The organism is Pseudomonas aestiva, assembly GCF_039908605.1.
GTDB lineage: Bacteria > Pseudomonadota > Gammaproteobacteria > Pseudomonadales > Pseudomonadaceae > Chryseomonas > Chryseomonas aestiva.
The window spans coordinates 2,482,454-2,591,505 of sequence record NZ_CP150916.1 but is presented as its reverse complement, the minus strand read 5'-3'; the positions used below and the strand labels follow the sequence as shown (position 1 = coordinate 2,591,505).

The following is a 109,052-nucleotide window of genomic DNA, read 5'->3' as shown; positions in this document are numbered from 1 at the left end:
TTTCTCTATCGGGAGCGGCTGGCGGCACGGGTGGATCTGCGCGCCGAGCGGGCGCAGTCGCGCCTGGCAGTGCATGCGGTGCATCTGGAGGCGGCAGGCCTGGATGACGAAGGACTGGATGCCCTGGCGGCGCAGTTGCGCGCCCTGGCTGCTTGGCTGGGTCTCGCCGACCTGCAGTTGCACGGGCCGGCGGACGTCTTGCGTGAGGCTGTTGCGCGGCACTAGATCGCGCCGCGCCCTCTCCCTAGCGGCGGATGCCCTTGAGCGTCTCGGCGATCATGAAGGCCAGTTCCAGGGACTGGTCGGCGTTCAGACGCGGGTCGCAATGGGTGTGGTAGCGGTCGGACAGGGCGTCTTCGGTGACCGGGCGGGCGCCGCCGATGCACTCGGTGACGTTCTGGCCGGTCATCTCGATATGGATGCCGCCCGCGTAGGTGCCCTCGGCCTGGTGCACGCCGAAGAACTCCTTGACCTCGCCCAGCACGCTGGCGAAGTCCCGGGTCTTGTAGCCGGTGGAGGCCTTGATGGTGTTGCCGTGCATGGGGTCGGAACTCCACAGCACCTGGCGGCCTTCGCGCTCAACGGTCTGGATCAGGCGCGGCAGGTGATCGGCGACCTTGCCCACGCCCATGCGCACGATGAGATTGAGGCGCCCCGGATCGTTCTCGGGGTTGAGGGTATCGATCAGGCGGATCAGGTCTTCGCTGGTGGTGGAAGGACCGACCTTGACGCCGATGGGGTTGTTCACCCCGCGCAGGAATTCGACGTGGGCACCGTCGGGCTGGCGGGTGCGATCGCCGATCCAGAGCATGTGCGCGGAGCAGTCGTACCAGTCGCCGGTCAGGCTGTCGCGGCGGACGAAGGCTTCTTCGTAGTTGAGCAGCAGCGCCTCATGGGCGGTGAAGAAGTTGGTTTCCTTGACCTGCGGCGCGGTGTCCAGGCCGCAGGCGCGCATGAAGGCCAGGGTCTCGTCGATGCGATCCGCCAACTGGTGGTAGCGGTCGGCCAGGGCCGAGTTGGCGATGAAATCCAGGTTCCAGCGATGCACCTGGTGCAGGTCGGCGAAGCCGCCCTGGGCAAAGGCCCGCAGCAGGTTGAGCGTTGCGGTGGACTGGTTGTAGGCCTGGATCAGCCGCTGCGGGTCCGGGATGCGGCTGCCCTCGGTGAAGTCGATGCCATTGACGATGTCGCCACGGTAGGCCGGCAGGGAGACGCCGTCCTGGATTTCGTCGCCGGAGGAGCGCGGCTTGGCGAACTGGCCGGCCATGCGGCCGACCTTGACCACCGGGCAGCCCGCGGCAAAGGTCATGACCACCGCCATCTGCAGGAGCACCTTGAAGGTGTCGCGAATCTTGCCCGCGGAGAATTCGAAGAAGCTTTCCGCGCAATCACCGCCCTGCAGCAGGAAGGCCCGACCCTGGGTCACCTCGGCGAACTGCCGGCGCAATTCGCGGGCTTCGCCAGCAAATACCAGGGGCGGATAGCCGGCCAGGGTGCGCTCGACATCGGCGAGGCGGGCTTGATCGGGGTATTCGGGCTGCTGCTGGATGGGCAGGCTTCTCCAGCTGGTGGGGCTCCAGGGCGCGGACATGATTTTCTCTGAGTGGTGCGACGAAGCCGTCCATGGTAACCGATGACGGGCGCAACGCTCGATAGACAGTGCCCATCGCGGCTACCATGGGCGGCTGTAGAGGAGGATAGTGATGGTCGAGACGGAAGTGTTGCTGGAAGAGGTCGTCGACGACCATGGCCGGATCCGCGTGGTCGAGGTGGGGCCTTATCGCTTTCTGGAGTTCGGCGAGGAAGTGGAGCAGAGCTGCGTCTTCACCCAGGACCCGGCCTGGCTGGAATATGACTACAACCGCGCCATGCTGCTGGGCGCACTCTGCCACCCGCAGCCACGCCGTGCGCTGTTTCTCGGGCTGGGCGCCGGTACCCTGACTCAGGCCTGCCTCAAGTGGTTGCCCCTGGAGGCGGTGGAGGCGCTGGAGCTGCGCCCCGCGGTGCCGCGCCTGGCCCGCCAGCATCTGGGCCTGGCCGAGGATCCACGCCTGGCGATCCGCATCGGCGATGCCCTGGACCTGCTCGACAGCGCAGCGCCTGCCGATCTGATCTTTGTCGATCTCTACACCGACGTCGGCCCCTCCAGCGCCCATCTGGCCTGGCGCTTTCTGGAAAACTGCCAGGCCAAGCTCAATCCGGGCGGCTGGCTGATGATCAACCAGTGGAGCGCCACCGACGGCAAGCCGCTGGGCGCCGCGCTGCTGCGCGGGCTGTTCCGGCATCACTACTGGGAGTGCCCGGTGGTGGAGGGCAACGTGATCCTGCTGGTACCGGCGAGTCTGGAGCAGGAGCTGGACGAGGCGGGTACGCGGCAGCGCGTTCGGGAACTGAGCCTGCGCATCGGCTTCGATCTGGAGTCCTATCTGGACAACTTGCGTGCGGCAACCTGACCTCAAAAGTAGACCAAGGTTCTCTGGAGAAATGTCCAGGGTTCGGGTATTATTCGCCCCGGTCTTTTTGACCTTCCGTTCAGGAACTGCATTCTCCCGGTCCGCCACCATGGCCACCCCGGTCGTGCGTTCGCCCGACGGCGAACAATCCTAGACGCTTCACCCCCTTTCATCCGCTATTTCGCAAAAAGCTCACACCTTGGCTGCCTGGGCGACTTCGGTCATTCGGATAAGCGCAGCTCTTGGCTTTGGGGTCTTTGCGAAGCACACGAGGCAAGACAATGACCCAGGACATCAGCAATTTCGCTGCGCTCAATCTCAATCCCGCCATCCTCGCCGCCATCAAGGCCGTCGGTTACGAAGAGCCGTCGCCCATCCAGTCGCAGTCCATTCCGGTGATCCTCGCCGGCCACGACATGATCGGCCAGGCGCAGACCGGTACCGGCAAGACCGCAGCCTTTGCTCTGCCGCTGCTCTCGCAGCTCGACCCGTCCCGTCGTGAACCCCAGATTCTGGTGCTGGTTCCTACCCGTGAACTGGCCCTGCAGGTCGCAACCGCCTGCGAAACCTATTCCACCGAGATGCCTGGCGTCAAAGTCGTGGCTCTCTACGGCGGCGCGCCCATGGGTCCGCAGCTGAAGTCCCTGCGCATGGGTGCCCAGGTACTGGTCGCCACCCCCGGCCGTCTGTGCGACCACCTGCGCCGTGACGACAATCTGCTGGCCACCGTCCAGCGCCTGGTGCTCGACGAAGCCGACGAGATGCTCAAGCTAGGCTTCATGGACGACCTCGAATTCATCTTCGAAGCCATGCCGGAAACCCGCCAGACCGTCCTGTTCTCGGCGACCCTGCCGCCGTCGATCCGCGCCATCGCCGAACGTCATCTGAAGAACCCGCAACACGTCCGCATCGCGGCCAAGACCCAGACCGTCGCCCGCATCGAGCAGGCGCATCTGATGGTCCATGCCGACCAGAAGCCCGCCTCAGTGTTGCGCCTGCTGGAAGTGGAGAACTTCGACGCCCTGATCGCCTTCGTGCGGACCAAGCAGGCGACCCTGGACCTGGCCGAGCTGCTCGAGCGCCAGGGCTATCGCGTCAGCGCCCTGAACGGCGACATGCCCCAGGCTCAGCGCGAGAAGACCATCGAGTCCCTCAAGGACGGTTCGCTGGACATCGTGGTCGCCACCGACGTGGCGGCGCGCGGTCTGGACGTGGCGCGCATCACCCACGTGCTCAACGTGGACATGCCCTACGATCCCGAGTCCTATGTGCACCGTATCGGTCGTACCGGTCGTGCCGGTCGTGAAGGCCGCGCGCTGCTGCTGGTCACCCCGCGCGAGCGGCGCATGCTGCAGGTGATCGAGCGCGTTACCGGTCAGCGGGTTGGCGAGATCCGCCTGCCCGACGCCGAAGCCGTGCTGGAAGCCCGTATCTCCCGTCTGGCCGATGGCGTGGGTTCGCTGCTGGCCGATGCCGATGCTACCCACGGCGCGCTGCGTCAGGAGCTGTGCGAGCGTCTGCAATGCGATCCTTCGACCCTGGCCGCTGCGCTGCTGGCCAAGCTGACCGCCGGCCGCGCCCTCGATATCGAGTCGTTGCGCCGTGAGCAGCCGCTGACCCCCGGCGCGGGCCGTGGCGACCGTCCGCGTACCGAGCGTGGCGATCGTCCTGAGCGTGGTGAGCGCGGCGAGCGCCCGGATCGTGGTGAGCGTCGCCCGATGCAGCCGCTGCCGGAAGGCCGCGTGCGTTGCCGCACCGCCCTGGGCGCCCGTGACGGCGTTGCCGCTAAGAATCTGCTGGGTGCCATCATCAATGAAGGCGGCATGGATCGCGAGGCCATCGGCCGCATCCAGATCCGTGACTCCTTCAGCCTGGTGGAGCTGCCCGAGGACGGCCTAGAGCGTCTGCTGACCAAGCTCAAGGACACCCGCGTAGCCGGCAAGGCCCTGCGCCTGCGTCGCTATCGCGAGGATTGATCCCCGCGGTCACATGAAAAAGCCCCGGAGATCCGGGGCTTTTTTCTGCCTGAAGGAAAGGCGTGGGCTAGAGGATCACCTTGTCCTTCAGCTTTTCCGCCGCCAGTTGCAGCGCCTGAATGACCCGGTCCTTGTCGTAGTTCTGGATGTTGTTGGTGTCCAGGTACATGGAGAAGCCCGGCAGTTCGTGCTCGACGTAGCTGGGGGAGGCGCCCAGGTCGCGGCGGAAGTCGACCACCTGATAGATCTGCACCGGCTTGCTGAAACCCTTGACGGTGATCCAGCTCTTGTCGCGGCACATGATGGTTTCCTTGACCAGCGAGTAGGTCTCGTGGCTGATCAGGATCTCGCCGGCGTCGGCAGCGTTTTCCAGGCGGCTGGCCAGGTTCACTTCGCGACCGATGATGGTGTAGTCCATGCGCGTGCTGGAACCGAAGTTGCCGACCGTGCAGTAGCCGGTGTTCAGGCCCATGCGGATCTCCAGGGGCTTGTTGATTCCCTGGCTGCGCCACTGCTGGCGCAGGACCTTCATGTGCTTGCGCATGGCGATGGCCATGGAGACCGCGGCCACGGCATCCTTCTTGGCGCCCTGGCTGTTGGCGTCGCCAAAAAACACCATCACGCAGTCGCCGACGAACTTGTCGATGGTGCCACCGTACTTCACGGCGATCTTCGACATCTCGTTGAGGTAATTGTTGAGCATGTCGGTGAGGGCTTCGGCCTCGAGTTCTTCGGACAGCTCGGTGAAGCCCTTGATGTCGGAGAAGAACACCGTGATCTTCTTGCGCTGGGTGCCCAGGGCGATGTGCTGTTTGCCGGTGAAGATGGATTCCCAGACCTGGGGCGAAAGGTACTTCGCCAGGTTGTGCGCCAGGATCGCCGACTTCTCCTGCTCGCGCTTGAGATCGTCGTTGATCTGGATGAGGCGTTTGCGCTGCCGGTGCAGGAAGTAGCCGGTGCCCCAGAGGTGCAGCATGGTGCCCACCACGCTGGTGACCGCCACCAGCAGCGGACTGGTGAGGTCGACGCCATGAAAGAAGGTGGCACTGCCCAGCGCCGCGGCACTGGTGGCGAACAGCAGGCAGAGGCCGAGCAGGCGGGGACCACCGCGCAGCATGCTGGTGTAGCCGAGCATGAACAGCAGCATCAGGGTAGGCATCAGCGGGAAGCGCAACACCACCGCGGCCATGCCGACGTGGATGGCGTCTATGGCGGCGAGCAGGATATCGGTCTGGGCGCCGCGGTCGCGCCGGAGCTTGAGGCTCAGGGTCTGGGCCACGTGCGGATAGAGCAGGGCATAGGGGATAAGCCAGAGGCCAACGGCATCGGCCTGGACGTAGTAGCCCGCAGTGACGCTGGCGGCGGCAATCAAATAGGCGAATACCCGGGCGTAGTAGACGCCCAGGCTGTCACCGGACGCTGCGAGGAACCGGTTGAGCGCAAACTTCATCTGTCGGGTCCGTTTCGAAAAAGGCGAGAGGTCGGGATAACTCCGTTCGCGACGATGAAAGCGGCCGGGTTTTCTTGCATTGGCGATCTTAGCCGACCGCCCCGGCGAGGGCCAAGATTGTCGGCCGTTCCGCTGCTGTGACAGCCAAATTCGACAGTCATCCCTGGGTTACACTGCGGCATCTTTACAGGAGAGACGCTATGGATGCCCTCGCAGCCCTTTGCAATCGCGCCTCGGTCGGTCGCCTGACCGGGCCAGGCCCGACCCCCGAGCAACTCGAGACCCTGCTGCGCGCCGCGGACCGGGCGCCAGACCACAAGCTGCTGCGCCCCTGGCGGCTGATCCTGGTGGCCGGCGAGGGCCGTACCGCGCTCGGCGAGCTCTATGCCGACGCCCTGCGCCGTCGCGAGCCCGATGCGGATGCAGCGGCCCTGGACAAGGCTCGGCGCATGCCACTGCGAGCCCCCCTGGTGATCGCCGTCGTTGCCACCCTGCAGGAGCACCCCAAGGTGCCCGTCCAGGAGCAGATCATTACCGCTGGCTGCGTTGCCCACGGCCTGGTCAACGCGGCCTTCGCCCTGGGACTGGGGGCGGTCTGGCGCTCCGGTGACTTCAGCTACGACCCCTGGGTGCTGCAGGGGCTCGGGTTGGCCGAAAACGAACAGCTGGTGGGCTACATCTACCTGGGCACGCCGGAGGTAGCGCCGCGCGTCCCGGCGCCGCGTGATCTGAGCGCGCAGGTCAGCCATTGGCCAGGACCGGCCTGAGCGGCAGGATGACGGTGGCGAGAAAGCCGCCGTCCGGGTGATTGCTCAGGTGCAACTCGCCCCCATGGCGCTCGATGGCGCGGCGGGCGATGGCCAGGCCGAGGCCATAGCCAGTGGCGTGCTGTTGATCCGAGCGGAAGAAGGGCTCACCCAGGCGCGGTAGGTCGGCTGTCTTGACCCCGGGCCCGTGGTCGCGCACCTGGATGCGGACCTCGCCTTTCGCCGCCGTTGCCGAAATGACAATGGGCTGCGCGGGTGGATTGAAGCGCAGCGCATTGCGCAACAGATTGTCCAGCGCGCGTTCCAGCACGTCCGGCCAGCCATCCAGCCGCAGGGCGGTGGGCACGTCCAGTTCCACGCGCTGCTGGGGTGCGCTGAGCTGGGCATCCTCCACCAGGCCTTCCAGCAGTGGATGCAATTCCAGTTGCTCGGGTGGGCCCGGGTCGGCTTCCTGGCGGGCGAGGGCGAGGATCTCGCCGATCAGGGTTTCCAGGCGATCGCATTCCAGGGTCAGCCGCGGCCACATGTTGCCCAGGTCACGAGGATCGGAGCGTTCGGCCAGCGCCAGGGCGATGCGCAGCCGCGCCAGCGGTGAACGCAATTCGTGGGACACGTCGCGCAGCAGCTGCCGCTGGCTGTCGATCAGGCGCTGCAGGTGGGCGCCCATGCGATTGAAGTCCTCGGCCAGCACGCCCAGTTCGTCCTTGCGCCGGGCCAGGCGGGCCAGGGTGTCCTGCTGATAGGCAGTCTGGCCGAGATCGTGGACGGCGCGGCGCAGATGATTGAGCGGGCGGGTCAGACTCAGGGTCAGCAGCAGGCTGAACAGGGTCAGTACCACGGTGGCGATGGCCAGCATGCCGACCGGCCAGAACAGGCTCTGCCGGCGCCAGGCGCCCAGCTCGGGTGTGGGCAGGTGGTAGATGAACAGGTAGTTCTGGCCGCTCGGACTGGTGTATTCGTCGGTCAGGCGTCGCCAGGGCAGTGGCCGGTTGGGATCGCGGGCGCCAGGGCCGGGACGCTGCTGATGCTGCGGCTGGTCGAGATCCTGGTCGAAGATGCGCGGTGGCAAGGTGCCGCGCACCAGGGGCGAGCCGTTTTCGCCCAGCACCAGCACATCGATGCCGTAGCGGCCCTTGCGCTGTTCGAGCAAGCCCTGGGCGGCGGCGGGACCGTCGTTTTCATAGCGTTGCACCCATTGTTCGGGAAGGTCGCGCAAGCCGGGATGCTGCGCGAGGATCCAGGAGTCCTGGTCGGCAAGGTGGCCGAGCAGCATGGTCAGGCCGACCGCGGAGAGGATGGCCAGCCAGAAGGTGGCGAAGATGCGCCAGAAAAGGGAACGAAAAACCATGCGGTCGCCTTAGAAACTGCTCAAAGTCTGCTGCGCGTCGGCCAAACTGCGTTGAAAATGCCCTGGAAGGCCAGCCCCGTCCGAATGCTCATTTACCACTCGTAAACCCGAGCGCGGGTCCGATCCGCTTCCTCAGACATTTTCGTGGGGCCGCCTAGGCCTTGTTTGTCTCCAGCTCGCGAGACGTTGGGCAGGTTCTCGGTCAGACGCCGCGCCGAGGACCGTCGGCGCAGCGATCGGGGATTACGAGGACTTGTGGTCCTGCTTCCACTGCTGGAATTCCGCCCACTCCTTGGCGCGATCCTCGCGCTTCTTTTCCATTTCGTCGAAGCGCTTCTGCTGATCGGGCTTGAGCAGGGCGCGAATGGACTGACGAGTCTTGTCGCGATTGCCATCCAGCTGATCGTGCAGGGCCTTGCGCTGATCTTCGGGCAGCTTGTCGAGATAGCTCTTGACGATCTCGCGTTGCTGCTGGCGTTCCTCGCCCATCAGCTTGCCGACCTGCTCGCGTTGCTCGGGCGTCAGCTTGAGACCGCGCAGGGGGCCATCGCCACGCGGACCACCGTCCATCAGCTTGCCGTGGGGCGGCGGGGCGATGTCGGCGCTGTCCTGGGTCGCGGCCAGGGTCAGGGTCGGCAGCAGGGCAGCGAACAGCACGGCGGGCATGAGTTTGCGCATCGGGAAATCTCCTTGGGATGACCGGTGCAATACCGGATGAGCCCAGTCTAGGAGCGGGGGAGTCAGTGGCGGTCAGCGGGCGTAAAGAGGGGGTAAAGGCTGCGCGGAGGGCTAGACGCTGTAGTAGTAGCCGCGGCCGCGCAGGGCGAGGATGCGCGGGCGACCGTCGGCATGGCTGCCGAGTTTGCGGCGCAGATTGCTGACGTGCATGTCCAGACTGCGGTCGTAGAGCGTCAGCTTGCGTCCGAGGGCTGCCTGGGCCAGCGCCTGCTTTTCCAGGGGTTCGCCCGGCTGGCGCAACAGGGCTTCGAGAATGCGACTCTCGGTGAGGGTTAGGGTGATCTCGGTTTCGCCGATATTGGCGACGCCCCGCGCCAGACTCAGCGACAGATCGCCCAGTTGCAGGCGGGCCGCGGGTTGGGCCGGATGGCTGCGCCTGAGGATGGCTCTCAGCCGTGCGGTGAGTTCACGCGGATCGCAGGGTTTGGCCAGATAGTCGTCGGCGCCCAGTTCCAGGCCGAGGATGCGGTCCAGCGGCTCGCCACGTCCCGACAGCATCAGCACGGGCAGTTGCGGATGATCGCTGCGCAACTGCTTGAGCAGCTCCAGGCCACTGCCGTCCGGCAGCATCACGTCCAGTACCACCACGTCCGGCGTGGCTTCGCGCAACTGGGTGCGGGCATCGCTGCCGGCATGGCAGGCGGTGACTTCGAAGCCTTCCTGTTTCAGCCAGGCACCAAGCAGCTCGCACAGCTCCTGGTCATCGTCGATCAGCAGTATCTGGCTCATGGGATCAGTCTCGCGGTTCATCCATGGGTTGCAGATGGCGCGCCAGATAGAGGCCCTGGCCGAGCATGAACACCAGGGTCATCGCCAGGCTGCCGAAGACCTTGAAGTCGACCCAGAAGCTTTCGTAGGTGAAGGCCACATAGAGATTCGCGCAACCGCAGACGATGAAGAAGATGATCCAGGCGATGTTCAGCCGCGTCCAGATCGGCGCCGGCAGACGCACCGCGTGGCCCAGCATGCGCTGAATCAGCGGCTTGTCGCCGATGAACTGGCTGCCCAGAAAGGCCACGGCGAACAGCCAGTTCACCACCGGTGCCTTCCATTTCAGGAAGGTCTCGCTATGGAAGGCCAGGGTCATGCCGCCAAACACCAGACAGGCGATCAGCGTAAGCCACTGGCTCTTTTCCAGCCGGCGCTGGGTCGCGAAGATCGCGCCATAGACCACTAGGGACGCGATGATCAGGACCGCGGTGGCACTGAAGATGCCGCCCAGGGTAAAGGAATGCCCGGCGAATTCCAGCGGACGCGGATCGAGCTTGTAGACCAGGAAGAACAGGAGCAGGGGGATGAAATCGATGAATTGTTTCATTAACGCAGCCGATAGCAGTGCATCGCGGCATAATACCTGATGAAGCCGGAGGAGAAAGCCATGCGTATCGACCTGCACTGTCATACCACCGCGTCGGACGGCGCCTTCTCGCCCGCCGAGGTGGTCAGACGGGCCCATGAGCGCGGGGTGCAGCTGCTGGCCATCACCGATCACGACACCCTGGACGGCTACGCCGAAGCCCTGCAAGCCGCGGACGGACTGGGTCTGCGCCTGCTCCCCGGTATCGAGATGTCCTGTACCTGGGGCGGCGCCACGCTGCATGTGCTGGGCTACAACTTCGCCCCTGAGGCGCCAGAGCTGAATGCCGCCCTGGAAGCGCTGCACGAAGGTCGCTGGGAGCGCGCCCGGGAAATTGACCGGCGGCTGGCGGCCAAGGGCATGCCCGGCACTCTGGAAGGGGCTCGCGCGGTGCAACTGGCCCTGGGCGACAGCCGCAATGCGCCGGCCCGGCCGCATTTCGCCGAATACCTGGTGCAGGCCGGCCATGTCGCGGACCGCGGCGATGCCTTCCGCAAATGGCTCGGCGGCGGCAAGCTCGGCGACGTCAAGCAGCATTGGCCGACCCTGGCCGAGACCCTGGCGACGCTCAAGGGCGCCAAGGCCTGGATCAGCCTGGCGCATCCGCTGGCCTATGGGTTCACCCGCACCAAGCTGCGCAAGCTGATCGGCGAATTCGTCAGCGGCGGCGGCCATGCCATCGAGGTGGTCAACGGCGTGCAGCCGGCGGAGCAGGTCGGCACCCTGGCAATTCTGGCGCGGGAATTCGGTCTGATGGTCAGTGCGGGCAGCGATTTCCATGCGCCGGCCGAGTGGTCGGAGCTGGGCATGTACCGTCCGTTGCCCGAAGATCTGCCGCCCCTGTGGGCGCGCTTCAGTCAACCGCTATACCCTCAGATTCGGGAACCCCAATGAGCCAGTTCATCGAAATTCATCCGCAGAATCCCCAGCCGCGGCTGATTCGTCAGGCCGTGGAAATCATCCGGTCCGGCGGTGTCATCGCCTATCCCACCGATTCGTCCTATGCGCTGGGCTGCCGTATCGGCGAGAAGAGCGCGGTGGAGCGTATCCGCCGCATCCGCCAGCTCGACGACAAGCACAACTTCACCCTGGTGTGCTGCGATCTTTCCGAGCTGGGCATCTATGCCAAGGTGGATACCAGTGCCTTCCGCCTGCTCAAGGCCTATACCCCCGGGCCCTACACCTTCATCCTCAATGCCACCCGCGAGGTGCCGCGCATGCTGCTGCATCCCAAGCGGCGCACCATCGGCGTGCGGGTGCCCCAGCATCCCATCACGCTGGCGCTACTGGAGGCCCTGGGCGAGCCCTTGATGAGCGTGAGCCTGATTCTGCCGGGGGATGACGAAGCCCTGGGCGATGCATGGGAGATCCGCGAGCGGCTCGAGCATTTCGTCGACCTGGTGATCGAAGGCGGTCCGGGTGGCGTGCAGCCGTCCACCGTGATCAGCCTGGCCGACGACGAGCCGGAAGTGATCCGGGTCGGTGCCGGGGATCCGACGCCCTTCATGATCGAAGCATGAGCGAAGCCCTGGACCCCCAGCTGCTCGAACCCGAGCAGCTGCGCCTGGCGCTGGTCTATGGCGAGGCCTTCACCGAGCTGCCCCAGGACCTCTATATCCCGCCGGATGCCCTGGAGGTCTTTCTCGAAGCCTTCGAGGGACCGCTCGACCTGCTGCTCTATCTGATCCGCAAGCAGAACATCAACATACTCGACATCCCGGTCGCCGAGATCACCCGGCAGTACATGAGCTATGTCGAGCTGATGAAGGCGGTGCAACTTGAACTGGCCGCCGAATACCTGCTGATGGCCGCCATGCTGGCGGAGATCAAATCGCGCATGCTGCTGCCGCGCGCCGAAGGCCTGGACGCCGAGGAAGAAGATCCCCGCGCCGAACTGATCCGCCGCCTGCAGGAATACGAGCGCTTCAAGAAGGTCGCCGAGGATCTCGATGAGCTGCCGCGCGAAGGCCGCAACTTCGTGGTGCCCACCTTGCCGGCGCCGGATGCGCGGGCGCGCAAGCTGTTGCCCGAGGTGGACCTGGGCGAGTTGCTGCTGGCGATGGGCGAGGTCCTGCGCCGCGCCGACCTGTTCGAGAGCCACCAGGTGACCCGCGAGGTGCTGTCCACCCGCGAGCGCATGAGCCAGGTGCTGGAGCGCCTCAAGGAGGGTGCCTTCGTGCCCTTCGTGGCGCTGTTCACCCTGGATGAAGGCCGGCTCGGCGTGGTGGTGACCTTCATGGCCATTCTCGAACTGGTCAAGGAATCCCTGGTGGAACTGGTGCAGAACGAGCCCTTCAGCCCCATCCATGTCCGCGCCCGGGTCAGGGACGCCGACGGGGAAGAGGCGTCTCAGGCGTAGGCCAAGGCTGCCGTTGCCGCCGCGCTCTTGCGCTTGCTCACCAACAACCGGGCACCTTCACCCGCTGCAGCCAGGGCCGCGGCTTCAGCCACGCTGGGGCTGCCGGTGTACTGCAACACCAGATCGCTGGCGGCAGTTATGCCGCGCTCTTGCGCCAGACGCTCGGCGGTGAAGCCGTGCAGAGGCAGCTGCCAGCGCTGGGCGAGGGCGCGCAGTCCGCGTTCTTCGAGTCGACTCGCAACGGTAGCCAGTGCGGTCAGCGCAGTGCGATCGCACTGGGCTTCCTGCAAGACCCCGAGCGCCAGCTCGGCGAGTTCGTCCAGCGAACAGTCCTGACGGCAGCCGAGGCCGAGAACCAGGCCCATCAGCCTTGAAGGTCCTTGGACGAAGCGTGGCAGTCCAGTCCAGAGCCTGAACAGCACAGCGGGCGAAGGACGAACGGGCGCCACGCCGAAGTATCGGTCTGGCTCAAGGTAGCGAAGGGGCGCGTAATGGCGATCATGGCAGGTCTTGAGGGGAGGAAGGCAGGCGGTGGCTCGCCCTTGGCGACCGCTTCGAGCAGACCACGCGCCTCGTCCGCCGGTCAAGCCTGGCGGATTGACACCCTGGCGGGGCGCTCGTAGCCTGTCGCGTTCCGAGGTGCTCTTGTCGGCAAGAGCTTGAAAGGGAACGCGGTGCGATACCGCGGCTGCCCCCGCAACTGTAAGCGGCATCTTCAGCCACTCCACCAGGCCACTGCTCACGCGGGAAGGCCGGAGCCGGGCGCCGCGAGCCAGGAGACCTGCCTCGTCACGTTTCGAACATGCAACCGGGCGGGGTGATCCGGGCTGCCACCAGGGCCTCGCCGTCACGCGGGCGTCCGGCATGCCTGCCCGTCTTTTTTCGCTTTTTCTCTAAGGGCAGCCCATGAAAACCCTGGCCAAGACTCCCGTCACCATCGTTACCGGCTTCCTCGGTTCCGGCAAGACCACCCTGCTGCGGCACATGCTCGACCATGCTGAAGGCCGGCGCATCGCGGTGATCGTCAACGAATTCGGCGAGCTGGGCATCGACGGCGAGATTCTTCGCCAGTGCAGCATCGGCTGTAGCGAGGAAGAGGCTCAGAGCCGCGTCTTCGAATTGGCCAATGGCTGCCTGTGCTGCACCGTGCAGGAAGAATTCTTTCCGGTGATGAAGGAGCTGGTGGCGCGGCGGGGCGACATCGACCACATCCTCATCGAAACCAGCGGCCTGGCTCTGCCCAAGCCCCTGGTGCAGGCCTTCCAGTGGCCGGAGATCCGCACCGCCTGCACCGTGGATGCGGTGATCACCGTGGTCGACAGCCCGGCGGTGGCGGCCGGCACCTTCGCCGCCCATCCGGAGCAGGTGGATGCCCAGCGTCGGCAGGACCCCAACCTCGACCATGAATCGCCGCTGCACGAGTTGTTCGAAGATCAGCTCGCCAGTGCCGACCTGGTGATCCTCAACAAGGCCGACGGCCTGGACGCCGAGGCCCTGGCCCGGGTCCGCGCCGAGGTGAGCGAAGAGTTGCCGCCGGCGGTCAAGGTGGTGGAAGCCAGTCGTGGCGTGTTGCCCCTGTCGGTGCTGCTGGGCCTGCAGGCCGAGTCCGAGGCCCATATCGACAGCCGTCCGACCCACCATGACCTCGAAGGTCATGAAGACCATGACCACGACGAATTCGACTCCTTTGGCGTCGAGTTGCCCGAGGTGGCGGAAGCGACCCTGCTGGCGGCGCTGACCGAGGTGGTCAAGAGTCATGGCGTCCTGCGGGTGAAGGGCTTCGCCGCCATCGCCGGCAAGCCGCTGCGGCTGCTGGTGCAGGGCGTGGGCACCCGCTTCGACAAGCATTTCGACCGTGCCTGGAAGACCGGTGAGACCCGCAGCACCCAACTGGTGCTGATCGGTCAAGAGCTGGACCAGGCGGCCATCACCGCCCAGTTGCGCGCCGCGGTGGCCTGACCCCGGATGCATCTGCTGCGTACCCAGCCGGGCGGTTTCGTCCCGGACGATGGCATCGCCCATTTGGCGCAGACGCCGGGCGAGATCGTCGTGCTCTGCAGTGGCGATTCGCACCTGGCGCTGCTGGCCGAGGCGACCCGTAGCCTGGACGAGCGCTATCCCAGTCTGCGGCTGGCCAATCCAATGCAGCTGCAGAACCACGCCTCGGTGGATCTCTACGTCGACGAGGTGCTGAGCCAGGCGCGGGTGGTGTTCATCTCCCTGCATGGCGGCCAGGGTTACTGGCGCTATGGCATGGAGCGGCTGGCCGAGCTGGCCGAGCGGGGGCTGACCCTGATCGCGGTACCCGGTTGCGACCGGCCCGACCCGGAACTGATGGCCCTGGGTACGGTGGCGCCCGAGCTGGCCGAACGGTTGTGGCGCTATCTGCGCCAGGGCGGCCTGGGCAATGCCCGGGATTTCCTGCATTGCCTGGCCAGCGAGTGCCTGGATGCCCGGTACACCTACCAGCCGCCGCGGGAATTGCCGCGGGTGGCCGTCTATCACCCAGACGCCCTGGGTCTGGATGGCTGGCGTCAGCGCTGGCGACCGGACTGGCCCACCGCGACGCTACTGTTCTATCGCACCCACCTGCAGTCGGCCAACACCGCCTTCGTCGATGTCTTCTGCCAGCAGCTGGAAGCTCAGGGGCTGAATCCGCTGCCCATCGCCGTGGCCAGTCTCAAGGAGTCGGCCTGCCTGGAAGAGGTGGAACGGCTGCTGGACGAGACCGCTACGGCGCTGATCCTCAATACCACAGGTTTTGCCCAATCCAGCCCGGAACGGCCGACTCTGACGCCGTTCCGTCGGCCGGTACCGGTACTCCAGGCCATCTGCGCCCAGGACAATCGCGAGCGCTGGCAAGAGAACCCTCAGGGGCTGGGCGCCCGCGACCTGGCCATGCACATCGCCCTGCCGGAGCTGGACGGGCGCATCATCACTCGGCCGATCAGTTTCAAGGGCCTGGCCTGGCGCTGCGAGCGCAGCCAGAGCGACGTGGTCAACTACCAGGCCGATGGCGAGCGCATGGCCTTCGTCGCGCGGCTGGCGCGCAGCTGGATCGAACTGGCGCAGCGGCCTGCCGCGGACAAGCGCATCGCCCTGGTCCTGGCCAACTATCCGACCCGCGACGGCCGTATCGGCAATGGCGTCGGTCTGGATACCCCGGCGGCGGCGCTCAAGGTGCTGCAGGCGCTGCAGACGGCCGGCTACCCGGTGGCCAATCTGCCTGAAAGCGGTACCGCCCTGATCGAGCGCCTGCTCGGTGGGGTGACTAACGACAGCGCCCTGCGCGATCTGCGCCCGGCCTTGCAGAGTCTGGCGCTGCAGGACTACCAGTCGCTATTCGCCCAGTTGCCCCTCAGCCTGCAGCAGGCGGTGACCGAGCGCTGGGGCGGGCCCGAGGCCGATCCCATGCACCGTCGGGGTCGGCTCATGGTGGCCGGGGTGCGCTTCGGCCTGACCTTCGTTGGCATCCAGCCGGCGCGCGGCTACGACGTCGATCCGGCCGCGGTCTATCACGATCCTGCGCTGGTGCCGCCCCATGGCTACCTGGCCTTCTACTTCTGGCTGCGCGAGGCCTATGGCGCCCAGGCCGTGGTGCATCTGGGCAAGCACGGCAATCTGGAGTGGTTGCCGGGCAAGGGCGTCGGGCTGTCGGCGGAGTGTTGGCCGGACGCCATCCTCGGACCGCTGCCCAACGTCTATCCCTTCATCGTCAACGATCCGGGGGAGGGTGCCCAGGCCAAGCGGCGCACCCAGGCGGTGATCATCGACCACCTGATGCCGCCGCTGACTCGCGCGGAGAGCTACGGACCGCTGCGCGACCTGGAACGCCTGGCCGACGAATACTATGACGCCAGCCTGCTGGACCTCCGACGCGCCACCGAATTGCGCGGCGAGATCCTGCAGCTGGTCCGCGAAACCGCCCTGGATCGCGAGCTGGGGCTGGTGATCACCGACGATCCGGACAGCTGGCTACCGCAGCTGGACGCCTACCTGTGCGACCTCAAGGAGTCCCAGATCCGCGACGGCCTGCATGTGTTCGGTGAATCCCCGACCGGCCAGCTGCGTCGCGATACCCTGGTGGCCTTGCTGCGCATTCCCCGGGGCGATGCCCAGGGCGCCAATGCCAGCCTGCTGCGAGTGCTGGCCAAGGACCTGCAGCTGGGGTTCGATCCCCTGGCCGCTGACCTCGGCGAGTCCTGGCAGGGGCCGCGTCCGGCGTGCCTGGAGGGGCTGTCGAGCGAACCCTGGCGCACCCTGGGCGATACCCGGGAGCGGCTGGAGCTCCTGGCCCTGGCCCTGGTTGCCGCGACCGTCGATGCCGAGCCGCTGCCGTTGGCGCTGGACGAATTGCCTGCCACCCGCCCGGTGCTGGAACACCTGGTCGGTCAGGTCGCGCCGGCCCTGGACAGCTGCGGTCCCGCTGAAATCGGCGGCCTGCTGAGGGCACTGGAGGGGCGTTTCGTTCCCGCCGGCCCCAGCGGCGCGCCGAGTCGCGGGCGGCTGGACGTGCTGCCCACCGGGCGCAACTTCTTTTCGGTGGACGTGCGCAACCTGCCGAGCATGACCGCCTGGCGGCTCGGCTGGCAGTCGGCCAACCTGCTCTTGGAGCGTCATCTGCAGGAGGAGGGCGATCACCTGCGTCAGTTGGGTCTCTCGGTCTGGGGCACGGCGACCATGAGGACCGGCGGCGACGACATCGCCCAGGCGATGGCCCTGCTGGGTGTACGCCCGGTATGGCAGACCGGAAGTGCCCGGGTCGAGGACTTCGAGATCCTGCCGCTGTCGCTGCTGGATCGTCCGCGGGTGGATGTCACCCTGCGCATCTCCGGCTTCTTCCGCGATGCCTTCGGTGGGCTGGTCAGGCTGTTCGATGCCGCCGTCCAGGCGGTCGCCGCACTGGACGAGCCGGACGACCTCAACCCCCTGGCCGCCCAGGTGCGCCGCGAGCGCGCTGCGCTGGAAGCCGCCGGTACCGCTGTTGACCTCGCGCGGCGTCAGGCCGGCTGGCGCATCTTCGGCGCCCAGCCCGGCGCCTATGGCGCCGGCGTCCAGGGCGCGGTGGAAGAGCGACAGTGGCAGGACCGTAGCGAACTGGCCACCGCCTATCTCAACTGGGGCGGCTACGCCTATGGCGCCGAGGATGACGGCACCGCTGCCCGTGACGACTTCTCGCGCCGCCTGGGTCGCCTGCAGGCCGTACTGCAGAACCAGGACAACCGTGAGCACGACCTGCTCGATTCCAACGACTATTACCAGTTCCAGGGCGGCATGCTGGCCGCTGCCGAGACCCTGAGCGGCCAGCGGCGTGCCAGCTACTTCGGTGACCATGCCCAGGCCGATCTCCCCAGGATCCGTACCCTCAGGGAAGAACTGGGCCGCGTGGTGCGCTCCCGGGCGGCCAATCCCAAGTGGATCGCCGGCATGAAGCGCCACGGCTACAAGGGCGCCTTCGAGATGGCCGCCACCGTGGACTATCTGTTCGGCTTCGGCGCCACCACCGAGCTGGTCGAGGATCATCAATACCGGCAACTGGCCGATGCCTACCTGCTCGATGCCGATACCCGCGACTTCGTCGAACGCCACAACCCCGAGGCGCTGCGCGACATGACCGAGCGGCTGCTGGAAGCCCAGCAACGCGGCCTCTGGCGGGAGCCAGGCGACTACCGTGAAGCCCTTGAACAGCTCCTGATGGATATGGATGAAGCCTGAGATGACCGCTCCCGTCTTTCCGCTGGCCGCCGTGGTTGGCGCCGAGTCCCTGAAACTGGCGCTGTGTCTCAATGCCATCGATCCCCGTATTGGCGGCGTATTGATCGAAGGTCCCCGGGGCATGGCGAAGTCGACCCTGGCACGGGGCCTCGCCGATCTGCTTGGAGGCGGTCCCTTCGTGACCTTGCCGCTGGGTGCCAGCGAGGAACGCATCGTCGGCACGCTGGATCTGGATGTGGCCCTCGGCGAGGGGCGGGCCCGCTTCGCGCCAGGCGTGCTGGCGGCTGCCGATGGCGGCGTACTTTATGTCGACGAGGTCAATCTGCTGCCGGATCACCTGGTGGATCTGCTGCTGGACGTGGCGGCCAGTGGGGTCAACCGGGTGGAGCGCGACGGCATTTCCCACGAGCACGCCGCGCGCTTTCTGCTGGTAGGCACCATGAATCCGGAGGAGGGCGAGTTGCGTCCGCAGCTGCTGGATCGCTTTGGCTTCGCCCTGGCGCTGGACAGTCGGCCGGCACCCCGGGAGCGGGCCGAGATCCTGCGCCGCCGCCTGGCCTTCGACAGCGATCCGCTAGCCTTCAATGCCCAGTGGGAGCCGGCGCAGGCGGAACTGCGGCAGCGCTGCGCCGCGGCCCGGGCGCGGCTGGCGGACATCCCGCTGGACGATGCCGCGCTGGAAGCCATCACCGCAGGCTGCCACCAGGCCGGGGTGGACGGCCTGCGCGCCGATCTGGTCTGGTTGCGCGCGGCTCGCGCCTATGCCGCCTGGCGCGGCGCGCCGGCGATCGAAAACCCCGATATCGCCGCCGTGGCCGAATTCGCCCTACGCCATCGGCGCCGCGAGTTAGCGGACACTCCAGCAGTAATACCACCCCTAAAGGGTAATTCAGCTGCTGATACTCCGGAGCAGGAGCCTGGCGATCAACAGCGACAGGGTGATGCCGAGCCCGCGGCGGGTGAGGGCGATAGCTGGGGTGCCCTGGCGCCGGAGCCCACCGCGACGGGCCCCAGACGCCGCTTGGGCGCGGCAAAAAAGCCCTAGGCGTCCGATCACCTCATGCCCCGGATCGTGATGCCCGAAGCGGGACGGGCAAGGCCCTGGGCGGGCGTCAGGGCGCCCGTTCGCCGGGTACGGCAGGCCCCATCGCCTGGGTGCCGACGCTGCTCCGGCGGCGTCCGCGTCGCGCTGACGATCTCTTGCGGCAACCGCGCCGGCAGCGCCCGGCGCAACTCTGGCTGGTGATCGTCGATCACTCCGCGTCCACCCGCCGCCACGGCGCCCTGGCCCAGGCCAAGGGCCTGCTGGCCGATTGGTTCGAGCAGGCCTATCGCCAACGCGTCAGGGTCGCGGTCCTGCAGGCGGCAGGGGAGCGACCCGAGTGGTCGTTCCAGGGCCAGCGCTGCGGTCGAGCCTTGCTGGCCTGGCTGGAGCAGCTGGGAGCGGGAGGCGGAACGCCCTTGCGGGCAGGCCTGGCGGAAGCTCAGCAATGGCTGCGAAGTCGTCGGCGGCAGCATCCTGGCGAGGAGTGCCAGCTGCTGCTGGTCACTGATGGACGCTTGCGTGACCTGGAAGGGCTGACAGCGCCGGATTGCCCTGTCCAGGTGCTGGATATCGAACTGGGACCGCTGCGCCTGGGACGCGCCGAGGAACTCGCCCGGCGCCTGGGTGCAGAATACCGGCACCTGGAAGAGGTGCCGGTGGTCTAGCCCTCCAGCCTTTCTGGCGTAGGTTGGGCTGAGACGGCCCCATCGTCGAAGCCCAACATTGAGGAATTCGAGCCTCAAGCTGTTGGGCTTCGCTCTGCTCAGCGCCAACCTACCAGAGGACCTTGAACCTCAATGCGCGCCCTTCATGGCCTCGACCAGGGTATCCACGTTGTAGCGGAACATGGCCGCATAGGTCGCAGCGGGGCCGTCTGCCGACGATAGCGCCTCGACGTACAGCTCGCCACCCGGCTGGGCGCCGCTGGCCTTGGCGATCTGCTGCACCAGGCGCGGATCGTTGGAGTTCTCGAAGAAGTAGGTGGCGACATGCTCCTGCTTGATCTGGCGGATCAGCGTGGCGACATCCTGGGCGGAGGCTTCGGCCTCGGTCGACAGACCCAGCGGCGAGATGAAGGTCACGCCATAGGCGTCGGCGAAGTAGCCAAAGGCATCGTGGGAGGTCAGCACCTTGCGCTTCGCCTGGGGGACCTGACCGATCTGTTCGCGGGCATAGCGATCCAGGGCTTCCAGTTCGGCGATGTAGCGATCACCGTTGGCCTTGAAGGTGGCAGCCTGCGCCGGATCCACCGCGGACAGCGCCTTCACCACATTGCGGGTGTAGACGACCACGTTGAGCGGGTTGTTCCACACATGGGGATCAATACCGCCATGGTCGTGATCGTGGTCGGCGTGGCCCTGTTCATCCTCGTCGTCCGCCAGCTCCCGGGTCTTGATCCCTTCGCTGAGCACCACCGGCGGGCGCGCCTGGCCGGAGGCCTTGATCAGGCGATCCATCCAGCCTTCCAGATGCAGACCACTCATGAACACCACATCGGCCTGTTTCAGCTCCTGGGCATCGGTAGGCGTCGGTTCGTAGGCATGGGGATCGCCATTGGGACCGACCAGGGAGGAAACCTGCACCTGGTCGCCACCGACCTGTTTGACCACGTCCGCGATCACGGTAAAGGTGGCGACAGCCTTGACCGGTGCGGCCTGGGCTTGGCCGGCAGCGGCGAGCAGCAGGGCGGCGCCCAGGGAAAACAGGGATTTCATGGTGACTCCTTTCAGTGGGTGAGGTGAGGGCGAGGGCGCAGCCGCCGGTAGAGACCCAGGCGACCGAACAGCAGGGAGAGGAGGTAGCCGCCGCCCGCGGTCAGGACGATGGCCGGACCGGAGGCGCAGCCCAGGTGGTAGGACAGCACCAGGCCGACCAGGCCACTGAGACTGGCGATCAGGCTGGCCACCGCCATCAGTCCGGGCAGGCTGTTGGCCCAGAAGCGCGCAGCGGTGGCCGGCAGCATCATCAGGCCCACCGCCATCAGCGTACCCAGCGCCTGGAAACCGGCGACCAGGTTGAGCACCACCAGCAGCAGGAACAGCAGGTGATAGAGCGAGCCGCGCCCGCCTACGGCGCGCAGGAAGCCCGGATCGAAGCACTCCAGCGCCAGCGGTCGGTAGATCACCGCCAGCACCACCAGCGACAGGGTGGCGATGCCGGCGACCAGATAGAGCGCCGTGGCGTCGATCGCCAGGATGGTGCCGAACAGCACATGCAGCAGATCCACACTGGAGCCGTGCAGCGACACGATCAGCACCCCGGCGGCCAGGGAGATCAGATAGAAGCTGGCGAAACTGGCATCTTCACGCTGGCTGGTAAAGCGGCTGACCAGGCCGGCGAGTCCGGCCACCAAGAGTCCGGCAAGCATCCCGCCGATGCCCATGGCCGGTAGCGACAGGCCGGCGACCATGAAGCCCAGGGCCGCGCCTGGTAGCACGGCGTGACTCATGGCATCGCCCACCAGACTCATGCGCCTGAGCATCAGCAGGACGCCCACCGGACCGGCGCCCAGTGCCAGGGCCAGGCAGGCCACCAGGGCGCGACGCATGAAGCCGAATTCGACGAAGGGTTCGAACAGGAGTTGATAGAGGGTCATGCGCGCTCACAGACCGCCGCATTGGCGTCCCAGTGCTCGGCGAGATTTCGCGCGCGGGCCAGATGCTCGCTGACCAGCACCTGATCGGTGGCGCCCCAGGCGATGGCTTCCCGAGCCAGCAACAGGGTCTCGGGGAAGTGCTGGCGGACCTGCTCCAGGTCGTGCAGCACGGCGATCACCGTGCGACCCTGACCATGCCAGCGACGGACGATGGTCAGCAGGTCCGCGGTGGTGCGGGCATCGATGGCGGTGAAGGGCTCGTCCAGCAGCAGCACGGGCGCATCCTGCAACAGCAGCCGGGCGAACAGCACTCGCTGGAATTGCCCGGAGGACAGGGCGCCGACCAGGCGATCCTCGAGGCCTTCGAGGCCGACCGCCTGCAACGCCCGGGACGCTTCCTCGCGATGGGCGACGGTGACCCCGCGCCAGACGCCCAAGCCGCGCCAGGCGCCCAGTATCACGGTTTCCAGCACGCTCAAGGGAAAGCTGCGGTCGATCTCCGCGGCTTGCGGCAGATAGCCCAGCCGGCGCTGGGGCACGGCCCGGTCCACACGACCACTGACCGGTCTCAGGGTGCCGGCAATGGCCTTGAGAAGGGTGGACTTGCCCGCCCCGTTGGGACCGACGATGGCTGTCAGACTGCCGGTCCGGAAGCGACCACTGAGATGATGGATGGCCGGATGCCGCTGATAGGCCAGGGTCAGGTCCTGAAGTTCGATGGCGGCGCTCATGGCAGGGCGACCGCCCAGAGTACCGCCAGCCAAAGCGCGACCAATGGGATGGCGGCGAGCGACAGCCGAACGGGCACGGAAAGGAGGAGAAGGGAAGCGCGAGGGGATGCCATGACGGAGCCTTGGATGACGTGCAAAAGTTATAACATAACAAATGCAGGTCGTCATCTGGGCGTCGGGGAGGAGGCACGCCAGGCGAGCATGACTGGCGCCTGGCGCAGAATGCTCCCCGCCCCACGCAGGGGGCAGGGTAGCGTGCGACTTGGTCAGGCCGCCTGGGTCTCCGCCATCCGCTGTTCCAGCCGTTGCAGGAAGTTGAGTAGCAGCACCTCTTCCTCCTTGAGCCCCTTGCGCTTGCGCGGTTTGGGCAAGGTGCAGAGGTCGCCGGCGAGGAAGGCATCCAGCACGCCCGGATGGATATAGCACTTGCGGCAGACCGCCGGGGTGTTGCCCAGGGTGCGGGATACCGCCTTGACCATGTCCACCAGCTCCTTCTTGGCATCGGTCTGGGTTTCACACCGCAACTCGCGCAGGGCTTCCAGCGCCAGGGCACTGCCGGCCCAGGTGCGGTAGTCCTTGGCAGTGAAGTCGGCGCCCGTGAGTTCATGCAGGTAGGCGTTCACGTCGGACGAGGTAACGGTATGGCGATCGCCGTCCCCATCTACATATTGAAAGAGGTGCTGACCTGGCAGCTCGAGGCACTTCTTTACGGTACGCGCCAGCCGTGGATCGCTGACCTTGATGTCATGCTCCACCCCGCTCTTGCCGCGGAAGTGGAAGGCTATGGTGTTGCCATGCACCTCGGCATGTCGGTTGCGCAGGGTGGTGAGGCCATAGGACTTGTTGCTCTTGGCGTACTGGGCGTTGCCGACCCGGATCAGGGTCGCATCGAGCAGGCTGATGACCGTGGCCATGACCTTTTCCCGACACAGGCCGCGCCGGGCGAGATCCTCTTCCACCCGCTGCCGCAACTTGGGCAGGGCCTGCCCGAACGCCAGCATCCGCTCGTACTTGTCGGTATCGCGGATCTCGCGCCAGCGCGGGTGGTAGCGGTACTGCTTGCGGCCGCGGGCGTCGCGTCCGGTGGCCTGCAGATGGCCATTGGCGTCCGGGCAGATCCAGACATCGGTATAGGCCGGCGGGATGGCCAGCTTGTTGATGCGCTCGACTTCCGCCTGATCGCGGATGCGTTCGCCGTCGGGGGTGAAATAAGCCCATTTGCCGCGCAGCTTGCGTCGGCTCAGGCCCGCCTGGCAGTCATCGACATAATTGAGGTCGGGCGGCAAGGGCGTGCAGAGGGCGGTACCGGTGTCGTCACGCTCATCGGCGGGGATGGGCAGGTCAGTCTGGGCGAGGCGTTGCATTACTTTCGAGACTTTCGAGACTTTCGAGCGAGAGGTCATGACTGCACCGACAATTTCCTGGTCGAAACGGTGGACTCCAGGAGCAGGGACCGGGTTCTCATGACAGCGCTCAAGCCGACCGACGCACAATTGCGCAACGCCTTGCTGGCCAAGGCAGAGGCGCGCCGTCCGGGGACGACCTTTTGTCCGTCGGAGGTGGCGCGCGACCTGGCTGCGGACTGGCGGCCGTTGATGGAGCCCCTGCGCGCTATGGCGCGTGAGCTGGCTCGCGAGGGCCGGCTGCAGGTGACGCAGAAGGGCGAAGCCCTGGATGCCGAAGCACCCTGGCGTGGCCCGATCCGTTTAAGCCTGGCTTAATCGGCGTTTAAGTTTCGATTAATGGCGGATCGCTACTCTGGACCCAGATCAAACAGCAACCAGAGAGAATCACCATGAAAAAGCTTACCGCCCTTGCGACTGCCGCCCTCCTGCTTACCGGCATGGGCGCCGCCCAGGCCAGGGATCTCGGCCCCGACGAAGCCCTCAAGCTGCGTGACAGCGGCAAGATCAAGAGCTTCGAGGTGCTCAACCAGGCCGCCATCGCCAAGCATCCGGGCTCGACGACCCACGAGACCGAACTGGAAGAAGAGTACGGCCGCTACATCTACCAACTGGAACTGCGTGACCCCAAAGGTGTGAAATGGGATCTGGAACTCGACGCCACCACTGGCGAAGTCCTGAAAGACCAGCGCGACGACTGACCGTCGGGCTCGCCGGGCTGGTGCTGCTCGGCAGCCTCTCGCCCCTGATCCAGGCCCGTGACCTGGATCAGGACGAGGCGCTCAAGCTGCGCAAGGAAGGCGTGATCCGACCGCTGGAAAGCCTGCTGCAGCGAGTCAACGAACGCTATCCCCAGGCGCGGCTGCTGGAAGCCGAACTGGAAGAGGAGGACGGCCAGTATCGCTACGAGATCGAGATCCTTGTCGGCGATGTCGTCCGCGAACTGGAAATCGGCGCGATGGATGGCGCCATCATGAAGGATGAGGTGGACGACTAGATGCGCCTGTTGCTGGTGGAAGACGATGTGGCCCTGGCCGACGAGATCACGGCGTTCCTCACGCGGCAGGGCTACGCCATCGACTGGCTGGCCGATGGCCGCGATGCCGCCTGGCAGGGCGCCCAGGAACCCTATGACCTCATCGTGCTCGACCTGGGTCTGCCTGGCCGGCCCGGGCTGGAGGTGCTCGGGGAATGGCGTGCAAAGGCGCTGGCGACTCCGGTACTGATCCTGACCGCCCGCGACAGCTGGGCGGAGCGCATCGACGGCCTCAAGGCCGGAGCCGACGATTACCTCACCAAACCCTTCCACCCCGAAGAATTGGGCCTGCGTATCGCCGCCTTGCTGCGGCGGGTGCGCGGCGTGGCCAACCAGCCGTTGCTGCAGGCTGCCGGACTCGCGCTCGACGAGGCGCGCCAATGCGTAGTACGTGGCAGTGAAACCATCGCCCTGAGCGCGGCGGAGTTTCGCCTGCTGCGCTGCTTCCTGCTGCATCCCGGGCAGATCCTGTCGAAGACGCGGCTCAACGACCATCTCTACGACGGCGAGAGCGAGCGCGACTCCAATGTCATCGAGGTCCACGTCAATCATCTGCGGCGTAAGCTGGGGCGTGCGGTCATCGAGACGCGGCGCGGCCAGGGCTATCGCCTGGGCGGTGTCGATTGAAATCCATCCAGGCCCGGCTCAGGGTCGGGCTGGTGGCCATCCTGCTGGTGGCCGGTCTGGTGCTGGTGCTGGGGGGCGCCTGGCTGGTGGACCATGCCTTGCGCCGTTATCTGGAAACCGGTCTGCGCGGCGAGACGGAGAACCTGCTCGCCGCCCTGGTGCGCGGTCCCCATGGCCTGCAACTGGATGAGGGCCGGCTGGGCAGTCTCTATACCCGCCCGCTGTCCGGCCGCTATTTCCTTATCGAGATCCCGGCGCTGAACATTCGCTGGCGCTCGCGCTCGCTGTGGGACGCACAACTGGAAGCGCCACCTGGCCCCGGCCTGAGCGAGAGCCTTGCGGACGGCCCCAGTGGCCAGCGACTGCTCGCCTATCGCGCCGATTACCAGCGCTACGGCCAGGCAGTGCAGGTAACGGTCGCCGACGACTACAACCCCCTGCTGGGCAACCTGACGCGCATCCTCGCGTTCGGTGGCTTGCTGGGGCTGGCGACCCTGCTGCTGGTCCTGCTGCTGCAACGGCTGATCGTGCGCCGGGCGCTGCGCCCGCTGGAGCAGGTGCGCGAGCAGATCGCGCAGCTGCATCAGGGACGCCGTTCGACGCTGGACGCCAGCGTGCCGGCTGAACTCGAGCCGCTGGTGGGAGAAATGAATGCCCTGCTGCGCCACACCGAAGACGGCCTCAAGCGCGCGCGGCATGGCATCGGCAATCTGGGTCATGCGCTCAAGACCCCGCTGGCGGTGCTGACCAGCCTGGCCGAGCGTCCCGAATTGCAGGCTTTGCCCGAACAGCGCGAGGTGTTGCGCGAACAACTGGGCCGTATCCGCCAGCGCCTGGAGCGGGAATTGCGCCGTGCCCGGCTGGCCGGCGAGGCCCTGCCGGGCGCGCACCTGGACGGCGCCGAGCTTCGCGAGCTCTGCACGCTGCTCAATCGGCTGCATGGCGAGCACCTGCAGTTCGAGTGTCGGCTGCCCGCGGGGCTGCGGCTGCCCTGGGACCGGGAAGACCTGCTGGAACTGTTCGGCACCCTGCTGGACAACGCCGGCAAATGGGCGGATCAGCAGGTCCGGCTTGAGGTGGCGCAGGGTGCAGAGGGCTATCTGATCCAGGTCGAGGACGACGGGCCCGGTGTGCCGGAAGCCCAGCGCGAGACGATCCTCGATCGGGGTGCCCGGCTGGATGAAGCGGTCAGCGGTCACGGCCTGGGGCTGGGCATCGCCAAGGACATCGTCGACAGCTGCGGCGGAACCCTCGTTCTCGAGACCTCCGGGCTGGGTGGGCTGGCAGTGGTCATCCGGCTGCCGGCGCCAGCGCGTATCCCGTCACTCAAGTGACTCCCTGGTCAAGTTATCGGGCAGGGCGCCGATAACCGCCCAAGCTCTTGCGACCAAGGAGAACCTCGTGAGCCTCAAATTCAAAGTCACCTTACTGGCAGTCCTGCCCGTCTGCCTGTTCACGCTGGTGCTGGGTGGACTGTCCTATTGGGTTTTGCACGAGCAGGCCGCCAGGGACGTCGCCGACGCTCGCGAGCGGCTGATGGTCCAGAGTCGCAACGCCCTGCAGAACACCGTGGAAGCGGCCATGACCGTGGTCAAGCCGCTGTACGACAAGGCCGCTGCGGGCGATTCCGAGGCGCGCAAGGAGGCCATCGGCCTGCTGTCGGCCATCAGCTACGGCAAGGAGGGCTACATCTTCGGCTACGATTCCAACGTGGTCCGCCTGTTCAAGGGCAACGATCCGGCCGGTATCGGCAAGAGCTTCAAGGACAATCGCGATCCCAGTGGCCTCTACCTCAACCAGGAACTGGTCCGGGTCGGCAAGGATGGCTCGCATTTCAGTCGTTACAGCTCTTCGCTGCCCGGCAACAAGGACGTGCTGGTGCCCAAACTCGCCTACACCGACTACCTGCCCAAATGGGATCTGGTGATCGGCTCGGCGGTGAATCTGGATGGCGTGGAGGCCGAGGTCGCGGCCGTGGCCCAGCAGGTCGCCAAACGCACCCAGGACCAGCTCTGGCTGATCTTCGGCGTGGCCGGCGTGCTGCTGGTGGTGATCGGCATCGCCGCGCAGCTGTTTGCCACCCGCACCCTCAGACCCCTGGCGCAGATCCGGGAGAATCTCGACGACATCGCGGCCGGGGAGGGCGATCTGACCCGCCGCCTGCCGGTCAACGGGCGCGACGAGATCGGTGAGCTCGCCGCCGCCTTCAATCGCTTCGTCGATCGCATCCAGGGCACCATCGCCCAGGTCGTCGACATCACCCACCAGTTCACCGGTTTGCTTGACGACGTCGCCCAGCAGGCCCAGCGCACCGATCGCGACATGCAGCGCCAGCGCAGCGAAACCGACCAGGTGGCCACCGCCATCAACCAGATGTCCGCGGCGGCCCAGGAGGTGGCGAGCAGTGCCCTGCAGGCCTCCGAAGCCACCCGTCAGACCGAGGAGAAAGGTCGGCTGGCCCGCGAGACGGTTGCCACCAGCGTGGCGCGCATTCACGAACTGGTCGAGGAGGTACGCCAGAGCAGCGTGTCCCTGGATGGCCTCAAGCAAGACGTGGGCGCCATCGTCGGCGTGCTCGACGTGATTCGCGCCATTGCCGAGCAGACCAATCTGCTGGCGCTCAATGCCGCCATCGAAGCGGCCCGGGCGGGCGAGGCCGGTCGCGGGTTTGCCGTGGTCGCCGACGAGGTACGCGCCCTGGCCAGCCGGACCCAGCAGAGCACCCAGGAAATCCAGGGCATGATCGATCGCCTGCAGCAGGCCACCGGCCGCGCGGTCGGGGCCATGGAACGCTCGGGCGGCATGGGCGAGGCCACCACGGCCCAGGCCGAGCAGGCCGGTACCGCCCTGGCCGCGATCAGCGAGCTGATCGCCACCATCAACGCCATGAACAGCCAGATCGCCAGTGCCGCCGAGGAGCAGACGGCGGTGGCCGAGGAGGTCAATCGCAGCGTCCACACCATCGCCAGTGCCGTCGACAGCATGGCCCAGGGCGCCCAGCAAAGCGCGCGCAACACCGCCGGCATGGTCGGCCTGGGCGAGCGCCTGGACGGCCTGGTTCGTCAGTTTCGCGTATGATCCCGGGCGCGCCGGCCACGCCGGCGCGCCTCTTCGGGCCAAGTTGGGGTGCTTATGGGAACCCCACGGCTTCCGAGGCTCTAAGCAAGGCCTGTCATCCTTGTTTGGAATCGCGAAAGCCAATGAAAAGTGCTCGGCTGGAAAATAAGACGTTCCTGATCCTGCTGGTGGTGGTCTCGCTGGCCTTCGTCTGGATCCTCACGCCCTTCCTGGGAGCGGTGTTCTGGGGCGCCATCCTCGCCATCCTGTTCGCCCCGCTACAGCGCTGGTTCGTCCGGCGCTTCAACAACAGACGCAACCTCGGGGCGCTCTGCACCCTGTTCGTGATCCTGCTCATCGTCATCCTGCCGGTGGTGTTCATCGCCATTTCCCTGGTGCAGGAAGGCTCGCTGCTGTACCAGCAGGTCAGCAGCGGTCAGCTCAACTTCGGCCAGTACTATCAGCAGATCTGGGGCGCCTTGCCGGGTTCGGTGCGTGGCGTGCTGGAGCGCTTCGGTGCCGGTGACCTGGATGGCATTCGCCAGAAGCTCTCCGAAGGAGCCATGCAGGGCAGCCAGTTCGTCGCTACCCAGGCCTTCAGCTTCGGTCAGGGCACCTTCCAGTTCCTGATCGGCTTCGGCGTGATGCTCTATCTGCTGTTCTTCCTGCTGCGCGATGGTTCGCAGCTGGTGGCGCTGATCCGCAAGGCCATTCCGCTGAGCGACATGCACAAGCGCAGCCTGATGGCCAAGTTCACCGCCGTGGTGCGTGCCACGGTCAAGGGCAATATCATCGTCGCCGTGGTGCAGGGTGCCCTCGGCGGCTTCATCCTCGGCGTGCTGGGTGTCCAGGGCGCGGTGCTCTGGGGCACCCTGATGGCCTTCCTGTCGCTGCTGCCCGCGGTCGGCTCGGCGCTGATCTGGGTACCGGTGGCCATCTACTTCCTGGCCACCGGTTCGGTGATCAAAGGGGTCATCCTGATCGTCTTCGCCGTGGTGGTGATCGGCCTGGTGGACAACTTGCTGCGCCCCATCCTGGTCGGCAAGGACACCAAGATGCCCGACTACGTGGTACTGATCTCCACCATTGGCGGCATGTCGCTGTTCGGCCTGAATGGCTTCGTGATCGGCCCGCTGATCGCCGCGCTGTTCATGTCGACCTGGGATCTGTTCAGCCATCGCGACGACATCTAGAGACGTAGGGGCTCCGGGGATACCGGAGCCCAAGGCGTCAACCCTGGTCGGGTTCAGAGGGATAGCGGGTGGCGACCAGGCTTTCCTTGACCTTGCGCAGGTGCGGCTGGAAATCCACGCCGCGCTTGAGCGTGACCCCGGTAGCCAGGATGTCCAGCACGGTGAGCTGGATGATCCGCGAGGTCATGGGCATGTAGATGTCAGTGTCTTCCGGCAGCGGGATGTCCAGGCTGTGGGTGCAGACCTTGGCCAGCGGGGTGTTGCTGGCCGTGAGGCCGAGCACCGAGGCGCCGTTGTCGCGGGCCAGCTTGGCCACGTCCACCAGTTCGCGGGTGCGGCCGGTGTAGGAGATGATCACGAAGAGATCACCGGTCCTGGCGATGGAGGCGAGCATCCGCTGCATCAGCACGTCCGAATGCGCCGACACCGCCATGTTGAAGCGGAAGAACTTGTGCTGGGCGTCCAGGGCCACGGGGGCCGAGGCGCCCAGGCCGAAGAAATGGATCTGCCGCGCCTGGATCATCAGGTCCACTGCGCGATCCACCGTGCGGGCGTCCAGTCGCTGGCGGGCGCTGTCCAGCGAGGCGATGGTGCTGCTGAAGATCTTTTCCGCGTAGGCTTCGGATTCGTCGTTGGCTTCCACCGCCTGGCTGACATAGACCGCGCCGCTGGCAATGCTCTGTGCCAGCTGGATCTTCATCTCCGGGTAGCCGCTCACGCCCAGGGAACGGCAGAAGCGATTGACGGTGGGCTCACTGACCTGGGCCGCCTGGGCCAGGGCCGCGATGGTGTAGCGCGTGGCCTGCCGGGGATTCTGCAGGATGACCTCGGCGACCTTGCGTTCCGCGCGGTTGAGTTCGCCGATGCGGTTCTGGATGGTTTGCAGCAGGGTGCTGGCACGATCCATGAGAACTCCTAGTGGTTGTTGTGCCTCTATCCTAAGGCTATAAAAGGTATGGGCTGGGCTTATCCCTGCGCCGTATTTTTTAATATAAAGACTACGCGAATCGCCCCAGCTCCCCTATGATGGTGCTGGAATATCTCAAACTTTAAGTAAAAGAACGAATATTTATGGCTGGCGTCCGAGTTCTACCCTGTACCCTGGCAATCTTCGGCGCGTTGGGCGACCTGGCCCTGCGCAAACTTTTCCCTGCCCTGTATCAGCTGGATCGCGAAGGTCTGCTGCACGAGGATACCCGCATCATGGCGCTGGCGCGTGACCAGGGCGATGGGGTCAAGCAGCTGGAGCACATCGAGGAGCGCCTGCGCCACTATGTGCCCAAGGCCGATTGGGACGAAGCGGTATGGACCCGGATGCGCGGTCGCCTGGGCTATCGCGCCATCGATTTTCGCAATCGCGAAGACTATACGGGACTTGCCGAGGATGTGGGTGAGACCTCGCCACTGATCGCCTATTTCGCCACCCCGGCACTGGTCTACAGTGCCATCTGCGAGAACCTCGCCGCCGTCGGCCTGTGCGAGCGCACCCGGGTGGTGATGGAAAAGCCCATCGGCTATGACCTGGAATCCTCCAAGGTGGTCAACGACGCCGTGGCGCGCTTCTTCCCCGAAGACCGCGTCTACCGCATCGACCATTACCTGGGCAAGGAGACCGTACAGAACCTCATCGCCCTGAGATTCGCCAACAGCCTGTTCGAGACCCAGTGGAACCAGAACTACATTTCCCACGTGGAAATCACCGTGGCCGAGAAGGTCGGGATCGAAGGTCGCTGGGGCTATTTCGACCAGGCCGGCCAGTTGCGCGACATGGTGCAGAACCATCTGCTGCAGCTGCTCTGCCTGACCGCCATGGACCCGCCGGCGGATCTGTCGGCCGACAGCATCCGTGACGAGAAGGTCAAGGTGCTCAAGGCTCTGGAGCCCATTACCGCCGACCAGCTCGCCAGCCGCGTGGTCCTGGGTCAGTACACCTCCGGCTATAGCGACGGCAAGCCGGTGCCGGGTTATCTGGAAGAACCCAATTCCAACACCGAAAGCCGCACCGAGACCTTTGTCGCCATCCGCGCGGACATCCGCAACTGGCGCTGGTCGGGCGTGCCTTTCTATCTGCGTACCGGCAAGCGCATGCCGCAGAAGCTGTCGCAGATCGTCATCCACTTCAAGGAACCACCGCACTACATCTTCGCCCCCGAGCAGCGAAGCCTGATCAGCAACCGCCTGATCATCCGCATCCAGCCGGACGAAGGCATTTCGCTGCAGGTGATGAGCAAGGACCAGGGCCTGCGCAAGGGCATGCAGCTGCGCAGCGGTCCGCTGCAGCTCAATTTCTCCGAGACCTTCAAGCACCTGCGCACCCCGGATGCCTACGAGCGACTGCTGCTGGAAGTCATGCAGGGCAATCAGTCGCTGTTCGTTCGCAAGGACGAGATCGAAGCGGCCTGGAAGTGGTGCGATCAGCTGATGGATGGCTGGTCGAAAATGGGCGACTCGCCCAAGTCCTATGCCGCCGGCAGCTGGGGTCCGCTGACCTCCATCGCACTGATCGCACGAGACGGGAGATCCTGGTATGGCGACGTCTGATCTGGGGCAGGGTGTGACCCTGCGCGAATTGCCCGACCGCGAGGCCCACGCCACGGCGCTGGCCGAAACGGTCACGGCGGCGCTGCGCGAGGCTTTGGCGGCCCGCGGCGAGGCGCTGCTGATCGTTTCCGGTGGCCGCAGTCCGGTGCCCTTCCTGGAGCGCCTGGCACAGGCCGAGCTGGATTGGTCCAGGGTGCTGGTCACCCTGGCGGACGAGCGCTGGGTACCCGGTGACCATCCGGACAGCAATGCCGGTCTGTTGCGCCAGCACCTGTTCCAGGGACCCGCTGCCGCCGCAGGTTTCGTCGATCTCTATAGCCCGGCCGCTGCCACGGAAGAGGGCATGGCCCAGACCGAGGCCCGGCTGCGCGACACCCTGGCAACCCCCGATGTACTGGTGCTGGGCATGGGCGACGACGCCCATACCGCCTCGCTGTTCCCCGGCAGTCCCGGCCTGGAAGAGGCCCTGGATCCGGCCAGCGAGCGCCTGAGTTTTCCCGGCGTGGCACCGTCCGCGCCCCAGACCCGCATCACCCTGAGCCGCGCCTACCTGAGTCGCGCGCGGCAGCAGATCCTCGCCATCCAGGGTGCGGGCAAGCGACAGGTGCTGGAAACCGCTCTGGCCGAGGGCGACGAGCTGGCCACTCCGATCAAGGCGTTCCTGCGCGAACCCCTGGTCGTCTATTGGTGCCCCTGACGAGGAGTTGAGTTTTGGACATGCAGAACAAGATCGCGACCCTAGATGCCCTGTGCGCCCGCGCGCGGATCCTGCCGGTGATCGTGATCAACGATCCCGCCGACGTGTTGCCCTTCGCCGACGCCATGGCCGCGGCGGGGCTCACCGCCCTGGAAATTACCCTGAGATCGGCCTACGGGCTGGACGCGGTGCGCCTGCTGCGGCATGAACGTCCCGAGCTGGATGTTGGCGTGGGCACCGTGCTTGACGTGCGGATGTTCGACGCTGCGGTCGAGGCGGGCGCCCAGTTCATCGTCACTCCGGGCACCACCGAGGAAATTCTCCAGGCCGGGGTATCGGCGCCGATCCCGCTGCTGCCGGGCATCGCCACGCCTTCGGAGATCATGCAGGCCTACCGCCTGGGTTATCGACGCTTCAAGCTGTTCCCTGCCAACGTCTATGGCGGCGTGGATGCGCTCAAGGCGTTTGCCGGTCCCTTCGCCGAACTCAAGTTCTGCCCCACCGGTGGCGTCAATCCGGGCAATGTTAAGAACTATTTCCAGCAGCCCAACCTGCTGTGCGTTGGCGGCAGCTGGATGCTGCCCGGCGACGTGGTGAAGGCCAAGGACTGGACGCGCGTCGAGCAGCTCTGCCGCGAAGCCCTGGCCACGCTGGACTAAGCCTGCGGCCATCCGTCACCCGCCAGGCGAGCTAGGCTGGCGCGAGCAGGGGCGCTATCATGCGCCCCTGTCTTTTTCCTGGCGCCCGTTCCGCGGCGCCTTTGTCGTCCACTACACCGGGAGGTGCCTGATGACCCTCGACAAGAATCCCCCAAACGAATCCCTCGATGAAACCGTCCCCGCGCCGGCGGGCGAAAAGCTGCAGAAGGTGCTGTCGCGCCTGGGCGTCGGCTCGCGGCGTGACGTCGAAGCCTGGATCGGCGAAGGCCGTATCAAGGTCAACGGCGTGGTCGCGCCCCTGGGTCTGAGGGTCATGCCCAAGGACGCCATCGCGGTAGACGGCCGTCTGCTCAAGCGCGACCAGGCCGAGGAAGTGGTGCGGCGCGTGCTGATCTACAACAAGCCCGAAGGCGAGATCTGCACCCGTGACGATCCCGAAGGTCGGCCCACCGTCTTCGACCGCCTGCCCAAGCCCAAGCAGGGCCGCTGGATCAATGTCGGTCGCCTGGACATCAACACCACCGGCCTACTGCTGTTCACCACCGATGGCGAACTGGCCAACCGGCTGATGCACCCGTCCTACCAGATGGATCGCGAGTACGCGGTACGGGTCCGGGGCGAGGTGACCGAAGAGATGCTGCTGCGCCTGAAGAACGGGGTGATCCTCGAAGACGGCCCGGCGCGCTTCACCGACGTCCAGCAGGCGCCGGAAGGTGATGGCTTCAACCACTGGTTCCATTGCGTGGTGATGGAAGGTCGCAACCGCGAAGTCCGTCGGCTGTGGGAATCCCAGGGACTGGTGGTGAGTCGTCTGAAGCGCGTACGTTTCGGTCCGGTGTTCATGACCAGCGATCTGCCGGTCGGCCGTTGGCGCGAGATGACCCAGGGGGAGATCGACATCCTCGCGGGTGAAGTCGGCCTGCCGCCGGTGGCGCTGCCGGCCATGGGCGGCAAGACCAAGGAAAAGCTCGAGCGTCAGCAGCGCAAGACCGCGCGGCCGATCGATGCCGGTCGGGGTCCGCGCAACAAGCTCAACAAGACGGGCAAGGCCAGCAAGCCCCAGGGGTCGGCCGTGGCCGAGCGTCCCAGCGAAATGGGCCGCAAGCCGGTCAGCAAGGGCCGTACCTCGCCGGGCATTGCGCCGCGTCGCGGGCCGAGCGGTGGCGGTACCGGCAAGGGCGGTCGCCGCTAAGCAGAGCGGTCGCCTGGCCCCAGGCGACCCTCAGGCCAGGCTGCAGAATCGATTGCGGCCTTCGGCCTTGGCCTGATAGAGGGCCCGATCCGCGCGCAGCAGCAGACAACGCGGTGACTCGACGTCGCGCAGGGTCGCCAGACCCAGGCTCAGGGTGACTGGCAACGGGATGGCGCCGGCCGTCTCCGACTGGGCCTCCACCGCCGCTCTCAGGCGTTCCGCCACGATATGCGCCGCTTCATGGCCGGTGGCCGACAGCAGCACACAGAATTCCTCGCCGCCAAAGCGAAAGACCATGTCCATGCTTCTCAGGCTGTTGCCAAGGGTGCGGGCAGTCTGGCGCAGCACGTCGTCACCGACGCTATGGCCGAAGCGGTCGTTGATGCGCTTGAAGTGGTCCAGGTCCAGCATCAGCAGCGACAGCGGCTGCTGGGTCCGTCGGGCCAGTTCCAGCTCACGCACCAGGGCACGATCCAGGGCGCTGCGATTGCCGACACCGGTCAGGGCATCGCGCAGGGCATTGTTCTGGGCTTCGCGATAGAGCAGGGCATTGCGCAGGGGAAACAGCAGGCTGCCAAGGAGGTATTCCAGCGCGCCGAGTTCGCTGTCCTGGAAGCGCTCCTGACGATAGAAGGTCAGATCACCCAGGCGCAGATCCCCTTGGCTCAGGTGATAGTGCACCTGATGGCCCTGTTCTTCACCCAGGTCGATGGCCACGTCCTCCGCGGCATTGCGGTAGGTGAGGCCGGGCAGGTCCACCAGCGTATCCACCTCCTGCCGGAAGAGTTGCAGGACCCGTTCGAGATCCAGCGATGTCTGCAGGACGCCCAGCAGGCGCTGGCGCAGGGCGCCCAGCACCGCCGGATCGCTGTCGCGGGCGGGGGCAGCCACGTTGGCGTTGCGCTGCTGGCGAGCGCGATCGAGATTGATGGTGTTGGACGAGGGCGGGACCATGCCTGTTCTCCTTGGCGGATAGTCCCCCTACAGCGAGAAGCGTGCCAGTCTTATAGTGGCAATAAAATCAATAACTTAGCTTGATGGTGGCGATTGGCCGTCTGTAACTTGACGCCTGAAGCCCGGGCGGGCCGCCATTGCGGCCCGCTGGTGACGACTTTCCGACGCGCGACCTATACCTTGAGCACCAGCTTGCCGAAGTTCTCGCCGGAGAACAGCTTCATCAGGGTCTCGGGGAAAATATCCAGGCCGTCCACCACGTGCTCGCGGGATTTGAGCTGGCCGTCAGCCAGCCAGATCGCCAGCTGCTGCTGGGCTTCGGCATAGCGCGCGGCGTGGTCCAGCACGATGAAGCCTTCCATGCGCGCGCGATTGCTGAGCAAGGCCAGGTAGTTCTGCGGACCCTGCACCTTGTCGCTGTTGTACTGGCTGATGGCGCCGCAGAGCACTACCCGTGCACGGAAATTGATCTGCGCCAGCACCGCGTCCAGGGTCGGGCCGCCGACGTTGTCGAAGTAGACGTCGATACCGTTGGGGCATTCGCGGTGCAGGGCGGCCGCGAGGTCAGGTTCGGCCTTGTAGTCGATGGCGGCGTCGAAACCCAGTTCCTCGATCAGATAGCGGCATTTTTCCGCGCCACCGGCGATACCCACGACATGGCAGGCCTTGAGCTTGCCGATCTGGCCGACCATGCTGCCGACCGCGCCGGCAGCGCCGGAAACCACGATGGTCTGGCCGGCCTTGGGCTCGCCGACTTCCAGCAGGCCGAAGTAGGCGGTCAGACCGGTCATGCCGAGTACCGAGAGATACTGGGGCAGGCTGGCCTTGCTGGGGTCCACCTTGTAGAAGCCCTGGGGCTCGCCCAGGTAGTAATCCTGGATGCCGAGCATGCCGTTGATCGTGTCGCCGACCTTGAATTCCGGGTGGTTGGAGGCCACTACCTCGCCCACGCCCAGGGCACGAATGACTTCGCCGAGGCCGATGGGCTTGATATAGGACTTGCCCTCGTTCATCCAGCCGCGCATGGCCGGGTCGAGGGAGAGATAGAGATTCTTGATCAGCACCTGACCGGCGCCGGGTTCGCCGATCGGCTGCTCGACACGCTCGAAGGTGTCGGCGGTGGGTTCGCCGGACGGGCGCTTGGCGAGCAGGAACTGGCGATTGGTACGGGACATGGTGTTCTCCTGACGTGAAGGATCCAGTTCCGACCCGTCAGGAGGGGCGCGGGTTCTAACCGCGGCGTGCGGTGAGTAGCAAACTGGCCAAAAGGCCGGCGACCAGGCCCCAGAAGGCCGAGCCGATCCCGGCCAGGGTCAGGCCCGAGGCGGTGACCAGGAAGGTGATGAGCGCCGGCTCGCGCTGGCCAGGGTCGGCCAGGGCGCCGTGCAGGCCATTCATGATGGAGCCGAGCAGCGCCAGGGCAGCCACCGAGATCACCAGCTCGCTCGGCAGGGAGGCGAACAGCGCCGCCAGGGTGGCGCCGAACAGCCCGGCGATACCGTAGAAGAGTCCGCACCAGATCGCCGCTGTATAGCGTTTGCTGGCATCTTCATGGGCCTGGGGGCCGGTGCAGATCGCCGCGCTGATGGCCGCCAGGTTGATGCCATGGGAGCCGAAGGGCGCCAGCAGCAGCGAGGCGAGGCCGGTGGTGGCGATCAGCGGCGAAGCCGGAACCGCATAGCCATCAGTACGCAGCACGGCGATACCCGGCATGTTCTGCGAGGCCATGGCCACCACGAACAGCGGGATGGCGATGCCGATGGTGGCCGCCAGGGAAAAGGTCGGGGTGGTCCACACCGGCACCGCCAACTCCAGCCGCAGACTGTGGAAGTCCAGCAACCCCAGCCCGGCGGCCAGCAGCAGGCCGACTACCAGGGCGACCAGCACGCAGTAGCGCGGCCACAGCCGCTTGGCCACCAGATAGGCCACGGCCATGCCTAGGACCAGTGCGGTCTGGTGCTGGGCCGCGGCGCAGATCTCGATACCGATGCGGAAGAGGATGCCGGCCAGCAGGGCGGCGGCGAGTGCTGGCGGTACCCGGCGCAGCAGACGGTCAACGCTGCCGGTGAGACCGCAGAGTGCGAGCAGTACGGCGCAGATGACAAAGGCGCCGATGGCGTCGCTGTAGGGTACCGACGGCAGGCTGGTGACCAGCAGCGCAGCGCCGGGGGTCGACCAGGCGATGACGATGGGAGTGCGGTATTTAAGCGACAGGCCGATGGTGGTCAGGGCCATGCCGATGGACAGCGCCCAGATCCATGAGGAGATCTGCCCGGTGCTGAGGCCGGCATTCTGGCCCGCCTGGAACATCAGCACCAGGGAGCTGGTGTAGCCCACCAGCATGGCGACGAAGCCGGCGACCACGGCGGCGGGGGAGGTATCGGCCAGCGGGGTAACGCGTTGTGGAGCCGCGTGCATCGAAAAACCTCAGTGATGGCCGAACAGGATGGGGTAGAGGGACAGCACCAGCAGCAGCGCCATGCTCCAGTTGAACAGCCGCAGGCGTGCCGGACTGCTGAGCAGACGGCGCAGGCCCATGCCGAACAGCGTCCAGAGGCTGACGCTGGGCAGGTTGATCAGGGCGAAGAGCAGGGCGACCAGCAGCAGATTGGCGGTGAAGTTCTCGGCCGGAATATAGGCGGTGACCGCACCGATGGCCATCACCCAGGCCTTGGGGTTCACCCACTGGAAGGCCGCTGCCTGGAAGAAGCCGAAGGGCTTGCCGCTGCCCGACTCCCGCGGCGTCGGGGCAGCGGCGGTGGCCAGTTTCCAGGCCAGATACAGCAGATAGCCGCCGCCGATCACCCGCAAGGCGATCTGCAGCGGTGGATAGAGCACGAACAGCTGACCCAGGCCGAGACCGGTGCAGATGACCAGCAGCATGTGGCCCAGGCTGATGCCGAACATGTGCGGCAGGGTCCGCCGAAAGCCGAAATTGACCCCTGACGCCAGCAGCATCATGTTGTTGGGGCCGGGCGTGGCGGAGGAGACGAAAGCGAAGAGCATGAAGGCGGTGAGCAGTTCGACGGTCATGAGGGGCATCCCTGGGCTTTGCGCCAGCTTAGCCAGGCGTCCCTGGCGGGTATCCGTACACCGAGGCCGCGAACCAGCGGTACAGTTTTCAGGAGTCGACCGAGGGTAGCGAACTGTCCTGGCTACCTTCGGCCTCATGGCGACCGGCCAGCGCCTGGTTGAAGGCCAGCCAGCCTTCGGCGGCGTCCGCTCCGACCGTGGCCAGGGCAGCCTGCACCAGACGCATCTGCTCGCGTCTCAGGGTCTGCTCCAGCGCGGCGCCGCCGCGGGTCAGCGACAGCCGTCGCTTGCGCTTGTCCGTCGCGTCCGTCGCCATGGCCACCAGTTGCATCTCCAGCAACTGCCGCAGCGGAATGTTCAGCGCCTGCTTGCTGACGTTGAGCACGTCCAGCAGGGCCCTGTTGCTCAGTCCCGGTTCGCGAGCGATGAAGAACAGGATGCGCTGGTGGACCCGGCTCAGGCCGCGCCGCGCCAGCATGTCGTCGGCCTTGGCGGTGAACGCCTGATAGCCGAAGAAGAAGGTCTCCATGACCAGGCGCTGCTGGGTGGTCTGATTTAGGTCAAGCATATTGACTTGTCTTTCCGGAGTGCATTAGGGTCGGTCAAGTAGTTTGACTCATTGGCCGGCCACGGGCCACAGGAGGGCAGATGGCATTTTCCGAACGGGTAAGCCGACTCAAGAGCAGCCTGATCCGCGACATCCTGGCGGCTGCGCAGCGTCCGGAGGTGATGTCCTTCGCCGGCGGCCTGCCCGCCGAGCGCTGTCTGCCGGCGGTGGACTGGAACCGGATGCCGGCCGGCCTGGGTCAGTACGGCATGAGCGAGGGCGAGCCGGCCCTGCGCGAAGCCATCGCCGCTCAGGCGCGCGGCTACGGTCTGGACTGCACGGCGGACCAGGTGCTGGTGACCACGGGTTCGCAGCAGGCCCTGGACTTGATCGCCAAACTCTATCTCGACGTAGGCACGCCGGTGCTGGTGGAAGGCCCCACCTATCTCGCGGCGCTGCAGAGCTTCCAGTTCTTTGGCGCGGATTGCCTTGAAGTCAGTCTGGCCCCGGAGGGGCTGGATCTGGCTGCCTTGCGTCTGCAGCTGGAACGGCGGCGTCCGGCCTTCGCCTATCTGATCCCGACCTTCCAGAATCCTTCCGGCGTGCGCTATTCCGCGGCCAACCGAGCGGGGGTGGCGGCCCTGCTGGACGAGTACGCTGTGACCCTGGTCGAGGACGAGCCCTACCGGGAGCTCAGCTATGACGGCGCGCCGGCGCGACCGCTCTGCGCCCAGCTCCGACGCAGCGCCTGGATCCACACCGGCAGCCTGTCGAAGACACTGCTGCCCGGTCTGCGCGTGGGCTATCTGATCGCCTCGCCCGATCTACTCAAGCCCCTACGGGCGCTCAAGCAGGCCGCCGATCTGCATACCTGTCGCATGAGCCAGTGGCAGGTACAGCAATGGCTGGGCAGCGAGCGCTACGCCCAGCACCTGGAGGAGGTGCGGACCTTCTACCGTGAACGCCGCGATGGCTTCGCCCTGGCGCTGACACGACATTTCGGCGATATCGCCGATTGGCAGATTCCGCAGGGCGGTCTGTTCTTCTGGTTGCGGCTGAAAACGCCCCTGGATACCCGTACGCTGCTGGACGCCGCCCTGGCGCAGGATGTCGCCTTCATGCCGGGCGAGCCGTTCTTCGCCGAGCCGGAGCGTCACCGCGGTCTGCTGCGGCTCAATTTCAGCCACGTGCTGCCCGAGCGGCTGGACACCGGCCTCGCCCGCCTGGCCAGCGTGATCCGCGAAGCCACCCCCTACAACAAGGAGCTGTGAGATGTATCAGGTCTATGGCGATCGTCGTTCCGGCAACTGCTACAAGGTGGTACTGATGCTGCACCTGCTCGGCGTGGAGTATCGCTGGCACGAGGTCAATATCCTCGCCGGCGAGACCCAGGGCGACGCCTTCCTGGCGAAGAATCCCAACGGCAAGATTCCGGTGTTGGAGCTGGAAGACGGCACCTGCCTGTGGGAGTCCAACGCCATCCTCAACTTCCTCGCGGACGGCACGCGCTTTTTGCCCAGCGAGCCGCGCCTGCGGACCCAGGTGCTGCAGTGGCAATTCTTCGAGCAATACAGCCACGAGCCCTATGTGGCGGTGGCGCGTTTCATCCGGCTCTACCAGGGGCTGCCGGCGGAGCGCCTGGAGGAGTACGAGGTCTGCCAGGTACGCGGCTACAAGGCGTTGCGGGTGATGGAGCAGCAGCTGCAACGCACGCCCTTCCTGGTCGGGGAGCAGTACTCGATCGCCGACATCGCGCTCTATGCCTATACCCACGTTGCCCATGAGGGCGGCTTCCGACTGGACGACTATCCGGCGATCCAGGCCTGGCTGGCGCGCGTGGCAGAGCAGCCGGGGCACGTCGCCATCGGCTGAAAGGCGAACAGGGGAGCCGGGCTCCCCATGGGATTCCAGCGCGTGATCAGCGGGCGCTGACCACGAATTGCCAGTACTGGTTGAGGCGACGCTCGCCACCATTGGCGGTCAGCAGCACCGAGGATGGCGGCTTGGATTGCAGCTCAGGCAGGGATTTCATCAGCGTCAGCCAGTTGCTGTAGTAGGTCTGCAGACAGCGTCGGGCGGTGCCATTGTTCTGCAGGGAGGTGAGGGCTCGCTGATAGGCCGGCTCGATCTGCGACAGCGCCTGGACGACGCAGGTGTCGGTATCAGAAAAGCGGGCGGTGTCGCCAATGCGCGTTCCGGCGATCACCGCCTTGTTCGCGCAGCTCTTGAAGGCAACCATGCTGGCCTGCTCGAATTGCAGGGCATTCTGATCCATGGCGAAGGCGGGTGCGCTGCAGACGGCGGCAGCAACGAGGGCAAAGGCGTAAAGGTGGCGTTTCATGGTGGCGTCCCTGACTACGTCGGTACAACGTGGTTGCATCAATGCACAGCGGCAGACTGCGCCGCCGGACGAATGTTCAGCGCGCAAGGCAGCAAAGCGCCATCAGGTGAATTCCACCAGACCGACGGTAGTGAGACCTATGAACAGGGCGGTCAGAGCGACCATGGCGAACGCCAGGAGATAATCTTCCATCAGGGCTTTCCCTACTACGATGACGGCAGTAGGACCGATGGCAAATGGCCAGGTTCTGGCGAGGTTGAGAGCTAAAGCGGCTGGCCGACGAAAGGTCGTCAGGCCGGGGGAGGGCGACGACGCCCGATGGACGTCGTCGCCGTGGCATCACTCTTCCAGACGGTTCTTGTCGAGTTGCTTGGCCAGGCCGGCGCCCAGGTCGGCACCCGTCACCGGCGCGGCGTTCGGGTCTGACATCGTACGGGTGGCGAGCTGTTCGATCGCCTTGGCCTGCATCGGAGGCAGCTTGACGCTGGCCAAGCCATCGCCGCCGTCCACGGCCGGTCCGGGCTGTTCGACGAACTCCCAGTCCTGACCCTGATTCCAAGGTCCACGCATGTCGCCTTCGCCCTGCGACATATTGTAGTAGACGCTGGCGAATTCGGGGCGGGGTGGCACTTTGCCCTGGGGGAAGTTGGGCTGAATGGAATGCAGCGCGTTCTCGAAGGATTTCTGGTGCGCGATCTCGCGGGTCATCAAAAAGCTCAGGGTGTCCTTGATGCCGGCATCGTCGGTGACATTGATGAGGCGCTCGTAGACGATCTTGGCCCGGGCTTCGGCGGCGATGTTGGACCTGAGGTCGATGGTCGGTTCACCGATGGTGTCGATGTAGGCCGCGGTCCAGGGTACACCAGCCGAATTGGTCAGGGCCGGACCACCACCATAGAGAATCTGGGTGAGGTGGGAGTCGTTGCCGGCACCGGTCAGAGAGCGGTACAAGTCCGCTTCGTCCTGGGTCTTTTCCGCCAGGTCGCCCTTGGCGCCCTTGTTCAGCATGGCGATCATCGAACCGATGATTTCCAGGTGGCTGAGCTCTTCGGTGGCGATGTCGAACAGCATGTCCTTGCGGCCCGGGTCGAGCTCGGCTATCGCCTGGGTGAAGTAGCGCATGGCGGCGGCGAGTTCGCCTTGGGGGCCGCCGAATTGCTCCAGCATCAGGTTGGCCAGGCCGGGATTGGGCTCGGACACGCGCACGGTGTATTGCAGTCGCTTGTTATGGACGAACATGTAACCTCCAGGGGCTAGTCACGGTATAACTCGGGCGGTTCAGCGCTTCGCGGTCAGATCGGGATCGGCGGAGCGTTCGAGGAAGGCACGGGTGGTGGCGGGCAGGTCCTCCAGCAACCAGGCCGCCATGGCCTTCTCCTGTTCGAGGATGCGTTCGCAGGCCTGCTGCGTTTCGGTGTCGCCGATCTCCGCAGCTGCCGCGATCAGCGTGGTGTAGGTGGCAATCTCGATGTTCTCGAAGACATAGCCGGCGATGGCGCCCTTGATGACCTCATCGCTCATGGGCGCGCCACCAAGGGCCTGGCCCAGCGCCATCAACTTGCCGCCTATGTCCTTGAGGGTCGAGGCGCTGCTGCCATGACGACTCAGGCAGCCTTCGATGAGCTGGCGCTGCTCCTGGGTTTCCCTGATGTGCTGCTCGATGCGCTGGCGCAGTTGCGGGTAGTGCTCCAGCCGGGCGGACTGCGCGGAGAGCATCTTCTCGGCCTGTTCCTCCATGGCATGGGCATCGCGCAGCCAGTCGATGAGGTTGTCCTGCTTGGAAGCGGTCATGGAAAACTCCTGCTCGTGAAGAGGGGCAACAACGGGTTGGAGAGCCCCGCCAGATTGCGTTCTGTCTGCTTATTAGTGGTCCTGGCTTAGCGAGAGATTCGCGTCGCGACAGCCTTTCGGATCGATGGGGAAACCTCGTGCGCTTTGTTCTACAAGCCCAGCGGCAGGGCGTTGTCTAACAGGCCGGGTTATTGGACAGGGGCCCCGTCGCTGTACAACTCTTGTCCCAGTCAATCCGGGCCTTTAGTCATATCTTTGCCGTTCGCGCTCCTAGGGAAACCGTTCATTCCGTAGTTGCCGAAGCCCGGGGCATCTGTGTCAGGATTCGGGGAATGCACGGGAAGGAGTCAGCATGAAAGGGGCTGAGGAACAGTCGCCAGGTGCACGCCTGGCCAGGCCGTCGGAGGCACGCTGGCCGGATCCGAATGCGCCGGGGTTGGCGGCGGAGCAGATCATCGCGCAACTGCGTGCAGCCGCTGCCGATGCCGACTGGGCCTGGTACCAGCGCCGTGGCAACTGGTCGTGCATGGCCACCGGCAATGGCGCCAGTGCCTGGCCGGAATTGCTCGACGACGAGGAACTGGCGCAGCTGGCGGCCAAGGTCGGGCTCAGCTGCTATCCCACCGGCAGCGGCCCGACCCCGCTGGGCTGGCTGCTCGCCCGCCCCGATGACCACACCGATTTCGCCGCGCTGGCCCTGAGATTCGGCTTCGTCCTGCAGCGCCTGCAACTGCAGCGGGCGCAGGCGATCCAGCAGGTGCTCTACGACATCACCTACCTGGCGAGTTCGACCCTGGATCGCCAACTGTTCATGCAGCGTACCCACGAGCTGCTGGTCTCGCTGATCGATGCCGAAAATTTCTTCCTGGCGCTGCAGGACGTCGACTCGGACCAGATCCACTATCCCTATTATTTCGACCAGCGCGACGAGAGTCCGCCCGAGCCCGGCTCCTTCGAATTGCTGGATCGCGAGCGGCCGTGCCTGACCGCCTATGTGCTCATGCACGGGACACCGCTGCTGCTGCCCAAGGAAGCCATCGAAGCGGCGCAGGTGTCAGGGCCCTACTATTGCCAGGGCTCGGTCCCCGAGTTCTGGATGGGCATCCCGCTCAAGGACGGTGCCGATCGCACCTTCGGCGTGCTCAGCCTGCAGGTCTACGATCGCGAGCGCCGCTACGGCCCCGAGGACCAGGCGCTGTTCCAGGTGATCGCCCGCGACGTGGCCATGGCCCTGGATCGCATCCTCCGGCGCGAATCCCTGGAAGCCACCGTGGGCCAGCGCACACAGGAGCTTTCGGAGGTCAATGCCCGGCTGCGCGAGCAGATCGCCGAGCGCGAACGCGCCGAGCAGCTGCAGGCGGCGCTGTTTCGCATTGCCGAGCTGTCCAGCGCCAGTACCGACATGCCGGACCTCCTGGGCGGTCTGCACCGCGTCGTGGGTGAGCTGCTCTATGCCCACAACTTCTATATCGCCCTCTACGACGATGCCTCGGGGGAGGTGAGCTTCCCCTATTTCGCCGATGAGCGCCGTACCACGGCGCCTGTCGCCCGGCGCGGCACGCGCGGCTATACCGAGTACACCATCCGCCAACGGCGACCCTGCATCATTGATCGGCACAAGGCCCGGCTGCTGATCGAGCAGGGCGAGATCACCCCGGTCGAGGGCACCCCGGAAGCCTGCTCCTGGCTGGGTATCCCCCTCTATGACGGCAAGCACGTCCGCGGCGTGCTGGCGGTACAGAGCTATCGCGAAGACGTCTACTACAGCCGGCGCGACCAGGAGTTGCTCACCTTCGTCTCGCGCCATATCGATACCGCGCTGTCCCGGCGCAGCGCCGCGGAAGCCATCCAGCAGTCGCGCCAGGCCCTGGAGGTCAGGGTGCAGGAGCGCACCCGGGCGCTGGACGCCGCCAACGCCCGACTGCTGTACGAGAACAACCACGACGCCCTGACCCGGCTGCCCAATCGCAGCTTTTTCCAGCAGCGCCTGGGCGAACTCTGGGCGGCGCTGGAGCGCGACGGGACCGGCCTGGCGGTGATGTTTCTCGACCTGGACAGATTCAAGCGCATCAACGACCAGTTCGGCCATCCCTTCGGCGACCTGCTGCTGGTGGCGGCCGGTGAGCGATTGTCGAGCTGCCTGCGCGAGACCGATCTGCTGGCACGCCTGGGCGGCGACGAATTCGCCATCCTGGTGCCCGGTGGCGGCCTGGATTCACCGGTAGCCATCGCCCAGCGCATTATCGAAGCCTTCGACCGACCGTTGGTGATCGACGACCACAGCCTGTTCACCTCCTGCAGCATCGGCATCGTGCTGGCCGATCCCGGCCTGCATCGCCAGCCGGATGACCTGCTGCGCGACGCCGATACGGCGATGTATCGGGTCAAGCAGGGTGGGCGCGACAACTTCGCGGTCTTCAACCAGGAACTGCGCCAGGTGGTGTCCGACCAGGTAGTGCGTGAAGGCGCGCTGCGCAAGGCGCTGAAGAATGGCAACGAACTGGAGCCCTTCTTCCAGCCGATCATCGACGTCACCAGCGGCCGCGTGGCGGCGCTGGAGGCGCTGATCCGCTGGCGTCAGCCGGACGGCAGCGTCCTGGCGCCAGGGGCTTTTCTACCCGAGCTGGAAGGCCTGCGGCTGATCGGACGGCTGGATACCTACATGCTGACGCGCATCGCCGCCACCCTGGCCGAACCGGCCCAGGCGCACTGGCCGGTGGTGCACGTCAATTGCTCCAGCTACAGCATCGTGCGCCCGGAGTTCGCCGACGAGGTGCTGAGCATCCTGGCCGCGTATGGCGTGGCGCCGTCGCGGATCTGCCTGGAGTTGACCGAAGGCGCCCTGGTCGCCGAACCGGAACGCGCCAAGGCGGCCATGGAGGCCCTGGATCGCCACGGCGTCTCGGTGGTGCTGGACGATTTCGGCGCGGGCTTCTCGTCGCTGGGCTATGTCCACGAGTATCGCTTTCGCGGCCTCAAGATCGACAAGTCCTTTGTCCTGCGTCTGGCCGAGAGCGCGCGCAGTGTCGCCATCGTTCGCGCCATCGTGCGCATGGCCGAGTCACTGGGGCTGGATGTGGTGGCCGAGGGCGTCGAGGACGCCCAGGCGTTGCAACTGCTCAGGGACATGGGTGCCCGCCACGCCCAGGGTTATTTCTTCGCCCGCCCGCTGGATCTGCTGGCGACCCGGCGGCTGCTGGCCAGGGCCGCCGACTAGAAGGCGACGCCGGCCACCAGGATCAGGTTGGTGTAGGGCTGGCACTCGCCGGTGCGGATCTGCACCCGCGCCTGGCGACACAGGGTCTTCATCTCGTCATGGGAGACCAGGCGGCGGCTGCCCAGGGCGCCGCTCGCGGTCAGGCGTTCCAGTTCGCCCAGGGCCGGGGGCTGGGCGGTGAGGGTTTCCTCCGCGAGCAGGTGGCTTTCCACCTGCATCTCGCTGAGCAGCGCCTGCAGCACACTGAGAAAGTCCGGCACGCCCGGGGTGACGGCCAGATCGACCAGCGGGGTGCCCGGCGGTACCGGCATGCCGGCGTCACCGATGACCACCAGGTCGCCATGACCGAGACTGGCGACGGCCTGGGACAGGGCGATGTTGAGCAGAGAGGTCTTTTTCACCGGGCGAGCTCCTGGCGGGTGGGGATGGACGGCTGAGCGCCCGGACGGGTGACGGCGATGGCGGCAGCCTGCTGGCCGAGGGCGATGGCGGCCTCCACGCTCAGACCTTCTGCCAGTCCGGCGGCGAAGCCCCCGAGGAAGGTGTCGCCGGCGGCGGTGGTGTCCACCGCCTTCACCGGCGTGGCCGGGTGGTGGCGGCAGCTGTCGGCCGTGACCTGCAGCAGGCCCTGGCCGCCCAGGGTCAGCAGCACCTGGCGGGCGCCGGCGGCGACCAGCTGGCGCGCGGCGGCTTCGGCCTGCTCCAGGGTGTCCACCGGCAAGCCGGTCAGCAGGCTGGCTTCGCTTTCGTTGGGCACCAGGTAGTCGATGTGGGCGTACCACTCGGCCGGCAGCGGACCGGTGGCCGGCGCCGGATTGAGGATCACCGTCTTGCCCAGCGCATGGGCGCGGGCGAGGGCGTCGCCCACGGTGGCCAGCGGCACTTCCAGCTGGGCGATCACCAGCTTTGCCTGGTCGAGCACGCGCTCCTGGGCCTGCAGGTGAGCGGCCGAAAGCTCGCCGTTGCCACCGGCGACGATGACGATGGCGTTCTGGCCCTGGTCATCCACCAGAATGGACGCGATGCCAGTGGGCACCTCGGCAGCCACCGAGACGCCCTGGCAGTCGATGCCTTCCTGGACGAGGCTGCGGGTGAGGAAGTCGCCATAGGGATCGGCACCGACGCAGCCGATCATGGCGACCCGGGCGCCCAGGCGTGCCGCGGCGACGGCCTGATTCGCGCCTTTGCCGCCGGGTGCGGTGGTGAAGGTATGGCCGGCGAGGGTCTCGCCGCCCTTGGGCAGGCGCGGGGTGCGCACCACCAGGTCCATGTTCAGGCTGCCGATGACGACGACGTCAGGGTGCATGGGAGGTCTCCAGAGCAGAGGGCGCCGCGGTGGATTCGCGCAGCACCAGCCGGGGTACGGCGATGTCGTGGGTGGAGGGGCTGCCAACCGTCTCGCGGCGCGCCAGCAGGAGCTGGGCAGCGCGCTCGCCAAGGTCGCGGATCGACTGGCCGATGGTGGTCAGGGCCGGATAGAGATAGCGGCTGAGTTCGATGTCGTCGAAGCCCACCACCGAGAGCTGGCCGGGAACGTCCAGGCCCAGCTCGGCGGCGGCGCGCAACACGCCCAGGGCGATGGTGTCGTTGCCGGCGAAGATCGCGGTCGGACGCTCTCCCGAGGCCAGCAATTCGCGGGCCGCGGCATGACCGGCGGCGGCGGTGAAGGCGCAGCGCTGGATGGCGCCAGGCGCGATGCCGGCGTCCGCCAGGGCCTCCTGGTAGCCGGTGATCCGCTCGCTGGCGACGGGGGAGTCGGCCGGGCCACCGATGCAGGCGATCCGTCGATGGCCGAGCTCCAGCAGATGGCGGGTGGCGAGCAGGCCGCCCTGGTGGTGATCGATGCGGATATGCGCGGCCTGGACGCCGTCCAGCGGCCGGTCGGCCAGCACCAGCGGGATGCGCAGGCCGGCGAGAGCGCGGGCAAAGCGCGGATCGCCATCCACGGTGGCGACCACCAGCCCGTCGATGCGGCGCTCCTTGAGCACCCGCAGATAGCGCAGCTGCTTGTCGGCATCGTCATCGGAATTGCAGAGGATGACGCTGTAACCCTGGCGCTCGCAGTGATCCTCGATCCCCCGCGCCAGTTCGGCGAAGTAGGGGTTGACCGCATTGGGCACCAGCACGCCGAAGGTGCCGGTGGCGCGACTGCGCAGGGAGCGGGCCACGCCACTGGGCACGTAGCCCAGCTCGGCGATGGCCGCCTCGACCTTTTCCCGGACGCCCGGACTGACCGGGCGACTGTTGTTCACCACATGGGAAACCGTGGTGTAGGAGATGCCGGCGCGGGCGGCGACATCCTTGATGGTCGCCATCAGCCCTTGCTCTTGGCGCGCTGGCTGCGATAGGTGTCGAGGATCACCGCCACCACGATGACCGCGCCGGTGATGATGCGCTTGGTCGGCTCGCTGGCACCGATCTGGGCCAGGCCCGCGGCCAGTACCGAGATGATCAGCACGCCGAAGAAGGTGCTGATCACCGAGCCGCGGCCGCCCATGAGGCTGGTCCCACCGATCACTACGGCGGCGATCACCTGCAGTTCCAGGCCCACGCCGGCATTGGGATCGGCGGCTTCCAGGCGGGAGATCTGGAACAGCGCCGCCAGGCCCGCCAGCAGGCCCATGAGGGCGAAGACGATGACCTTGTAGGGCTTGGGATTGATCCCGGCCAGGCGCACCGCTTCCTCGTTGGTACCGATGGCGATCAGGTAGCGCCCGAGCACCGAGCGGGTCAGCAGCAGCTGCGCGACCACGATCACCAGCAGGGCGATGACGAAGGAGGGCGAGATGCCGAAGGCGAAGGGTGTGGACAGCCAGGCGTAGGCATCGCCGATATAGGCGGTGCGCGAATTGGTCAGCTGGTAGGCGGCGCCACGGGCCATTTCCAGCACGCCGAGGGAGACGATGAAGGAGGGGATGCGCCAGGCCACGGTCACACTGCCGGTGAGGGTGCCGGTCAGGGCCGCGCAGAACATGCCGAGGGCGGCTGCCGGCAGGATGCCCCAGCCCCATTCCAGGGTGGCGACGCTGACCACGGCGGCGGCCAGGGCGACCACCGAACCCACCGAGAGATCGATGCCGCCGATGATCAGGATGAAGGTCATCCCGGTCGCCAGCACCATCAGATCGGGGATCTGGTTGGCCAGGGTGGTGAAGGTGGCGTATGAGAGAAAGTGGCTGCTCATCAGGGAGAACAGCACGATCATGGCCAGCAGGGCAGCGGCCAGGCCGATGTAGGTGCCCAGGCCCAGGCCGAAGGCACGCCGGGAAGAGGTGACGGGAAGACTGCTCATCGAATGGCTTCCTGAGAAAGGGTTTGCGGCGGGACAGGTTCTTCCAGCAGGGCTTCGCGGGAGCGATAGCCGGCGAAGGCGGCGGCCAGCAGCCGCTCCTGATCCCAGTCATGGCGTTCGAAGGTGGCTTCTAGGCGGCCGGCGGAGATCACGCCGATCCGATCGCAGATCAGCATCAGCTCGCGCAGGTCGCTGGAGACCACGACCAGGGCCTTGCCCTGGCGGGTGAGTTCGGCCAGCAGGCCATAGATCTCGAACTTGGCGCCGACGTCGATGCCGCGCGTGGGTTCGTCGAACAGCATCACCTGGCAATCGCGTTCCAGCCAGCGTCCGATCACCACCTTCTGCTGGTTGCCACCGGAGAGTTCGCCCACGGGCTGGGTGCCGTCGTTGCAGCGGATGCGCATGCCCTTGATATGGCGCTCGGCCAGGGCCGCTTCGCGTGCGCCGCTGACCAGGCCCTGTCGCGCGACCTTGGCCATGTTGCCCAGGGCGATGTTGGCGCTGATCGGCTGGCTGAGCAGCAGGCCTTCGCCCTTGCGATCCTCGGTGATGAGGGCGATGCCCTGGCGCACCACCTTGGCCGGCGAACCCAGGTCGACCGGCTTGCCGGCAAGGTGCACCGTGCCGGAATCGGCGCGATCGGCGCCGAAGATCAGGCGCAGGAGTTCGGTCCGTCCGGCACCGATCAGGCCGGAGATACCATAGATCTCGCCAGCGCGGACGCTGAAGGAGACATCCTGGACCTTGTCGGCGCGCGAGAGACCCTTGACCTCCAGCAGGGGCGGGCCGAAGCGGCGTTCGCCCATGTCGAGGTGCTCACCGAGATCGCGGCCGACCATGAGGCTGACGATTTGGTCGGTGCCGTACTCGGCCATGGGCGCATCGGCCACCTGCCGACCATCACGCAGCACCACCAGTTGCTGGGCGATGCGCTTGAGTTCTTCCAGGCGATGGGAGATGTAGATCAGGGCCACGCCCCGGGCGCGCAGGCGCTCGATCTGCTCGAACAGCAAATCCACCTCGCGCGAGGTGAGCATGGCGGTCGGCTCGTCGAGAATCAGCACCCGGCAATCGCCGATCAGGTTGCGGGCGATTTCCACCATCTGCTGGTGACCTACACCCAGTTCGGCGATGGGGGTATCCGGATCTATGGCCTCCAGGCCGACCTGGGCCATGGCCAGCCGCGCCTGCTCGCGCAACTGGCGTCGGTCGATCCAGCCCAGTCGCCGGGGCAGGCGATCGAGAAAGAGATTTTCCGCCACGGTGAGGGTGGGTAGCAGATTGAGTTCCTGCATGACCATCCGCACCCCCTGGGCTTCCGCCTCACGGCGGCTGCCCGGGGCATAGGGGCGACCGAGGAAGCTCAGCTCGCCGGTGGTAGGCTGCACCAGCCCACAGAGGATCTTGGACAGGGTGCTCTTGCCGGCGCCGTTTTCCCCGGTGAGCGCCAGCACCTGGCCGGCGCGCAACTCCAGGTCCACGCCGCCGAGTACCGGCTGGGCATAGGTCTTGCCGATGCCACGGGCGCTGAGGATAACCTCGGACGACATGGGGGCTCTCCTTGGCTCAGGGCTGGGTGACCAGTTCGACCGGCGTCTCGATCACACCGTCCTTGGCACCGGTGGGCTCGCCCTTGACCAGCTTGAGCGCGGCGTCGATACCGAACACGGCCTGCTTGGCGGCGAACTGGTCGGCGGTGGCGAGGACGCGACCGTCTTTCAGCATCGGGTGGATGGCCTTGATGTTGTCGTAGCCGACGATCTGCACCTGACCTTTCTTGCCCGCGGCCCGTACGGCGGAGACGGCGCCCAGCGCCATGCTGTCGTTGCCGGCCAGCAGGGCCTTCAGGTCGGGGTATTCGTTGAGCATGGCCGCGGCGACGGCGTTGCCCTTGTCGATTTCCCAGTTGCCGGACTGCACGCCGACGATCTTCATGCCGGCCGCTTCCATGGCGTCCTTGAAGCCTGCGGTGCGCTGCTGGGCGTTGGTGGTGGTGGAGACGCCCTCGATGATGCCGACCTGATCACCCTGCTTGAGCTGCTTGGCGAGGTACTCGCCCACCAGGCGTGCGCCCTTGCGGTTGTCGGGGCCGACGAAGGGAATGTCCAGGGACTTGGACTTGAGCACCTCGGGATCCAGGCGATTGTCGATGTTGACCACCTTGATGCCGGCGTCGCTGGCCTTCTTCAGCACCGGAACCAGGGCCTTGGAGTCGGCCGGGGCGATGACCAGGGCATCGACCTTGGACACGATCATCTGCTCGACGATACGGATCTGGCTGGAGGTGTCGGTCTCGTCCTTGATCCCGTTCGAGATCAGATCGAAGTCGGCGGAATGCTCTTTCTGGTAGGTCTTGGCGCCGTCTTCCATGGTCAGGAAGAATTCGTTGGCCAGGGACTTCATGACCAGCGCGACCTTGGGCTTTTCGGCGGCCGTGGCATGACTGGCGGTGAGCGGCAGGATCAGCGAAGCGGAGGCGAGAGCGATAGCCGCCAGCAGGCGGGCAGGGCGAAAGGCCAGCATAGGGAATCTCCGAATTCTTATGGTTCTTGTGGTCGCGCAAACGTTTGCGCGTTATCGAGGATGTCCGCTTCGCTGGTAGCTGTCAACGCGACTCACTACATGAATCGATTCAGCTCGCAGGGATGGCGGGTTGGCCCTGGCCGGGCGGGCACCGGTATACTGGGCAATCGTATTCAACCAGGCGCCCGGCGCCCAAGAGTCTCTGCCATGTCCTTTTCCGAATCCGCCCTGAAGTCCCTCATCCGCGCCGTGCCCGATTTTCCCAAGCCGGGGGTGATCTTCCGGGACATCACGCCACTGTTCCAGTCGCCCGAGGGGCTGCGCGCCGTCATGGCGGAGCTGCTGGAGCGCTATCGTTCGGCGACCTTCACCCACGTCGGGGCGCTGGATGCGCGCGGATTCCTCATCGGTCCGATCCTGGCCTACGAACTGGGCAAGCCGCTGGTGCTGTTCCGCAAGCAGGGCAAGCTGCCGGCCGAGCTGCTGACCGAGGTCTACAGCACCGAATACGGCGATTCGGTGATCGAGGTACACAAGGACAGCGTCGGTGCCGGTGATTCGGTGCTGCTGGTCGACGATCTCATCGCCACCGGCGGTACCCTCGTCGCCGCCGGCAACCTGATCCGCCGCCTGGGCGCCGAAGTCCACGAAGCCGCCGCCATCGTCGACCTGCCCGAACTGGGCGGCTCCAGGCGCCTGCAAGCCGCCGGCATCCCCACCTTCGCCCTGACGAGCTTCGCGCTGTCCGAATATTGAGTTGCAGTTGATCGCGACCATCGCGGTCCGCACTGCTGTGCCTTTGCTCTCGTTTATCGCGGCCATGGGCCGCTCCTACAGGTACACCGAACAAATGTAGGAGCGGCCCATGGCCGCGATTGCGTCCAGCCCGTAGCGTGGAAAACCGCGTAGCGTTTTCCACCTGATGCCGATGCCTGTTCGTGGACAAGGCTGCGCCGTTGTCCACCCTTGTATCTCGACGACAGCCTCCTTAGGGGGGCATAGTCCCCGACTGATCATCGGGGGAGGATGGCAGGCCGTGTCCACCCTTAAGCCTTTGAGCTTGCAACGTAGATAGGCCGCCTCCTCCACACCCATCCCCGAGTCCGAACGGTATCTAGAGCCTCCAGAGCTCGTATTGCACAAGGTTGGACGGGATGACGTGATCGTGTCGCATCTGAAGGAGGAGACATCATGGCCGTAATCGGTGTTGATATCGCCAAGCGCAGCTTCGATCTGGCGATCCTGCAATCCAATGGCAAGCACCGGACCAAGGGCAGGCTGAGCAACGATCCGTCAGGCTTCGCGGTCTTTGCCGACTGGCTGCAACAGCATGCCGAGCCAGGCGCTTGGATCGTGATGGAGGCCACGGGCACCTATCACGAAGCGCTCGCCGAGCATTTCCATGCGCTGGGCTACCGAATCGCCGTGCTCAATCCGGCACAGATCGCTCGCTATGCGCAAAGCCAATTGCAGCGCAGCAAGACGGACAAACTCGACGCCAAGCTGATCGCCACCTATGGCCAGCGGCATGAAGACAGCCTGCGGGCCTGGCACCCGGAGCCTGTGTCCATCCGCACGCTTCGCGCGCTGACCCGGCGCCTGGAGGATCTCCAATCGCTACGGCAGATGGAGCTCAATCGGCTCGAGGTCAGCCCGGAAAAAGTCCAAAACTCGATCCAGGCGGTCGTGCAGCGGCTCGATGAGCAGATCGCCTGGACGCTCGAACAGATCAAACGGCATATCGACGATGACCCGGACCTGCGCGGCAAACGTGATCTGCTGGTGAGCATAGACGGCATCGCCGACAAGACCGCCGCCCTGATCCTGGCGGAGCTCGGCGATATCGGTCGCTTCGCCGATGCCCGCGCCGTGACCGCCTTTGCCGGTTTGAACCCACGCCTACAGGAATCAGGTCTTTACCGCGGCCATACCGGCATCTCGCGCATGGGATCGGTCCGCTTACGAAGTGCGCTATACCTACCCGCCGTCGTGGCGCTGACCTACAACCCGGCTATCAAGGCGCAAGCCGAGCGTCTGAAAACCAGGGGGAAGAAAGGTAAACAAACCGTCTGTGCCGCCATGCGCAAGCTGCTGACCATCGCCTATGGCGTGCTCAAATCGGGCAAGCCTTTCGATCCTGCTTTAGCGATTGCACACTGAGGGGCGAAGACGGTATCTACGACGGTGGTACCTTTGCGGGACCGGCCGCGTCGGCAGATCGCCATGGCCGTAAAAGGTCAATCAAGTCGTAGGTTGGGCTGAGCCCAGCAAGGCCCAACAGCTCCTGCCTTGGCGCCGGTCTTGTTGGGCTTCGACGATGGAGCCGTCTCGGCCCAATCTACGCTTCGTCGCAACCTAGACAGCCTGTCGTCAAAGCTCAGCCGAAGGCTTTTTGGGCGCCAGCGGATACAGATCCACCTCGTCCGCCAGCTTGGGCAACTCGTCGAGGAAGGCGAGGGTGTGTGGCTGGTTGAAGTGGTCGTCCTGGGCGGCGACCGAGATCCAGCGGGCCTGGACCACCCAGACGTCATTGTCCTCGCTACCCTGGAATACCTGATAATCCAGGCACCCCTCGTCGTGCACTGCCACCGCGGCCAGATCCAGCAGGTGGGCGCCCAGCGCCTGGGAACGTTCGGGTTGGGCTCTGAACAGGGTAAGGCTGTGGACGTCCGCCATGGCGTGCAGGTCTCCTGGAGATTCCAGGCTTCGACCCTCCGGGCTGGCGGACGTCGCGGCCGACTCAGCGATTGATCAGGCTGAGGAATTCGGCGCGGGTGGCATCGCTGGCGCGGAACTGGCCGAGCATCACCGAGGTGACCATGGAGGAATTCTGCTTCTCCACGCCACGCATCATCATGCACATGTGCTGCGCCTCGATGACCACCGCAACACCGGCCGCACCGGTGACCTTCTCGATGGCTTCGGCGATCTGCCGGGTCATGTTTTCCTGGATCTGCAGTCGGCGGGCGAACATGTCGACTATGCGTGCCACCTTGGACAGCCCCAGCACCTTGCCCTTGGGCATGTAGGCGACGTGGGCCTTGCCGATGAAGGGCAGCATGTGGTGCTCGCACAGCGAGTACAGCTCGATGTTCTTGACCAGCACCATCTCGCTGTTGTCCGAGGTGAAGAGCGCCTCGCCCACCACCTCTTCCAGCGTCTGGGTATAGCCGCGGCAGAGGTACTGCATGGCCTTGGCCGCGCGCTTGGGCGTGTCCACCAGCCCCTCCCGGCCGATGTCTTCGCCGAGTCCGGTCAGGATCGAGGAGTAGTGCTGTTCGAGAGACATTTGGGTTCCTGTTTGTCGATAAGGAGGTTGGCGCTCGGATGAGACGTCATCCGAGTCGCGGAGTCACTCGTCGCGACCTTCGAGCATGGTGCGCTTGAGCAAGACATAAAGCGAGCCGGTGCCGCCGTGGCGGGGCAGGCAGGAGGCGAAGCCCAGCACCTGAGCGTGCTGGCGCAACCAGGTGTTGACGTGACTCTTGATCAGCGGCCGACGCCCATCCAGGCGCGCGGCCTTGCCATGGGTGATGCGCACGCAGCGGATTTCCAGGCGGGTGGCCTCGGCGAGAAAGTCCCAGAGGGTCTCCCGGGCTCTTTCCACGGTCATGCCGTGCAGATCCAGGCTGCCCTCGAAGGGGATCTGGCCGCTCTTGAGGCGCTTCAGCTGGGTGTCCTGGACGCCATCGCGGCCCCAGTAGAGTTCGTCTTCGGCGCCTACATCGATGACGAAGGCATCGCTCAGGCCATCCACCCGGGTCGTGGTCGAGGTCCTGGTCGCATCGGCCCGGCGCTGGGCGATCTGGCCCAGGTCGGCGCGCGACTTGCCGGTGTCGGCGCGATCCTGCCTGAGCGGACGGATCCCGCGGGTGAAGTCAGCGAAAGAGGCATCGTCGTCGTGCATGGCGTTCTCCGGTGTAGGACGTCATTCTACCGACGGGTCAGGACTCGTGCAGCAATCGGCTCACCGCAGCCAGCGCGGCCCTTTGCCGCTCGGGCCAGTCGCCGGCGATTTCCAGCACCGGCTGGCCATGGGTCTTCAGCCAGTCCCGGCAGTGGGCGAAGAATGCCAGGCGCTCGGTGAGCTCCGGCTGGCAGCGCTGACCGTCGTCCTGCCAGGCGACGTCGCGGGGGTCGAGCAGCAGGTGCAGGTCGTAGCGGCGGGCCAGCAGCGCCGGCTCCAGCCAGGTGGGCGCCGCATCGAACAGCAGGCGACTCCACAGGAGGTTGCTCAGCAGATGGGTATCCAGCAGCAGCAGGGCCGGCGCACCGCGCCGCGCCTGGTCTTCGCGGCGCAATTGCTCGCGGGCGATGAGCTCCACATCCGTCAGGCTGGTGTCGGTGCCATGCGCCTCACAGTATTCGCGAACGTACTCGTCGACCCGGACACCGCCGAATCTGTCGCTCAGGATCGTCGCCAGCCAGGATTTGCCACTCGATTCGGGGCCGGTCAGCACCACCACCTTCATCGTGCGGTCGCCAGGGCGCGGCGCCAGTCCAGCCAGCCATAGGCGGCGAGGCCGACAAAGACCGCATAGAGGATCGCGGTGGGGTAGAGGCCCTTGTAATAGAAGAGGCCCACATAGATGACGTCCAGCACGAACCACAGCATCCAGCATTGCAGCCGCTTCTGCGCCATCCAGAACTGGGCGACCAGGCTGAAACCGGTAAGCGCGGCATCCAGCCAGGGCAGGGCGGCGTCGGTGTGGGTGCCCATGAGATAGCCCAAGACCAGGCTACCCAGGGCGCCAACGGCCAGACCCGCCAGCAGGGGCCTTGCCGTGAGCGAGCTGACCACCCGACCCTGGTGCTGCTGGCCACCTCTCAGCCATTGCCACCAGCCATAAACCTGCAGCACCGCATAGATGCACTGCAGCAGCATGTCGGAATACAGCTTCACGTCCAGGAAGATCCAGGCGTAGAGCACCACCATCACCAGCCCGATGGGCCAGGCCCAGATGTTCTGGCGGACCGTCAGCCAGACGGCGATCACCCCGAGAACGGCGGCCAGCAGCTCCACGGGCGACATGCCCAGCAGGGTGGTGAGGGACTCCAGAAACGACATGCTTCACATCCGGAAAGATTGAATGGGTCATTGTACGGCACCTAATGGCCGTCTATCGGTCTCTTCAACCGGTCTCGCTCTGGTAAGGTGCCGGGCGCTGACTTCAGCACACGCTGTCTTGGGTACCGCGAAGGGCCACGCCCTGCGGAGCGTCACGGTTCGAACCCCGTTGCCGCCGGAGTCTGCAGCTCCGGCTACCTGCAAATGTTTCACTTGGATGGAGTAATACCATGGACCTATGGAGTGCCTTGCAGGCGCTGATTCTGGGGATCGTCGAGGGCATCACCGAGTTTCTGCCCATTTCCAGTACCGGCCACCAGATCGTCGTTGCCGATCTGATCGGCTTCGGTGGGGAAAGGGCCATTGCCTTCAATATCATCATCCAGCTGGCGGCCATCCTGGCCGTGGTCTGGGAATACCGCTTCAAGGTCTTCGAGATCGTCACCGATCTGCCGCGCAAGTCCTATGCGCAGCGCTTCACCGGCAATCTGATCGTCGCCTTCCTGCCCGCTGCCGTGCTGGGCGTGATCCTCGGCGACCTGATCCACGAATACCTGTTCAACCCCATCACCGTGGCCTTCGCCCTGGTGATCGGCGGCGTGATCATGATCTGGGCGGAAAAGCGTACCCATCGCATCCGCGTGGAGGAGGTGGACGAGATGCGCTGGCATGACGCCCTCAAGGTCGGCTGTGCCCAGTGCCTGGCGATGATTCCAGGCACCTCGCGCTCCGGTTCCACCATCATCGGCGGCCTGCTGTTCGGCCTGTCGCGCAAGGCGGCCACCGAGTTTTCCTTCTTCCTGGCCATGCCGACCATGGTCGGCGCGACGGTCTACTCGGTGTACAAGTACCGTCACCTGTTCACGGCCAGCGATGTCCTGGTATTCGGGGTCGGCTTCGTTACCTCCTTCATCTTCGCCATGCTGGCGGTGAAAGCGCTGTTGAAGTTCATCGGCAACCACAGCTACGAGGTCTTCGGCTGGTACCGCATCGTCTTCGGACTGCTGATCCTGGCCACCTGGCAATTCGGCTGGATCGACTGGCACGCGGCCAAGGCGGCCGGGTGAAACCCGAGCAGGAACAGCAGAGCCGGCGCAAGCCGGCTCGTGCGTCTACGCAGAACGCTTCCCCCAAGGCCGCCAAGCGGGCAGGGTCGCTGACGCCCTACCAGCAACGCGCGGCCATCGCCCGCCAGGACATGCTGGCGCTGCTACAGATAGCGGTATTCATACTGCCCCTGGTCGGCATGCTGTCCCTGGCCTTCGGCCGCGGGGTGCTCTGGCCGTTGCCGCTCTATCTGATCGCGAGCATCGTCACCTACCTGCTCTACAAGCACGACAAGCAGCGCGCCCGCGACAAGGGCTGGCGCGTGTCGGAGCGCATGCTCCATCTGGGCGAGCTGCTCGGCGGCTGGCCGGGCGCCCTGATCGCCCAGCAGCGATTCCGCCACAAGACGGTCAAGCTGAGCTTTCGGCTGGTGTTCTTCGCCATCGTCGCCCTGCACCAGCTGCTCTGGCTGGATGTGCTCTGCGGCGGCTTTCTGCATCGTCACCTGCCGCTCTGAGATCAGCCAGGCGGCATGGGTGCAGCTGATGGGCTAGGCTTGGCGGGCGAAAGCCCCCGTTGCCCAGGAGCCCCACGTTGCGAACCCCCTTGTCGATCCTTACGCCTCTTTTCCTGTCCCTGACCCTGGCTGCCTGTAGCCAGAGTCGCGAGACCTCCTTGCCCACGGCTCCCGAGGCCGGTTCCGGTTACCGCCCTGGGTTGACGGCCAGCGCAGCCACCCGGCAGATGGCGGCGGCGGCCAACCCCCTGGCCGCCGAGGCAGGGCGGGAGATCCTGCGCCAGGGTGGCTCTGCCATCGATGCCGCCATCGCCATGCAGGCGGTCCTGACCCTGGTCGAGCCACAATCCTCGGGGATCGGTGGCGGCGCCTTCCTGCTCTACTGGGACGGTCGCAAGGTCCAGGCCTACGATGGTCGCGAGACCGCGCCGGCGGGCGCCACCGAAAGGCTCTTCCTGCATGCGGATGGCAGCCCCATGGCCTTCGAGGAGGCGCGTATCGGCGGCCGTTCGGTTGGAGTGCCCGGGGTGTTGCGCGCCTTGGATCTGGCGCATCGCGACCACGGCAAGCTGGCCTGGCAGGTGCTGTTCGAGCCGGCCATCCGCCTGGCCCGCGAGGGTTTCCCGTTGTCGCCGCGACTGCATAACCAGCTTGTACACGATCCCTTCCTCAAGCAGTCGCCCGGTATGGCCGCGCTGTACCTGGATGCCCAGGGCCAGGTGAAGCCGGTGGGGACCCGGCTGCGCAATCCCGAGTTGGCCGAGACCCTGGCGCTGATCGCCCGGGAAGGCGCTGGGGCGCTCTATCGTGGCGACCTGGCCAAGGCCATCGCCACGGCCGTGCAGCAAAGCCCCAATCCCGGCAGCCTGAGTCTCCAGGACCTGGCCGGCTATCGCGCCAGGACCCGTACGCCACTGTGCACCGACTACCAGCGCTGGCGCGTCTGCGGCATGCCACCGCCCGCCGGCGGCATCACCGTGGCCCAGACCCTGGGCATCCTCCAGGCCCTGGAAGCCCGTGATCCGGCCTGGGCCCTGGCGCCGCTGCGACCGATGCCGACCGCGCTGCCGGCGGACCAGGAGCCGCGTCCCGAAGCCGTGCATCTGATCGCCGAGGCCGAGCGCCTGGCCTATGCCGATCGCGCCCAGTACGTGGCCGATCCGGAGCTGGTGCCGGTCAATGTCAAGGGCCTGCTCGACCCGGGCTATCTGGCCAGTCGCGCCCAGCAGGTTGGTGAGCGCAGCCTGGGCAAGGCCGCGCCGGGTGTTCCGCCCGGACCGAGCCTGGCCTGGGCACCGGATCGCTCGCCGCTGCGCATCTCTACCTCCCAGGTGGTGGCCGCGGACGCCTGGGGCGGCGCCCTGTCCATGACCACCACGGTGGAGAGCTACTTCGGCTCCCATCTGATGGTGAAGGGCTTCATGCTCAACAATCAGCTGACGGACTTTTCCTTCGTGCCGCAGGAGAAGGGCCTGCCGGTGGCCAATCGGGTGGAGCCGGGCAAGCGGCCGCGCTCGACCATGTCGCCGACCCTGGTATTCGATCGCCAGAGCGGTGAGCTGCTGGCCGCCCTGGGCTCGCCGGGCGGTTCGCAGATCGCCGGCTATGTAGTCAAGACCCTGGTCGGCTTGCTGGACTGGCAGCTGGATCCCCAGGCGGCGGCGGGCCTGCCGAATTTCGGCAGCCGCAACGGCCCCACCGAGCTGGAGCGCGGCGAGACCACCCCGGCCCTGCGCCAGGCGCTGGAGCAGCGTGGGCATCAGGTGCGCGAGGACGAGATGACCAGTGGCATCCAGGTCATTCGCCGGGTGGGCTCAGGTTGGCAAGGAGGTGCCGATCCGCGGCGCGAGGGCGCGGCGCTGGGGGATTAGGCGGGCGTCGGAGGGCGACAGCCCCTCACCCCAACCCTCTCCCTGGGGGAGAGGGGGCGGTTTTGCTGGGGTGGGGACGTCAGGAGCAGGGACGGCCCGCCAGTGGGCCATCCAGGTGGGGTCACGCCGGCTGGTCGAGTTGCAGCACGCGGGTGGTGCGTTCGCGCACTTCGCGCAGCAGCTCCGGTTCTTCCGCCAGCTTGTGGCCGAAGGCCGGGAACATGGTGCGCAGCTTGGCCTGCCACTCTGCGCTCTGATAACGGCTGGGGAAGCAGCGCTCGACCAGGGTCAGCATGATGGACACCGAGGTGGAAGCGCCCGGGGAGGCGCCCAGCAGGGCGGCAATGGTGCCGTCGCCAGAGGCGACGATCTCGGTACCGAACTGCAGGACACCGCCTTTCTGCGGATCCTTCTTGATGATCTGCACCCGCTGGCCGGCCACTTCCAGGCGCCAGTCCTGCTTGCGGACGGCGGGGTAGAAGGCGCGCAATTCCTCGACGCGCTGGTCGAAGGACTGCAGCACCTGGCCGACCAGGTAGCGGGTCAGCGGCATGTTGTCCCGCGCCACGGCGAGCATGGGGCCGATGTTGCCCGACTTGATCGACTTGGGCAGGTCGAGGAAGGAGCCGCGCTTGAGGAACTTGGTGGTGAAGCCGGCGAAGGGTCCGAACAGCAACGACTTCTTGCCATCCACCACCCGGGTGTCCAGGTGCGGGACCGACATCGGCGGCGAATTGACCCCGGCCAGGCCGTAGACCTTGGCCTGGTGGCGCTCGACGATGTGTGGATCGTCGCAGCGCAGCCACTGGCCGCTCACCGGGAAGCCGCCATAGCCGGCGCCCTCGGGGATGCCCGACTTCTGCAGCAGCGGCAGGGCCGCGCCACCGGCGCCGAGAAAGACGAACTTGGCGATTAGCGTACGGGTGGCACCCGAACGACTGTCCTCGATGGTCAGGCGCCAGCGCTGGTCGGCCTCGCGGGTCAGGTCCACCACCTTCTGGTTGTAGCGGACCTGGGTGCCGGGGCGGGTCTGCAGGTGGCCCAGCAGGCTCATGGTCAGGGCGCCGAAGTTGACATCGGTCCCTCCGGCCACATGGGTCGCTGCCACGGCTTCGGTGGCCGGCCGGCCTTCCATCACCAGCGGCATCCACTCGCGCAGCTTGGCATGATCCTCGGAATACTCCATGCCGTCGAAGCAGGCGTGGTCCTTGAGGGCTTCATAGCGCTTGCGCAGGAAGGCAATGTCCTTGGCGCCATGCACGAAGGACATGTGCGGCACCGGGCTGATGAAGGCACGCGGCGAACCGAAGTGGCCTTCCTCGACCAGGTAGGACCAGAACTGCCTGGAGGCCTCGAACATGCCGTTGATGCTGAGGGCCTTGGTGACGTCGATGCTGCCGTCCGCCTTTTCGGGCGTGTAGTTCAACTCGCAGAGGGCCGCATGGCCGGTTCCGGCGTTGTTCCAGGGGTTGGAACTCTCCGCCGCGCCTACGTCGAGCAGTTCGAGTACCTCGACGGTACTCGTGGGCTCCAGCTCCTTGAGCATGACCGCCAGGGTCGCGCTCATGATTCCCGCGCCGACGAAAACGAAATCCGACTCTTCGTTACCACTGTGCATTCATCGTACTCCTGAGACAGTGTCTCGCTTTACACCTGAGGGAGAGCGGGCGTCGGAGCCCGACCTCGAGTTGGGCGACCCCGAGCTGGCCGCGAACGGACAGGCAGGGGTGGGCAACCGGTAGGGCATGGCAGTCAGTTGCGACAGCAGCCGTCCGGCAATGTTCTGATTTATTGAGTGGGGGCCAAGCGTCCTGGCGGGCCGGCGGAGGCCGGTGCCAGGAGGGGCGATCAGGATGCGACAGGGAACCCGTCGAGCGTGCCGGAAGGGGGCGCTACGTGTTACGAGACGTGGCAGGAGACCTCTGGTCTCCCGGCGCAAACGATAGGTGATGATCGCGGCGATCCTGGTCGAGTACCCGTTTCGGTGCGAAATGATACCTAGGGTAACTGCTTAGGGCACCATCTATTTTGTTCGTGTAGTGGGTGGCGCGACCCACTACACGAACGCTGGGGTCAGCCGTTGATGCCCTGGCTGCGCAGGTAGTCGTCGTAGCTGCCGCTGAAATCGACCACGCCGGTCTCGCTCATGTCGAGGATGCGGGTCGCCAGGGACGAGACGAATTCGCGGTCGTGGCTGACGAAGATCAGAGTGCCCGGATAGTTTTCCAGCGCCAGGTTCAGCGCCTCGATGGATTCCATGTCCAGGTGGTTGGTGGGCTCGTCCATCACCAGCACGTTGGGCTTCTTCAGGATCAGCTTGCCGAACAGCATGCGCCCCTGCTCACCACCGGAGATGACCTTGATCGATTTCTGGATGTCGTCGCTGGAGAACAGCATGCGGCCCAGGGTGCCGCGTACCATCTGCTCGCCGCCCTGCGTCCATTGGCCCATCCACTCGAACAGGGTGGCATCGTCGGCGAAGTCCTCGGCATGGTCCTGGGCGAAATAGCCGACATCAGCGCTGTCGGTCCACTTCACTTCACCGCTCTGAGGAGCCATCTCGCCCACCAGGGTGCGCAGCAGGGTGGTCTTGCCAATGCCGTTGGGGCCGATGATGGCGACCCGCTCGCCGGCTTCGATCTGCAGACCCAGGCGCTTGAACAGCGGGGTGCCGTCGAAGCCTTGAGTGACGTTTTCCAGGGTCACCGCCTGGCGGTGCAGCTTCTTGTTCTGCTCGAAGCGGATGAAGGGACTGACGCGGCTGGACGGCTTGACTTCGTCCAGCTGGATCTTGTCGATCTGGCGCGCCCGGCTGGTGGCCTGCTTGGCCTTGGAGGCGTTGGCCGAGAAACGGCTGACGAATTGCTGCAGTTCGGCGATCTGAGCCTTCTTCTTGGCATTGTCCGACAGCAGGCGCTCGCGTGCCTGGGTGGCGGCGGTCATGTATTCGTCGTAGTTGCCCGGGAACAGACGCAGTTCGCCGTAATCCAGGTCGGCCATGTGGGTGCAGACGCTGTTCAGGAAGTGGCGATCGTGGGATATGATGATCATGGTGCTGTTGCGCGCGACCAGGATGCCTTCCAGCCAGCGGATGGTGTTGATGTCCAGGTGGTTGGTCGGTTCGTCGAGCAGCAGCAGTTCCGGATCGGAAAACAGTGCCTGGGCCAGCAACACCCGCAGCTTCCAGCCAGGGGCGACGGCGCTCATGGGGCCGAAGTGCTGATCCTGGGGGATGCCCAGGCCGAGCAGCAGCTCGCCGGCGCGGGCTTCGGCGGTGTAGCCGTCGAATTCGGCGAACTGCACCTCCAGTTCGGCCACGGCCATGCCGTCGTCTTCGCTCATTTCCGGCAGCGAATAGATGCGGTCGCGCTCGGCCTTGACCTTGGCCAGTTCGGCGTGACCCATGATCACGGTGTCGATGACCGTGCAATCCTCGTAGGCGAACTGGTCCTGGCGCAGCTTGCCCAGGCGCACGTTGGGTTCGAGCATCACCTGCCCGCCGGTGGGCTCGAGATCGCCCCCGAGAATCTTCATGAAGGTGGACTTGCCGCATCCGTTGGCGCCGATCAGGCCATAGCGATGGCCGTTGCCGAATTTGACGGACACGTTCTCGAACAGCGGCTTGGCGCCAAACTGCATGGTGATGTTAGCGGTGGAGATCAAAGGGCTTACCTGTAAAGGGTTTCAGACTGGTTCAATTGCTGCCGGGGCCAATTTGGGGCCAATCTGCAGCTTCGCGATTTCGTTCCAGTCGGATTGGGAGGAGATCCAGCGGGCATAGGTCGATAGCAGCATCTGCACGCTGTGGCCTAGCTGGCCTGCGATGAAAGCGGGGTTCATGCCCGACATGAGACATATTGTGGCATAGGTGTGCCTGCAGTTGTATGGCGGCCGATGGCGGACTCCGAGTGCTTTCAGCGCCGGTTTCCATTGGTGATGGACGTCTGACGTCTGCTTGACGTGCTCATTGTTCTTGGACGGGGGGAAGACATAGGGCGTCTCCTTGATCTTGCCCACCCCGGCCTTACGCCGCTCCGCGTACTGCCTGGCGAACTGGAGCGCATGGAGCGCCCGGTCATTCAGCAGCACGAAGCGACCGGCGCCGGTCTTGGTCCGCTCCACCACCTCGCCCTGGGCCACTGTCCGACAGACGTGCATCTGGCGCGCCGGCAGGTCGATAGCATCCCAGCGCAGGGCTAGCGCCTCGGAGATGCGGAGCCCGGTGAAGAATAGGAATTCGAAGAGTGCAGCGTAGATCGTGCTGGGCCAATGCTCATGCCGATAGAGCTGGGCGATGATCCGGTTCGCCTCGTCCAGGGTGAAGGGGTCGACGTCCTTGCGGGACCGCTTCGGCAATTCCAGCACCGCCGCCGGGTTCTTGGTGATCACCCCGTCATGCACGGCGGCCTTCAGGATCGTAGAGAGCCGCACCAGCGCATTGCGCTTGACGCCTGGCGAGGCCCACTCGGTCTCGGTGAGGATCCGCCGGATCATGGTGGTGGTGATCAGGTCCACCCGGGTGAGCGCCAGCCTCGGCATCCAGTAGAGGTTCAGCGCGCCCTTGTAGTTGTTCCGCGTTCCAGCGGTGATATCCCGGCTATCCAGCCATAGCTGGGCGTATTGCCCGAATGTTTGCCCACCTCCCGCGATGTTGACCGAGCCTGGGAACAGCTCGGCATACTTCGCGTCATCCATCAGGCCCAGCTTGATCAGCTGGACTACCTGATCTCTAAGCTTGGCGGCAGCCGAGATCCCTTTTTGCGTCGCGGGAAAGCTGAGGTTTTCACGGTGCCGCGTTCCGTTCCAGGTGAAGCGGATGCGGACGGCACCACTGTGAATCTCGACGCCGGCGGGCATGTCCATTGGCTTTCGAGCCATTCCTCGTATCTCCTGATGCTGTAATAGATGGTCTTTCCAAGCTTCATCCAGACGCCTTCGGGCATCTGGCCTCGGTAACGGCGGTGCTGCAGGGACTTGACGGTGATCCCGAGCAGCTTGGCCATCTGTTCCTCGCTCACCTTGTCGAGGGCGGGGGTCTCTTTCAGGGCTGCGCTCATGGCAATAGGGCTCCTCGCCGGCCGGCGGCCAGCGGTGCGGGATGCTAGAAGGGGTTGGGGCGGGTCAGGCGGACTTGCGCCTTGCGGCCCAAGCTTTGGCCTTACAGACCGTGGCCGGGTTAGTGCCCAGCGCCTGGGCGACATCATTCACTCTTGATCGAGGGTGACTGGCCAGGTAGGCGAGAATTTCGTCCCGCAACGGAGCGGCCTTCGGCTTTCGGCCGGGTGGCTTCCTTTCCGCTTCAGTCGCTGCGAGCAAAGGAGCCATCAGCCGCTCTTGGGCGGCGATGTGATGCTGGGGAAGTCCAAGCGACTTACGCACTCGCCAGACGTATGTGGCGGCGCACCCGACCAGCTCGGCAATGGCGACATTGTGGCGCGTCGGATCTTCGGTGAGACGCTGGACTATGGCCTCTCGGGTGCCGCGCTCCATGGTGGACGGCATTCCCAGTTGTTGGCGCAGAAGAGCGGGATAGCTCGGGGCGCAGCCCAGGCGCTGGACAATCTCGACGTTGCCCAGGCCCTGCTCCAGCAGGGCGATGATCTGAGATTTTATGGACATGGCGCACCTCAGCGTTGCTCAGGCGGTGGTGGTGGATTGCAGCGCAGGCACGCGCAGGTGCCGACTCGCTGGCCGCTGGTGCGGCAGTAGATCGGGGCATTCACCGCTGCACCTCGTCGTAGCCCCTGGATACCCGCCGCGCGATGCTGTCTAGCCGCTCGGCCATGTACCAGGTGTCGTTGTTGTCAGAGCGGGAGATCACCAGAGACCTGGTAACGTTGCGGCTCATGATTAGCCGAGCGGCGAGCCGCAGCAGGGCGGCCTCCAGCTTTCGGCGAAGCCAGCCTTTCCGCGGGATGGGGCTACGCATGTCTGGCGCCCCCCTCGGTGGTCATGGTTCGCAGCTTTTCCGCCAGCTCTTCAAGGAAGAGGAAGTGCTCCATCTTCGCCGTGCCCTGAGGGCCTACGCCGAAGGAGAGCCCGCCCATGTCGTCCCATCCATGCTCGTTGGCATAGTCGGTCGCCATGTTCCGAACGAAGGCCGCAGCGGCTGGGAATTGGCTAGCCTCGGGACGGGTGGCGAGGGCGGCGCGGGCGTTCTGCAACTCGACCTCGGCCATGTCGGCGCGCTCGCGCTCCCGGTCCAGCTCGCGCTCCAGCAGGGCGATACGTTCATCCCCGGCCTGCGCGCCCTGGGCCTCTTGCTGATCGGCCAGGCCCTTAAGCACGACCTTGCCGCGCAGCTGCTCCAGCATCTCGTCCGCTTCGTCCACGGCCTCGACGAATGATCCGTCGGTGTATTTGGTCCAGGTGAGCACCTCCAGCAGGTCCAGCGCCTTGGTCATGTTGGCACGGAGGTCCGGTAGTTCTGCCTGGACCCGCGCCAGCTGCGCCTGGGCGGCGTCGCGTTGTTCCCAGGCTTGCGCCAAGGCGGCCGCCTCGCGTGCCTGGGCGGCCTTCCATGCCTCGACCGCCTCGCGCTGGGCGGTGTCCCGGGCGCGCAGCTCGTCCGCAATGTCCGCGTAGTAGGTGCCGGATCTGGCCAGATCGTTGATGGTCAGCTCGAACTGTTCGTCGTTCATGATCAATACCTGTGGTCGGCGCGCCAGCGGGTGGCGCGCGGGGGAGAGGTCAGGCGGCGGCCGTATTGCTCGGCGCCATTGCCGCGGCACGCCAGGGGTCGTTGGCCCGGGCGATCGCTGCCATGTGGGGAGGGCTGACGCTGTTCCCGCACATGTGCACCTGCTGGCTCTTGGTGAAGGCCTTGCCGTCGGCGCCGCGGTCGATCTGGTAGTCATCCGGGAAGCCCTGGGCGCGGTACAGCTCGCGCGGCTGCAGCATGCGCAGGCCGATGTCCACCACCACGTAGGGCGTGCCCTGGATGGTGACGGTGACAAGGGCCAGGCGGTCCTTGGTGGTGACCGTGGGCGACGGCTCGTCAGGCCGGCTGGTGTTGTCGGTGCCGTAGTAGCTCATCAGGAAGGCCGCCACGCGCAGGGCGCCGGCTTCAACCTCGGGCGCCAGTTGCAGCTCGACCACCGAGGTCTTGCCGCCGCCGCCCGCGGTGACTGTGGGCGCCGGCTCGTCCACGCCCTGGCCGATGGAGGCGCCGAACTGACGGGACAGGAACGCGGTGACCGCGCCATGGTGCTGGCCCGCGGCGCTGATGGTGTGCAGCGGGTCCTGCGGCGCCCGGGCATCGCAGTTGCCGCGGAGGTGGGCGAGGGTGGCCACCGCTAGGCGCTGCTGGCTGCCAGAGTTGGTCACGGTGGTCATCGGCCGCTCTACGCTGTGCGCTGGCGTGGCATTGAAGCCGCCGTTCGCCTGCTCCAGGAAGGCAGTGCAGACGCCCATGGCATGGGCCGCGCCGGCCGGGCGCTGGCAGTTGCCGCCGCTGGTGATGGTGGGCATCGGCTCGTCGGCTGCTGCGCCGGCTGAGTCGAAGCGGAATTTCACCAGGTGGGCAGCTGCCACCGCGTGCTTGATGCCGCCGGCCATCACCGTGCCCAGGGGCTTGTCCAGGCCTGGCACCCGAGGCTCTTGGCCATCCCGCTCGCCGTAGCCGACCGACACCAGGGTCGGCGCCACGATGGCCCGGTGGTTCTCGGTCAGGATGCTACCTAGCGGCGCGCCGGCGTCAGCAGGCTTTCCTGCGTAGGCCGGGCCGCCCAGCCCTACCAGAGTCGGGCTCACCAGCATCTGCTCGCCGCGGTTTGCGCAGGTGACAGTGGGCAGGGGCTGGCGCGGGTCGTTCACTCGGTCGCCGCCCTGGTGGGTGGCTGGCGCGAACACCGGGCTGGCCACCGCGAACGAGCCACCCCGCGGCCAGGCGGTGACGGTGTGCAGCGGGTTGGCCGTCGAGAGCGCGACCTCCTGCGACCAGTTGGCGATCGGCACGATGAAGGGGTCAGCGGCGTCGAGCACGAACTTCCGCATGCCCTTGGCCACCCGGCGCAGCGTGGCGGCCGCCAGCGGCTTCTTCCGCTCGAAGATCGAAGGGCAGGGGATCGACCAGTCGATGCACTCGCTGGCGCTGCGCCACTTCTTCTGGCCCTTGGCCGGGGCCTTGGCGTGCGTCGGCGCCGGCCAGACGATGGGCTGGCCATCACAGCGGGCGATCATGAATAGCCGCTCGCGGCTGGTGGGCGCGCCGTAGTCGCAGGCCCGGCCGACTTGCCACTCCACCTGGTAGCCCATGCCCTGCAGCAGCTGGACGAAACGGCACCAGGTCTGGCCCTTGCGCTTCGGGTCCGGCACCAGGAACTGCTGGTGCACCGGCACGCGCTCGCCCTGGGCGGCCACCGTGCCGTCGACCTTCATCACCCGGCCGGTCGCCTTGCAGCGCTTGGCGATCAGCGGACCCCACTGCAGGATCTGCTTCACGTTCTCCAGGCTGATCACCCGGGGGCGCTTCTTGCCGGCCCACTTCAGCCCGATCCAGCTGAGGTTGCGGATCTCGCGCTTCCGCGGCTGGCCGCCAGCGGCCTGGCTGTGGTGGGTGCAGTCGGGGCTCATGTGGAACCAGCCGACCGGGCGGCCCGCGCACTCGGCATCCGGGTCGCCATCAAATACGTCGGTGGTGAAGTGCCTGGCAGTGGGATGGTTGGCGGTGTGCATGCTGATCGCCGCCGCGCTGTGGTTCTTGGCCACGGCCACCGGGCGGCCCAGGCCCATTTCCAGGCCGGTACCGGCTCCGCCGCCACCGCAGAAGAAGTCCACGATGATCTCGTCGTCCTGGCTGCTGAAGCCCAGGCCGTACTGCGTTTTGAAGTCGAGCGAGGCCCGCCGCTGGAATGCGGTCATGTTCGGTTCCTTTTCGGTGGGGTTAGCGAAGGTGGGCGTGGTGTAAGATCAATGCGCGCGACGTTGCGCTATTGCAGGAGCGGTGAAGAATGGAATCTCGGCGGGTGAGCTATGAAGTTAAATAGGTATTGGCTGTCCCTTATCTGCGTCGTAGCTGTGGTTGCGGGGTTCACGGGTGGGTTCGCGCTCGCTATTCATATGAACCCCGAGACTGCCGACCGATATCTGCTAAATCTTGGTAGTCTCGGTGACTGGGTATCAGGAATTGGCGCACTACTGGCAGTCGTTGTCACTCTCTGGCTCGCCCATCGCCAGTCATTGGAAGATACCGAAAGTCTGAAAGTGCAAGCGCGTATGGTTGTAACGATAGAAATGGGTCAGCCGTGCACTTGGTTAGAGCTTAGTGCTGTTTCAAATGGCAAGCGCCCTGCGACCGTTACTGCGTTTGGATTTACTTCCAAGCATTCTGAAGATTTCCTTGGATTCTACGGGTATGCGACTGTAAGTCAGCCGTTCCCGATGATGCTTCAGTATGGTCAGAAGGGTTCCGGATTACTTACAACTTCCGCGCTTAAAAAACTGCAGGAGTACATTGAAAAGGACTGCGGTAACAGGCGCGATGGTTTGGAGGTCTTTGCCAATACAACGCTAGGTAACTTTTGCGCGAAGATTGATAAGAATGTATATGCTGCGCTAGATAAGTTGTTAATTAGGGAGTCTGTCTAGCTTATTAGGCTCCTCTGTTTAGGCCTAGTAGAGAGAGCGGCGTAATGGCCGCCCGTAATCGAAAAGCGTCAGCCAGCCCGCAGCGCTTGCACCAAGTAGGGATCAACATCCGCCTGGCGCAGCAGCCACGCCTTGTAGTCGCCGGGGATCTGGCTGATCTTCGTGCCCTTGTGCTTGCCGTAGGGCATCACCGTCGGGATGCGGGCACGCTCGGCGAGGGCATGGACCTGGTCCCAGGTGTCGATCTGATGACCTTGCTCGCCGGCCATGTTCAGCAGGAAGCGCAGCAGTAGCGCGCAGTTGCGGACGTCGTCGAGCGCGGCGTGGGCGTTCTGCAGCAGGTCCCGGGCCCAGGCCTCACGACCATAGCGGCGCCCGATCATGTAGATCATCGCCGACTGGGTGTGGCTGTCCTTGTCGGGGAACAGGAAGCGGCTCAGCGCCAGGGTGCAGATGCGGCGTACCCGCTTGGGCTCGCCTGCCATGCGCCAGTCGAAGTCCACGTTGTGGCCGATCATCAGGACATCGCCGGGCGGCAGCGCGAACTGTGTGTGTTCCCGGCAATCCACCAGGTCGGTGCAGATGATGTGGTGGGTCGCCTGGGCGCCGAGGCTGATCGCCACGGTGGGCTTGAACCGCTCGTGGTAGTGCTCGAACTCATCGGGCGAACGGGTGGTGATGAAGGCGGAAGGCGTGTCGGGCAGCACCACCCAAGCGGCCTCGATGATCTGGTCGCTCTGGTGGTCGGTGCCGGTGGTCTCGGTGTCGAAAATGATGGGGTTCATGTCTGCTCCTTGAATGGTGAAAGGCCGCTTATGCGGCCCGGGCTTCGGTCTCGGTGATCACGCCACCCTGGATCCAGACCTGCTGGATTCCGGCCGGCACCTTGGCCATGGGCTCTTTCATCGTTCCGGCCATCACTGCGCTATCGATGTCACCGGAGCGGGTCAGTGCCAGCAGCAGCTTCAGCGCCTGGGGGCGGGCGCTGGGCTGCAGCACGTCGAAGCGATCGAGCAGGACCAGGCGGATGCCGGACAGCCGCGCGATGGCGATGGCCAGCAGGGTATCGGCCCGCCACTTTTCCGATTCCGAGAGCAGGCCGTAGAGGCGCCCGCCGTAGGTGATGTCGATCTCGGGAGTGATGACCACCGGTTGCCAGGTGGCAACCGCGGCCTGGGCCGCCAGCAGCTCGTTGAACGGGTCCAGCGCGCCGGCGAGGATCTCGGCGGGGATGCCGGTGGGCGCCAGGGCATCGGCGATCAGCGACCAGGCCACGACATCGGCATGGTGCTGGGCGGCGCTGGCGATCGCAGCGTCGCGGCCGGCGATGGCGCCTTGGGCATCCAGCAGCGATTGGTGCTTGGCTCGGGCCTTGTCCCGCTCCTGGCGGAGCTCCGTGATGGCCTGCTCGGCGTTCTGCATCGCCTGGGCATCCGGCGCTGCGGCGGCCTGCTGCTCCATGTCAGCCAGCTGCTGAGCAGCGGTGCGGGACTGATCGACGTCGCGCTGGCTGTTCGCCACGGCGCGCTGGGCGCTCTGGAGATAGCTCTGGTATTCGGTCAGGCGGCGGGCGGCCTCGGGGTCGGCGACCTTCTCCGGTGCCACATAGGCCACCAACTGGCCGCGCTCCATCAGCACCTGGCCCTGGCAGTGTGGGCAGGCCAGCGGGTCATGCGCAGGCTCGCCGGCGGCAGCGCGCTGGGCCTCGGCTACCTTCGGCTCCCACTCGGCGACCCGGGCCTGGTCGGCATTGAGTTTCTCCTGGCGGCGCTGCAGCAAGTCTGCGGTGTCGCGCAGTTGGGCCACCTGGGCCTGGCGCTGCGCCGCGGCCTGGGCGTTGGCCTTGTGGCCGCCGAGGGTCTGCTGAGCTTCGGCCAGGTCACTGTCGAGATCGGCCAAGGCCTTGGCAGCCTCGGCGATCTGCTCCTGGGTGACGGTGGTGGGAGGCAGCTCCGGCTCCCAGGTCTCGGCCTTCTGGCTGCCGTAGTTCTCGCCGGTGATGGCCTTCCAGGCGCCGCGCGACTCGGCAGCGTATTCCTTGGCCTGGGCCTCGGCGGCAGGGAAGCCACCGCGCAGCAGCGGCTTCACCTTCTCGAATTTCGCTAGGTCGGCGCCCCGGGCTTCCAGGCGGCGGGCCACCTCGGCAGCGCCGGCGCCCGCACCGGTCAGGTCGAACAGGACTTTCCGGCGCTCCTTACCATCCAGGGCCGCGAACCTCGCGGCCTCCAGCACGAAGGGAAGGAACGGCGCATCAGGAATTACCACCGATTTACCACCCGGCAGCATCATCCAGGCGGTCTGGCTTTCACCTGCGGCGTCGGTGTAGACGACGTGAGCCTCGCCTTTCTTGGCGCCCTCGGTGACCAGGCGATCCAGCTCCTTTTTCAGGGACACCCGGCGCGGCTGGCCGGTGAGCGCCATGCTGATGGCGTCCAGCAGGCTGGACTTGCCGGCGCCGTTGTCACCGGACACCAGCAGCAGGGGCTCAGATACGGCAAGGGCTGCATTTCGCAGCCCCTGGACGTTGGTAACGGTGATGTTCGTGATGCGCATGCTGGTTACTCCATCGAGACGACTTCGTCGAGGTCCTTGGTGACGCGGTAGGTGTTGTGCAGCGGGTTCTCCGCCTCGCTCTGCACGGCGATGACCTTGTCATCGAGCAGGCGGATTACCAGGGCGCGAGCGGCATCGCTGCCAATGGCGAACCGGCTCTGCAGGTAGTCGATGGTTACTGGCGGCGTACTGCGGGCCAGGACAGCGCAGACGTCGGAGTAGGGCACGACGCCGTAGGCCGTGGGGTACGGCGCGGCGGCGTCCTCCGGGGTGTCGTCTTCCGACTCGGCTTCGTTGGCTTGGCCGTCTGCGGCGGCGCCCTCAGGAACAGGGGCGATCACCTCGCGGCCGCCGGTGCTGTCCATGGCCGAGACGGTCCCGGCGATCTCCATCGCCTCGACCAGGCGGGCGGCGCGGTTGTAGCCGATCTTGAGCGCGCGCTGGATGGCCGAGATCGATGCCCGGCGGCTGCTGATGACGAAGCGGGTCGCCTCTTCCAGCAGGACGTCGTCTTCCAGGTCGTCACGGTCACCGCCGCCGCCCAGGCGCTTCTCCAGCTCCTCTGGGCTGCCCAGCAGGTCGGCAGCCGCCAGCGGCAGGTCCGACTGATCGCGGTCGGGCTGGATGCCGTCCAGGCCATCGTTGTAATCGTTCGGCGCCAGCACCAGCAGGCAGAGCTTGCCGGCGGACTTCGTCAGCTCGGCGTTCGATGGCTCGTTGGCGTCGACCTTGGCCGTGACGGTCAGGGCCTTGGCTTCAACCTTGATCGACCGGATGTCCATCGGGACCGACACGACGTCGCGCGCGGCGATGATCCGGACGGCCAGCTCGACGGCTTCCTCGACCTTCTCGGTGAGGCGGTCAATCACCTCCTGCTGCTGGCCCTCGTTCAGCTTGTGATAGGGCGCCTTGAGGTTGTGCAGCTCGAAGCGGCAGGTCTCAATCAGGTCGTGCACCAGCAGCTGGTGGGCGAGTTCGGAGGGGCGGCAGCCGTGGCGCTCTGCGCTTTCGATGATGGCGCGGTGTTCCATTTTCATGGGGCGGGTTCCTACTGGTGGGCGATCTTGTTGAGCGACTGCAGCTGGGCGTCGCTGAGGTAGGTGTGGGCGCCGTAGCGCTCGAACTGGTCGCGGATATCGGTGGTGAACTGGATCTCCCAGTCGGTATCCGCGCCGTCCTCAGCGGCGGCCAGCAGGGCGGTGAACTGCTCGACGCGGTCGAACAGCTCCTCTACGGTCCGGCTGGCCATGGCCATCACTCCATGCTGAAGTCGTCTGTGTCGACCTGGGCGGCACCGGTGTCAGCCTTTTCCGGCTTGGTGTCAGCCTTTTCGGCCGATATGTCGCGTTTCTCGGCCTCGGTGTTAACCGATTCGGCCTTTTCGTCACGCTTTTCCGGCTCGGCGTCCAGGATCTCGCCGGTGGCGGTATCGACGTTCCGGGGCGCGGCCTCGGCCTGGCGGAGGGCGTCGATGTCCACCGCGTAGTTCCCGCCGGCATCAGGCTTCGCGTCGAAGACGTCGCGGACCTCTTCCTCGGTCTGCAGGCCCATGCCCAGATCCGGCGCGTAGGCGCGCTGCCAGAACGCCGCAGCGCGGTAGACGAACATCTGGTCGGGCATCGTCTTCCACTTGCTGCCGCTCTTGCTGGCCCAGCCCTCGGCGTTGACCATCTGCCAGGTCACCCAGATGCCGTCGAGGCGCTCGCCGGTCTCCTTCTCGATGGCCCAGGCGCGGCAGCCGAAGTCCGGCTTGCCCGCTTCGCCTTTCCACTCGTAGCGCAGCGCGCTGAAGCGGCCGCAGGTGTTCACCGTGGCGATCAGGAATTTGCTCGACCAGCTCGGGGTGCCGTGCACCACGTAGAGGTTCTGCATCACCATCAGCGGGTTCGCGCCGATGCGCTGGGCCATGTCCAGGGCGATCAGGCAATTCGGCAGGTTGCCTTGGTACTGCTTGGGCACCAGGTCGGATTGGACGAAGGCCTTGGCGATGCGCTGCATCAGTTCGAAGCCTTCCAGGTTGAAGAAGCTCATCGACACCGGCATCTGCTCACGCGCCGGGCGTTGCTGCAGCGACTGCAGCGTGGAGGTGTTGCTCATGGGTCACCCCTTGTAGGGACAGGTGGGATAGCGCGGGCAGTACCGTGCGGAGCACAGCACCGATTTCGGGTTGCCGTAGAACAGGCCGCCATGGATTAGGCGGGAGGCCATCTGGAGCAGGCCGGGGTTGTCTTCATCGCCGACCAAGGCCTGGCGGGCGCCTGTGACCTCGCCGCGGCCTACGCACGGGCCGGCGCCGGTCTTCAGGCCGATGATCTCGGCGGGCGCCGTCAGCGGCTGGCCGATGGCGAACTCGGCGAGTAGCTCGTAGACGCCAAGCTGCGGTCGGTGGCCGGCGGTGACCGCGACGCCGGTAGAGCCCACGGCGCGGGCGCCACTTTTCAGGTCGCTGATGCCCAGCTGTCCATCCACCCGGCGGATGCGGTCGGTGGTGCCGGTGAGCGCCAGACCCAGGTCGCTGATCTCCAGGCGCGCACACGTCACCTCGATGCCGACATAGTCCTGGGTGGGCGCGATGTCGGCGCAATAACGGCTGTGCAGCGTCAGACCGATGCGCTCGACCTGCTTCGGCCCGCTGTCCTCCCAGTCGACCTCGTGCTCTGGGTTGTAGAGGGTGTCGACGAACAGGCCGGCCGCGTCGTCCGCGCTGATCGGCGCGCCATCCATGGTCGCCTGGTCGAACAGAGCGGTGGATGCGTGGATCGACGTGCCCAGGTGCGCCGCCCCGCTGGAGCGGCTGCGCATGCCGAGGAGGTGCTTCGCTTCCCAGCGCGCCGGGCAATCGAACAGCTCGGCCAGCGAGCTGGCGCGGATGGTGACGATGTTCACGACGCCACCTCGACCGACCAGCGCCGACCAGGCCGGCGCATCATCGGGGAGCGGATCGGGGTGTCGATCAGCCGGGTCTCCGGCGGCAGGCCCAAGGCCTCGGGCAGCGACTGCCTGGTGCGCAGCAGCAGGGTGTGGCGCGCTTCAGCCTCGGCGACCTGGTCGGCGGTGATGGTAGGGGCGGAGGAGGTGGTCATGCTGCACCGCCTTCGGTCTTGCGGTAGCCGAGCCTGTGCAGATCCTCTGCAGTGATCCGATAACTCCTGAAGCCCACTATGTAGAAATCGTTCGCCAGCTCCGAAATCTCTTGCTCCCGCTTTTCGGCCGCAATTTGTTCGGGTGTGGGCGCTGGGCGAAATGCCTGCTCTGTCCCTTGACCCACTAGGCGAGTGCCATCGTGCTGGGTATAGACATAAGCGGCGCAAGGCTTGGTCTCGCCATCGAAGTGGGCAATGACCTCGCAGAGCACGAAGGTGGGAAATTCTCCGTGCCCGCTCTTTACCTCGCACACGATGCCCACCGGCGGCAGGCCTTCGCCGGACCAAGGCGCCGGCCTTGGAATCATGGCATTGATCAAATTCATATCGGCCCGACCATAAAGAACCCAGTGGCCGCCGCAGCCAGCGTATTCCCACTCACCGGTGCGAAGACCTGGCTTCATGAAACCGAGACTGCATGCGTTTCCACGTGAGTCCCAGTGCGTCGCGCCTTCCGGCGCCTTGCTCCAGTCGATAGTCATGCCGCAGCACTCCCAAACACTCGGCCGCGATACAGCGTGTCGGCCTGGTTCATGAACAGCAGCCATTCGCGGCTGCTGATGAGGAGCTGATCGCTGGCCAGCTCGATCTTGGCGTCCGCCCGGGCCTTCACGATGGAAGGCTCGATAGCGGTATCAATGGCGTTGATCTCGCGGCGGATTGATTCACGGGCGCGCTCGGCGCGTTCGATGTGGTCCATCAGGCGGCATCCTTTCTGCGTTGGTATTCGATCCAGCCGCGCTCGTCTTCCTCGTCGGCCAGGTGTTGGGTGTAGGCGCGGTCGGCGTGCGGCTCGCACAGGTCGGCGGCGATGGCCAGCACTTCGGCCCGGCCGCCCATGACGGCAAACAGGTGGCCGTCTGCAGGGTCGCCGCGGCTGTTCAGCACCGCGCCGAGCAGCAGGGCCTCACGGTCTGCCTGGAAGTGGTTGTCGGCCTCGCGCTTGGCGTCGAAGGCGAGCAGCAGGGCCATGTAGAAGTCGAGCGGTTCAACAACGGTGGCGCCGTCGATCTTCACCGGGTGGCCGGCGAGCAGATCCTCGGCCGCCTCGTCGAGCCATTGCTCGACCCATGCGGTCTTGGTCATGGTTGGGGTCTCGATGGGCGCCGGACGGCGCGGGGGGAATGGGTGATGCAGTGCCAGCACCTGTTGGCGTTGCTAGCTGGCGCGACTCCGTCTCCTGCATCGGGGTGTGATCTGCGCGGGTAGCGAACCCTGCCTTTGCCTGCGGCCGTTCTGCCGACCGTGCTCAGTGGCTCGCCGGGTTATCTACCCGGTGCCTCGCTTAGGTGCAGATCACACCCCGATGCAGCCTGGCGAACCAGGCGATCGGGCCGTCTTTCCGGCTGTCATCCAGTCCTCGGCACTGGCGCCGCCGTCTCCCCGCCGCTGATTGCAGGTGTCAGGTTCTCGGTGGTGGGCTTCGAGCTTCCTCCCCACAGCGGCAATCAGTGCCTATTCGCCGTGGATCAAAGGTCCTTACAACATGCACGCTGCAGCTCTGGGTGCCCGGGTGTGTGGGGCAGGGTGCATGAGGTCCGGCGCGCCCTTCGCCGAAGCTAGGCGCGCTATCTCTTTTCGGGACTGCGCATTGCATACGGGTCGCTCTCGCGGAGCGGGCCTGGTGCCCTCAATCAGCCGTCCCGGTCGCCCCTCGGGGTCGCCTTCGCGTGGGCAGGCTTTCGGGCCTGTCTGATTGCCGGTCGCCGTAGAGGCAATGCGGTCTGTGGTTTCTTTGTTGCGTCGGATTGTGAAAGAGCAGGGGCGGTGGAGCTACCCGAATCTGCGTGGTGCGCAGTTCATGGTTTGCATTTTGCGCAGAATGCTAATCTGCGTCAAGCGCAGAATTCGCAAATTCTCAGTTTCTTGCTGGCATGAAAAAGCCCGCACTCGGCGGGCTTCTTTCAAGGGGGGGGGAGGGCTAGCCATTCAGCTCTGGATTTTTCCAGGCGAACTCCACGTCATCCCCTCGACACGTCACCTCGACGATGTCGACCTCCCGCATCTCGTCCAGCACGCGTTCCCAATCGTCGTCGCAGTCCGTGTCTAGGCGCCTGACGGTGCACCGCTGTTCGAGCTGGGCATGGGGCTCGGCGATATGGGCATTGATCCGACGTGACAGGCGCTCATAGCTGGTGGTCATGGACTGGGCGGCGATTGCAGGGGTATTGCGGCGGGACATAGGACATCTCCTCTCTGTGACACTGTTCAAATATACAGTATGCGACACAGGGCGAAGCGGCAAGGTTCCAGACATGAAAAAGCCCGCGCTTGGCGGGCCTCGGCTATCAGGGGACAACTACGGGGTGACGATCACACGGGCCGTCTGGTCGTTCTCGACCGAGATTCGCTTTGCTACAAGGCCGCCTTGCGTGGACATGCCGAATTGGGTTGGCGCCTGCCAATACACATCAGAGAGGACGTAGTATTCCCCGGGGGGAACACCCGCAAATCGAAAGTTTCCATTGCCATCCGCCTGGGTGGTTCGGATGTACTGATCTTGCCGCGTGTCGGCAGGGCTCAGTGAGACATGCCGAATGAAGGTCGCTCGATACCACTCCTCCGAATAGGAGGTGACCGGGTTCAGGAGCACCTCTGAACCCGCGCCATACTTCACGTCGCCACCGACGGTTTTCATGAAGACCTGTCCCTCGACCACGCCGGTGCCCGCGCGGGGGAGCGCTTCGTACTCGGAAACGGGGAAGAACATCCGGGTCTGCGGTGGCTGTGGGGTCACGCATCCGGCAAGAGCAGCAAATGCGACCGCTGCAGCCATCAATCGAATTTCTTTCACAAGGCACCTCCATGTCGTCGAAGCAGTCATTCTAGCCACTGGATCCTGCTGGGGCGCAGAACGTGACGGACTGTCCAGATAGCGGAGTGGGCGGTACGGTCAGGATGACTAGCTAAGCTAGACAGGGGCGGCTGAATAGAGTGCTATAGCCCGACAAGGCATGACATGATTGCCTTCAACTGCTTGGGGCTTATATCGAGACTCTCGATGGCACAGTCTTGGAGCTGACGGATTAGCTGGTCTTCCAGCGTGCATACAGGCTTAACCCCGCCAGAGAAGCGCTTTGCCAGCATTTGTACTGCATTCAGTTCGTAGAACTCGTCCAGACAAACCCACGTTGCTTTTTTGAGGTAGCAACAGTGTGGGGGTAGGAAGAAGTTTTGAAAGCGGTCCGCTGGCTGGCAACCGAAGGTAACGCCTCGGCCATGCTGTTGCGATGTGGTCTTTGCCACCACTGTTACCGATGCGTCACTTCCAAGCACAACGAATAGCTTTTCGCCGGTCTCGCCATCATGGAAGTGGAACGTCTCATCGAAGAACACCGACCCTGGCGTCAACGAAGGCACTCCATCAATTCTTTGCGATCGCGCGCCACGCGCAGCAAGGCTTCTTCTTCCTGGGCACGCAGCGCAAGCTCGTATGGTATCCGCTGCTGTTTTGCTCCTTGCTGGTTATAGACCTTGTCCCAAGGCATGTTTTCGAGGTGCGTAGCCTCGATCATGTCCTCCGACTTCGTCTCAAAGAACTCTTCAGCAAGGCGCTTCATGATGCCCATCTCACGCCTGGTGAAGTTCTCAGGATTGAACTCAGCGCGAGGCTCAATGTTGAGCATCACCTGCGTCCCACCCTTGATTGACTTGTTCGTGAAGGCTACCGAGGCGGCCATATCCGGCTGAGGAACCTCAATTTCAGCCATCAAGTCGACGGGCACAGGGCCATAAGGCCAAGCACAGTAGTCCGACGCCGTTACGCTTCTTCCTGTTTCCTTGAAATGCTCAAAATCGAGGAAGTAGAGAAGCTTGAACAGCTTGATCTTGTGGCAGTGTCGGGTGTTGGTTACGAAGAAGATGATCGCTTGGATCAGCTTCTCGCGCTCATGAGTGATGAGCATGGCTCACTCCATTCGGTTATGCGCGAAGCATAGCACGACGCTAAGGTCAAGTGCCGATCACTGCACGATCTTGCTGGGAGCCACGATGAAGGGCACCGGGTGGATGTACTCGATATCGGCCAGGGCCAGGGTCCGCCGGCCAAAGGCGTCGTTGATCGACATCACGCTGATCTCCTCCTCATTGGCGTAGAGGAGCTCCTTGACCATGCTCTCGCCCTCACCATCGAAGCCCTTGAGCTTGATGTGGACGTATTCGCCGGGGATCAGTTGGGAGTTCGGCTCGCACACTGCCACCCAGCCGGAGCGGATCGCAGGGGACATCGAGTCGCCGCGGAGGCGCAGCGCGTAGGCGTCCTTGTCCCGGGTCGGGATGTCGACGTGGCCATCACTGGGTGAAAGTGCCGTCCAGTAACCCTCTGCGCCAAGCTGGGCCGTCCCCGCGATCTTCACTGACCGGAAGGGGGTCGTCAGGGAGGGGCCTGGATCTGCGTTTGATTGGTCTGCTTGCGCAAGGCTGAGCGATAGCCCCAGAGCCCCGAGCAGCTTTGATAGCAGCTCCTGGCTAGCACCCTGCTTTCCGCGTTCGAGGCGAGACAGGTTGCCAGTGTCGGTACCGACCTGGTGCGCAAGCTGCTCAAGAGTCAGGCCTTTCTTCTTCCGGGCCTGGCGGATTACGTCGCCGATTTCCATGAGCGGAATGTTCTGCTCGGGCTGCGTATTGCGCAAAGCGTACTGCGCAGATTTGGCTTGCAAATAATCTGCGCACTGCGCAGAATCCAAATCTCCAATGTCCAGGCAAGAGGTCATCCCATGACTCCTTTGAAAAAAGCCAGGATCCAGAAGGGCTGGAGACTGGCAGATGTGGTTGATCGACTTCGCGTTGCTGGCGAGGCGATCGATACCGGGAACCTTTCCCGAGTTGAAAGAGGCGTTCAGCGGCCATCCGCTGGTCTGGCCGAGAAGCTTTGCGGTGTATTCGAGGGGGATCTCACTGAGATTCACATCCTCTATCCCGAGCGCTTCGTCGAGCCGGAAGTAAATCAACCGGCGGCCTGACCATGAGCACACCCGCATTAAGCCAAGACCCATCTGCAAGGGCACGGGAGATCGAATCCCTGGTCTTGCAGCGACTCGTGTCGGTGGGCCAGAAGACCGTCGCGGACGCAATCGGCTTGTCCGAATCGACCGTGTCGCGCTGGAAGGAAGGCGAGATAGAGCGCTGGGCAAAGCTGTTTGCGCTCCTGGGACTCCAAGTCGTTCCAGTTTCTGCGGTGGTGGTCAACGCCGAATACCTGCGCTCACTCGAAACCCTGGCAGAGCTGGGGCTGAAGGCTGAGAAGAAGCGCCCAGGACCCCTGGGCTGGGATTGAGTCATGACCGCAGTTCTGGTCAACGATGATGAATGGGCCCTGTTCGCTGGCGAGCCGGCGGAGCTGCTGAAGCTCTACGTGGCCCTCAAGCGCCGCATGGACTTCGCATCGGGCATTGCCGGGCTCCAGACCAAGATCAACGAGATCGTCTTGCGCGAAGGCTTCACCGTCGACCCCATCCCTGGGCGTCCGGCACCGAAGGCAATCACACGGGAGCAGTACCGATCGGCCGTGCGACGCATGGAAAAGATCGGTGCGGTAAAGGTCATCGGACCCCTGGTGTTCGAGTTTCCCCACGCCCGAACGGATCAGTCCGCCCAAAAGAGCTACAACCGAGCTACAACCGAGCTACAACCAACGCAGCAACCGAACAACGACCAGCCAGAACCCAGCAATGGCGCGGGTTATAGGCAGGAGGAGGGTATAGCTGCAACCGGGTTATTTTTTGAGCAACCCGCTAGCAACAACCTACTTCCGGAGTCCGGTACTACAACACCACCACCATCACCGCGTGCGTGCGCAACCAACTCCCGCACCAGGTTCGCCATGACGGCGGACTGGGAGCCGAACCCGCAGACCTTCAAGGCCACGCTGACGATGAACGCCATGGCCGGCGTGCAGATCCATCCCGACCAGCTCCTGGAGTTCCGGTCGTTCTGGATCGCCAACCCTGATGAACACCGAACCCAAGCCCGCTGGGAGCACGCGCTCGCCCAGCATCTGAAACGGGAGCACCGCCATGCACAAGCCAACCCCGGAAGACCTCAAGCCCAAGCCGGTGCTCACGCTGGTCGACAACGCAGCCTCTCTGCTGTCGACCGGGTCCGCCAAGGCATCGCCGACCGAAAAGCCCGAGAAGCTGCGGCAGGAGCTGCTGGACAAGCTCTGGATGAAGATGGCGGAGATGTACGGCCACCGCTGGACGTCGAGTTTTGGCGAGAAAGCTGACCAGGACAGCGTTTGGGCGACCGTGCTGCACGACATCAGCGGCCGCCAGATCGCCAACGGGCTGACCCTGCTGGTCGAGAAGGGCGACGAGTTCGACTGGCCGCCGCCGGCGAACGTCTTCCGCCAGCTGTGCCTGCATGTGCCCGGTCTGCCCACCGAGGAGGAAGCCTGGGACCAGGCGCTGCGCGGTGAGTACAAGCACGACGCTGTCCGCGTCGCCGCCAAGCAGACCGGCACCTACGACCTGCGCACCGCGCGGCCGGACAACAAGACCCTGCGCAAGACCTTTGCGCGCAACTACTCGATCGTCCGGGCCCGGGCCGTCATGGGCAAGCCGCTTGAGGACACGATTCCGCTGGGCATCGAGCACGATCACAAGTCGCCGATGCAGGTGCAGTTCGCCCATAGCCACCAGCAGGCCCGGGACCTGATGCAAGCCCAGGGCATTCCCAACGACCCCAAGCAAGCCCGCGCCATGCTGCTGGCCAAGATGGGCATCCGGAGAGACAACCATGCGTGACTTCAAGCCAGAGGACCTGGCCCTGGTGACGGGATTCCGAGTATCGCCGCGCCTGGTCGGCCTGACCGTCGAGCTGCGGTTCCGTGCCACGCCCGGAGAGGAGTTCATCGGGCCGGATGGTGCCTGGTGGGTCAGCAAGGGCCAAGGCCCTGCCTGGGTGGTGGTCGTGAACAGCAACGGCGACTGGGATTTCGTCGAAGAGCGCCACCTGATGCCGTTACACGACGGCGCCGTCCCAGTGCGCCAGGCTGCCAAGGAGAAGGACCATGCGTGATTTCGCCGCGGTGGAATTCGTGGTGCCGGGCAAGCCCATCGGCAAGGGCCGTCCCCGCATCGGCAAGGTAGGCGCCCATGCCCGCATGTTCACCCCGAAAGAGACGGTGGCCTATGAGGGCCTGATCGCCCACGCCGCCCAGATAGCCATGGCCGGCCGGGGCCTAATCCCGCACCCCGTCATGGTCGAGCTGCAGATCCTGCTGCCGATCCCTCAATCGAAGTCGAAAAAGTGGAAGGCCCAGGCCGTCGCCGGGCAGGTGTTCCCGACCACGAAGCCCGACATGGACAACGTCATCAAGGCGATCTACGACGGCCTCAATGGCGTGGTCTGGCGCGACGACGTCCAGGTGGTGGACGCCATCGTGCGCAAGCGCTACGCCGAGACCCCGTGCGTGCGGGTCCGGATCGTACCGCTGATGACGGAGGAGGCGGCATGAGCAAGGAGCCAGACTTCCCCCTGTACCAGGCGATGGTGGATCAGGGGCTGCACGACGAGCTGACAGCCATGGGCGTGACGATGACCGGCCTCAAGACCGAGCTGGAGAAAGGGTGGCTCATGCCGCTCGGGACCTGGACCTGTGCGCACTACTTCAAGCAGACCCAGGCCGACCAGATCGGGCCGGATGGCCATGGCCGCGTTCGTCATTGGCGGTCGCTATGCGGTGTCGAGGTGACCACCAGCGACCGCGTGCCCATGTTCGACGCTGGCAACTGGCGGCACTGCCAGCGCTGCCAGCAGAAGCTGCGGAGGAAGCGGCCATGACCGACCACGTTATTCGCACCACTGCCGATCGTGACCGCCTGCTGTCCTTCCTCGCCGGCCTCGACCTATCGAAGCCCCGCAAGATCGCCATCACCGAGATCCGCAGCCAGCGCAGCGACGCCCAGAATCGCCTGCTCTGGATGTGGAACAACGCGATCCAGAAGCACTTGGCCGACAGCTTCGGCCAGTTCGCCAGCGCCCAGGAGTGGCACGAGATCCTGGTGGCGCGGCTTTGGCCCTGCGAGGTCCGCAAGGTGGCCATGCCTGGCCCGGCCGGGGGCGAGTTCAAGGTCGGCCGCGCCAAGACTAGCGGATTCACCCAGGCTCAGATGGCCGAGTACCTCGACCTCCTGGACCGCTACTGCGCCGAGCACCTCCAGCTGCTGCTGCCCCAGCCTGAGGACCTGATGCTGGCGATCTATGGACAGAGGAGGCGGGTGGCTTGAAGCCGACCCAGGGCAGAGATGGCAGGGACGCCAGCAGTTGTCTGCGCCGCCAGGTGGCCGCGCAAGTCGCAATCCAGATTTCCGAGGTATCCCCGATGCGCCTGAGTTCAGCCCGAGAAGAGTGGCACAAAGCTTTCTACCGCCCGGGCGATGGCACCAATCGCCATTGCGAGTCCCTCGCCCTGGTCGGGCAATTTCAGGACACCGAGCGCGTGCGCGGCGTGGCCGGCCTTGTGAACGAGACGATCGGCGCCCACGTCCGCAACGTGGTCGATCGCCTGCCGGCTGACCTGTTCGCCTTTGGCAATCATATGTACCACCCGGAGAACAACGACCTCTGGCGCGAGGCGGCCGAGGAGTTCGTTTTCCAACTGGCCTACCAGCGCGGCGCCCGGATGTACGCCAAGAAGTTCGCGAAGGCTGAGTTCGTGGCGAAGGCCGTGCTCTACCGGTACCGGCGACAGCACCAGGGCGGGCAGAGTGCGGCGCCAGATCCGCTGCCGACACCGGAGCGGTTCCGGGACTTCATGGATTACACCTATGGGGTAGAGCTTCGGTCGGAATCTTGGGACTCGGAGTGGGGCGACTTCATCCAGCGCTGTTTCGATGCGTGCAATGATCTCGATCAGCTAGCACTGGCACCCGTGGCGAGGCTTTTGCGGGAGATGAAAACGGCCGCTTGACCAATTTCTCGGCTGGCGGCATGATTTGTCCATTGTGTGAAGCAGCACCCAAATCTCAGAACCCGGCCAAAGCGCCGGGTTTTTTGTAGGTTCCTCATGGACTTTCGCGGTTTCCTTGTCCTGCTTTTTGCTGCAACCGATGCGGTTGCACGAGGGCACGGCAGTAGCTCCGGCAACTTTCGCGGCCCGCTCGTGATCGCGGGTTTGTGTGTTGCTGCATGGTTAGGGTGGAAGGCCCTGATCTGGGGACTGGTGCTGCTGAACCGGCTTCTGATCCGCCTCAACATCATCAAGTAACCCGGCTCCCGCCGGGTTTTTTTATGCCCGCAGTTCGGAGAGGCAGATGCCAAACAACCTGCCCCCACTGCCTGGTCCAGGTGCTGGGCTCAGCGACTGGATCGCCTGGGCCCTGCTCGTGGTGATCTTCGCCGGCGGCTACCTCTTCCTCCAGTGGCGCGAGAAGCGGGGCCCGGCGAGCGAGCGGCTGAACACAGCCCTGGCAGAGGAGCGGGCCTCCCACAAGGAAACCAAGGGCGAGCTGGCCGAGACCCAGCGCCTGCTGGAAGAGTCCCGGCAAAACAACAATGCCCTGGTGCGCGAGTTCGCGGAGAACAAAGCGCAGATCGCCCGCATGGAAGTGCAGATGCAATACCTCACGGAAGAGATCGCCGAGCTGAAGGCCGAGCTTCTCAAGAGGAACACCGCATGACCGATCAAGAGATGTCCCGCCAGAAGGGCAAGTCCCGCCGGTGGCTCGACAACCACGGCAGCTGGTTCCTACTGCTGGCCGTGGCCATCGCGAGCTGGATGGCGGGCAGTCAGCACAACGCCGTTACGACCGCCGACACCGTGAAGATTCTCGCCGAGTCGCACGAGCGCCAAGACGCCACCCGCGTCGCCAGGATCCGCGAGCTGCTGGACATCAACCAGAAGCTGCTGCTGCAGGTCGGCCCCAGGGTCGAGAGCGCAGCGTCCAAGGCAGAGCAGGCCGCCAACAAGGCGACCGAGGCAGTGATCAAGGCTGAGGCGCAAGCCGCCAAGCCATAACCCCAGTGGCCCGAGCTGTGCATTCCGGCGCCCACAACCCCCGGAGTGCAAGCACCATGACCGACGCCGTAGGCGCTGCCAGCGCGAAGCTCGCGCAAGCCATCGCTGATGTTCAGACCGCAGGCAAGGGCCTGATAGAGGCAGCGCTCGCCGCGGCCCAGCCCGTGACCCCTGACCCGGTACCGGAGCCGACGCCTGATCCGGCACCAGTGCCACCGGCCGCCAGCCTGCCGCTGACCACCGAGGTCATCAACGCCTACGACAAGTCGCTGATGCTGCCCATGAGCGAGCTCATCGTCGCCGGCCAGGTCGTGGTGCAGCTCGCTACCGGCCAGGCGGTGAACGTGCTGGAGGTCGTCGAGGTTCAGACACTGGCAGGCCGCGATCCGACGCTGCTGCTGTCCATCGACCAGAACATCGCCAACCCGGGCAAGGTGGTAGGCAAGCCCGCCACCGTTCGAGCCCGTTACGGCAAGCCAGCGCCGACCCCAGCGCCGCAGCCGGTACCGGAGACTCCCGTCGTGGTGACGCCGGAAGATCCGAAGCCGGACCCGGTCGCTGGTCCTGCGGTACTGCGCAACGTCCCGTTCCTCGGCATCAACCTTGCCGCGCACTCGAATGCCAACCAGGTGCTGCCAGGCGAGGCGGGGACCCACTTCAAATGGCCGAGCCGTGCAGACGTCCGCCTCTACGTGCGGGACCTGGGCGTCCGGCTGATCCGTTTCCCCTATGCACTCCAGCGCGCCACGCTGATCGACTCGACCGGCCTGCCGGTGAAGGGTGGCCAGCTCGACCCAACCTTCGTCGCCAAGATGAGGACTGTGCTGGGCTGGATTCGCGAGGACTCGAACGGCGAGGCGCTGGTCATCTTCGACCCGCACCACTACTGGCGCATTTACCGCAACCAGACCGCGCTGGTGGATGGCGTGCGCAAGCAGACCGGTGCGCTGCTGCCGGCCGGTGAAGCAGCCGGGCAGGGCGGTCGCTGGAAGCGCCAGGAGCTGGTGCTGATCGACGACGTCAACGGCTGGGGCGCCGCGGACCTGGGCGATCACATCGCCTCGATGGTCACGACCTTCGATGAGCCGATGATCCTGGGCTATGGCCTGGGCAATGAGCCCTACGCCTCGGGCGGCGCCCTGGACAGTCTCACGGTCACCGCGATGGAGGCCAAGGTGGTAGCCGACGCGAACGTGATGCTGCCGATCATCCGGCGGGTCACCAACAAGCCGGTGTTCATCTGCGGCAACCAGTGGGCCTCGGCCCGCAACTGGGCCACCGTCAGCGGCACCTTCGCTGCTGGCATCAAGGACCCGGCGAACAACTGGATTCCCGAGGTGCACGGCTACGGCGACCTCAGCGGCGACTCCAGCGGCAAGTACAACAGCGGCAACCTGAACGCCATCCCGGCGGAGCAGGTGGCCAACGTCTTCCGCCCGGCCTACAGCTACTTCGCTGCGAAGGGCCTGCGCGGCTTCGTCGGTGAGACCGGCATCCCTCCGACCGATTCGGCGCGTGCTGCGTTGGTCCGCGCTCTGGATGAGGCCAAGGCCAATGGCGTCCCGGTCACCCTGTGGATCGCCGGCGGTGATGGCGCCATGGGCGGCGAGAAGATGAACCTGGACGACGCAGGCCATGCCGCCACCCGCGACCTGATCAAGGCCCGCGCCGGTGAACGCATGGCCGAGTGGAAGTCGCCCAGGTCGTAACGCACCACCAGGAGCCCCCATGGATCGTCCGCAACCACCCACCGCGCACTGGCCGGAGCTTGTTCCGGCGCCCGAGCTTCGCGACTGGGCCATGGACACCTTCGTCCGCGAGGGTGGGAGGCTGCGCAACGAGGACCACATCCACCTGCTCGACGCGGACATCGGTTTCCTCTGGGCCAGGACAGGCTTCGTCAAGGCGAGCCGCCTGGTGCTGGGCCAGGCCGAGCAGGTCGCGTTCCGTGCCGGTGGCTGGCAGAAGGCGAGGGCAGAGCAGCAGCTGGTGGAGTGGTTTGGGGGCATCCCGGCCTTCCTCATCACCCTGGCCGCCGACTACTGCGCAGAATGCAGCGACGCCGTGTTCTGCGCCCTGGTCGAGCACGAGCTCTACCACATCGCCCAGGAGCTGGATGGCTTCGGTGCTCCAGCGTTCACCCGGGACGGTATGCCCAAGCTCAAGCTGCGCGGCCACGACGTCGAGGAGTTCGTCGGCGTGGTGCGTCGCTATGGCGCCAGCCCGGACGTACAGCGCCTGGTGGAAGCCGCGAACAGCCGCCCCGAGGTGGAGAAAATCAACATTGCGAGGGCCTGCGGAACCTGTCTGCTCAAGTCGGCTTGACCTCTGACAGACCCTTGACGGAAGTAGAACCATGGCCACCCTGAGCAACGATGTGAAAGCCTTCATCGTTCAGGCCCTGGCCTGTTTCGACACGCCCTCCCAGGTGGCAGCAGCCGTCAAAGAGGAATTCGGGATCGAGGTCAGCCGCCAGCAGTGCGAAAGCCACGACCCCACGAAGTACGCCGGGCGGGACCTGGCCAAGCGCTGGAGAGTCCTGTTCGAGGACACCCGGAAGCGGTTCCGCGAGGAGACCGCCGACATCCCGATCGCCAACCGGGCGCACCGCCTCCGCACCCTGGGCCGCATGGCCGAGAAGGCCGAGAACATGCGCAATCTGGCGCTGACTGCCCAGCTGCTGGAGCAGGCCGCCAAGGAAGTGGGCGATGTCTACGTCAATCGGCCAGCCCGGGAGCCACAAGGCGGATCCGCTGACCTGGCCGACGTGCTCAGCGACCTGATCGGGAAGCTACCGGGATGAACACTGGCAACCTGCTGCTGGATCGTCAGCTCGCCCGCTGGTACCCGCTGAAAGACCACCCGGTGCAGCTGGCGCTGATCGCTGCGGTACCGGACGGCATTCGCTTCCCCCTGGTGCCTGCTGGTCGCCGGAGCGGTAAGACGGAACGGTTCAAGCGCTTCCTGGTGAAGCAGGCCAGCGCGGTGGCCGGGCAATACTTCGCCGCGGCGCCGACGCACACCCAGGCCAAGAAAATCTTCTGGGACGACCTCAAAGCTTTCACGCTGTCCTGCGCCCACAAGCGCAAGCCCTCGGAGTCGGACCTGATCATCTACCTGCCCAATGGCAGCGAGATCCACGTCATCGGTTTGGACAAGCCGCAGCGGATTGAGGGTATCCCCTGGACGGGCGGCGGCATCGATGAGTTCGCCGACATCAAGCCGGACGCCTGGGAGGCCAACATCCTCCCGGCACTGAACACGGTGAACCCGACCCGGCCCGACTATCGCGCCTGGTGCTGGCTGCTCGGCGTGCCCGATGGCCTGAACCACTACTTCGATCTCTGCTCCCAGGCCGAGTCCGGGCAGGACCCGAACTTCCGAGTGTTCCACTGGAAGTCGGCCGAGATCCTGCCGCCTGATGTGATGGACGCGATGAAGCGCGCCATGTCGGCCAAGCAGTTCAAGCAGGAGTTCGAGGCCAGTTTCGAGACCGCATCCGGGCGGATCTATGAGGACTACGGCAAGCACAACCTGACCGCCGAGACTATCCAGCCGCATGAGCAGCTGATGTGGATGCACGACCAGAACTTCACGCCGCTTTCCTCGGCAATCGGTGTGCGCCGCAACGGCGACGACTTCTACCTGCTGGACGAGATCGTGCTCACCAGCGCCATCTCGCGCCAGGCGGCGGTCGAGTTCGTCGAGCGCTACAAGGGCCACGCAAACAAGCATGTCCTGATCTACGGCGACCCTGCGGGCAAGGCAGGCGAGAAGCATGGCCACGCCTCCGATTACACCGACATCGAGGGCGTGCTCAAGGAGCACGGCTGGCGCTACACCCGCAAGGTGAAGCCGGCCCACCCGGCCATCAAAGACCGCCAGAACGCGGTGCGGGCCAAGATCCTGACCGCTGCCGGCGGCGTCAGCCTGTTCGTCAACGCTGAGACGGCGCCCTGGTGCCACAAGGGCCTCAGCACCGTCCAGCTGCAGGGCGGTTCGACGTTCCAGGAAGATCAGAAAAACCAGTACCAGCACATCACCACGGCAATCGGCTACTGCGTCGATTACGAATGGCCCGCCAAGGGTCGCTTCTCTTACTTGGGCGTTTCCTGATGGGTGTCAAACAGTTCCTCTCCGACAAGCTGGTCAATCTCGTGGCCAACCTGGGCACCGAGCGGGACAAGGCGTCCCATTCGGGCTACCTGGTGTCGACCCTCACGGACCAGCAGCTACTGGCGGCCTACCGCAGCAGTTGGCTGCCGCGAAAGATCATCGACATTCCCGCGCTCGACGCCTGCCGGCGCTGGCGTGGGTGGCAGGCGTCCAAGGAACAGATCCAGGCCATCGAGGCCGAGGAGAAGCGCCTGGCTCTGGTCAAGCGGGTCCACACCGCCATGATCCGTGGCCGCCTGTTCGGTGGCGCCGCGGTGTTCATCGGTACCGGTGAAACGAACACTGCTCTGGAGCTGCGGCCAGATAGCATCGGCCAGGGCGGCGTGAAGTACCTGACGGTCATGAGCCGGCGTCACCTGAGCCCGACCGAGATCGAGCGCGACGTCCAGTCGCCGCGCTATGGGATGCCCAAGGCCTACCGGCTGGCTGGGTCCAGTGTCGACATCCACCCTTCGCGGCTGGTCATCTTCCACGGCGCCGAGCATGCCGACCCTGAGCTGGTCGAGGGTGCTGGCCACGGCTGGAGCGACTCGGTCCTGACATCAGTCATGGAAGCGATCAAGCAGAGCGACGGCACGCTGGCCAACGTTGCCAGCCTGGTGTTCGAGGCAAAGGTCGACGTCATCAAGATCCCGGATCTCATGCACAGCCTGGAGGATCCTCGCTTCGAGAAGCTGCTGCTGGAGCGCCTGCGGTTGGCCGCCATGGCCAAAAGCATCAATGGCGCGCTGATGCTGGATGCCGGGGAGGACTACCAGACCAAGACAGCCAACTTCAGCACGCTGCCGGACATCATCGACCGCTTCCTGCAGAACGTGACCGGTGCAGCGGACATCCCGGCAACCCGGTTCCTCGGCCAATCCCCAGCTGGGCTCAACGCCAGCGGGGAGTCGGACCTGCGCAACTACTACGACCGGATCCAGTCCGGCCAAGAACTGGAAATGCGGCCCGCCATGTCGGTGCTGGACGAGTGCCTGATTCGCTCAGCGCTGGGCAGCCGGCCCCCTGAGATCCACTACATCTGGAACAGCCTGTGGCAGCCCACGGCGACGGAGCGCGCCACCATCGGCAAGACCGTGGCAGACACCATCAAGGTGATCAAGGACACCGGCCTGTTCCCCGAGGCCGCGCTCTCCCGTGCTGCCGAGACGGCATTGGTTGAGTTCAGCGTCCTGCCCGGCCTGGAGGCAGCCATGGAGGAGTACGGCGAATCGCTGCCAGACGAGGAGGGCGGCAACGCTGATCCAGAGGGCGACGACCAGGGCAATCCGGAGCCCGAACCTACCACCTGAGGCACCCATGAAAATCACTGATTCCGTCTTACTCGGCGATACCCGGCTGAGCGATTCCGGCTACCTGGAAGCTTTTGCCCGCACCGCGCGCACCGGCATCCAGCAGTACCTAGGCAGCGAGGTCGGCCGCCCTGACCTGCAGGTGGTGAACGTCTACCGCGACGAGGCCGAGGTTTTCTCTAAGGCCGCGCTGCAGACGTTCTCCAAGATCCCCGTCACTGACGACCACCCGGGCCAGCCGGTGACCGCCGAGAACTGGCGCGACGTGGCTGTGGGTACCACCGGCGACGAGGTCCTGCGCGACGGCGAATACCTGAAGATCGGCCTGAAGATCACCGATGCCCGCGCGGTGAAAGCCGTGCAGGCCGGCAAGCGCGAGCTGAGCGTCGGCTACAGCTGCGAGCTGGTGTGGGAGGACGGCGTAGCCCCTGATGGCACGCCGTTCCAGGCCAGACAAACCCAGATCACGGCTGACCACGTTGCCATCGTGCAACGTGGCCGCGCCGGGAGCAGAGCGCGCATTGGCGACGCGTGGGGCGCAGCCCCAATCACCAAAGACCACAAACCCCAAGAGGAACCCCCCATGACCCTGAAGACGGTTACCGTCGACGGCATCCCGGTTGAAGTAACCGACCAGGGCGCCGTAGTCATCACCACGCTGCAACAGCGCCTGGCCGACTCCGGCAAAGCACTGACCGATGCGCAAGCGGCCCATGTGACCGCTATCGCCGCGAAGGACGACGCCTTGGCCCGCAAGGATGCTGAGATCGACGACCTGAAGGGCAAGCAGCTGACCGACGCCCAGATCGATGCCCGCGTCGTGGCTCGTGCTGACCTGCTCACCACCGCCAAGTCCATCGCCGATGCCGACTACACCGGCAAGAGCGATTCCGAGATCCGCAAGGCGGTCGTGATCGCCAAGCTGGGTGATGCGGCGATCGCCGGCAAGCCTGAGGCCTACATCGAAGCCCGCTTCGACATCCTGAAGGATGAGGCCCGCAAGGATCCCGTCCGCCAGCACATGCTGAACCAGGACGGCCAGTTCCAGAACCCCCACGACAACGGCCAGGCAGCCTACGAGACCCGCCTGACTGATGGCTGGAAAGGAGGTGCCAAGTAATGCCGACCATCCAATCTGCATACAGCGAAAACATCCGCGCCAGCGTGCCGGGCCATATCCCGGACATGACCCACGCCGATCTCGTCTCCCGCACCGTCCAGGACGCTGCAGGCCTGGCGTTTGGCGTGCCGGTGTTCCAAGGCGCCACGGACAAGTCGGTCCGCGCCATCATCAACGGCGACACCGCGGCGAAGTTCGTCGGCGTCAGCGTCTTGGATCGCTCGGCCAGCGGCCCCAACGGGTTCGTCCAGTACGAATCCGCGCGGATCCTGCTCACTGGCCCCGTCTGCGTCACTGCCGCCGTTGCGGTGGTAGCGGGTGACCCGGTCACCATCACCGCCGCCGGCGCCTTCAGCAACACCGGTGGCATCACTGTTCCGAACGCACGCTGGGACACCAGCGCCGCGGCCGGCGCCGTCGCCAACATCTTCATCAAGTAAGGAGCGAACATGCGCGCCCCCTTCAAGCTTATGGACGCCCAGGCCGCTCTGGGCTTCGTGATCTCCCAGACCTCGTACATCGAGCGCCAGGTCAACGAGATCGTCTATCCCGACATCCAGTATCCCGGCCTGGTGCCCGTGGACACCTCCGCCGATCCCTGGGCCAAGACCGTCACCTACTACTCCTCGGACAAGTACGGTAAGGCAGGCTGGATCAACGGCAACGCCGACGACATCCCGCGTGCAGGCACCGAGCTGGGTAAGTTCGAGACCCAAATCCATACCGCAGGTATCGGCTACGGCTACGGCCTGGAAGAGATCAGCCAGGCCGCCATGGTCGGCTACAACCTCGACGCCGAGGATGCCAAGGCAGCTCGCCGGGCTTTCGAGGAGATGGTCGATCGTGTCGCGCTCTACGGCGATGCCGAAAAAGGCTTCTACGGGATCACCAACGCACCGGCTGTTCTGGCTGGCTCCGCCACCAACGGCAACTGGCTGACCACCACCTCGGACAAGATCCTGCAGGACGTTAACAACGCCCTGACCGGTCAGGCCCAGGGGACCCTGTTCACCACCATCGCCGATACCCTGCTGATGCCCTACGACCGCTGGAGTGCGATCAGCACTCGCATGGTCACGGAGCTGTCGACTCAAACCGTGCTCGGCTGGCTGCTGCAGAACAACATCTACACCGCCACCACCGGTCGTCCACTGACCGTCCGCGCTCTGCGTGGCCTGGATAAGGGTGGCGCCGGTGGCACTGCCCGGATGGTTGCCTATCGCCGCGACCCCTCGGTGGTGAAGCTGCACATGCCGATGCCACACCGCTTCCTGCCGGTGTTCCAGGCCGGTCCGCTGCGCTTCGAGGTGCCCGGCATCTTCCGCCTGGGCGGCGTCGACGTTCGCCAACCCCTCCAAATGCGTTACATCGACGGGATCTAAGGAGATCACCATGCCTGTAATCACCAACACCAGCACCACCCCCATCGGCCTGCCGGATGGCGGCGTCATCGGTCCCAAGCAGCAGCTGGACGTGGACAACTGGGACGACATCAAGGAACGGGTGAACCTGGCCCACTACGTCCGCGTCGGCGTGCTGACTGTCGAAGGCGGCCAGGTCGACGGCGATGGCTCCTCGGTGGAAGACATCGAGAAGCAGGACCTGCTGGCCAAGCTGAAGGCCTTCGGCGTCACCGCCGGCGCCAATAGCAAGGTCGAGACCCTGCGCCAGAAGCTGGCCGATGCCCAGGAAGCCCAGGAGCGCGAGGCTGTCGTCGCCGCGCTGCAGGCCAAGAACGTCGAGTTCGACGCCAAGGCCAAGCTGGACGACCTGAAGAAGCTGCTCGCCGACCAGCCGCAGTAACACCCCGGGCGGTTCGCCGCCCACCTATTTGAGATCGACGCCATGGCAGACTTTTACGGCTCCCTGCTGGGCGCCGACGCCTATCACGCCGCCCGCGCCAACACCGGCTGGGCGGGTGACAACGACCACAAGCTGGCCGCGCTGCTGCGGGCGTCCGTCTACATCGATGGCCGGTACCGGAAGCGCTACCCATCCGGCCGCTGGGCCTCCCTGTTCCCTGGCGAGAAAGCCCAGGGCAGGGCCCAGGTCCGCGAATGGCCGAGGACCGACGCCCAGGACTATACCGGGGCCACCATCAGCGCCACCGAGGTCCCGGCCGAGGTCGAACAGGCCACCTACGAGGCCGCGCTGCGCGAGTTGGCCACCCCGGGCAGTTTGAGCCCCGACTTCGTGGCCACCAGCCTGGTCAAGAGCGAGAAGCTCGGGCCGCTGGAGACCACGTTCGCGGTACCGGACGCCAGCGCGCCAGGTGCGGCGCCGACCCGGCCAGTCATCACCCTAATCGACGAGATCATCGCCCCGGTGCTGGTCGCCCGCTACGAGCTGCCCGCCATGGTGGTGGTGTGAACGAGGCCGAGATCCTGGCCGCGATGGATGGCATGACGCCAGCCCTGCAGCGCGCCTACCTGGACCAGATCCGAGCCACGGTGGACGCAGCGACCATCGTCGAGGTCGAGCGCCTGATCGCGCAGCAGGACGACCAGGGCCTGGTTGCCACCCTGGCGCTGGGCGCCTTCGCCGCGCTGCTGGAAGTGATCCGGACGACCTACATCAAGGGCGGCACCCTGGTGGTGATCAAGATGCCAGGCGGGCGCCGGGTCCAGTTCGACCAGCATGCGCCGGCCGCGCAGCAGTGGCTCACCCAGAACGCCACCGACCTGACCGCCACGATTGCCCAGGAGCAGGCCGAGGCCATCCGGGTGATCACCGCAGCAGGCCGCGCCGCCGGTCGCACGCCGCGCCAGATCGCCCTGGACGTAGTGGGGCGCCTGAATCCCAGAACCGGCCTACGGGCTGGCGGTGTGCTCGGCCTGTCGGCACCCGAAGCCCAGGCCATCGTCAGCACCCGCGACCAGCTCAGCAGCGGCGTCGCCGAACGCATGCGCCAGTACCTGGCCAAGGCCGACCGCGACCAGCGCCTGGACGGCATCGTCCACCGCGCCATCCAGCTGCAGAAGCCAGTGGCCACCGCGGATGTCCAGAAGATCGCCACGGCCTACGCCGACCGCAAGGTCAAGGCCCACGCGCTGCTCGTGGCCAAGGCCCAGGCCCACGAAGCCCTGAACGCCGGCTTCAACCGCCTGCACGCGCAAGTGCTGGAAGGCCCGGTTCGCCCGGTGAGCGTGGAGAAGATCTGGCGCAACAAGGGCGACCTGCGCGTCCGCCATGCCCACGTCACCCTGGGCGGCGTGCGGGTGGGATTCAACCAGCCGTTCCAGTCGCCCACCGGCGCGCGGCTGAACTATCCCGGCGACAAGACGCTGGGCGCTTCCTGGGCCGACCTGGCGAACTGCCGGTGCACGGTCTCCTATCGAGTCATCTGGAGGTAGCGATGCGCGTATCAGTAGATCAGCATGACCCTGGCTACAGCCCTGGCCTGATCGGCCGCGGGGTGAAGGTGTTCCTCGACGGTGTCGAGCAGCGCCAGGTGGTAACCGCCGATGATGAGCTGGGCCTGATCGTGATGTACGACCTGGACGAGCAGGGCAATGTCAAGGTCGAGGGCGACGAGGTCGTCTGGGTCACCGTTCATGGTGCCGTGAAGATCGAGCTGCCCTATGCCTGACATCCACGACCGCGGCCGGGCCATGGCCATCCGCATGCTGGCGCCGCGCCCGAAAGGGAAGGGCATGGCGCTGGTGCTCACCCAGGCCACGCACGGCGCCTACGACCCCGTCGCCGGCGGCTCGGTCACCGGCTCCAATGCCTACGACGGCTCGGGCCTCCGCTACAGCTACACCCAGGACGAGATCGACGGCACGGCGATCCAGCGAGGCGACGTGAAGCTGCTGGTGTCGCCCGTGCAGCTCGCCGGCGCCGATCTGCCGAAGCCTGCCACCGGCGACACCGTCCGCTTCGACGGCGTGCTCTACCGCGTGATCAACGTGGAGGCCTGGAACTTCGCTGGAGTCGACTGCGGCTATGAGGTCCAGGGGAGGGCATAGGCCATGGCCAGGCAGCACCACATGACGGCGCGCTATGGCGATAAGTCCGGAGATTTCGAGGCCGAGCTGGAGGATTTCCGTGAGCTCGCGATGGCCGCCATCGAGCAAACCATCCAGGACATCGTCATCCAGATCGGCGAATCGCTGATCAACCTCAGCCCGGTAGACACCGGCCGGTTCAAGGCGAACTGGCAATTCACCATCGGCGCCCCCGCGAACAGCAGCCTGATCGCCACGGACAAGGAGGGCGACGAGACGATAGCCAAGCTGATCGCTGCGGTGAACGCGCTGGAGCCCGGCCAGGTGGCCTACATCGTCAATACCCTGATCTACGCGATCCCACTCGAATATGGACACAGCCAGATGGCACCGAACGGCATGGTCCGGCTCACCATCGCCGAGTTCGACCGGATCGTCGCGGAAGCCGTAGCGAGGAACACCTTATGAGTCATGCACTGGCGCGCCAGGCCATCGAGACCAAGCTGGCGGCCTGGGCCACGGCGAAGGGCATCGGGGTGGCCTATGGCGTCGAGCCATTCAAGCCGCAGGCGGACCAGCCGTACCTGCGCGCCTTCCTGCTGCCGTCCAGCACCACCTGCCGCTACCTGGGCACCGATGCCCTGGAGTACCGCGGCCTTTACCAGATCAGCGTGGTGACGCCGAAGGGGCAGCCGCAGAGCGTCCCCGAGGGTCTGATCGCCGAACTGAATGCGCTGCTGCCGCTGGACTCATTCCTGGACCAGGGCGCATTTGCGGGTCAGGTGGTCGAGCCGCTCGCCCAGGGCCTGGCGATCCCCGAGGACGCCGTCTACACCATCCCCGCCACCCTGACCTACCAGGGCAGCGCCCCGACGTAGGTGCACCATGCCGAACATCATTCCGCTGCCCAACGGCACGACGGTTTTCGTTTCCACCAGCATCAGTCCCGAGACCATGCTGGTGCCGGAGCCATCGGATAGCAGCTGGGTCGAGGTGAAGAAGGTCACCGGCTCGGGCCTGAACCCGTCTGGCGGCGAGGAGAAATGGTCGTCCTACCAGCCGCTCGCCGGCTACGAGGACGTCCGATTTCCCACCGGCCGCAGCCTGCATGACATCGCCCTGCAGGTCCAAGACGACCCCGAGTCGACGCACGCAACGCTCATCACGAGCGCCAGGGACATCCAGCGCCTGCTGGCCTGGCAGATCCGACTGCCCTCCGGGGCCCTGATCACGTTCCCGGCCTACGCCACCGGTGGCTACTTTCCCACCCTGAACCGCAACGAGCTGCTGGTGGTGACCTTCACCCTCGGCCTCACCGCCATGCCGAAGCGCCGCCGTCCGGCCTGAGGCAATACCCCTCCGCCCGGAGGAACCCCGAGACAGCCCGCCTAGTGCGGGCTTTTTCATTTCCAGATAGAGGATCGCCTCAATGGCAACCCGCGTCCCGCTTCCTAACGGCTCCATCGTTCAAGTCGCCAACACCCTGTCGGCGGCCAAACCCATCACCGCGATCACCAACGCCGTCCCGGCCGTGGTGACCTCTGCCGCTCACGGCCTGAGCAATGGCGACTTGGTCCTGCTGACCTCAGGCTGGGGCAAGCTCGACAACCGCGTCGCGCGCGTCGCAGGCGTCACCACTGACTCGTTCCAGCTGGAGAAGGTCGACACCTCGAACCTGACCTTCTACACCCCGAACGGCGGTGTGGGCAGCTTCGTGAAGGTCATGAGCCGGACCGAGATCACCAAGATCACCGACTTCACCACCAGCGGCGGCGAGCAGCAGTTCCTGACGGTGACCTACCTGAGCGAGGACGACGACCGTCAGTTCCCGACCAGCCGCAGCCCCATGAGCTGCTCCATCACCGTGCAGGATGAGCCCGACGCGCCCTACGTGCCGGTGGTCGAGGGCTACGGCGAGGCCAAGCTGGGCACCGCGCTGCTGGTCATCCTGCCGAGCGGCAGCATGATCCTGATGCCTGGCTTCGTCAGCATGAGCCAGGTGCCGACCATGTCCCGCAGCCAGTTGATGACCCGCGTCATCAGCTTCTCCCTGTCCAGCCGTATCACCCGCTACAACGCCTAAGGGCGTTGTAGTACCCCTCGTTTCGGAGCGCAGTAATGGCCAAGATCAGCATCAAGCAGAAGCCCACCTTCACCCGTCCCGTTGATATCCCTCAGATCGGCGGGAAGCCGGTGAAGGTGAATTTCGAGTTCAAGTTCCTGAGCCGGAGCGAGGTGTCGGCTCTCATCCAGACCGAGATCGAGCAGGGCAAGAAATTCGCCGATCTGATGACCGCCAATGGCTCGACCATGATCGATGTCACCGAGCAGTCGAAGGACTTCCAGGTCGAGTACCTGCAGAAGATCGTGGTGGGCTGGGAATTTGAGGAGGAGTTCAACGAGGAGAACGTGCGCGCCCTCGTCAGCACCTACGTCGCCGTGCCGGACGCGATCATCGCGGCCTACAAGGCCTCCTACGAGGGCGCCCGCGAGGGAAACTGACCGAGGTCGCCCATCTGCTCTACGCGACGACCGCGAGCACCGAACAGCTGTCGGCGCTGGGCTTTCTCCCCGAGGACATCGAGGAGGAGGTGATCGAGATCTGGGCGGCCAACGAGCAGTCGTTCGCGGTGTTCGAGGGGATGATGACCCAGTGGCGCACCGGCATGGGCGGCGCCACTGGGCTCGATTACAGCGTCGTGCCCGTGGTCATGGACATGGCCGGCGTGAAGGGCAAGCGCCGGCGCCGCGAGGTGTTCCGGGACATCCGGGTCATGGAGAAGGAAGCCCTGCGGACGATGGCAGAGAACCGAGAGGACAAGCCCTAGCCAGCGGCTACCTTTTCGGTTCCAGCCAGCGGCTGTAGCGTCAGGCGAAAGCCCAGCGCATTGGCCAGCTTGCTGATGGTGTCCAGGGTGGGATTCCCTTCGCCTCGGGTCACCTTGTACAGCGTTTCCCGAGTGATGCCGGTCTCCCTGGCGAGCTGGGAGATGTTGCGGGCCCGGGCCACATCCCCCAGGACCTTCGCAAGGAAGGCGGCATCGTTCGGCGCCTCTTCCTGGGCGGCCTCGATGTACAGGCGGATGTCCTCCTCATCGCGAAGATGCTCGGCAACGTCCCAGGGGCGGGTCTCGAGTTTGGTGTCAGCCATAGCGAACCTCCTTCAGACCCTGTCAGCCATGGACAGGGCGGTTTCAATGTCTTTCTGCTGGGACTTCTTGTCGCCGCCGCACAGCAGGATATAGGTCACCCCGTTGCGCTCGACGTAGTACACGCGGTAGCCGGGGCCGTGATCGATTTTCAGTTCAGACACACCGTTGCTCAGGTTGCGATGCTGGCCGGGGTTGCCGTCGGCCAGGCGGCTGATGCGCACCGCGATGCGGGCGTAAGCCTGGCGGTCCTTCAGGCCGTTGAACCAGGTATCGAAAGCGGCGGTGGTCTGGATGTTTTTCATGTGTCCATTATATCTGACAACTCTATAAGGGCAAGCCCTTTCCACTCGCACACCCGCTCCGGCGGGTTTTTTATTGCCCGGAGAAAAGCATGAGCGGACCCTCCATCGCGCAACTCGGCCTCCGCATCTATTCGGAGGAGGTCGACGAGGCCGCCAGCGCCCTTGATCGCCTTGTCCAGTCGGGCGCGCGCACGAACAAAGAGATGGCTGCCCTCAACCTGAAGCAGGCGGAAACCGCCCGTGCAGCAGGCGAGCTGGGCAACGCGGTCGGCCGCACCAATCAGGAGCTGGCGGCCCTCAATCTCAAGCAGGCTGTAGCGGCCCGCGCCGCTGGTGAATCGGCCCAATCGCTGGCCGAGATGGCGAAGACTGCCAGCCAGGCCAATGCCGAGCTGACAGCGCTCAACCTCAAGCAGCAGTACGCCGCCCAGGCCCTGGGTGATCTCGCCAAGTCGTCCGGCCTGACCGTCGCCGAGTTGAGAGAGCTCAACGTCCAGCAGCGGCAGTCCGCCCAGCTGCTGCAGAACCTCGGCACCGTGATGGGCCAGTCCACAGCCGAGTTCCGCGCTGTGGCCGCTTCGCTGAACGCCGTTGTGGCCCAGAACCAGGCCGTTACCGCCTCCGCGCCCAAAACCACGCGCGCCATCAAGGAGCAGGGCGACCAGGTCGCGCGCCTGCTCGGCCAGATCGACCCCACCGTCGCGGCCCTGGACCGCCTGGATGCCCAGCAGCGCAAGCTCCAGGGCTTCAAGAAGTCCGGCCTCATCGATGCCGACACCTTCGAGCAATACAACAGCCGGCTGGAACAGACCCGTGCTGGGCTGGGCAACTTCGACACTCAGCTCGAACGGACCGGCATGTCCGCCAAGGCGACCGCCGCAGCAATGCGTGGTGTCCCCGCCCAGCTGACCGACATCGTCGTCAGCCTCCAGGCTGGCCAAGCGCCGCTCACTGTGTTCTTGCAGCAGGGCGGTCAGCTGAAAGACATGTTCGGCGGGCTAGGGCCTGCGGCGAAGGCCCTGGGTGGCTATGTCCTGGGCCTGGTGAACCCCTTCACCCTTGCGGCCGCCGCTGCGGCAGTCCTGGGCGTCGCCTACTACCAGGGCAGCGAGGAGGCATCCCGCTATACCAAGGCGATCATTCTGACCGGTAATGCCGCCGGGGTATCGACTGGCCAGATGGCCGATATGGCTGCGTCGATATCGCGCACCACTGGGACCACGGGGCAGGCTTCGGAGGCACTGGTTCTGCTGGCCGAGAGCGCCAAGATTCCCGCCTCCCAGTTCGAGACTATCGGGAAGGCAGCGGTAGCCTTCTCCAGCGCCACTGGAAGAGCCATCGATGATGTAGTCGGGGAGTTCGTGCGTCTCGCGGACGAACCGACAAAGGCCGCAGCCGCGCTAGATGAAAAGTATCGCTTCCTCACCCTGGCTGTTTACGAGCAGATCAAGGCGCTGGAAGAGCAGGGTGACAAGCAAGAGGCGGCGCGGGTTGCCGAGGATGCCTACGCCAAGGCCCTGACCGAGCGCTCGGCCGAGATCAAGCGCAACCTCGGGACCATCGAAGGTGCATGGGCTTCTCTTGGCAGCATGGCCAAAAGAGCATGGGATGCCATGCTGAACATTGGCCGTCCTGACACCATGCAGGACAGAATTTCCGATCTCAAAAAGCAAATCGCCGAGCTGGAAGGTGTCACCAGCAGCACGGGCGGCCGCCAGGCGGCTCGGGATGATGCCAATCGCAAAGCCCAGATTGAGCAGCTGAGATCACAGCTTGTGCTGGCTCAGCAGCAGAAGGACACCGAGGACGCCATCGCAGCGGCCCAAGGCGTCTACAACGAGAAGCAGACGAAGGCGAAGCAGGCCGCTCAAGCGATCGACGCCCTGACAAAGTCAACGTTGAGCAACGAGGAGAAGCGAAATAAGGAGATTGATGAGTACAAGCGGAGCCTGGAAGACCTTCGCGAGGTAAATCCGAACGACGACCGACTCAACCCGGCCGCCGTGGACAAGGTCATCGCCAACATCCAGGCGAAATACAAAGACGCCAAGATCCCTAAGATCAAGGCGCCGGCGCTCGACACTGAGTCGCTGAACCAGCTGCAGAACGACCTGAAATTGGTCGTCGGCGAATACGACTCTGCCGAGAAGAAGATCGAGGCCAGCGCCCAGGCCGGTCTGGTATCTCAGCGGGATGCCTACACTCAGCGCGTGGCCCTGCTGGACCAGGAAAAGGAAAAGGTCCGGGCCGCCTACGCAGACCAGATCGGTGCTATTGAACAGCTGCAGGATCGGGGGAACCTGTCTGCGCAACAACGGATACAGCTGGCGCAACGCCTCAGCGATGCCCAGACGGCACAGACCAAAGCCCTATCGGATCTCGATGCCAAGCGCGATCAGCTGACCATCAAAGAACAGGGCCGACTCAAAAAGCTGCAGCTGTCCACGGAGTCCTACAGCGCTGCGCTTGGTGCCCAGGTCGAGGCACTCCGCCAGCAGGGCGAGCGGGCGGCAGCTGCCGTGGGAATGGGGCGCCAGGAGGCGCAGCTCTACGCCGAGCTCAACAAGGTCAACGACGAATACGTCAAAGGCCTGAAGGAGCTGGACAAGCAGCTCGCCGAGCGCAGCATCGATCAGGAGGAATACACCAAGCGCCTGGCACTGCTGCAGCGTCAGCAGCAGGATCTGACGGACCAGACTGTCGCCAATTACAAGACGATGGCGATTGCGCAGGCGGACTGGGCGAAAGGTGCCAACTCGGCATTCCAGGACTACCTCAGCGCCGCCCGGGATGTCGCAGGCCAGACGCGCGACCTCTTCACCGATGCCCTTTCCGGCATCGAGAATTACTTGGTGTCCTTCATCACCAGGAGCAAGGCGTCCTTTAAGGACCTGGTGCGCTCGGTCGGAACTGATCTCGCGAGGATTGGCGTCCGGCAATTGCTCACCGGCGGCGGCTCCAGTTCTGGCGGGATCGTCGGCTCTCTGAGCAGCGTTCTGGGGGGAAATAGCGGCAGCGGCGGCGGAAGCGGCTCTGGCGTGTCCAACGCGCTCAGCCTGGCCGATACCGGGATCAAGGCCTACAACTTCCTCACTGGCACCGGGGCCAACCTGTACAACGCTTATCAGGCCGGCGGCTTGAGCGGTGTCTATGACTACGGCGCCAGCTCCATCGCCGGCTACTTCGGCTCCAGCGCCGCGTCTGCAGCGGGCAGCTCACTGACATCTGCTGGTGCGAGCGCTGCCATCGGCGCCCAAGTGGATGCTACGGCAGCCGGCTTGGGTTACCTCGGCAATACCGCGAGCACTGGCGTCAGCTACACCGCAGCCAGCACCGCGAGCGCCGCGTCATCTGCGGGTCTTTCGACCCTTGGCGCCGCAGGCTATGGCATCGGTGGCGCTATCGCCGGCTACCAGGCGGCAGGGCTGAAAGGCGCCGCTACGGGCGCTGGCGGTGCTGTGGCTGGTGCCTATGCTGGCGCCGCTATCGGATCGGTGGTCCCCATCATCGGGACCGCTATCGGCGCTGCCATTGGTGCCATGCTCGGCGGCATGCTGGGCAGCTCCGTCTGGGGCGGCGACTGGATCACCAAGGACAATGGTCTCGCTCTGGGCGTCACCGGCGGCGACTTCGATGGCGCCTCGTTCGAGTACCAGAAGAAAAAGGGAGGCCTGTTCGGGAAGAACAAGAAGCGCACCAACTTCACCCCCCTTGATTCGGCCACCGAGAGCGCGCTGCAGGAGGTCTACGACACGACCGAGGACAGCGTCGAGACTCTCTACAAGAAGCTCGGCGTCCAGCTCAATGACGGCGTCCTGAGCGGCCTCACTATCGGCCGCACCCAGATCAGCACCAAGGACAAGACCCAGGAGGAGATCCAGAAAGAGATTACCGCCTGGTTCTCGACCGTTGCCGACTCGATGACCTCGGCTATCAACGACGCCACTGGCGCCGGCGTGGGCGGGTACAACTTCGAGGCGCTAACCGCCTTCGTCAACAACCTGTACAGCGTCAACGATGCGTTCCGCTATCTGCGCATCGGGATGTTCGACACGAGCGTCGCCGGCGGCAAGCTGGCGGAATCGATGGCGGCGACGGCCGGCGGTCTATCGGCGCTGCAGCAGAGCGCGGCGGGGTATTACCAGAACTTCTTCAGCGATACCGAGAAGGCCAACGACACCATGGCCGAGGCGGTTCGCCAGTTCGGTCTGGTGAACATCACCCTGCCTGCCACCCGTGAGGGATTCCGGGACCTGGTCGAGTCCATGGAAAAGACCACGGAAGCCGGCCAGGAGCAGATCTCGACCCTGCTGGGTCTCCAAGGCCAGGCTGACGCCTATTACGACATCCTCGAACAGCGGATGCAGCAGGCGACCCAGGCCCTGGCCGAGGCGCAGGCAGCGATGCTGAATGGCGCCATGGGTACCCTGCAGCGGGCTGTAAAGCGGGAGCAGGATGCTCTCACCGCAGCCTATGCCGCGCGCACCGAGTCGCTGAACGCCAGCCTGGCGACCTCGCAGTCGGCGGTTTCCTCGCTGACCTCGATGTCTACCAACCTGACCTCAGCGCTCCGCACGCTGCAGGGCCAGAGCGATGCCGCGACCTCCGTGCTCTACGGGCAGGCCACGGCCACCCTGGAGTCGGCTGCGGCGATCGCTCGTGCTGGCGGGAGCCTGGCGAACTTCCAGGGGCTGGACCAGGCGGTCTCCACCGTCGCCGGGAACAGCGCCGGGAAGTATGGCGACTGGCTTTCGTTCGCGCGTGACCAGGGTCGCTCCACCGCCCTGATCAACGAGCTGTCGATCACGGCCGGCGACCAGCTGACCAACGCCGAGAAGACCGTCAAGAGCCTCCAGGACCAGCTCGACCAGAGCAAGAAGTCCTACGACATGGCCTCGGCCAAGTTGCAGGGACAACTGGACCTGGCTCAGGCGCAGCTCGACGGCATCAACGGGGTGAACAACACCCTGCTCAGCATCGAGGAGGCGCTCAAGCAGTTCGGCGCGGCTATCGGTACGGCGGCGCCCAACGGCACCGGCGCCACCAACGCTGACAGCATCATCGAGGCGGCCTACAAGGCTGCTCTCGGACGGTCTGCGGACTCGGCTGGCGCGGCGTACTGGAAGGGGCAGCTCAGCAGCGGGGCGGTCAACAGCAACAACCTGGCAACTGCCATCGGTGCTGCTGGCGCGGCCAACGTTGCAGCAGCGCCAGGCAGCGTCTCGGCGGCGTATGCGTCAATCCTAGGCCGTGATCCTACGGCTGCGGACATGGCGTACTGGGTCGGCCAGGTCGCCAATGGCGGCGTGCATGACGTCGCAGCTGCCATCCGCGCAGCGGCGATCGCCAATGGGGAAAAGATGCCTGCCTTCGCTGGTGGCGGTGACTACCTCGGCGGCAAGGCCCTCGTGGGTGAGCATGGCCCGGAGATCATCGACTTCGCCCAGCCCGGCTACGTCTACAACGCCCGCCAGACCGCAGGGATGCTGTCCGAGGCCGACCTGAGCCGCGTCATCGCGCTGCTGCAGCAGATCCTCAGCGCCACCGGTACCGGGAACGATCGCTTGTTCTGGGTCGTGGACAACACCCGGAAGGCCGCGGTGAACACTCAGGTACTTCGCAACCAGGCTGCTGAAGGAGCCACAGCATGATGATGATCAAGCCGGTAGGCATTACGCCGGCGAATCTCTACTCCAGCGTGCCGGAGACGGATGCTCCGGCCTGGGTGGCGGGAACCTACAAGAAGGGCGACCGGGTCATCCAGAACCACCATGTGTTCGAGTCCCTGGTCGACACCAACAACGTCGAGCCGGCCAAGGACAGCGCCACGGCGCCGAAGTGGCTGGACACGGGCGCCACCAACCGCTGGCGGATGTTCGATAAGTCCGCCGGCCAGGTGATCACCCAGGCCAGTGGCCAAGTGCAGCGGCAGGTCACGCTGCTGGGCACCCTCACGTCGAACCCCACGAGCATCGAGGTCGACATCACGCCGGGCTCGGTGGTGAACGCCCTGGCGCTGTTCGGCCTATCGGGCTACCAGGCGACCATCACCATGACCGACCCCGTGGATGGGGTGGTCTACGGGCCGAAGGTCGTCAGCCTCGTCGATCCTGCTGCTGGGGACATGTGGGAATGGCTGTTCACGTCGGTGGAGCGGGTTGATTCCTTCGCCCTGACCGATCTCCCAGCCTACGGCACGGCGCGGATCCACATCCTGGTGGAAGCGGGCGCCGGGGGCACCGCTACGTGCTCCATGGCGGTGGCCGGCCAGGTTGTCACCTTGGGCACCGCGCTCATGGGGGCCGGCTTCGGAATCACCGACTTCAGCACGAAGGACAAGGACACCTTCGGGAACGACTACGTGACCGAGCGGGGCTACAGCTACAACGTCACGTTCCCCATCTCGATCCCTGACGCCCAGGTCACCAGCTTCCGGCGCCTGCTCACCCAGTACCTTACGCGGCCCGCCGTCTTCATCGGCGACCTGAAGCGTGAGTGGACCCTCATCTACGGCCGGTTCGGCGACCTCAACGTGGTCTGCCCGAACGGCAAGTATTCCGAATGCACCCTGGAAGTAGGAGCGCTCATCTGATGGCAAACCCCTCTATCAATCCGCTGCCGCAGGCACCGAACCGGGCAATGGCGCGCACCGTCTACCCGGTGGTCGCCGATGCCTGGGCCGCTGCCATCGGCCCCTGGACCACTCAGGTCAACGACGTCGTCACCTGGATGGGGAAGCAGGTCGACGCGGTCGCTACCTCCGTCAAGTCTGCATCGGACAGTGCGACCGCCGCTGGGCAGGCTGTCACTGACGCCCAGGCCCAGGTGAAGCTGGCCACCGACCAGGCCCAGGCCTCGAAGGGCTCGGCAGACTCCGCCGCCGGCTCTCTGGCTTCAGTGAAAGTAGTCGCATCGGCGGTCGACGCCTCTGCGGGCCTGCCGCCCGGTGTGGTCCCTGGCTCCGTGCTCCGCCAGAAGCTGGACGGGAGCGGCCAGAAGGAGTGGTGGCAGATCGTCGTCAACCAAGTCGGCGACGTGATTGTCAGCACCCAGGCGCCGGACAGCACCTGGGTGCCTACTGGCAAATCCTATCCTCAATCAACTTGGCCTGCTCTGTACACCAAGCTCGGCGTAATTGCTGACTATCCAATTGGCGGCGCTTCTAATGGCACTACCTTTGGGAATTTCAGTGGCAACAACTACCAAATGACGCCGCCTATATACGGGAATAACGTATATGTCTCTGCTGGTACTGGTGGTGGTTTCGTAATTAGATCTATGGACGCTTTCACCACCAATACAACAATCGGCATTAGCGCCGATCAATGGGTGGACGGAGACTACGGCAATAACGTATTTGTGCTGCTTGCGTCAAACACTGTTGTCGGTCGATCTACCGATAACGGTCTCAACTGGGCGTCTGCTGCATCACTACCGCAACAAGCACAGTGGAGATTGAGGTTCGGGGGTGGAATTTTCTTGGGCGCCGCCCTTCAGCCTGGCAACAACAGTACATCCGGTGCGGTCGTCACCAGCCCGGACGGCGTCACCTGGACTAGCAGGAGCACGCCGTCCGCTCCGCTCATAAAGCCAGCCTACGGAGCGGGCCTATTCGTTTGTGTTTTCTCGGATGGGGTCTACACCTCGCCTAACGGCGTCACCTGGACAAAGCGGACGTCCTTCCCGTTCGCCCCGAGCGGTTCCTCTCAGCTGGAATATGCCCTGGGTGCAGGTTTCATGCTGATCGACATGCCGCAAAAACTGGGTGCGTTTTCCGTAGATGGGATCAACTGGGTTGCTATTGCGCCGCCTCCATCGATAGGCACCAGTAACTGCGGACTGGCTGCGCACCAAGCCGGTTTCCTACTGCAAGTCGTTGCCTCCAACGCATGGTGGAGCACTACTGACGGGACAAAATGGACGCCGCGAGTTGGCGTGTCGTCGGGCCAGATTGGGAAGTTCATTTACGCCAACAGGACCGTTGTTGGCTGGGGGGCGGCTACTCCTGTAACTCCGGTGCGTGTCAGGGCTTTCAGCTATGACCCCGCTACCCAATTCTTCACGACTGACCCAGCTGGAGCCGCGCAGGGCCTCAACCAATACATCAAGGCAGCCTAAATGGAAGACACCACTTACTATCTATACGACTACGAATACATCTTCACCGGGCAAGTAACCGTGCCACCCATAGAGCCGGCCCCTTACAATTCGGTAATGGTGCCTCCGCCCGATCTCGCGGGAACGCAAGTTGCCAAATGGAACGATTTTTCCTTCCAGTGGGAAGTGCTCGACGAGAGACCGCCCAAGCCTATCCCAAGCGCACAACCCTGGCAGATCGATCAGGAGAAGGATCGTCGGACAGCCATGGGCTTCATCTACGACGGCAAGTCCTACCTGACCGAAACCCAAAGCCAGATGAACGACATCCTGGGCGCTCTGGCTGACGCGACAGCGGCGATCACAGTTGATCAGGCGCAGTCCGGCGACCTGCGCTGGGCCGATCCCAGGTACGACTTCGCATGGAGCGCCGCCGATGGCAGCGGGGTGCCGATGGATGCCCAGACCTGCCTGGCGTTCACCCGCGCGGCGGTCCGCCGGAAATCGTTGCTGGTCGGTGCCGGCCTGGCACTGAAGGCGATGAACCCGATCCCGGTCGACTACATGGACGACAAATACT

The 109,052-nt window shown here is 65.3% G+C and carries 118 protein-coding genes, 1 pseudogene and 1 riboswitch (2 of these 120 running past the window's edge); of the genes and pseudogenes, 66 read left to right on the top strand and 53 right to left on the bottom strand.

The features are described 5' to 3' along the window. A protein-coding gene (locus tag AABM56_RS12105) for a crosslink repair DNA glycosylase YcaQ family protein (protein ID WP_347883276.1) crosses the window boundary here: on the top strand, window positions 1-225 show its final stretch. The gene continues 975 nt to the left of window position 1, outside the view; only the last 225 of its 1,200 coding nucleotides appear in the window; its start codon lies off the left edge, out of view; the stop codon is at window positions 223-225. Between the two features lie 19 nt (window positions 226-244). On the opposite strand, the gene AABM56_RS12100 is transcribed toward AABM56_RS12105, so the two are convergent. Then, complete coding sequence (locus AABM56_RS12100) at window positions 245-1,591, bottom strand: class II 3-deoxy-7-phosphoheptulonate synthase (protein ID WP_133860659.1); 1,347 nt, start codon at window positions 1,589-1,591, stop codon at window positions 245-247. Between the two features lie 112 nt (window positions 1,592-1,703). Between AABM56_RS12100 and AABM56_RS12095 the strand changes: the two genes are divergently transcribed. Continuing rightward, window positions 1,704-2,453, top strand: coding sequence for a spermidine synthase (locus tag AABM56_RS12095; protein WP_133860658.1), 750 nt, complete (start codon window positions 1,704-1,706; stop codon window positions 2,451-2,453). Between the two features lie 281 nt (window positions 2,454-2,734). After that, the gene (locus tag AABM56_RS12090; RefSeq protein WP_133860657.1) at window positions 2,735-4,429 is read left to right on the top strand and encodes a DEAD/DEAH box helicase; all 1,695 of its coding nucleotides are present in this window, start codon (window positions 2,735-2,737) and stop codon (window positions 4,427-4,429) included. A 67-nt stretch (window positions 4,430-4,496) separates the two neighbouring features. Here AABM56_RS12090 and AABM56_RS12085 read toward each other — a convergent pair whose 3' ends face one another. Further along, window positions 4,497-5,879, bottom strand: a complete 1,383-nt coding sequence (locus tag AABM56_RS12085) for an adenylate/guanylate cyclase domain-containing protein (protein ID WP_133860656.1) — start codon at window positions 5,877-5,879, stop codon at window positions 4,497-4,499. 200 nt (window positions 5,880-6,079) lie between these two features. Here AABM56_RS12085 and AABM56_RS12080 point away from each other — a divergent pair, with 200 nt between their 5' ends. Beyond that, window positions 6,080-6,646 (top strand): nitroreductase, encoded by a 567-nt coding sequence (locus AABM56_RS12080; RefSeq protein WP_133860655.1) that lies wholly within the window; start codon window positions 6,080-6,082, stop codon window positions 6,644-6,646. Here AABM56_RS12080 and AABM56_RS12075 read toward each other — a convergent pair. The 4 genes from AABM56_RS12075 to AABM56_RS12060 form a co-directional block, all read right to left on the bottom strand. Further along, window positions 6,621-7,994 carry a HAMP domain-containing sensor histidine kinase gene (locus AABM56_RS12075; protein ID WP_133860654.1) on the bottom strand — a complete coding sequence of 458 codons (1,374 nt, stop codon included), beginning with the start codon at window positions 7,992-7,994 and terminating at the stop codon, window positions 6,621-6,623. The two genes, AABM56_RS12080 and AABM56_RS12075, sit on opposite strands and share 26 nt — an antisense overlap. Before the next feature lie 243 nt (window positions 7,995-8,237). Next, complete coding sequence (locus AABM56_RS12070) at window positions 8,238-8,672, bottom strand: Spy/CpxP family protein refolding chaperone (protein WP_187979372.1); 435 nt, start codon at window positions 8,670-8,672, stop codon at window positions 8,238-8,240. Window positions 8,673-8,783: 111 nt separating this feature from the next. Beyond that, complete coding sequence (locus tag AABM56_RS12065; protein ID WP_133860652.1) at window positions 8,784-9,461, bottom strand: response regulator transcription factor; 678 nt, start codon at window positions 9,459-9,461, stop codon at window positions 8,784-8,786. 4 nt (window positions 9,462-9,465) lie between these two features. Then, on the bottom strand, window positions 9,466-10,050 hold the full coding sequence (locus AABM56_RS12060) for a septation protein A (RefSeq protein ID WP_133860651.1): 585 nt from the start codon (window positions 10,048-10,050) through the stop codon (window positions 9,466-9,468). A 60-nt stretch (window positions 10,051-10,110) separates the two neighbouring features. Between AABM56_RS12060 and AABM56_RS12055 the strand changes: the two genes are divergently transcribed. From AABM56_RS12055 to AABM56_RS12045, 3 genes are all read left to right on the top strand, one after another. Then, window positions 10,111-10,983 (top strand): PHP domain-containing protein, encoded by an 873-nt coding sequence (locus AABM56_RS12055; RefSeq protein WP_133860650.1) that lies wholly within the window; start codon window positions 10,111-10,113, stop codon window positions 10,981-10,983. Continuing rightward, a complete protein-coding gene (locus AABM56_RS12050; protein WP_133860649.1) occupies window positions 10,980-11,609 on the top strand; it encodes an L-threonylcarbamoyladenylate synthase in 630 nt (209 codons plus the stop codon). Before AABM56_RS12055 ends, AABM56_RS12050 begins: the two co-directional genes overlap by 4 nt. 110 nt (window positions 11,610-11,719) lie before the next feature. Continuing rightward, the gene (locus AABM56_RS12045; RefSeq protein WP_166655900.1) at window positions 11,720-12,448 is read left to right on the top strand and encodes a ScpA family protein; all 729 of its coding nucleotides are present in this window, start codon (window positions 11,720-11,722) and stop codon (window positions 12,446-12,448) included. Here AABM56_RS12045 and AABM56_RS12040 read toward each other — a convergent pair. Beyond that, the gene (locus AABM56_RS12040) at window positions 12,439-12,813 is read right to left on the bottom strand and encodes a cobalamin biosynthesis protein (RefSeq protein ID WP_133860647.1); all 375 of its coding nucleotides are present in this window, start codon (window positions 12,811-12,813) and stop codon (window positions 12,439-12,441) included. The two genes, AABM56_RS12045 and AABM56_RS12040, sit on opposite strands and share 10 nt — an antisense overlap. 255 nt (window positions 12,814-13,068) lie before the next feature. Then, window positions 13,069-13,252: riboswitch (cobalamin riboswitch) on the top strand. Window positions 13,253-13,354: 102 nt separating this feature from the next. Between AABM56_RS12040 and cobW the strand changes: the two genes are divergently transcribed. The 4 genes from cobW (at window position 13,355) to AABM56_RS12020 (ending at window position 19,873) form a co-directional block, all read left to right on the top strand. Then, window positions 13,355-14,407, top strand: a complete 1,053-nt coding sequence (gene cobW / locus AABM56_RS12035; protein ID WP_347883275.1) for a cobalamin biosynthesis protein CobW — start codon at window positions 13,355-13,357, stop codon at window positions 14,405-14,407. A gap of 6 nt (window positions 14,408-14,413) precedes the next feature. Further along, the gene (gene cobN, locus AABM56_RS12030) at window positions 14,414-18,163 is read left to right on the top strand and encodes a cobaltochelatase subunit CobN (RefSeq protein ID WP_133860645.1); all 3,750 of its coding nucleotides are present in this window, start codon (window positions 14,414-14,416) and stop codon (window positions 18,161-18,163) included. Window position 18,164: 1 nt separating this feature from the next. After that, on the top strand, window positions 18,165-19,208 hold the full coding sequence (locus AABM56_RS12025) for an AAA family ATPase (RefSeq protein WP_347883274.1): 1,044 nt from the start codon (window positions 18,165-18,167) through the stop codon (window positions 19,206-19,208). Between the two features lie 110 nt (window positions 19,209-19,318). Next, a complete protein-coding gene (locus AABM56_RS12020; RefSeq protein ID WP_133860643.1) occupies window positions 19,319-19,873 on the top strand; it encodes a VWA domain-containing protein in 555 nt (184 codons plus the stop codon). 129 nt (window positions 19,874-20,002) lie between these two features. Here AABM56_RS12020 and AABM56_RS12015 read toward each other — a convergent pair whose 3' ends face one another. The 4 genes from AABM56_RS12015 to AABM56_RS12000 all read right to left on the bottom strand — a co-directional run bounded on the left by AABM56_RS12015 (window position 20,003) and on the right by AABM56_RS12000 (window position 23,899). Next, entirely contained in the window at window positions 20,003-20,923 is a 921-nt protein-coding gene (locus AABM56_RS12015) for a metal ABC transporter substrate-binding protein (RefSeq protein WP_263259666.1), read from the bottom strand. Window positions 20,924-20,934: 11 nt separating this feature from the next. Continuing rightward, entirely contained in the window at window positions 20,935-21,804 is an 870-nt protein-coding gene (locus AABM56_RS12010; protein ID WP_133860641.1) for a metal ABC transporter permease, read from the bottom strand. Next, window positions 21,801-22,535: a zinc ABC transporter ATP-binding protein AztA gene (gene aztA, locus AABM56_RS12005; protein WP_133860640.1), complete on the bottom strand. Its 735-nt coding sequence runs from the start codon at window positions 22,533-22,535 to the stop codon at window positions 21,801-21,803. Before aztA ends, AABM56_RS12010 begins: the two co-directional genes overlap by 4 nt. Before the next feature lie 266 nt (window positions 22,536-22,801). Continuing rightward, window positions 22,802-23,899: a DNA topoisomerase IB gene (locus AABM56_RS12000; protein WP_158896646.1), complete on the bottom strand. Its 1,098-nt coding sequence runs from the start codon at window positions 23,897-23,899 to the stop codon at window positions 22,802-22,804. A 99-nt stretch (window positions 23,900-23,998) separates the two neighbouring features. On the opposite strand from AABM56_RS12000, the gene AABM56_RS11995 reads away from it, so the two are divergent. From AABM56_RS11995 to AABM56_RS11965, 7 genes are all read left to right on the top strand, one after another. Further along, entirely contained in the window at window positions 23,999-24,256 is a 258-nt protein-coding gene (locus AABM56_RS11995) for a DUF3253 domain-containing protein (protein ID WP_133860638.1), read from the top strand. 74 nt (window positions 24,257-24,330) lie between these two features. Continuing rightward, on the top strand, window positions 24,331-24,639 hold the full coding sequence (locus AABM56_RS11990; protein WP_133860637.1) for a PepSY domain-containing protein: 309 nt from the start codon (window positions 24,331-24,333) through the stop codon (window positions 24,637-24,639). 20 nt (window positions 24,640-24,659) lie between these two features. Further along, the gene (locus AABM56_RS11985) at window positions 24,660-24,935 is read left to right on the top strand and encodes a PepSY domain-containing protein (RefSeq protein WP_133860636.1); all 276 of its coding nucleotides are present in this window, start codon (window positions 24,660-24,662) and stop codon (window positions 24,933-24,935) included. Then, window positions 24,936-25,601 (top strand): response regulator transcription factor, encoded by a 666-nt coding sequence (locus tag AABM56_RS11980; protein ID WP_133860635.1) that lies wholly within the window; start codon window positions 24,936-24,938, stop codon window positions 25,599-25,601. Beyond that, window positions 25,598-26,935 carry a sensor histidine kinase gene (locus AABM56_RS11975; RefSeq protein WP_133860634.1) on the top strand — a complete coding sequence of 446 codons (1,338 nt, stop codon included), beginning with the start codon at window positions 25,598-25,600 and terminating at the stop codon, window positions 26,933-26,935. The genes AABM56_RS11980 and AABM56_RS11975 overlap by 4 nt, the downstream gene beginning before the upstream one ends. A gap of 67 nt (window positions 26,936-27,002) precedes the next feature. Next, window positions 27,003-28,679 carry a methyl-accepting chemotaxis protein gene (locus tag AABM56_RS11970; RefSeq protein WP_133860633.1) on the top strand — a complete coding sequence of 559 codons (1,677 nt, stop codon included), beginning with the start codon at window positions 27,003-27,005 and terminating at the stop codon, window positions 28,677-28,679. A 122-nt stretch (window positions 28,680-28,801) separates the two neighbouring features. Beyond that, window positions 28,802-29,851 (top strand): AI-2E family transporter, encoded by a 1,050-nt coding sequence (locus AABM56_RS11965; protein ID WP_017640512.1) that lies wholly within the window; start codon window positions 28,802-28,804, stop codon window positions 29,849-29,851. 37 nt (window positions 29,852-29,888) lie between these two features. Here AABM56_RS11965 and AABM56_RS11960 read toward each other — a convergent pair whose 3' ends face one another. Next, window positions 29,889-30,758: a MurR/RpiR family transcriptional regulator gene (locus tag AABM56_RS11960; protein WP_133860632.1), complete on the bottom strand. Its 870-nt coding sequence runs from the start codon at window positions 30,756-30,758 to the stop codon at window positions 29,889-29,891. Window positions 30,759-30,922: 164 nt separating this feature from the next. Between AABM56_RS11960 and zwf the strand changes: the two genes are divergently transcribed. From zwf to rluB, 4 genes are all read left to right on the top strand, one after another. Continuing rightward, a complete protein-coding gene (gene zwf / locus AABM56_RS11955) occupies window positions 30,923-32,392 on the top strand; it encodes a glucose-6-phosphate dehydrogenase (protein WP_027602213.1) in 1,470 nt (489 codons plus the stop codon). Then, window positions 32,379-33,089 carry a 6-phosphogluconolactonase gene (gene pgl / locus AABM56_RS11950; RefSeq protein WP_263259668.1) on the top strand — a complete coding sequence of 237 codons (711 nt, stop codon included), beginning with the start codon at window positions 32,379-32,381 and terminating at the stop codon, window positions 33,087-33,089. Before zwf ends, pgl begins: the two co-directional genes overlap by 14 nt. A 20-nt stretch (window positions 33,090-33,109) precedes the next feature. Next, window positions 33,110-33,748: a bifunctional 4-hydroxy-2-oxoglutarate aldolase/2-dehydro-3-deoxy-phosphogluconate aldolase gene (locus tag AABM56_RS11945; protein WP_347883273.1), complete on the top strand. Its 639-nt coding sequence runs from the start codon at window positions 33,110-33,112 to the stop codon at window positions 33,746-33,748. A 130-nt stretch (window positions 33,749-33,878) separates the two neighbouring features. Next, window positions 33,879-34,940 carry a 23S rRNA pseudouridine(2605) synthase RluB gene (gene rluB, locus AABM56_RS11940; RefSeq protein ID WP_347883272.1) on the top strand — a complete coding sequence of 354 codons (1,062 nt, stop codon included), beginning with the start codon at window positions 33,879-33,881 and terminating at the stop codon, window positions 34,938-34,940. 30 nt (window positions 34,941-34,970) lie between these two features. Here the strand turns inward: rluB and AABM56_RS11935 are convergent, their stop codons facing one another. From AABM56_RS11935 to AABM56_RS11915, 5 genes are all read right to left on the bottom strand, one after another. Beyond that, window positions 34,971-35,894, bottom strand: a complete 924-nt coding sequence (locus tag AABM56_RS11935) for a GGDEF domain-containing protein (RefSeq protein WP_263259670.1) — start codon at window positions 35,892-35,894, stop codon at window positions 34,971-34,973. Between the two features lie 173 nt (window positions 35,895-36,067). Beyond that, a complete protein-coding gene (locus AABM56_RS11930) occupies window positions 36,068-37,069 on the bottom strand; it encodes an NADP-dependent oxidoreductase (protein WP_263259671.1) in 1,002 nt (333 codons plus the stop codon). A gap of 55 nt (window positions 37,070-37,124) precedes the next feature. Continuing rightward, window positions 37,125-38,312, bottom strand: coding sequence for a benzoate/H(+) symporter BenE family transporter (locus AABM56_RS11925; RefSeq protein WP_133860625.1), 1,188 nt, complete (start codon window positions 38,310-38,312; stop codon window positions 37,125-37,127). Between the two features lie 9 nt (window positions 38,313-38,321). Beyond that, on the bottom strand, window positions 38,322-38,927 hold the full coding sequence (locus tag AABM56_RS11920; protein WP_133860624.1) for a LysE family translocator: 606 nt from the start codon (window positions 38,925-38,927) through the stop codon (window positions 38,322-38,324). A gap of 88 nt (window positions 38,928-39,015) precedes the next feature. Then, window positions 39,016-39,495, bottom strand: a complete 480-nt coding sequence (locus AABM56_RS11915; protein WP_133860623.1) for a MarR family transcriptional regulator — start codon at window positions 39,493-39,495, stop codon at window positions 39,016-39,018. 80 nt (window positions 39,496-39,575) lie between these two features. Here AABM56_RS11915 and AABM56_RS11910 point away from each other — a divergent pair, with 80 nt between their 5' ends. Then, window positions 39,576-40,745: a PLP-dependent aminotransferase family protein gene (locus AABM56_RS11910; RefSeq protein WP_133860622.1), complete on the top strand. Its 1,170-nt coding sequence runs from the start codon at window positions 39,576-39,578 to the stop codon at window positions 40,743-40,745. 1 nt (window position 40,746) lies between these two features. Next, a complete protein-coding gene (locus AABM56_RS11905) occupies window positions 40,747-41,346 on the top strand; it encodes a glutathione S-transferase family protein (RefSeq protein WP_133860621.1) in 600 nt (199 codons plus the stop codon). A 46-nt stretch (window positions 41,347-41,392) separates the two neighbouring features. Here AABM56_RS11905 and AABM56_RS11900 read toward each other — a convergent pair whose 3' ends face one another. From AABM56_RS11900 to AABM56_RS11890, 3 genes are all read right to left on the bottom strand, one after another. After that, window positions 41,393-41,815, bottom strand: coding sequence for a hypothetical protein (locus tag AABM56_RS11900; protein WP_263259673.1), 423 nt, complete (start codon window positions 41,813-41,815; stop codon window positions 41,393-41,395). 339 nt (window positions 41,816-42,154) lie between these two features. Beyond that, complete coding sequence (locus AABM56_RS11895) at window positions 42,155-43,054, bottom strand: manganese catalase family protein (protein ID WP_133860620.1); 900 nt, start codon at window positions 43,052-43,054, stop codon at window positions 42,155-42,157. A gap of 39 nt (window positions 43,055-43,093) precedes the next feature. Then, window positions 43,094-43,606 carry a ferritin-like domain-containing protein gene (locus AABM56_RS11890; RefSeq protein ID WP_133860619.1) on the bottom strand — a complete coding sequence of 171 codons (513 nt, stop codon included), beginning with the start codon at window positions 43,604-43,606 and terminating at the stop codon, window positions 43,094-43,096. A gap of 352 nt (window positions 43,607-43,958) precedes the next feature. Between AABM56_RS11890 and AABM56_RS11885 the strand changes: the two genes are divergently transcribed. Beyond that, window positions 43,959-46,823: an EAL domain-containing protein gene (locus tag AABM56_RS11885; protein ID WP_347883271.1), complete on the top strand. Its 2,865-nt coding sequence runs from the start codon at window positions 43,959-43,961 to the stop codon at window positions 46,821-46,823. Here the strand turns inward: AABM56_RS11885 and rbsD are convergent. From rbsD to AABM56_RS11855, 6 genes are read right to left on the bottom strand one after another with little or no spacing between them, the layout of a single operon-like run. After that, on the bottom strand, window positions 46,820-47,224 hold the full coding sequence (gene rbsD, locus AABM56_RS11880; protein ID WP_133860618.1) for a D-ribose pyranase: 405 nt from the start codon (window positions 47,222-47,224) through the stop codon (window positions 46,820-46,822). The two genes, AABM56_RS11885 and rbsD, sit on opposite strands and share 4 nt — an antisense overlap. Beyond that, entirely contained in the window at window positions 47,221-48,129 is a 909-nt protein-coding gene (gene rbsK / locus AABM56_RS11875) for a ribokinase (RefSeq protein WP_133860617.1), read from the bottom strand. The genes rbsD and rbsK overlap by 4 nt, the downstream gene beginning before the upstream one ends. After that, complete coding sequence (locus AABM56_RS11870; RefSeq protein ID WP_133860616.1) at window positions 48,119-49,138, bottom strand: LacI family DNA-binding transcriptional regulator; 1,020 nt, start codon at window positions 49,136-49,138, stop codon at window positions 48,119-48,121. The genes rbsK and AABM56_RS11870 overlap by 11 nt, the downstream gene beginning before the upstream one ends. Then, a complete protein-coding gene (locus tag AABM56_RS11865; RefSeq protein WP_133860615.1) occupies window positions 49,138-50,115 on the bottom strand; it encodes an ABC transporter permease in 978 nt (325 codons plus the stop codon). The genes AABM56_RS11870 and AABM56_RS11865 overlap by 1 nt, the downstream gene beginning before the upstream one ends. Then, the gene (locus tag AABM56_RS11860; protein WP_133860614.1) at window positions 50,112-51,668 is read right to left on the bottom strand and encodes a sugar ABC transporter ATP-binding protein; all 1,557 of its coding nucleotides are present in this window, start codon (window positions 51,666-51,668) and stop codon (window positions 50,112-50,114) included. Before AABM56_RS11860 ends, AABM56_RS11865 begins: the two co-directional genes overlap by 4 nt. Before the next feature lie 16 nt (window positions 51,669-51,684). After that, entirely contained in the window at window positions 51,685-52,641 is a 957-nt protein-coding gene (locus tag AABM56_RS11855; protein WP_133860613.1) for a sugar ABC transporter substrate-binding protein, read from the bottom strand. A gap of 207 nt (window positions 52,642-52,848) precedes the next feature. Between AABM56_RS11855 and AABM56_RS11850 the strand changes: the two genes are divergently transcribed. Beyond that, window positions 52,849-53,397, top strand: a complete 549-nt coding sequence (locus AABM56_RS11850) for an adenine phosphoribosyltransferase (protein ID WP_133860612.1) — start codon at window positions 52,849-52,851, stop codon at window positions 53,395-53,397. Window positions 53,398-53,832: 435 nt separating this feature from the next. Further along, window positions 53,833-54,801 (top strand): IS110 family transposase, encoded by a 969-nt coding sequence (locus tag AABM56_RS11845; RefSeq protein ID WP_347883270.1) that lies wholly within the window; start codon window positions 53,833-53,835, stop codon window positions 54,799-54,801. A 210-nt stretch (window positions 54,802-55,011) separates the two neighbouring features. On the opposite strand, the gene AABM56_RS11840 is transcribed toward AABM56_RS11845, so the two are convergent. From AABM56_RS11840 to pnuC, 5 genes are all read right to left on the bottom strand, one after another. Then, window positions 55,012-55,317: a putative quinol monooxygenase gene (locus AABM56_RS11840; protein WP_133863118.1), complete on the bottom strand. Its 306-nt coding sequence runs from the start codon at window positions 55,315-55,317 to the stop codon at window positions 55,012-55,014. A gap of 64 nt (window positions 55,318-55,381) precedes the next feature. Further along, window positions 55,382-55,930 (bottom strand): GTP cyclohydrolase I FolE, encoded by a 549-nt coding sequence (folE, locus tag AABM56_RS11835; protein WP_133863117.1) that lies wholly within the window; start codon window positions 55,928-55,930, stop codon window positions 55,382-55,384. Between the two features lie 63 nt (window positions 55,931-55,993). Continuing rightward, entirely contained in the window at window positions 55,994-56,548 is a 555-nt protein-coding gene (locus AABM56_RS11830; RefSeq protein ID WP_133863116.1) for a Smr/MutS family protein, read from the bottom strand. Between the two features lie 37 nt (window positions 56,549-56,585). Then, the gene (locus AABM56_RS11825) at window positions 56,586-57,113 is read right to left on the bottom strand and encodes an AAA family ATPase (RefSeq protein WP_133863115.1); all 528 of its coding nucleotides are present in this window, start codon (window positions 57,111-57,113) and stop codon (window positions 56,586-56,588) included. After that, on the bottom strand, window positions 57,110-57,673 hold the full coding sequence (gene pnuC / locus AABM56_RS11820; RefSeq protein WP_133863120.1) for a nicotinamide riboside transporter PnuC: 564 nt from the start codon (window positions 57,671-57,673) through the stop codon (window positions 57,110-57,112). Before pnuC ends, AABM56_RS11825 begins: the two co-directional genes overlap by 4 nt. 266 nt (window positions 57,674-57,939) lie before the next feature. On the opposite strand from pnuC, the gene AABM56_RS11815 reads away from it, so the two are divergent. The 3 genes and pseudogenes from AABM56_RS11815 to AABM56_RS11805 all read left to right on the top strand — a co-directional run bounded on the left by AABM56_RS11815 (window position 57,940) and on the right by AABM56_RS11805 (window position 61,144). Continuing rightward, window positions 57,940-58,776: an undecaprenyl-diphosphate phosphatase gene (locus tag AABM56_RS11815; protein ID WP_347883269.1), complete on the top strand. Its 837-nt coding sequence runs from the start codon at window positions 57,940-57,942 to the stop codon at window positions 58,774-58,776. A gap of 209 nt (window positions 58,777-58,985) precedes the next feature. Next, window positions 58,986-59,273, top strand: a pseudogene (locus tag AABM56_RS11810) (DUF1294 domain-containing protein); the annotation flags it as partial. 95 nt (window positions 59,274-59,368) lie between these two features. Next, entirely contained in the window at window positions 59,369-61,144 is a 1,776-nt protein-coding gene (locus AABM56_RS11805; RefSeq protein WP_347884123.1) for a gamma-glutamyltransferase family protein, read from the top strand. Window positions 61,145-61,265: 121 nt separating this feature from the next. On the opposite strand, the gene mqo is transcribed toward AABM56_RS11805, so the two are convergent. The 6 genes from mqo to AABM56_RS11775 all read right to left on the bottom strand — a co-directional run bounded on the left by mqo (window position 61,266) and on the right by AABM56_RS11775 (window position 70,006). Then, window positions 61,266-62,762: a malate dehydrogenase (quinone) gene (mqo, locus tag AABM56_RS11800; RefSeq protein ID WP_187979341.1), complete on the bottom strand. Its 1,497-nt coding sequence runs from the start codon at window positions 62,760-62,762 to the stop codon at window positions 61,266-61,268. A gap of 455 nt (window positions 62,763-63,217) precedes the next feature. Further along, the gene (locus AABM56_RS11795; RefSeq protein ID WP_133863110.1) at window positions 63,218-64,807 is read right to left on the bottom strand and encodes an ABC-F family ATPase; all 1,590 of its coding nucleotides are present in this window, start codon (window positions 64,805-64,807) and stop codon (window positions 63,218-63,220) included. Window positions 64,808-64,828: 21 nt separating this feature from the next. Continuing rightward, window positions 64,829-66,022 (bottom strand): tyrosine-type recombinase/integrase, encoded by a 1,194-nt coding sequence (locus AABM56_RS11790; protein WP_347883268.1) that lies wholly within the window; start codon window positions 66,020-66,022, stop codon window positions 64,829-64,831. Between the two features lie 243 nt (window positions 66,023-66,265). Next, window positions 66,266-66,763 (bottom strand): hypothetical protein, encoded by a 498-nt coding sequence (locus AABM56_RS11785; RefSeq protein WP_347883267.1) that lies wholly within the window; start codon window positions 66,761-66,763, stop codon window positions 66,266-66,268. Window positions 66,764-67,065: 302 nt separating this feature from the next. Continuing rightward, window positions 67,066-67,785, bottom strand: a complete 720-nt coding sequence (locus tag AABM56_RS11780) for a hypothetical protein (protein ID WP_347883266.1) — start codon at window positions 67,783-67,785, stop codon at window positions 67,066-67,068. A 49-nt stretch (window positions 67,786-67,834) separates the two neighbouring features. Beyond that, on the bottom strand, window positions 67,835-70,006 hold the full coding sequence (locus AABM56_RS11775) for a DNA cytosine methyltransferase (protein ID WP_347883265.1): 2,172 nt from the start codon (window positions 70,004-70,006) through the stop codon (window positions 67,835-67,837). A 198-nt stretch (window positions 70,007-70,204) separates the two neighbouring features. Between AABM56_RS11775 and AABM56_RS11770 the strand changes: the two genes are divergently transcribed. Further along, complete coding sequence (locus AABM56_RS11770) at window positions 70,205-70,732, top strand: hypothetical protein (RefSeq protein WP_347883264.1); 528 nt, start codon at window positions 70,205-70,207, stop codon at window positions 70,730-70,732. Between the two features lie 68 nt (window positions 70,733-70,800). Here AABM56_RS11770 and AABM56_RS11765 read toward each other — a convergent pair whose 3' ends face one another. The 14 genes from AABM56_RS11765 to AABM56_RS11700 all read right to left on the bottom strand — a co-directional run bounded on the left by AABM56_RS11765 (window position 70,801) and on the right by AABM56_RS11700 (window position 81,140). After that, window positions 70,801-71,517, bottom strand: a complete 717-nt coding sequence (locus tag AABM56_RS11765; RefSeq protein WP_347883263.1) for a DUF3820 family protein — start codon at window positions 71,515-71,517, stop codon at window positions 70,801-70,803. A gap of 28 nt (window positions 71,518-71,545) precedes the next feature. Next, on the bottom strand, window positions 71,546-73,285 hold the full coding sequence (locus tag AABM56_RS11760; protein WP_347883262.1) for an AAA family ATPase: 1,740 nt from the start codon (window positions 73,283-73,285) through the stop codon (window positions 71,546-71,548). Between the two features lie 5 nt (window positions 73,286-73,290). Next, complete coding sequence (locus tag AABM56_RS11755; RefSeq protein WP_347883261.1) at window positions 73,291-74,322, bottom strand: DNA translocase FtsK; 1,032 nt, start codon at window positions 74,320-74,322, stop codon at window positions 73,291-73,293. Window positions 74,323-74,333: 11 nt separating this feature from the next. Further along, on the bottom strand, window positions 74,334-74,534 hold the full coding sequence (locus AABM56_RS11750) for a hypothetical protein (RefSeq protein ID WP_108582189.1): 201 nt from the start codon (window positions 74,532-74,534) through the stop codon (window positions 74,334-74,336). A gap of 5 nt (window positions 74,535-74,539) precedes the next feature. Then, the gene (locus AABM56_RS11745) at window positions 74,540-75,382 is read right to left on the bottom strand and encodes a hypothetical protein (RefSeq protein ID WP_347883260.1); all 843 of its coding nucleotides are present in this window, start codon (window positions 75,380-75,382) and stop codon (window positions 74,540-74,542) included. A 3-nt stretch (window positions 75,383-75,385) separates the two neighbouring features. Then, window positions 75,386-76,171 carry a PD-(D/E)XK nuclease family protein gene (locus tag AABM56_RS11740; protein ID WP_347883259.1) on the bottom strand — a complete coding sequence of 262 codons (786 nt, stop codon included), beginning with the start codon at window positions 76,169-76,171 and terminating at the stop codon, window positions 75,386-75,388. Next, window positions 76,168-76,368 (bottom strand): hypothetical protein, encoded by a 201-nt coding sequence (locus AABM56_RS11735; RefSeq protein WP_347883258.1) that lies wholly within the window; start codon window positions 76,366-76,368, stop codon window positions 76,168-76,170. The genes AABM56_RS11740 and AABM56_RS11735 overlap by 4 nt, the downstream gene beginning before the upstream one ends. Then, window positions 76,365-76,910 (bottom strand): hypothetical protein, encoded by a 546-nt coding sequence (locus AABM56_RS11730; RefSeq protein WP_347883257.1) that lies wholly within the window; start codon window positions 76,908-76,910, stop codon window positions 76,365-76,367. Before AABM56_RS11730 ends, AABM56_RS11735 begins: the two co-directional genes overlap by 4 nt. Then, window positions 76,907-77,128, bottom strand: a complete 222-nt coding sequence (locus AABM56_RS11725; protein ID WP_338546832.1) for a hypothetical protein — start codon at window positions 77,126-77,128, stop codon at window positions 76,907-76,909. Before AABM56_RS11725 ends, AABM56_RS11730 begins: the two co-directional genes overlap by 4 nt. Next, a complete protein-coding gene (locus tag AABM56_RS11720) occupies window positions 77,128-77,514 on the bottom strand; it encodes a hypothetical protein (protein WP_347883256.1) in 387 nt (128 codons plus the stop codon). Before AABM56_RS11720 ends, AABM56_RS11725 begins: the two co-directional genes overlap by 1 nt. An 835-nt stretch (window positions 77,515-78,349) precedes the next feature. Continuing rightward, window positions 78,350-78,610, bottom strand: coding sequence for a DUF1654 domain-containing protein (locus AABM56_RS11715; RefSeq protein ID WP_347883255.1), 261 nt, complete (start codon window positions 78,608-78,610; stop codon window positions 78,350-78,352). 117 nt (window positions 78,611-78,727) lie between these two features. Beyond that, window positions 78,728-79,222, bottom strand: a complete 495-nt coding sequence (locus AABM56_RS11710) for a carboxypeptidase-like regulatory domain-containing protein (protein ID WP_347883254.1) — start codon at window positions 79,220-79,222, stop codon at window positions 78,728-78,730. A gap of 553 nt (window positions 79,223-79,775) precedes the next feature. Beyond that, on the bottom strand, window positions 79,776-80,333 hold the full coding sequence (locus AABM56_RS11705; protein WP_347883253.1) for a Panacea domain-containing protein: 558 nt from the start codon (window positions 80,331-80,333) through the stop codon (window positions 79,776-79,778). A gap of 57 nt (window positions 80,334-80,390) precedes the next feature. Continuing rightward, window positions 80,391-81,140 carry a LexA family transcriptional regulator gene (locus tag AABM56_RS11700; RefSeq protein WP_347883252.1) on the bottom strand — a complete coding sequence of 250 codons (750 nt, stop codon included), beginning with the start codon at window positions 81,138-81,140 and terminating at the stop codon, window positions 80,391-80,393. Window positions 81,141-81,143: 3 nt separating this feature from the next. Here AABM56_RS11700 and AABM56_RS11695 point away from each other — a divergent pair, with 3 nt between their 5' ends. From AABM56_RS11695 to AABM56_RS11545, 31 genes are all read left to right on the top strand, one after another. Then, window positions 81,144-81,389: a helix-turn-helix transcriptional regulator gene (locus AABM56_RS11695; protein WP_347883251.1), complete on the top strand. Its 246-nt coding sequence runs from the start codon at window positions 81,144-81,146 to the stop codon at window positions 81,387-81,389. A gap of 2 nt (window positions 81,390-81,391) precedes the next feature. Further along, window positions 81,392-81,703 (top strand): CII family transcriptional regulator, encoded by a 312-nt coding sequence (locus AABM56_RS11690; protein WP_273860915.1) that lies wholly within the window; start codon window positions 81,392-81,394, stop codon window positions 81,701-81,703. A gap of 3 nt (window positions 81,704-81,706) precedes the next feature. After that, window positions 81,707-82,651: a DnaT-like ssDNA-binding domain-containing protein gene (locus AABM56_RS11685; RefSeq protein WP_347883250.1), complete on the top strand. Its 945-nt coding sequence runs from the start codon at window positions 81,707-81,709 to the stop codon at window positions 82,649-82,651. Next, window positions 82,608-83,171 (top strand): hypothetical protein, encoded by a 564-nt coding sequence (locus AABM56_RS11680; protein ID WP_347883249.1) that lies wholly within the window; start codon window positions 82,608-82,610, stop codon window positions 83,169-83,171. The genes AABM56_RS11685 and AABM56_RS11680 overlap by 44 nt, the downstream gene beginning before the upstream one ends. Further along, window positions 83,164-83,445 carry a hypothetical protein gene (locus AABM56_RS11675; RefSeq protein ID WP_347883248.1) on the top strand — a complete coding sequence of 94 codons (282 nt, stop codon included), beginning with the start codon at window positions 83,164-83,166 and terminating at the stop codon, window positions 83,443-83,445. The genes AABM56_RS11680 and AABM56_RS11675 overlap by 8 nt, the downstream gene beginning before the upstream one ends. Beyond that, on the top strand, window positions 83,438-83,884 hold the full coding sequence (locus AABM56_RS11670) for a RusA family crossover junction endodeoxyribonuclease (protein ID WP_347883247.1): 447 nt from the start codon (window positions 83,438-83,440) through the stop codon (window positions 83,882-83,884). Before AABM56_RS11675 ends, AABM56_RS11670 begins: the two co-directional genes overlap by 8 nt. After that, window positions 83,881-84,210: a hypothetical protein gene (locus AABM56_RS11665; protein WP_347883246.1), complete on the top strand. Its 330-nt coding sequence runs from the start codon at window positions 83,881-83,883 to the stop codon at window positions 84,208-84,210. The genes AABM56_RS11670 and AABM56_RS11665 overlap by 4 nt, the downstream gene beginning before the upstream one ends. Beyond that, window positions 84,207-84,656 carry a recombination protein NinB gene (locus AABM56_RS11660; RefSeq protein WP_145150854.1) on the top strand — a complete coding sequence of 150 codons (450 nt, stop codon included), beginning with the start codon at window positions 84,207-84,209 and terminating at the stop codon, window positions 84,654-84,656. Before AABM56_RS11665 ends, AABM56_RS11660 begins: the two co-directional genes overlap by 4 nt. Further along, a complete protein-coding gene (locus tag AABM56_RS11655) occupies window positions 84,653-85,339 on the top strand; it encodes a hypothetical protein (protein WP_347883245.1) in 687 nt (228 codons plus the stop codon). Before AABM56_RS11660 ends, AABM56_RS11655 begins: the two co-directional genes overlap by 4 nt. A 96-nt stretch (window positions 85,340-85,435) precedes the next feature. Then, window positions 85,436-85,636, top strand: a complete 201-nt coding sequence (locus tag AABM56_RS11650; RefSeq protein ID WP_347883244.1) for a hypothetical protein — start codon at window positions 85,436-85,438, stop codon at window positions 85,634-85,636. A gap of 46 nt (window positions 85,637-85,682) precedes the next feature. Then, window positions 85,683-86,048, top strand: coding sequence for a hypothetical protein (locus tag AABM56_RS11645; RefSeq protein ID WP_347883243.1), 366 nt, complete (start codon window positions 85,683-85,685; stop codon window positions 86,046-86,048). Next, on the top strand, window positions 86,045-86,386 hold the full coding sequence (locus tag AABM56_RS11640; RefSeq protein ID WP_347883242.1) for a hypothetical protein: 342 nt from the start codon (window positions 86,045-86,047) through the stop codon (window positions 86,384-86,386). The genes AABM56_RS11645 and AABM56_RS11640 overlap by 4 nt, the downstream gene beginning before the upstream one ends. Before the next feature lie 56 nt (window positions 86,387-86,442). Further along, window positions 86,443-88,095: a cellulase family glycosylhydrolase gene (locus AABM56_RS11635; protein ID WP_347883241.1), complete on the top strand. Its 1,653-nt coding sequence runs from the start codon at window positions 86,443-86,445 to the stop codon at window positions 88,093-88,095. 19 nt (window positions 88,096-88,114) lie between these two features. After that, on the top strand, window positions 88,115-88,711 hold the full coding sequence (locus tag AABM56_RS11630; protein ID WP_347883240.1) for a putative metallopeptidase: 597 nt from the start codon (window positions 88,115-88,117) through the stop codon (window positions 88,709-88,711). Between the two features lie 31 nt (window positions 88,712-88,742). Then, complete coding sequence (locus AABM56_RS11625; RefSeq protein WP_347883239.1) at window positions 88,743-89,189, top strand: DUF2280 domain-containing protein; 447 nt, start codon at window positions 88,743-88,745, stop codon at window positions 89,187-89,189. Next, a complete protein-coding gene (locus AABM56_RS11620; RefSeq protein WP_347883238.1) occupies window positions 89,186-90,502 on the top strand; it encodes a terminase family protein in 1,317 nt (438 codons plus the stop codon). The genes AABM56_RS11625 and AABM56_RS11620 overlap by 4 nt, the downstream gene beginning before the upstream one ends. After that, window positions 90,502-91,854: a phage portal protein gene (locus AABM56_RS11615; RefSeq protein WP_347883237.1), complete on the top strand. Its 1,353-nt coding sequence runs from the start codon at window positions 90,502-90,504 to the stop codon at window positions 91,852-91,854. Before AABM56_RS11620 ends, AABM56_RS11615 begins: the two co-directional genes overlap by 1 nt. A 7-nt stretch (window positions 91,855-91,861) precedes the next feature. Then, window positions 91,862-92,974: a DUF2213 domain-containing protein gene (locus AABM56_RS11610; RefSeq protein WP_347883236.1), complete on the top strand. Its 1,113-nt coding sequence runs from the start codon at window positions 91,862-91,864 to the stop codon at window positions 92,972-92,974. Further along, entirely contained in the window at window positions 92,974-93,414 is a 441-nt protein-coding gene (locus AABM56_RS11605; RefSeq protein WP_347883235.1) for a hypothetical protein, read from the top strand. Before AABM56_RS11610 ends, AABM56_RS11605 begins: the two co-directional genes overlap by 1 nt. Window positions 93,415-93,423: 9 nt before the next feature. Continuing rightward, window positions 93,424-94,356, top strand: coding sequence for a major capsid family protein (locus AABM56_RS11600; protein WP_347883234.1), 933 nt, complete (start codon window positions 93,424-93,426; stop codon window positions 94,354-94,356). Between the two features lie 10 nt (window positions 94,357-94,366). Continuing rightward, window positions 94,367-94,777 (top strand): hypothetical protein, encoded by a 411-nt coding sequence (locus AABM56_RS11595; protein ID WP_347883233.1) that lies wholly within the window; start codon window positions 94,367-94,369, stop codon window positions 94,775-94,777. 42 nt (window positions 94,778-94,819) lie between these two features. Further along, on the top strand, window positions 94,820-95,344 hold the full coding sequence (locus AABM56_RS11590) for a DnaT-like ssDNA-binding protein (protein WP_347883232.1): 525 nt from the start codon (window positions 94,820-94,822) through the stop codon (window positions 95,342-95,344). After that, a complete protein-coding gene (locus AABM56_RS11585) occupies window positions 95,341-96,327 on the top strand; it encodes a hypothetical protein (protein ID WP_347883231.1) in 987 nt (328 codons plus the stop codon). Before AABM56_RS11590 ends, AABM56_RS11585 begins: the two co-directional genes overlap by 4 nt. 2 nt (window positions 96,328-96,329) lie before the next feature. Beyond that, window positions 96,330-96,563 (top strand): hypothetical protein, encoded by a 234-nt coding sequence (locus AABM56_RS11580; RefSeq protein ID WP_347883230.1) that lies wholly within the window; start codon window positions 96,330-96,332, stop codon window positions 96,561-96,563. After that, window positions 96,556-96,942, top strand: coding sequence for a hypothetical protein (locus AABM56_RS11575; RefSeq protein ID WP_347883229.1), 387 nt, complete (start codon window positions 96,556-96,558; stop codon window positions 96,940-96,942). Before AABM56_RS11580 ends, AABM56_RS11575 begins: the two co-directional genes overlap by 8 nt. A gap of 3 nt (window positions 96,943-96,945) precedes the next feature. After that, window positions 96,946-97,389: an HK97 gp10 family phage protein gene (locus tag AABM56_RS11570; RefSeq protein ID WP_347883228.1), complete on the top strand. Its 444-nt coding sequence runs from the start codon at window positions 96,946-96,948 to the stop codon at window positions 97,387-97,389. Then, a complete protein-coding gene (locus AABM56_RS11565) occupies window positions 97,386-97,799 on the top strand; it encodes a phage tail terminator-like protein (RefSeq protein ID WP_273860939.1) in 414 nt (137 codons plus the stop codon). The genes AABM56_RS11570 and AABM56_RS11565 overlap by 4 nt, the downstream gene beginning before the upstream one ends. A 7-nt stretch (window positions 97,800-97,806) precedes the next feature. After that, entirely contained in the window at window positions 97,807-98,268 is a 462-nt protein-coding gene (locus tag AABM56_RS11560; RefSeq protein ID WP_347883227.1) for a phage tail tube protein, read from the top strand. A gap of 82 nt (window positions 98,269-98,350) precedes the next feature. Further along, the gene (locus tag AABM56_RS11555; protein WP_288492062.1) at window positions 98,351-99,004 is read left to right on the top strand and encodes a phage tail protein; all 654 of its coding nucleotides are present in this window, start codon (window positions 98,351-98,353) and stop codon (window positions 99,002-99,004) included. A gap of 35 nt (window positions 99,005-99,039) precedes the next feature. Beyond that, entirely contained in the window at window positions 99,040-99,423 is a 384-nt protein-coding gene (locus AABM56_RS11550) for a phage tail assembly chaperone (protein ID WP_273860942.1), read from the top strand. Further along, the gene (locus tag AABM56_RS11545; RefSeq protein WP_347884122.1) at window positions 99,420-99,749 is read left to right on the top strand and encodes a DUF1799 domain-containing protein; all 330 of its coding nucleotides are present in this window, start codon (window positions 99,420-99,422) and stop codon (window positions 99,747-99,749) included. The genes AABM56_RS11550 and AABM56_RS11545 overlap by 4 nt, the downstream gene beginning before the upstream one ends. Here AABM56_RS11545 and AABM56_RS11540 read toward each other — a convergent pair. Continuing rightward, window positions 99,746-100,072, bottom strand: coding sequence for an addiction module antidote protein (locus tag AABM56_RS11540; RefSeq protein ID WP_347883226.1), 327 nt, complete (start codon window positions 100,070-100,072; stop codon window positions 99,746-99,748). The two genes, AABM56_RS11545 and AABM56_RS11540, sit on opposite strands and share 4 nt — an antisense overlap. A 12-nt stretch (window positions 100,073-100,084) precedes the next feature. Continuing rightward, window positions 100,085-100,375 carry a type II toxin-antitoxin system RelE/ParE family toxin gene (locus tag AABM56_RS11535; protein ID WP_273860944.1) on the bottom strand — a complete coding sequence of 97 codons (291 nt, stop codon included), beginning with the start codon at window positions 100,373-100,375 and terminating at the stop codon, window positions 100,085-100,087. 89 nt (window positions 100,376-100,464) lie between these two features. Here AABM56_RS11535 and AABM56_RS11530 point away from each other — a divergent pair, with 89 nt between their 5' ends. The 4 genes in view from AABM56_RS11530 to AABM56_RS11515 are tightly spaced (at most 47 nt apart) and all read left to right on the top strand, a layout consistent with a single transcriptional unit that may run on beyond the window. Then, on the top strand, window positions 100,465-106,026 hold the full coding sequence (locus tag AABM56_RS11530; RefSeq protein WP_347884113.1) for a phage tail tape measure protein: 5,562 nt from the start codon (window positions 100,465-100,467) through the stop codon (window positions 106,024-106,026). Then, window positions 106,023-106,967, top strand: coding sequence for a hypothetical protein (locus AABM56_RS11525; RefSeq protein WP_273860946.1), 945 nt, complete (start codon window positions 106,023-106,025; stop codon window positions 106,965-106,967). The genes AABM56_RS11530 and AABM56_RS11525 overlap by 4 nt, the downstream gene beginning before the upstream one ends. A 47-nt stretch (window positions 106,968-107,014) precedes the next feature. Further along, complete coding sequence (locus AABM56_RS11520; protein WP_347884112.1) at window positions 107,015-108,493, top strand: hypothetical protein; 1,479 nt, start codon at window positions 107,015-107,017, stop codon at window positions 108,491-108,493. Next, window positions 108,494-109,052, top strand: partial view of a hypothetical protein gene (locus AABM56_RS11515; RefSeq protein WP_314563249.1) — the 5' portion only. It continues 41 nt past the right edge of the window; 559 of the gene's 600 nt are visible here — the first part of the coding sequence; it begins with the start codon at window positions 108,494-108,496; its stop codon lies beyond the right edge, outside the window.

Excerpts from the sequence above, each read along its gene's own strand:
- AABM56_RS11925 (WP_133860625.1), bottom strand. The coding sequence starts at position 38,312 with ATGCACGCGGCTCCACAACGCGTTACCCCGCTGGCCGATACCTCCCCC.
- AABM56_RS11530 (WP_347884113.1), top strand. The coding sequence starts at position 100,465 with ATGAGCGGACCCTCCATCGCGCAACTCGGCCTCCGCATCTATTCGGAG.
- AABM56_RS11680 (WP_347883249.1), top strand. The coding sequence starts at position 82,608 with ATGTACGGCCACCGCTGGACGTCGAGTTTTGGCGAGAAAGCTGACCAG.
- AABM56_RS11840 (WP_133863118.1), bottom strand. The coding sequence starts at position 55,317 with ATGGCGGACGTCCACAGCCTTACCCTGTTCAGAGCCCAACCCGAACGT.
- AABM56_RS12055 (WP_133860650.1), top strand. The coding sequence starts at position 10,111 with ATGCGTATCGACCTGCACTGTCATACCACCGCGTCGGACGGCGCCTTC.
- AABM56_RS12010 (WP_133860641.1), bottom strand. The coding sequence starts at position 21,804 with ATGACCCTCTATCAACTCCTGTTCGAACCCTTCGTCGAATTCGGCTTC.
- AABM56_RS11605 (WP_347883235.1), top strand. The coding sequence starts at position 92,974 with ATGCCGACCATCCAATCTGCATACAGCGAAAACATCCGCGCCAGCGTG.
- AABM56_RS11580 (WP_347883230.1), top strand. The coding sequence starts at position 96,330 with ATGCGCGTATCAGTAGATCAGCATGACCCTGGCTACAGCCCTGGCCTG.
- AABM56_RS12050 (WP_133860649.1), top strand. The coding sequence starts at position 10,980 with ATGAGCCAGTTCATCGAAATTCATCCGCAGAATCCCCAGCCGCGGCTG.
- AABM56_RS11790 (WP_347883268.1), bottom strand. The coding sequence starts at position 66,022 with ATGGCTCGAAAGCCAATGGACATGCCCGCCGGCGTCGAGATTCACAGT.
- AABM56_RS11895 (WP_133860620.1), bottom strand. The coding sequence starts at position 43,054 with ATGTTCGTCCATAACAAGCGACTGCAATACACCGTGCGCGTGTCCGAG.
- AABM56_RS11625 (WP_347883239.1), top strand. The coding sequence starts at position 88,743 with ATGGCCACCCTGAGCAACGATGTGAAAGCCTTCATCGTTCAGGCCCTG.
- AABM56_RS11990 (WP_133860637.1), top strand. The coding sequence starts at position 24,331 with ATGAAAAAGCTTACCGCCCTTGCGACTGCCGCCCTCCTGCTTACCGGC.
- AABM56_RS11745 (WP_347883260.1), bottom strand. The coding sequence starts at position 75,382 with ATGAGCAACACCTCCACGCTGCAGTCGCTGCAGCAACGCCCGGCGCGT.
- AABM56_RS11550 (WP_273860942.1), top strand. The coding sequence starts at position 99,040 with ATGGCCAAGATCAGCATCAAGCAGAAGCCCACCTTCACCCGTCCCGTT.
- AABM56_RS11525 (WP_273860946.1), top strand. The coding sequence starts at position 106,023 with ATGATGATGATCAAGCCGGTAGGCATTACGCCGGCGAATCTCTACTCC.
- zwf (WP_027602213.1), top strand. The coding sequence starts at position 30,923 with ATGGCTGGCGTCCGAGTTCTACCCTGTACCCTGGCAATCTTCGGCGCG.
- AABM56_RS11590 (WP_347883232.1), top strand. The coding sequence starts at position 94,820 with ATGGCAGACTTTTACGGCTCCCTGCTGGGCGCCGACGCCTATCACGCC.
- AABM56_RS11760 (WP_347883262.1), bottom strand. The coding sequence starts at position 73,285 with ATGCGCATCACGAACATCACCGTTACCAACGTCCAGGGGCTGCGAAAT.
- AABM56_RS11775 (WP_347883265.1), bottom strand. The coding sequence starts at position 70,006 with ATGACCGCATTCCAGCGGCGGGCCTCGCTCGACTTCAAAACGCAGTAC.
- AABM56_RS11980 (WP_133860635.1), top strand. The coding sequence starts at position 24,936 with ATGCGCCTGTTGCTGGTGGAAGACGATGTGGCCCTGGCCGACGAGATC.
- AABM56_RS11910 (WP_133860622.1), top strand. The coding sequence starts at position 39,576 with ATGGCATTTTCCGAACGGGTAAGCCGACTCAAGAGCAGCCTGATCCGC.
- AABM56_RS11555 (WP_288492062.1), top strand. The coding sequence starts at position 98,351 with ATGGCAACCCGCGTCCCGCTTCCTAACGGCTCCATCGTTCAAGTCGCC.
- AABM56_RS11850 (WP_133860612.1), top strand. The coding sequence starts at position 52,849 with ATGTCCTTTTCCGAATCCGCCCTGAAGTCCCTCATCCGCGCCGTGCCC.
- rluB (WP_347883272.1), top strand. The coding sequence starts at position 33,879 with ATGACCCTCGACAAGAATCCCCCAAACGAATCCCTCGATGAAACCGTC.
- AABM56_RS11705 (WP_347883253.1), bottom strand. The coding sequence starts at position 80,333 with ATGCTCATCACTCATGAGCGCGAGAAGCTGATCCAAGCGATCATCTTC.
- AABM56_RS12070 (WP_187979372.1), bottom strand. The coding sequence starts at position 8,672 with ATGCGCAAACTCATGCCCGCCGTGCTGTTCGCTGCCCTGCTGCCGACC.
- AABM56_RS11640 (WP_347883242.1), top strand. The coding sequence starts at position 86,045 with ATGACCGATCAAGAGATGTCCCGCCAGAAGGGCAAGTCCCGCCGGTGG.
- rbsK (WP_133860617.1), bottom strand. The coding sequence starts at position 48,129 with ATGCACCCTGACGTCGTCGTCATCGGCAGCCTGAACATGGACCTGGTG.
- AABM56_RS11995 (WP_133860638.1), top strand. The coding sequence starts at position 23,999 with ATGACAGCGCTCAAGCCGACCGACGCACAATTGCGCAACGCCTTGCTG.
- AABM56_RS11855 (WP_133860613.1), bottom strand. The coding sequence starts at position 52,641 with ATGCTGGCCTTTCGCCCTGCCCGCCTGCTGGCGGCTATCGCTCTCGCC.
- AABM56_RS11645 (WP_347883243.1), top strand. The coding sequence starts at position 85,683 with ATGCCAAACAACCTGCCCCCACTGCCTGGTCCAGGTGCTGGGCTCAGC.
- AABM56_RS11540 (WP_347883226.1), bottom strand. The coding sequence starts at position 100,072 with ATGGCTGACACCAAACTCGAGACCCGCCCCTGGGACGTTGCCGAGCAT.
- AABM56_RS12025 (WP_347883274.1), top strand. The coding sequence starts at position 18,165 with ATGACCGCTCCCGTCTTTCCGCTGGCCGCCGTGGTTGGCGCCGAGTCC.
- AABM56_RS11690 (WP_273860915.1), top strand. The coding sequence starts at position 81,392 with ATGAGCACACCCGCATTAAGCCAAGACCCATCTGCAAGGGCACGGGAG.
- AABM56_RS12060 (WP_133860651.1), bottom strand. The coding sequence starts at position 10,050 with ATGAAACAATTCATCGATTTCATCCCCCTGCTCCTGTTCTTCCTGGTC.
- AABM56_RS11725 (WP_338546832.1), bottom strand. The coding sequence starts at position 77,128 with ATGGACCACATCGAACGCGCCGAGCGCGCCCGTGAATCAATCCGCCGC.
- AABM56_RS12095 (WP_133860658.1), top strand. The coding sequence starts at position 1,704 with ATGGTCGAGACGGAAGTGTTGCTGGAAGAGGTCGTCGACGACCATGGC.
- AABM56_RS11965 (WP_017640512.1), top strand. The coding sequence starts at position 28,802 with ATGAAAAGTGCTCGGCTGGAAAATAAGACGTTCCTGATCCTGCTGGTG.
- AABM56_RS11570 (WP_347883228.1), top strand. The coding sequence starts at position 96,946 with ATGGCCAGGCAGCACCACATGACGGCGCGCTATGGCGATAAGTCCGGA.
- AABM56_RS11700 (WP_347883252.1), bottom strand. The coding sequence starts at position 81,140 with ATGACCTCTTGCCTGGACATTGGAGATTTGGATTCTGCGCAGTGCGCA.
- AABM56_RS12000 (WP_158896646.1), bottom strand. The coding sequence starts at position 23,899 with ATGCAACGCCTCGCCCAGACTGACCTGCCCATCCCCGCCGATGAGCGT.
- AABM56_RS11520 (WP_347884112.1), top strand. The coding sequence starts at position 107,015 with ATGGCGCGCACCGTCTACCCGGTGGTCGCCGATGCCTGGGCCGCTGCC.
- AABM56_RS11720 (WP_347883256.1), bottom strand. The coding sequence starts at position 77,514 with ATGACCAAGACCGCATGGGTCGAGCAATGGCTCGACGAGGCGGCCGAG.
- AABM56_RS11685 (WP_347883250.1), top strand. The coding sequence starts at position 81,707 with ATGACCGCAGTTCTGGTCAACGATGATGAATGGGCCCTGTTCGCTGGC.
- AABM56_RS11635 (WP_347883241.1), top strand. The coding sequence starts at position 86,443 with ATGACCGACGCCGTAGGCGCTGCCAGCGCGAAGCTCGCGCAAGCCATC.
- AABM56_RS11665 (WP_347883246.1), top strand. The coding sequence starts at position 83,881 with ATGAGCAAGGAGCCAGACTTCCCCCTGTACCAGGCGATGGTGGATCAG.
- AABM56_RS11620 (WP_347883238.1), top strand. The coding sequence starts at position 89,186 with ATGAACACTGGCAACCTGCTGCTGGATCGTCAGCTCGCCCGCTGGTAC.
- AABM56_RS11575 (WP_347883229.1), top strand. The coding sequence starts at position 96,556 with ATGCCTGACATCCACGACCGCGGCCGGGCCATGGCCATCCGCATGCTG.
- AABM56_RS12090 (WP_133860657.1), top strand. The coding sequence starts at position 2,735 with ATGACCCAGGACATCAGCAATTTCGCTGCGCTCAATCTCAATCCCGCC.
- aztA (WP_133860640.1), bottom strand. The coding sequence starts at position 22,535 with ATGAGCGCCGCCATCGAACTTCAGGACCTGACCCTGGCCTATCAGCGG.
- AABM56_RS11600 (WP_347883234.1), top strand. The coding sequence starts at position 93,424 with ATGCGCGCCCCCTTCAAGCTTATGGACGCCCAGGCCGCTCTGGGCTTC.
- AABM56_RS12080 (WP_133860655.1), top strand. The coding sequence starts at position 6,080 with ATGGATGCCCTCGCAGCCCTTTGCAATCGCGCCTCGGTCGGTCGCCTG.
- AABM56_RS11825 (WP_133863115.1), bottom strand. The coding sequence starts at position 57,113 with ATGAAGGTGGTGGTGCTGACCGGCCCCGAATCGAGTGGCAAATCCTGG.
- AABM56_RS11670 (WP_347883247.1), top strand. The coding sequence starts at position 83,438 with ATGCGTGATTTCGCCGCGGTGGAATTCGTGGTGCCGGGCAAGCCCATC.
- AABM56_RS11860 (WP_133860614.1), bottom strand. The coding sequence starts at position 51,668 with ATGTCGTCCGAGGTTATCCTCAGCGCCCGTGGCATCGGCAAGACCTAT.
- AABM56_RS11750 (WP_108582189.1), bottom strand. The coding sequence starts at position 74,534 with ATGGCCAGCCGGACCGTAGAGGAGCTGTTCGACCGCGTCGAGCAGTTC.
- AABM56_RS11615 (WP_347883237.1), top strand. The coding sequence starts at position 90,502 with ATGGGTGTCAAACAGTTCCTCTCCGACAAGCTGGTCAATCTCGTGGCC.
- AABM56_RS11755 (WP_347883261.1), bottom strand. The coding sequence starts at position 74,322 with ATGAAAATGGAACACCGCGCCATCATCGAAAGCGCAGAGCGCCACGGC.
- AABM56_RS12075 (WP_133860654.1), bottom strand. The coding sequence starts at position 7,994 with ATGGTTTTTCGTTCCCTTTTCTGGCGCATCTTCGCCACCTTCTGGCTG.
- folE (WP_133863117.1), bottom strand. The coding sequence starts at position 55,930 with ATGTCTCTCGAACAGCACTACTCCTCGATCCTGACCGGACTCGGCGAA.
- mqo (WP_187979341.1), bottom strand. The coding sequence starts at position 62,762 with ATGCACAGTGGTAACGAAGAGTCGGATTTCGTTTTCGTCGGCGCGGGA.
- AABM56_RS11565 (WP_273860939.1), top strand. The coding sequence starts at position 97,386 with ATGAGTCATGCACTGGCGCGCCAGGCCATCGAGACCAAGCTGGCGGCC.
- AABM56_RS11730 (WP_347883257.1), bottom strand. The coding sequence starts at position 76,910 with ATGACTATCGACTGGAGCAAGGCGCCGGAAGGCGCGACGCACTGGGAC.
- AABM56_RS11695 (WP_347883251.1), top strand. The coding sequence starts at position 81,144 with ATGACTCCTTTGAAAAAAGCCAGGATCCAGAAGGGCTGGAGACTGGCA.
- AABM56_RS11865 (WP_133860615.1), bottom strand. The coding sequence starts at position 50,115 with ATGAGCAGTCTTCCCGTCACCTCTTCCCGGCGTGCCTTCGGCCTGGGC.
- AABM56_RS11870 (WP_133860616.1), bottom strand. The coding sequence starts at position 49,138 with ATGGCGACCATCAAGGATGTCGCCGCCCGCGCCGGCATCTCCTACACC.
- AABM56_RS12040 (WP_133860647.1), bottom strand. The coding sequence starts at position 12,813 with ATGGGCCTGGTTCTCGGCCTCGGCTGCCGTCAGGACTGTTCGCTGGAC.
- AABM56_RS11650 (WP_347883244.1), top strand. The coding sequence starts at position 85,436 with ATGGACTTTCGCGGTTTCCTTGTCCTGCTTTTTGCTGCAACCGATGCG.
- AABM56_RS11560 (WP_347883227.1), top strand. The coding sequence starts at position 97,807 with ATGCCGAACATCATTCCGCTGCCCAACGGCACGACGGTTTTCGTTTCC.
- pgl (WP_263259668.1), top strand. The coding sequence starts at position 32,379 with ATGGCGACGTCTGATCTGGGGCAGGGTGTGACCCTGCGCGAATTGCCC.
- AABM56_RS11960 (WP_133860632.1), bottom strand. The coding sequence starts at position 30,758 with ATGGATCGTGCCAGCACCCTGCTGCAAACCATCCAGAACCGCATCGGC.
- AABM56_RS11715 (WP_347883255.1), bottom strand. The coding sequence starts at position 78,610 with ATGTCCCGCCGCAATACCCCTGCAATCGCCGCCCAGTCCATGACCACC.
- AABM56_RS11785 (WP_347883267.1), bottom strand. The coding sequence starts at position 66,763 with ATGTCCATAAAATCTCAGATCATCGCCCTGCTGGAGCAGGGCCTGGGC.
- AABM56_RS11780 (WP_347883266.1), bottom strand. The coding sequence starts at position 67,785 with ATGAACGACGAACAGTTCGAGCTGACCATCAACGATCTGGCCAGATCC.
- AABM56_RS12085 (WP_133860656.1), bottom strand. The coding sequence starts at position 5,879 with ATGAAGTTTGCGCTCAACCGGTTCCTCGCAGCGTCCGGTGACAGCCTG.
- AABM56_RS11845 (WP_347883270.1), top strand. The coding sequence starts at position 53,833 with ATGGCCGTAATCGGTGTTGATATCGCCAAGCGCAGCTTCGATCTGGCG.
- AABM56_RS11935 (WP_263259670.1), bottom strand. The coding sequence starts at position 35,894 with ATGGTCCCGCCCTCGTCCAACACCATCAATCTCGATCGCGCTCGCCAG.
- AABM56_RS11610 (WP_347883236.1), top strand. The coding sequence starts at position 91,862 with ATGAAAATCACTGATTCCGTCTTACTCGGCGATACCCGGCTGAGCGAT.
- AABM56_RS11535 (WP_273860944.1), bottom strand. The coding sequence starts at position 100,375 with ATGAAAAACATCCAGACCACCGCCGCTTTCGATACCTGGTTCAACGGC.
- AABM56_RS11920 (WP_133860624.1), bottom strand. The coding sequence starts at position 38,927 with ATGACCGTCGAACTGCTCACCGCCTTCATGCTCTTCGCTTTCGTCTCC.
- AABM56_RS11765 (WP_347883263.1), bottom strand. The coding sequence starts at position 71,517 with ATGAACCCCATCATTTTCGACACCGAGACCACCGGCACCGACCACCAG.
- AABM56_RS11885 (WP_347883271.1), top strand. The coding sequence starts at position 43,959 with ATGAAAGGGGCTGAGGAACAGTCGCCAGGTGCACGCCTGGCCAGGCCG.
- AABM56_RS11735 (WP_347883258.1), bottom strand. The coding sequence starts at position 76,368 with ATGACCACCTCCTCCGCCCCTACCATCACCGCCGACCAGGTCGCCGAG.
- AABM56_RS11915 (WP_133860623.1), bottom strand. The coding sequence starts at position 39,495 with ATGCTTGACCTAAATCAGACCACCCAGCAGCGCCTGGTCATGGAGACC.
- AABM56_RS11830 (WP_133863116.1), bottom strand. The coding sequence starts at position 56,548 with ATGCACGACGACGATGCCTCTTTCGCTGACTTCACCCGCGGGATCCGT.
- pnuC (WP_133863120.1), bottom strand. The coding sequence starts at position 57,673 with ATGTCGCCCGTGGAGCTGCTGGCCGCCGTTCTCGGGGTGATCGCCGTC.
- AABM56_RS11890 (WP_133860619.1), bottom strand. The coding sequence starts at position 43,606 with ATGACCGCTTCCAAGCAGGACAACCTCATCGACTGGCTGCGCGATGCC.
- AABM56_RS11905 (WP_133860621.1), top strand. The coding sequence starts at position 40,747 with ATGTATCAGGTCTATGGCGATCGTCGTTCCGGCAACTGCTACAAGGTG.
- AABM56_RS11595 (WP_347883233.1), top strand. The coding sequence starts at position 94,367 with ATGCCTGTAATCACCAACACCAGCACCACCCCCATCGGCCTGCCGGAT.
- AABM56_RS11660 (WP_145150854.1), top strand. The coding sequence starts at position 84,207 with ATGACCGACCACGTTATTCGCACCACTGCCGATCGTGACCGCCTGCTG.
- AABM56_RS11770 (WP_347883264.1), top strand. The coding sequence starts at position 70,205 with ATGAACCCCGAGACTGCCGACCGATATCTGCTAAATCTTGGTAGTCTC.
- AABM56_RS12100 (WP_133860659.1), bottom strand. The coding sequence starts at position 1,591 with ATGTCCGCGCCCTGGAGCCCCACCAGCTGGAGAAGCCTGCCCATCCAG.
- AABM56_RS11900 (WP_263259673.1), bottom strand. The coding sequence starts at position 41,815 with ATGAAACGCCACCTTTACGCCTTTGCCCTCGTTGCTGCCGCCGTCTGC.
- AABM56_RS11945 (WP_347883273.1), top strand. The coding sequence starts at position 33,110 with ATGCAGAACAAGATCGCGACCCTAGATGCCCTGTGCGCCCGCGCGCGG.
- AABM56_RS11675 (WP_347883248.1), top strand. The coding sequence starts at position 83,164 with ATGCGTGACTTCAAGCCAGAGGACCTGGCCCTGGTGACGGGATTCCGA.
- AABM56_RS11930 (WP_263259671.1), bottom strand. The coding sequence starts at position 37,069 with ATGTCCCGTACCAATCGCCAGTTCCTGCTCGCCAAGCGCCCGTCCGGC.
- AABM56_RS11815 (WP_347883269.1), top strand. The coding sequence starts at position 57,940 with ATGGACCTATGGAGTGCCTTGCAGGCGCTGATTCTGGGGATCGTCGAG.
- AABM56_RS12065 (WP_133860652.1), bottom strand. The coding sequence starts at position 9,461 with ATGAGCCAGATACTGCTGATCGACGATGACCAGGAGCTGTGCGAGCTG.
- cobN (WP_133860645.1), top strand. The coding sequence starts at position 14,414 with ATGCATCTGCTGCGTACCCAGCCGGGCGGTTTCGTCCCGGACGATGGC.
- cobW (WP_347883275.1), top strand. The coding sequence starts at position 13,355 with ATGAAAACCCTGGCCAAGACTCCCGTCACCATCGTTACCGGCTTCCTC.
- AABM56_RS12015 (WP_263259666.1), bottom strand. The coding sequence starts at position 20,923 with ATGAAATCCCTGTTTTCCCTGGGCGCCGCCCTGCTGCTCGCCGCTGCC.
- AABM56_RS11630 (WP_347883240.1), top strand. The coding sequence starts at position 88,115 with ATGGATCGTCCGCAACCACCCACCGCGCACTGGCCGGAGCTTGTTCCG.